Here is a 113794-nt window from a genome sequence, read left to right on the forward strand (position 1 = left end):
GAACCAGGTGCCGATGATCTCCTCGGTGCGGCCCTTGTTCTCGTCCCACCCGTAGACATTGGCTGTGTCGAAGTAGTTGATGCCCGCGTCGAGCGCGGCGTCCATGATCGTGTGACTGTCGGGCTCGTTCGTCAGCGGCCCGAAGTTCATGGTCCCGAGCGCGAGTCGGCTGACCTTGAGTCCTGTGCGTCCCAGCTGCGTGTACTTCATGAAGGTCTAGCCAACGGGGTGAAGTGGACTCTAGGCAAGGGAGTTGGGGCGGCCAAGGTCATTCTCGGGGGAAAGCGCCGGGGCAAGGTCACGAGCCGCCCAGCCAGCCCGCCGCGTCCAGGCGGAACGCGTCCGGCGGTACGACCGCGCGCAGGTCGTCCTCCATCGCGTGCAGGCGCCGCGCGCCCAGTTGCTTCGACCACTCCGTGTGCAGCTCCTCGAAGATCGCCGCCGAGCGGCGCAGCATGTCGATGCCGTGCGGGGTGAGGCGGATCAGCTTGCGGCGGGCGTCTGCCGGGTCGTCGGTGCGTTCCGCGTAGCCGAGGGTGATGAGGCGGTCGATCGTCTTGCCCGCGGCCTGCTTGGAGACGCCGAGGCGGCGGCCGACCTCGCTGGCGCTCGCGCCCCGTAGGCCGATCGCCTGCATCGCGAAGCCGTGGGCCGGGCGTGCGTCGGGGTGGCCCTGGCGGGCCAGCTCGGCGTGGAGCCGGTCGATGAGCGTGCGGAACCCGCCGAAGAGGAGCAGCGGCAGCTCGTAGCCGCGCCCGTCGCTCTCCGGGGGCGCACCCTGATCCGGCGCATCACCCTTGCGGGAATCGACAACCTGGTTTACCTTTTTTTCGTCAACCACGTTGTCCATCGTAGGGGGTACGTCTTGTTTGCCGAGCACACCGTGGAAACCGCGCCCGCGGAGTCCCGCGCCGCGATGGAGCGCACCGCCGCCGCCTTCGGGAAGACGCCGAGCGCGGTGGCGCGGCTCGCCGAGTCGCCCGAACTGCTCAACGGCTTCCTGGAGTTGAGTGCGTCCTTCGAGCGGACGACGCTGGAGCCGGTGGCCCGCGAGGTCGTCGTCATGACCGTGGCCGTACGCAACGACTGCCACATCTGCGTGACCATCCACACCGGCAAGCTGCGGAAGCTGGGCGCGGAGGCCGAGGTGATCGCCGCGTTGCGTGAGGGGCGGGCGCTGGGTGATGAACGGCTGGAGGCGGTACGGCAGTTTACGCTGGAGGTGCTCGCGACCGCGGGCGGCGTCGGCGACGAGGAGCTGAAGAGGTTCCTCGCGGCGGGTCATACGGAGCGCAATGCCCTGGAGGTCGTGATGGGGATCGGTACGTACACGATGTCGACGCTGGCGAACCGGCTGACGCGCGCCACGTGAGACGCCCCGGGGGCGAGGGTGACGCACAGGCGGTTCACAGCGCACCCCGAGGGAACGCACCGGAACCGGGCCTAGCGTCGTGGCCATGGCAGCAGAAAGCGATCTCAACAGGCGCAAGGTCCTGGTCCTCGGCGGTGCTCCCACCGGGGCTCCGCCCAGCGGCGCCCCGTCGAAGTCGTAGGGGAGCCGGGGGCCGTGGGTCTTTCCGGAGCGTACGACGACGAACGGCTCGCGAGGGCGGCCGTTCGGGCGCTTGTCGCCGAGGCCGAGCTGGTGCCGAGGGCCGGGGCCGTCCGGGAGGACGTCACCGCGGTGCGGTGGGCGGCGCAGGCGCTGCGGCCCGGCTTCGCCGCGATGGCGGCCGCCGCCCGCAGGAACGCGGAGCCCACGCAGGAGCTGCGCGAGGAACTCGGCTTCATCGGCCGCTCGACGGAGCGTTCCATGCTGCGGGCCACCGGCGGGGTGAACACGCACAAGGGCGCCATCTGGGCCATGGGCCTGCTGGTGGCCGCGACGGCGCTGCGGCAACCCTCTGCCCCCATAGGCGAGTTGACCGATACCGCCAAACACCTGGCCACCCATCGCGACCGCTCGGCGCCGCGCCTCCCCTCTCCGGGCTCGACGGTCTCCGCGCGGTACGGGGCGGCGGGGGCGCGGGGTGAGGCGCGGGCCGGATTCCCGCATGTGCGGCGGGCGTTGGCGGCTCTGCGCGGGGGTACGGGCCGACCGGATGTCCTCATCTCCCTCATGAGCACGCTTCAGGACACCGGGATCCTGTACGCGGCGGGACCGCACGGACTGCGCGCGGTCCAGGCCGGGGCGCGGGAGATCCTCGACGCGGGCGGCACGACGGCACCCGACGGCGCCGCTGCCCTCGCGTCACTCGACGCCGGACTTCGCCGGAGGAACCTCCGCCCGCGAGGCAGCGCCGCGCTGCTGGCGTGCGGCATCTTCCTCGACGACGTGGCGTCGACGTGGCCTGCCAAGGAGCGGGCCACGGTGGCGGGTTCGGGAGGGTCCGGCGGCCGGGCTCTCACCTCCGGTACATGACCCGCCGCAGCGCCACCTCCACCGGCCCCCGCCGCCCCGCCCGCTCCATCGCGTACGCCCCGGCCACCGTCACCAGCCACACCGCCACCGCGAACAGCGCCATGGTCGCGCTCGTCAGATGTGCGCCGAGGCCGAGGCCCCAGGCGGCGAGGACCGGGGCGAAGAGCAGGGAGTGGGCGAGGTAGCAGGAGAGGGAGCGCTTGCCGACGGCGGAGATGGCCGTGACCGCCCTGGATCCCCTGCGGGACTTCCGCCGCGTCCACCAGTGGACGAACAACGCAACAGCCGCCACATATCCGAGACCCGCCGCGTTCCCCGTGACGTCCCGCAGCAGGGTCAGCACCCCGCCCTCGCTCTGCGCATCGTCAGGGACGGTGATCGCCCCGACGTGGGCCAGCGCCGCGGGCAGCGCGCCCAGCCACCCCACCGTGATGCCGATCGCGGCGGTCCGGCGCAGCAGGGGCAAGTGGCGCCCCGGCTCCTCCAGTACGCCCTTGCGCGCCGCCCAGAAGCCGAGCAGGAAGATCACGTACACGCCGCCCACCAGCGACAGCGGAGCCGCCGCGAAGGTGACGAACAGGCCGCTCGTGAAGCGGGTCCCCGCCGCCGTCAGCCAGTTCCCCTCACCCGCCGCGTACGCGTCCGCCCCCGGCTCCGCGCCCGCGTCGCCCATCGTCCCCAACTCGCCCGACAGCAAGGCGGATACGACGGGCTCGGCGGCGAGCAGCAGAAGCTGGGCGGTGGCGATCCAGATCCACCACTTCAGCGCGCGGTCGCTGCGCCGCAGGAAGAGCCAGCCCAGGGCGAGGCTGATGATCCCGTAGAAGCCGACGATGTCCCCGGCCATCAGCAGTGTGGCGTGCAGCAGCCCGATGGCGATCAGGCAGAGACTGCGCCGGCGCAGCACCCGCACCGCCTCGCGTTCCGAGGTCCCGGCAGCCGTCTGCCGCAGGAAGAGCTGCATCATCCCGTACCCGAAGAGGAACGCGAAGAGCGGATAGATGCGCAGGTCAAGGACGGTGATCATGGTGAACTGCACGGCGTGATCGACCCACCCGCCGTCCACCGGCTGCCACCCGGAAGGACCGTGCCGGGCCGCGCTCAGGTGGAACGCGGTGTTGGACAGGACGATGAACAGCAGCATGAGCCCACGCGCGAGATCGGGTGCGAGAGCCCGCTCTCCAGGGAGTACGCCCGTACGGCGGGGCACGGTCCGCGCGGGACCGGGTGGGGCTTCGTCAGTGCTCTCGACCGTCATGCCTGAACGCTAGGAAGACGGCCCCGGGGCGGACATCCGTCTTCCGGCTGCCCGCGGCAGCCGAAGGGATACGGACCACGTCCCGCTCGTGCGACTTAGGACGGCGCGAGGACGGCGCGGGGGCGCCGCGAGGGCGCCGCGTCAGGGGTGTCAGTCCGCCGATCGCAGCAGGTACGCCACCGCGGCGCCGACGCCGAGGACGGCGCACGCGCCGACGGAGACGGACCGGGCGGTGTCGCCGAAGCCGAGCAGGACGGCGAAGCCGAAGCCGACGGCGATGCCGATGATGGTGAAGCCCGTGTAGGTCCAGACGACTCGCTGGAGCCTGCGCTCCTGGTGATTCATGCGGGCGATCATGCCGTATCGCCGTGCGGAGCACCCCCGTTGGGGAGATGTTGGCGCCCTCCGTGATGATGCCGTTCATGACCAAGAAGAAGATCGTCCGTTCCCTCGGTGTCGTTGCCGCCGCCGCGGGTCTCGTGGCGTTGAGCAATCCGGCGTATGCCGCGGGGGATGTCTACAAGGGCACCGGATGGCGGATCCTGTCCGGGCAGGGGATCCAGTCCCTCAGCCCTGATCCGTACGTCATCAAGATCGTGAAGCCCACCGCTTCCAGCAAGATGACCGCCGCCCAGGCCAGGACCGCCGAGTCCCAGCTGCGCGCGCAGCTGAAGAAGAGCGCCGCCCAGCTGACCTCGGTCACGGGGACCAAGTTCACGGTGGCCGCCGGATATCAGAAGAAGGTGACGGCCTGCTCCACCGCGCCGCGGCACGTCATCGCCGTCGGGATGGACCACCGGCCCTTCATGCCCGGCCACAAGCCCGGCACGTCGCAGGCCCACCCCTGCTCGGCCAGCGGCAACAAGAGCGCCTGGGGCGGGTGGATATGGATGGACAGCGAGTACTGGAACGGTGACTGGCACATCACTCCGTACCGCCTCCAGAACCTCATCAGCCATGAGCTCGGGCACTCCATCGGGCTCGACCACGCCAACGTGGACGGCCCGGACGCCAACACCACCGCCGACCGCTACGAATGCGTCACCAACAGCAGCAAGGACCTGCCGGTGCTGTGCTCCCCCAACGGCGGCCACGCCATGGGCAAGGGCGGCAGCGAGACCCGAGGCAAGAAGTACGCAGGGCAGTACACGAAGTGGGACATCGCCGGGCTCAAGGCCCTGAAGGCCAACTTCAGCCGGTAGGCGACAGCTCGACCGCAGGCAGGGGGAGGGGCCGGGGCGTCGGAGCGTACGGCGCCCCGAGCCCCCACGCCTGGTGCATCGCGTCCGCGAACGCCGCCGCCAGCTTGTGCTCGCCGCTCTCGCCCGGGTGCGTCCCGTCGTACGTGTCGACGTCGATGTCGTACGACGGCGGCGCCGACGCCAGGAGCAGCGGGGACGCGCCCGTGTCCAGGTCCGCCACCGCCTTCGCGAGGAGCACGTTGAACCGCGACACCTCGGCCGCGAACGGGGCGTCCGTCCGGGCCCGGATGTTCGGGATCACCGGGAGCAGGACGAGCCGGATGCGGGGGTTCGCCGCGCGGGCCTGGGCCACGAAGCGGCGCATGTTCTGCGCGGTCTGCTCCGCGTTCGTGTAGAAGCCCAGGTCGATCAGGCCGAGCGAGATCAGCAGGACGTCGGCGCCGTCCCGCCGCACCGCGTCCGCGATCTGCGGCGCCATGTGCAGCCAGCCCTCGCCCCAGCCCGCGAAGTGGTGGCGCGGGAAGGCCGGGTCCGTGCAGGCGTAGTCGTACGAGACCGGCTCGCCGGAGACCTTGTCGTGCAGCGCCCTGCGCGGGCCGACCACGGCGAAATCCGTGTCGCCGAGCGTGGCAAGCAAGTGCTGCCACATCCGGTGGCGCCAGGTGTGTTCCCCCGCGCTGCCGATCGTCATCGAGTCACCGACGAACATGAACCTGAGCATCCGCTCATCATCCAGGATCAAGGCCCCGGCCTGCGATGTGAGGCTGAACACCCGCCGAACGTCCGCCCCCCGCCGCCGGGGTGGCAGGCTTGGCCCATGCGTTCACTGCGTTCTTCGATGGGTGCCATGAGTGTCGTCGGTGCCGGAGCCCTGCTGGTCCTCGCCGGCGCCACCGGCCCTGCCGCCGCCGACGGCGACGACAGCCACGACGGGTTCGTCATCAAGGACCCCCGCATCATCGAGTCCAGCGGTCTGGCCGCGTCCCGCGCCCACCCGGGCATCTACTGGACGCACAACGACCAGGACAAGAACGGTGCGCTGCTCTACGCGGTGGACGGCAAGACGGGCAAGACCGTCGCCACCGTCACCATGACCGGCGTCGGCACGCCCCGCGACGTGGAGGCCGTCTCGGTCGGCAGCGACGGCAACATCTACGTCGGCGACATCGGCGACAACCTCGGCGGCACCTGGTCCCACGTGTGGATCTACAAGCTGCCCGAGCCGAAGAAGCTGGGCGACCAGACCGTCCGCGCCACCCAGTACACGGTGAAGTATGCGGACGGGGCGCGCGACGCCGAGGCGCTGATGGTGCACCCCAAGACCGGGCGGATCTACATCGCCGACAAGAAGGAGGAGGGCGGCGGGCTCTACGAAGGGCCCGCGCAGATGTCCGCCTCCGGCGTCAACGTCTTCAAGCGTCTCGGCGACACCGGGCTGTGGACCACGGACGGCGCCTTCTCGCCCGACGGCCAGCAGCTCGCGCTGCGCGGCTACCTCGGCGGAGTCTCGTACACGTGGAAGGGCGAGGGGAAGAAGCCCGAGCGCGAGGGACGGCTGAGCGTTCCGCTCCAGCGGCAGGGCGAGTCCGTGACGTACACCCTGGACGGGACGACCCTCATGTACGGCACCGAGGGCGGGCAGAGCGACGTCGAGCCCGTCGAGGTCGAGGGAGCGGGCGGCGGCTCCGACTCGGGCTCAAGCGGCGGCAGTTCCGGTGAGGCGGGAGCCGGAGGGGACTCCGGGGTAGGCGGTGGCGTCAAGCTGGGCGCGGTCGCCCTTGCCGTGCTCGTCGGCTTCTTCGGGCTGAAGCGGTTGTTCCGGCGGAAGTAGCGGAGGCAACGGGTCCTGGGGCCGCCCGAGTTACTCGCCCAGCACCCGCACCTCGTAATGCAGCGTCTTGTCCCGCTTCACCTTGTGCGTGAGCGGGACGAGGACCCCGTGCAGCACCGGGTGCTTGCGCCGCATCAGCTTCGACGCGTGCTTGTTCTCCTCGCCGCCTTGGTCGAGGAGCCGCACCCGCGCCTTGATCTCGGGCCCGGTCGGCGCGCCGCGCACCGTCGACGGGGCGATCTCGATCTCGGGGTTGCGGCGCATGCGCCTGGCCTTCCAGGCCGTGGCGTACGTGCGGACGTACGCGTGGTCGCCCTCGACGACGATGTTGACGGGGGTGCCCACGCCGGTGCCGTCCTTCTTGTGGCTCGTGAGCAGGACGGTGTACTGCTTCACGAACGGGGCGAGCGCGGCGCTCGCTCCGGAATGCGCGGGATCCGCGGGGCTCGCAGGGTTCGGCGTCATCCCTCCATCAAGGCACTGATCACCCGCTTTGTCATGCCTTCCGCGCGCCGGATCCCGCCGCCGCGCGCCCGGCCACGAAGACGTCCAGGCCGTCGAGCAGGCGCTGGAGCCCGAACTCGAAATGGTCGAACTGCGAGCCGAACGCGTCATCGGAGAGACCGGCGAGGTGGGGGTAGCTGCCGCTCCTCATGATCCGTTCGAGGGTCGGGTACTGCGCCTCCCAGAACGCCTCGTCCGTCAGGCCGCTCTTCTTCACCGCCTCCACCTCGTGCACCTGGGTGCGGGCGACCCCGGTGACGTACCCCTCGACCATCACGATCACGCCGATCAGTTCGGGGTCGGTCAGGCCCATGGACTTGATCCCGGACAGGGTCCGCTCAAGGCCGCCGACCGAGCCGGGGCCGAGCACCGGGCGGGCCTGGTTGACCTGGAGCAGCCAGGGGTGGTCGCGGTAGAGGACAAGCGTCTCGCGGGCGTACGCCTCCACGGCCTCGCGCCAGCCGCCGCTGGGGGGCTCGGCGTCGGGGGACGGGGTGTACACGCGGTCCAGCATCAGGTCGAGCAGCTCGCTCTTGCCGGGGACGTAGCGGTACAGGGACATCGTGCCGGTGCCGAGCTCCGTGGACAGGCGGCGCATCGAGACCGCGGTGAGCCCCTCGGCGTCCGCGAGGCGTACCCCTTCCGTGACGATCCGCTCCAGGGTGAGTCCGGGCTTGGGGCCCCGCGTGGGGCGTTCGCCCTCGCCCCAGAGCAGCTCCAGGCTGCGGGAGATGTCGCTGCCGGTGCGCTGGGTGTCGCCGCCGTTCGTGCTCGTCATGGCGCTCAGCCTAATCGCCGGACCGCTTATTGGGTACGCCGTACCCAAGAAACTGAGTACGGTGTACTCTTCATTGGGTACGGTGTACCCAGAGGGTGAGATCTGGAGGGGCAGTGAGCGAGAACGAATACGCGGTGCGGGCCGAGGGGCTCGACAAGCGCTACGGGGAGAAGCGGGCCCTGGACGCCTTCGACCTGCGCGTGGAGCGCGGCACGGTGCACGGGCTGCTCGGGCCGAACGGCGCGGGCAAGACCACCGCCGTCCGCATCCTCGCGACGCTGGTGCGCCTCGACGGCGGCCGGGCCGAGGTCGCGGGCGCGGACGTCGTGCGCAGCCCCGCCGTCGTGCGCGGCCGCATCGGCCTGACCGGCCAGTACGCGGCGGTCGACGAGGTCCTGACCGGGCGGCAGAACCTGGAGATGTTCGGCCGCCTCTTCCACCTGGGCAGCAAGCGGGCCGCGCTGCGCGCCCAGGAGCTCCTTGAGCAGTTCGACCTGGTGGACGCGGCAGGCAAGGGCGCGGGCCAGTACAGCGGCGGCATGCGGCGCAGGCTCGACCTCGCCGCCTCGATGATCCTCGCGCCCGCCGTCCTCTTCCTGGACGAGCCGACCACCGGGCTCGACCCGCGCGGCCGCCTCGAAGTCTGGGAGACCGTACGGAAGTTGGTCGCGGACGGCACGACCGTCCTGCTCACCACGCAGTATCTGGAGGAGGCCGACAAGCTGGCGTCCCGGATCACCGTCATCGACCGGGGCCGCGCCATCGCCGACGACACCCCGGACGGCCTGAAGAACAGGGTGGGCGGCAGCTACTTGGAAGTCGTGGTGCGCGAGGCCGCCGATCTGCCGGCGGCCATGAAGGCCGTCGCCCGGGTCGCGGAGGGCGTGCCCGAGGCCGTCGACCTGGAGCGGCGCGTCCAGGCCGCCGTGACCGACCGGGTCGGCGCCCTGACGGACGTGGCGCGGACCTTGCAGGACCAGGGGATCGCGGTGGAGGACATCGGTCTGCGCAGGCCGAGCCTCGACGACGTGTTCCTGCGCCTCACGGGACACCGCACGGAGGACGAGGAAGGCGCGACCGCTCCCGCGGAAGCCGCCGCCGGAATCGACGAGAAGACGGACGAGAAGAGGGGAGTCGCGGCATGAGCGCCGTACTGACCGCGGACGCCACGGACACGCAGCCCGCGCACGGACGCCTCTACTGGGCGCTCTCCGACACCTGGAACGTCACCCGCCGCTACCTCACCCAGTTCCAGCGCCAGCCCGTCAACATCGCCTGGCAGCTGGGCTTCCCGATCATCTCCGTGCTTCTGTACGGGTTCGTCTTCGGCGAGGCGATGAAGGTGCCCGGCGGGGGCGACGACGGCGACTACAAGCAGTTCCTGATGCCCGGCATGTTCGTGATGACCATGGCCTTCGGCTTCATGAACACCGCGATGGCGGTGGTCACGGACTCCACCAAGGGCGTCATCGACCGCTTCCGCTCGATGCCGATGGCCCCGTCGGCGGTGGCGGCGGGGCGCGGACTCGCCGACCTGATCGTGGCCTGCGCCGAGCTGACGATCCTCGCACTCACCGCGCTCGCGATCGGCTGGCGGTCGAGCGCGGGGCTGCCGGAGACCCTGGCCGCCTTCGGCCTGCTGCTGCTCCTGCGGTTCAGCCTGATCTGGGTGGGCGTGTTCCTGGGCCTGGTGGTGCCGACCCCGGAGGCCGCGGGCGGCCTCTACGCGGTCGCCTTCCCGCTCACCATGATCTCCAGCGTCTTCGTCGCACCGTCCCTGATGCCGGACTGGCTGGCGCCGATCGCCGCCTGGAACCCGGTCTCTTCCACCGGCACCGCTGCTCGGGAGCTGTTCGGCAACCCCGGCGCGGGCGGGGCGAGCTGGGTCGAGCAGAACGCGGTGCTGATGGCGGTGGTGTGGCCGCTCGCCATCTCCCTCTTGTTCCTCCCGCTGGCGGTACGGAAGTTCAAGCAGCTGAGCAGGTGAAGTGCTAGCTCTGTCTACGCAGATGGGGGCGCCGGCAGGTATCACCTGCCGACGCCCCCATCTGCGTAGGAACTGCTAGAGCTTCTCGATGACGTAGTCGATGCACTTCGTCAGCGCCTCGACGTCCGAGGGGTCGATCGCCGGGAACATCGCCACGCGCAGCTGATTGCGGCCCAGCTTGCGGTACGGCTCGGTGTCCACGATGCCGTTGGCGCGCAGAGCCTTGGCGACGGCGGACGCGTCGATCTCGTCCGCGAAGTCGATCGTGCCGATGACTTGCGAGCGCTTGGCCGGGTCCGTGACGAACGGCGTCGCGTACTTGGACTCCTCGGCCCACCCGTACAGAGTGCGCGAGGAGGCGGCCGTGCGGCCGGTCGTGAACTCCAGACCGCCCTGGCTGTTCATCCAGTCCAGCTGCTCACCGAGCAGGAAGAGCGTGGCGAGCGCCGGGGTGTTGTACGTCTGGTTCTTGCGGGAGTTGTCGATCGCCGTCGGGAGGCTGAAGAACTCCGGGACGTGACGGCCGGACGCGTGGATCCGCTCGGCACGCTCGATCGCGGCCGGGGAGAACGCGGCGATCCACAGACCGCCGTCCGACGCGAAGGACTTCTGCGGGGCGAAGTAGTAGACGTCCGTCTCGGCGATGTCGACCGGGAGGCCGCCCGCGCCGGAGGTGGCGTCCACCAGGACGAGGGAACCCGCGTCGGCGCCGGCCACCCGCTTGATGGGGGCCGCGACGCCGGTCGAGGTCTCGTTGTGCGTGAACGCGTAGACGTCCACGCCCGCCTCGGCCTGCGGCTCCGGGTGCGTGCCCGGCTCACTCGTGATCACGGTGGGCTCGGCGAGCCACGGGGCGAGCTTCGAGGCCTTGGCGAACTTGGAGGAGAACTCGCCGAAGCTGAGGTGCTGCGACTTGTTCTCGATGAGGCCGTGCGTCGCGACGTCCCAGAAGGCGGTGGAGCCGCCGTTGCCCAGGATCACCTCGTAACCCTCGGGGAGGGAGAAGAGGTCGCGCACACCCTCGCGCACCTTGCCGACCAGGTTCTTGACCGGGGCCTGGCGGTGGGAGGTGCCGAGCAGAGAGGTACCGGTGGCGGCGAGCGCGTCCAGCGCCTCCGTGCGCACCTTGGAGGGGCCCGCGCCGAAACGTCCGTCGGCGGGCTTGATGTCAGCGGGAATCTGGATCTCAGCCACGGGGTGAGCCTAACGGCTCAGGGCAGGCCGTCATCCGGGCGTCCGGCGGCTGAGATCGTGCAGCCCCACAGGGTGGACGCCGCGAGCGCTCAGGTGCCGAGCCGCACCGGCAGCTCGTACAGGTCGTTCTGCGTCACCACCGGCTTGTTGCGGAGCCCGGACGGCTCGACCGCAAGCGTCAGCCCGGGGAAGCGCTCGTACAGGGCCGGGAGCGCCACTCCCGCCTCCAGGCGGGACAGGGCCGCGCCGGGGCACACGTGCGGGCCGTGGCCGAAGGAGATGTGGCGGTTCGGGGAGGTGCGCGTGATGTCGAAGGCGTCCGCCGTGGGGCCGTGCGCCTGCTCGTCGCGGCCGATCGCCGCGTACGACACGATCAGCGCGTCACCCTCACGGATCACCTTGTCGCCGACGGGGACGTCCTGCGCAGCGAACCGGATCAGGACGTGCGACGTCGGCGTGGCGTACCGCAGGGTCTCCTCCACGACCATCTCCCAGCTCGCCTCGCCGGAGAGGACGAGCGCGAGCTGTTCGGGGTGGGCGGACAGGTTCACCACCGCGTTGACGATCAGCGAGATCGTCGTCTCGTGGCCCGCTGCGACCATCAGCTGGAGCGTGGAGACGATCTCCGCGTCGGTGAGGTGGTCCCCGTCCTCCGACGCGAGGATCAGGGCGCTCGTCAGGTCGTCGCCCGGCTCGGCGCGCCGCGCGGCGACGACCCCGCCCATCATGGCGGCGAGTTCGCCCAGCGTCGCCATGACTTCCGCGGGCGGCGTCTGGGTGGAGAAGAACTTGTCGAAGAGGACCTTCAGACGGGGGTGGTCGGCGGCGTCGATGCCCATCAGGTCGCTGATGACGTACATGGGCAGGGGATACGCGAACTCGGCCTTCAGGTCCACCACTTGGCCGCCATCCGTCGGGAGCCGGTCCAGCAGCCCGGCCGTCATCCCGGCGATCCGCTCCCGCATCCGCTCCACCCGCCGCGGCGTCAGCGCCTGTGCGACCAGGGCCCGCATCCTGCGGTGCTCCTCGCCGTCGACCGTCAGCATCGAACGGCCCGGGTTGGCGAGGCCGATCAGCGGCCAGTCCGCGGGTATCGCACCGCGCCGCCAGGCGCCCCATACGTTGATGTCCTTCACCAGGCGCTTGTCGGTGAGGAGTTGGCGTGCCTCGGCGTGGTGCGTGACCGCCCAGACCGGTACGCCGCCGGGCAGCTCCGCCTCGGCGAGCGGGCCGGCGGCGCGCAGAGCGGCGCTCTCGCCGTCCAGGTCGGTGACGAAGGGGTCCAGGACGATGCGGGCGGGAGTGGTGCCTGCGGCGGGCGTGCCGGTCGTCATCTGGGGGTCTCCTCTGGATCCGCGCTCAGCTCGGATGATCAAGTGATCAAGCCGCGGCAACTATAGGTGCGCGTCGGGCGTTTGGCTGCGGCCGGTGAGGGCCTTGGCGGATGCATCCTGAGGGCATGAGTATGGGCATGAGTGATCTCGGAGGCGTGGAAGCGGAACTGCGGGCTGCTGTGCGGGGGGAGGTGGACTTCTCCGTCACAGCGCGGGCCCTGAACACCATGGACGCGTCCAACTACCGTCGCGTGCCGCTCGGCGTCCTCGCCCCGCGCGACGCGGAGGACGTGGCGGCGGCGCTCGCCGTGTGCCGGGAGCGCGGGGTGCCCGTCGTGGCCCGCGGCGCCGGTACGTCCATCGCCGGGCAGGCGACCGGCACGGGGCTCGTCCTGGACTTCACCCGGCACATGAACCGGATCGTGTCCCTCGACGCGGAGTCGCGGACCGCGGTCGTACAGCCGGGCGTGATCTGCGACAGCCTGCGGGGCGCGGCGGCCGCGCACGGCCTGACCTTCGGCCCCGACCCCTCGACCCACAACCGCTGCACCCTGGGCGGAATGATCGGCAACAACTCCTGCGGATCGCACTCGGTCGCCTGGGGCACGACCGCCGACAACGTCGCCTCCCTCTCGGTCGTGAGCGGCGCGGGCGCACGGCTCGCTCCGGGCCAGGGCTGGTCCGGGGCGCCGGAGGGGCTGCGCCCGCTGGTGGAGGGCGAGTTGGAGCTCCTGCGCACCGGCTTCCCGGAGCTCCCGCGCCGTATCTCCGGCTATGCCCTCGACGCCCTGCTTCCCGAGCGGGACGTGGACCTGGCCCGCGCGTTCTGCGGGTCGGAGGGCACGCTGGGCGTGGTGACGGAGGCGGTCGTACGCCTTGTCGAGGCGCCACGCGCGCGTGCGCTCGCGGTCCTCGGGTACGCCGACGAGAGCGCGGCGGCGGAGGCCGCGGCCGGACTGCTTCCGCACGGCCCGCTGACGGTGGAGGGGATGGCGGCCGACCTCGTACGGGGGACGAGCGGGCTGCCCAAGGGCGGCGCCTGGCTGTTCGTGGAGACGGGCGGCGCGAGCGAGGGCGAGGCACGCGCGCGTGCGGAGTCGATCGCGCGGGCGGTCTCCGGGGACACGGTGGACTCCGTGGTCGTGACCGACCCGGCGGGGCAGCGCGCCCTGTGGCGGGTCCGCGAGGACGCCAGCGGTACGGCGACGCGGATGCCGGACGGCAGCGAGGCGTGGCCGGGCTGGGAGGACTGCGCGGTGCCGCCCGCCCGGCTCGGGGCGTACCTGCGGGACTTCAGGGGGCTGCTCGCCGACCACGGCCTGCGCGGGACTCCGTACGGGCACTTCGGGGACGGCTGCATCCACGTACGCATCGACTTCGACCTGATGAGCGAGGTGGGAGTGCGGCGCTTCCGGCGCTTCTCGGAGGATCTTGCGGAGGTCGTGGTCGCGCACGGCGGTTCGCTGTCGGGCGAGCACGGGGACGGCCAGGCGCGCGCTGAGCTGCTGCCGAAGATGTACGGGGCCGAACTCGTCCGGCTCTTCGAGCGGGTGAAGGGGGTGTGGGACCCGGCGGACCTGCTGAATCCGGGGATGCTGGTGCGGCCTGCGCCGCTGGACGCGAACCTGCGGTTCGACCCGCTGCCGCGCAAGCCCGTGGACGTGGCCTTCGGCTACCCGCAGGACGGCGGGGACTTCTCGGCGGCGGTGCGGCGGTGTGTGGGGGTCGCCAAGTGCCGTACGACGTCGGCGGGTTCGGGCGGCGGGGTGATGTGCCCGTCCTTCCGGGCGACGGGCGAGGAGCAGCACTCCACGCGGGGCCGGGCCCGGCTCCTGCACGAGATGCTCGCGGGGGAGGTGGTGACGGACGGGTGGCGCTCGGAGGAGGTGCGGGACGCGCTCGACCTGTGCCTGTCCTGCAAGGGCTGCCGGTCGGACTGTCCGGTGGGCGTGGACATGGCCACGTACAAGGCGGAGTTCCTGCACCACCACTACGAGGGCCGAAGGCGCCCCGCGGCGCACTACGCGATGGGCTGGCTGCCGATGTGGCTGCGGCTGGCGTCGCGTACGCGGACGTCGGGGGTGGCCAACGCGCTCGCCCGGGTGGGGGTGTTGGCGTCGCTGGCGAAGCGGGTGGGTGGCATCGCGCCGGAGAGGGAGATTCCGCGGCTGGCGGGGGAGACGTTCCGGGGGTGGTTCTGGGGGCGGGGTGCTTCGGAGGATGTAGGGGCGGGGGCTTCGGGTGGTCCGGCGGTGGTGTTGTGGCCGGACACGTTCACGGACTACTTGTCGCCGGGCGTGGGGCGGGCCGCGGTGCGGGTCTTGGAGGACGCGGGCCTGCGTCCCGTCGTACCGCCGGGGGATGTGTGCTGCGGGCTGACGTACGTGTCCACGGGGCAGCTCGACCGGGCGCGCGCGGTGATGCGGCGCACGCTGGAGCGGATGGGGCCGCTGCTGGATTCGGGGGCGCTGCTCGTGGTCCTCGAACCGAGCTGTGCGGCGGCGCTGAAGACGGATCTGGTGGAGCTGGTCGGGGAAGGCGCCGACGGCGACGCGAGGGCGGCTGAACTGGCGGGCCGCGTACGGACGTTCGCGGAGGCACTGGAGGAACTGGCCCCGGAGTGGTCGCCGCCGCGGATCGACCGGGAGGTGGTGGGCCAGACCCACTGCCATCAGCATGCGGTCCTGGGCGACGGGGCCGAGCGCCGGCTGCGCGAGAAGGCAGGCCTGGAGGGCGAGTTGAGCGGGGGCTGCTGCGGTCTTGCGGGGAACTTCGGTTTCGAGGCGGGGCATTACGAGGTCTCGGTGGCGTGCGCGGAGGAGCAGTTGCTGCCGGCGGTACGGGGCTCCGTGCCGGAGGCGGAGGGCGGCCCGGTGGTCCTGGCGGACGGCTTCTCCTGCCGGACGCAGCTGGAGCAGTTGGGGGAGGGGGCGCGGGGGAGGCATTTGGCGGAGGTGTTGGCTGAGGGGTTGGGGGAGCGGTGAGGGGCGCTGCGCGGGGCTTTGGGGGTGTCGGTGTCCCGGCAGGGGTGTGGTGCCGCCTCGTTCCCACCGGGCGGGAGTGCGGTGCCGCCTCGTCCCCGCAGCGTCGGTGTCCCGGCAGGGGTGTGGTGCCGCCTCGTCCCCACCCACCCGCCCCCACCTAGTGCTGTGACCGCATGGGTTCGCCGGGTTGGTCGTCGTGGCGGTTGGATGTGCGGTGACGTCCGATCCGACCGCTGGCCGCGCTCAAGCCGATCCGCGCGGCCCGACGGCGCCCCCATCATCTACGCGATCCTGGACAACCTGTCCGCCCACAAAGGCACCGGCATCCGCCGCTGGGCTACAAAGAGGAACGGGGCCGGTTCAGGAGAAGGACGGCGCCAGAGGAGAATGACTCAGGGGGCGGACGGCTCGATCTCCCCCGCGAAGACGATGACCTGGTCGATGAGGCTCCGCCGCAGATGGACGACGTCCGTTCCCGCCAGGCGGGGGCCTCCATCCGGCGTCGTGAAGACCCACTGGTACCGGCCCCACTCGCCCGGCATGTCCACCGCCGAACAGCGCACCATCGTGCCGGTCCCCGCGGGGTGGCGCCGGATGTCCAGCACGAACCGCTCGACCGCCTCGATCCCCTCGCTGCGGCCCAACGGCCCCCAGAAGACCACGTCCGAGGTGAGGGCCTGGGAGAGCAGCGCAGTCACATAGCTGTCGTCCGAGGCGTTGAACGCGGAGATGAACGTGTCGATCGCGGATCGCGCGGTCTCTTCCTGCATGCACCAGTAATACCAGTCGCCTCGCGGACCGCGCTCGTCCCGTGAGCCGTCTCCCGCCCACGGTGAACCATCCCGGTCACAGCACCAGCCGGGTGCCCGGAGCCCCTGGCCCCCTGATCCTCTGGCCCTCTGGCCCTCTGGACCCCTGACCCCTGGCCTCCGGGCTGCAGGCCCCGGGTGCTGGCCGCAGCGTCGGTGTCCCGGCAGGGGTGTGGTGCCGCCTCGTCCCCACCCGCCCGCCCCCACCTAGTTGGGCAGCCCGCCCGGGCTGTGGCTCGGTGAACCGGGGCTCGGTAGCTGTGTGTTGGAGCCCCTGAGGGCGCCCGGTGCCTCTGCTTCGGTCTGTCTGCGGTGCAGTCGGTGCCGGGGCCGCCCGGCTGGTGCGAGGTTGGCGGTTGCGGGACGGGAGTCAAGGGCGCTCCTGCGTCGCGTCGGCTTCGCCGATGGCCCTGCGGGCCACCCTTGACACCCGTCCCTCCACCACACGTGGACGGCGACCGGGCGGCCCAGGAAGCGGGGCTCTACGGACATCTCTGTTCGGGGCGTCCGGCTTCGCTGCCGGGTGCGGACCGGATCTTCTGGTGTGGCCGTCACGGGGCGTGGTGCGCGGGCGCTCCGGGGTGGGTGCCGGTTTCGTCAAGCGGCCGGCGACCGGTCCATCGGGCGTGGCCGTCAGGCGTGGTTCGTGCCGAGTTCGCCAGCTACTTGCGAAAGCGGGGCATCAATTTTTGAGGGCTAGGCTCGGCAGTATGGCTGACTTCATGCAGGTGTCGACAGCGACCGAGACCCGTGATCAAGCGGTGGAGCTGGCTCGGTCAGTGGTAGCGGATCGGCTCGCCGCTGGGGCACAGGTCGTGGGCCCGGTGGTTTCCGTCTTCTGGCATGCCGGTGAGTTCGGCACCGGGGAAGAGTGGCAGCTTTTGCTGAAGACGCACACCGACCGGTACGCCGCATTGGAAGCTCATCTGCTGGCGCACCATCCGTGGAAGAACCCGGAGGTCTCGGCCGTTCCGATCGTTGCCGGGTCGGACGCCTACCTGCGATGGGTGGCCACGACTACCGGTCCGCTCCCCTCCGAGTAAGCGTTGGACCTTGGCCTGAGCTTCGGTACACCGGTGCCGAACATGGCACCGGGACCACTGGGCTGTCGGGGGGGGCCGGTGTACGAGTTGTAGTGCGTCCGGCTTCGCTGCCGGGTGCGGGCCGGATCTTCTGGTGTGGCCGTCACGGGGAGTGGTGCGCGGGCGTTCCGGGGTGGGTGCCGGTTTCGTCAAGCGGCCGGCGACCGGGCCATTGGAGGGGGCGTCACGGGTGAGGTGGTCCAGTCTCGTTGCGCGTCCGTGGATCTGGCCGCCGTGCGTAGCCTCGGGAGGAGCGGGCGGGGTCTGCAGGGAGATCCCGCCACGCGTCACACCAGGGCGTTCGTGGCGCGCTCGGAGGCGCAGTGCCGGGTGTCGTCCTGTGGCTATGGTGCGGACGCGGTGCAGCGAGGCAAGAAGCCTTCCGGCGTACGGGAGTTCACCATGAGCAGCAATGGCGACTGGGTCAGCACATCGATGCCGTATCTGACGCCACGGGACGAGGGGCGCCCCGACGCCTGGGGTGCTGAGGCAGCCGCACGGGGGCGCAGGGGGACTCAGCGCATCGTCCAGGCCGGTGAGGTACCGGCGCCCCGGGAGCTTGCCGACCTGCTCGGAGTGGCTGAGGGTGAGGTCGTGGTCGTGCGGCGGCGGGTCATTGAACTCGACGGTGAGGCCAGCGAGTTGACGGACACCTACTATCCCGTCGAGATCGCCCGAGGGACCCCGCTCGCCGCCACGGCCAAGATCCGCGGCGGTGCGGTGACGCTGCTCGCCGAGCTCGGGCATACCGGCGTCACCGTGCGCGAGGACGTCACCGCCCGGATGCCGAGCGAGGAGGAGCGGGCGGTTCTGCGTACCGGCGTGGGCGAACCCGTGCTGCGGCTGGCCCGGGTCACTCTGGACGGCGAGGGCCGACCCATCCAGGCCGACCTGATGACCATGCCCGCCGCACGCCAGCGCCTGCGCTACGAGATCAGGATCGGATGACCGTGCCGCAGCTTGAGGCGTCGAGTGAGTGCCGCCCGCCCACGGCCTTGCCGACCCCGAGGTGACGCAGCGCACCCGTCATGTCTGTGGCGCATGACCAGCGCTCAATCCGCATTTCACGCGCCCCGCCCCGCCTCGTACCTTCGGAATGTGGACGCGGTTTGCGTACAGCAGTAAAAGGGCTCCACAATCCTGACGTGGTCTACTACCTTGGACGGAGTAGTTCAGGTAAGTGGACTGGCCGAGGCTGAAGAAGTGGAAGGGTTGGCTGTGGACGCGTCGAGGAGTGGGCAGGAGGCCGCACCCGGTGGGCGGTGGGGTGCCCTCGGGCCTGTCGGGCTTGTGCTCGCTGGCGGGGTCTCCGTCCAGTTCGGCGGGGCCATCGCCGTGAGCGTGATGCCCAAGGCCGGGGCCCTCGGCATCGTGACCCTGCGGCTCGCCTTCGCCGCTCTGGTGTTGATGATCTTCTGCCGGCCCAGGGTTCGGGGGCACTCCCGGGCCGACTGGGGGACCGTCGTGGCTTTTGGTGTCGCCATGGCCGGGATGAACGGGCTGTTCTATCAGTCCGTTGCCCGCATTCCCATGGGGCCCGCCGTGACGCTGGAAGTGCTCGGGCCGCTCGCCCTGTCCGTCTTCGCCTCGCGCCGTGCCGTGAATCTGGTGTGGGCCGGGCTCGCCCTCTGCGGTGTCTTTCTGCTGGGTGGCGGCGGCGGGTTCAGCGGGCTTGATCCCGTCGGTGTCGCGTACGCCCTTGGCGCCGGTGTCATGTGGGCCACGTACATCCTCTTCAGTGCCCGTACGGGGCGTCGCTTCCCGCAGGCCGACGGGCTCGCCCTCGCGATGGTCGTCGCGGCCGTTCTCTTCCTGCCGCTCGGCCTCATCGAGTCGGGGGACAAGCTCGTCCGGCCCGAGGTCCTCGCGCTCGGCGCGGCCGTCGCCGTCATGTCCTCGGTGCTGCCGTACACGCTGGAACTGCTCGCCTTGCGTCGGCTTCCCGCCTCCACTTTCGCGATCATGATGAGTCTGGAACCGGCCATCGCGGCCATCGCCGGGTTCCTCGTCCTGAACCAGGCCCTTTCCGTGAACGAGGCCCTGGCGATCTCGCTCGTCATCGCCGCCAGCATGGGTGCCGTCCGGACCCAGGTCGGGCGCGGGAAGGCCCGTAAGTCCGGGGATGTCGTCTCCGGGGCCACCCCGGATGCCGTGTTGCTCCCCACCGAGGGGGCCGCCGGGCACGCCGAGGACGCCAAGGACGCCGCGCACGCCGAGGAGCCCGTTCCGGAGACGTCCGGAAAGTAATGCAAGCACGCTTGCTTGTTTCTCTGGACGCTGCCATGCTCCGGGGCACACCGCCGTGCCCCGAGGGGAGCGCTCCGTGTCCGAAGCTGTGCCCGTACTCGACGATCTGCGCCGTGAGAGTGAGGAACTCGACCAGCTGGTCGGGGGGTTGAGCGAGAAGCGCTGGGCGCTTCCCACCCCCGCCGACGGCTGGACCGTCGCCCACCAGATCGCCCATCTCGCCTGGACCGACCGGGCCGCGCTGATCGCCGTCACCGATGGCGACGCCTTCGGGCGGCTCGTCGAGGAGGCCCTCGCGGCTCCCGAGCCGTTCGTCGACGACGGGGCCGAGCAGGGTGCCGCGCTGCCGCCCGGCGAGTTGCTCTCCCGGTGGCGCGCCGGGCGGGACGCGCTGCTGGAGGCCCTCAAGGGTGCCCCGCGCGGCACCCGGTTTCCCTGGTACGGGCCGCCCATGTCGGCCACCTCCATGGCGACCGCCCGGCTGATGGAGACCTGGGCCCATGGCCAGGACGTCGCCGACGCGCTGGGCGTGGTCAGGGTGCCGACGGACCGGCTGCGGCACGTCGCCCATATCGGCGTCCGGGCCCGGGACTTCGCCTTCGCCGTACGAGAGCTGCCCGCGCCGGAAGCCGCCTTCCGCGTCGAACTGCGTCTTCCCAGCGGTGAGTTGTGGGCCAGTGGGCCCGAGAATGCCGACCAGCGCGTGACCGGGCCCGCCCTCGACTTCTGTCTCCTCGTCACGCAGCGCGCGCACCGCGACGACCTTGCCGTGCGCGCGGAAGGTGCCGACGCCGAGCGGTGGCTCGGCATCGCGCAGGCCTTCGCGGGGCCCCCGGGTCCCGGACGGCCCGCCAAGGAGAGCGGGCAGCTGCCGTGACGGGCCAGGGAGAGCGGGCAGCTGCCGCGGCCGGCCAGGGAGAGCCGGTGGTGACCGGCCAAGGGGCGCGGGCAGTGACCGGCCAAGGGGTGCGGGCGGCAGCAGTGACCCGCCCCCTGCGGATCGGCAACGCCTCCGGCTTCTACGGCGACCGCTTCGACGCCATGCGCGACATGCTCACCGGCGGCCCGCTCGACGTCCTCACCGGCGACTACCTCGCCGAGCTGACCATGCTGATCCTCGGGCGCGACCGGCTCAAGGACCCCTCCCGCGGCTATGCGAAGACCTTCCTGCGGCAGCTGGAGGAGTGCCTGGGGCTCGCCCAGGAGCGGGGCGTGAAGATCGTCGCCAATGCCGGGGGGCTCAATCCGGCCGGACTCGCCGATGCCGTACGGGAGTTGGCCGGGCGGCTCGGGGTCGGCGTGCGGGTCGCGCATGTCGAAGGGGACGACCTGGGGGCGCGCTTTCCGGATGCCCTCACCGCCAACGCCTACCTCGGCGGCGCCGGAATCGCCGCCTGCCTGCGCGCCGGGGCCGACGTCGTCGTCACCGGGCGCGTGACCGACGCCGCCCTCGTCAGCGGGCCGGCCGCCGCGCACTTCGGCTGGGGGGACGGCGACCACGACCGGCTCGCCGGAGCCGTCGTCGCCGGGCACATCCTCGAATGCGGGACGCAGGCCACCGGGGGCAACTACGCCTTCTTCGGCGGGCGTTCGCCGCACGAACTGCTCCGGCCCGGCTTTCCGCTCGCCGAGATCCACGAGGACGGGTCCAGCGTCATCACCAAGCACGACGGCACGGGTGGGTTCGTCGACGTCGGCACGGTCACCGCGCAGCTGCTGTACGAGACCTCCGGCGCCCGGTACGCGGGGCCCGACGTCACCGCCCGGCTCGACACCGTCACCCTCACCCAGGAGGGACCCGACCGGGTGCGCGTCGCGGGAGTGCGCGGGGAAGCCCCGCCGCCGACCCTGAAGGTCGGCCTCAACCGCCTCGGCGGCTTCCGCAACGAAGTCGTCTTCGTCCTCACCGGGCTCGATGTGGAGGCGAAGGCCGATCTTGTGCGGGCTCAGGTCGAGGACGCGCTGGGGCGTGCCAAGTCGCGTCCGCAGGAGGTGCGTTGGGAACTCGTTCGCGCTGATCGGCCGGATGCCGCGAGCGAAGAGGCCGCATCCGCCCTGCTGCGTCTCGTCGTGCGCGATCCGCAGCAGGACCCCGTCGGCCGCGCCCTGAGCGGCGCCGCGATCGAGCTTGCCCTCGGCAGCTACCCCGGCTTCCACGTGACGGCACCCCCGGGCAAGGGCGCGCCCTACGGAGTCTTCGAAGCCGCGTACGCCGAGCGCGGCACCGTCGACCACGTGGCCGTACTGCCCGGCGGTGAGCGCACCCCCGTCGAGGCCCTCGGCGACACCCGCGCCCTCGAAGACCTTGCCCCGCCGCCCCTGCCCGCGCCCCTCCCGCACGGCCCCACCCGCCGCGCCCCCCTCGGCCTTGTCGCCGGGGCCCGCAGCGGTGACAAGGGCGGGGACGCGAACGTCGGGGTGTGGGTGCGCACGGACGACGCCTGGCGCTGGCTGGCCCATGAGCTGACCGTCGAGCGGTTCCGCGAACTCATGCCGGAGACGGCTGAGTTGACCGTCGTACGCCATGTCCTGCCGAACCTGCGGGCGCTGAACTTCGTCGTCGAGGGGATCCTCGGCGCCGGCGTCGCGTCCCAGGCCCGCTTCGATCCGCAGGCCAAGGGCCTCGGCGAGTGGCTGCGCGCCCGCCACCTCGACGTACCGGCCGCGCTCCTTGAACCGACCCAACCGCAGACCGAGTTGGCTGAACCGACGGAGGTACTCCCGTGACCGTCCTCGCGTCCGCGCTCGACCCCGCGAGCGCCGAGTACGCCGAGCACCGCGAGGCCATGCTCGCCAAGCTCACCGAGCTCGACGCCGAGCAGGCCAAGGCCCTTGAGGGCGGCGGCGAGAAGTACGTCGCCCGGCACCGGGGGCGCGGCAAGCTGCTCGCCCGTGAGCGCATCGAGCTGCTCCTCGACCCCGATACGCCGTTCCTGGAGCTGTCGCCGCTGGCCGCCTGGGGGAGCGACTACCCCGTCGGCGCCTCGATGGTCACCGGCATCGGTGTGATCGAAGGCGTGGAGTGCCTGATCACCGCCAACGACCCGACCGTGCGCGGCGGTGCCAGCAATCCGTGGACCCTGAAGAAGGCCTTCCGCGCGCACGAGATCGGGCACGCCAACCGGCTGCCGTCCATCCATCTCGTGGAGTCGGGGGGCGCTGACCTCCCGTCCCAGAAGGAGATCTTCATTCCGGGCGGTGCGCTCTTCAAGCACCTCACGCAGTCGTCGGCCGCCGGTATCCCGACGGTCGCCGTCGTGTTCGGCAACTCCACTGCCGGAGGCGCCTACGTCCCCGGCATGAGCGACCACGTGATCATGGTCAAGGAGCGCGCCAAGGTCTTCCTCGGCGGGCCGCCGCTGGTGAAGATGGCCACCGGCGAGGAGAGCGACGACGAGTCGCTCGGCGGCGCCGAGATGCACGCCCGCACCTCCGGCCTCGCGGACTATCTCGCCGAGGACGAGCGGGACGCCCTCCGTCAGGCCCGGCGCGTCGTCAAGCGGCTCAACTGGCTCAAGGCGTACGCCGATCCGGCCGGAGTCGTCGAGCCGCCCAAGTACGCGCAGGACGAGCTGCTCGGCATCGTGCCCGGCGATCTCAAGGTGCCCTTCGACCCGCGCGAGGTCATCGCCCGCATCGTCGACGGCTCCGACTTCGACGAGTTCAAGCCGCTCTACGGGTCGAGTCTCACCACAGGGTGGGCCTCGCTGCACGGCTATCCCATCGGCATCCTGGCCAACGCCCAGGGCGTGCTCTTCAGCGAGGAGTCCCAGAAGGCCGCCCAGTTCATCCAGTTGGCCAACCAGCGGGACATTCCGCTGCTCTTCCTGCACAACACCACCGGCTACATGGTCGGCAAGGAGTACGAGCAGGGCGGCATCATCAAGCACGGCGCGATGATGATCAACGCCGTGTCGAACTCGCGGGTGCCGCACTTGAGCGTGCTGATGGGTGCCTCGTACGGAGCCGGGCACTACGGCATGTGCGGGCGCGCCTTCGACCCGCGCTTCCTCTTCGCCTGGCCCAGCTCCAAGTCCGCCGTCATGGGGCCGCAGCAGCTGGCAGGTGTCCTGTCGATCGTGGCCCGTGCCTCCGCCGCCGCCAAGGGCCAGCCCTACGACGACGAGGCGGACGCAGGGCTGCGCGCCATGGTGGAGCAGCAGATCGAGTCGGAGTCGCTGCCGATGTTCCTTTCGGGCCGCCTCTACGACGACGGGGTGATCGATCCCCGCGACACCCGCACGGTCCTCGGCCTGTGCCTGTCCGCGATCCACACCGCCCCCTACGAGGGCGCGCGCGGTGGCTTCGGCGTCTTCCGGATGTGAGGAACTCACCATGATCAGCAGCATCCTTGTCGCCAACCGCGGCGAGATCGCCTGCCGCGTCTTCCGCACCTGCCGCGAGCTGGGCATCGCCACCGTGGCGGTGTACTCCGACGCCGACGCGGACGCCCTGCACGTCCGTGAGGCGGACTCGGCCGTACGCCTGCCTGGTGCGGCGCCCGCCGACACGTATCTGCGCGGCGACCTCGTCGTGAAGGCCGCGCAGGCGGCAGGCGCCGATGCCGTCCACCCCGGCTACGGCTTCCTCTCCGAGAACGCGGACTTCGCGCGCGCCGTCGTCGACGCCGGGCTCGTGTGGATCGGGCCGCCGCCCGAGGCGATCGAATCCATGGCCTCCAAGACCCGCGCCAAGGAGCTCATGGGCATCGCGCCGATGGGCGTGGACGACGTCACCGATGCCGATCTGCCGGTCCTGGTGAAGGCGGCGGCAGGCGGTGGCGGGCGCGGCATGCGGGTCGTGCGGGAACTCGACGCGTTGAAGGGCGAGTTGGCTGCCGCGAGCGCGGAGGCGGCCAGTGCCTTCGGGGACGGCGAGGTCTTCGTCGAGCCCTACCTGGAGGGCGGCCGGCACGTCGAGGTGCAGATCATGGCCGACGCGTACGACACTGTCTGGGCGCTCGGCACGAGGGACTGCACGCTCCAGCGCAGGCACCAGAAGGTCATCGAGGAGTCCCCGGCGCCGGGCCTTGCCCCTGAACTGGTCGAGGAGCTGCACGCGCAGGCCGTGCGTGCGGCGCGCGTGACCGCCTATCGCGGTGCGGGCACGGTGGAGTTCCTGGTCGCGGGCGACCGGGCGCAGTTCCTGGAGATGAACACCCGGCTCCAGGTCGAACACCCGGTCACGGAGGCCGTGTTCGGCATCGATCTCGTCGCGCTCCAGATCCAGGTCGCGGAGGGCGCACGGCTCCCGGAAGAGCAGCCCACCGCGCGCGGGCACGCCGTGGAGGCCCGCCTCTACGCCGAGGACCCGGCTGCGCAGTGGGCCCCGCAGACCGGCACCCTGCACCGGCTCTCGGTGCCGGGCGTGCGGCTCGACACGGGGTACGCGGACGGCGACGCGATCGGCGTGCACTACGACCCGATGCTGGCCAAGGCCATCGCGTACGCCCCCACGCGCGTGCAGGCCCTGCGTGGACTGGCGGGCGCGCTGGAGCGTGCGGTGGTCCACGGCCCGGTCACCAACAGGGAGTTGCTCGTACGGTCCCTGCGGCACCCGGAGTTCGTCGAGGCCCGCATGGACACGGGCTTCTACGACCGGTACGTCGCCGAACTCGCCGCCCCCGCCCCGGACCCGTATGCCCCGCTGGCCGCCGCGCTGGCCGACGCGCACGGGCGCTCGCGGTTCGGCGGCTGGCGCAACCTCGCGTCGCAGCCGCAGGTCAAGCTCTTCCGGAGCGAGCCGGACGGCGCCGAGCACGAGGTGCGCTACCGGCACACGCGGGAGGGGCTGAGCGCGGAGGGTGTGCGGGTGCTCTCCGTTTCCGGTTCGCTCGTCGTGCTCGAAGTCGACGGCGTGCGACGGCAGTTCGAGGTCCGCCGCCACGGCAGCGATCGCGTGTACGTCGGCAACACCGCCCTCACCCCGCTCCCGCTGCTCCCCGAACCCACCACCCGGCAGGAGCCCGGCTCCCTGCTCGCCCCGATGCCCGGCACCGTCGTGCGCCTGGCCGAGGGGCTCGCTGAGGGGGCGCGGGTCACCGCCGGGCAGCCCCTCATCTGGCTGGAGGCGATGAAGATGGAGCACCGCATCTCCGCTCCTGCCTCCGGCACGCTCACCGCCCTGCACGCAGCGCCCGGCTGCCAGGTCGAGGTCGGCGCGCTGCTCGCGGTCGTAGATGTCGTAGATCTCGCAGATGCAGCAGATGCAGCAGACGCCGCAGACGTCGTAGAAGCCCCTGAAGTCGCCTGAAGCCGCTTGAGCCGTCGTACAGGAGGAACAGTCCGTATGAGCACCGTCCTCGAAACCGAAGAGCACCAGGCCCTGCGCGCAGCCGTCGCCGCACTCGGCAAGCGTTACGGCCGCGACTACCTCACCCGCGTCGTCCGGGACGAGGGCCACCCCGACGAGCTGTGGGCCGACGCCGCCAAGCTCGGCTATCTGGGCGTGAACCTGCCCGAGGAGTACGGCGGAGGGGGCGGCGGCATAGCCGAACTCTCCATAGTCCTCGAGGAGTTGGGAGCGGCAGGTTGCCCCCTGCTCATGATGGTCGTCTCACCCGCGATCTGCGGGACCGTCATCGCCCGCTTCGGCACCGACGAGCAGAAGCAGGCCTGGCTGCCCGGTCTCGCCGACGGCACCCGCACCATGGCGTTCGGCATCACCGAGCCCGACGCGGGCTCCAACTCCCACCGGATCACGACGACCGCGCGCAAGGACGAGGCGAGCGGCGACTGGCTCCTGACCGGCCGCAAGGTGTTCATCTCCGGCGTCGACATCGCGGATGCGACGCTGATCGTGGGCCGTACGGAGGATGCCCGCACCGGCAGCCTCAAGCCCTGCCTCTTCATCGTCCCGCGTGAGACGGAGGGCTTCCAGCGGCGGCAGATCGAGATGGAACTCCAGGCCCCGGAGAAGCAGTTCGAGCTGACCCTCGACGACGTACGGCTGCCCGCCGACGCCCTGGTGGGCGACGAGGACGCCGGGCTGCTCCAGCTCTTCGCGGGCCTCAACCCCGAGCGGATCATGACGGCGGCGTTCTCGATCGGCATGGCACGCTACGCGCTCTCGCGGGCGGTCGGGTACGCCAAGGAACGCAGCGTGTGGAAGAGCCCGATCGGCGCCCACCAGGCGATCGCGCACCCCCTCGCGCAGTCCCACATCGACATCGAACTGGCCCGTCTGATGATGCAGAAGGCCGCCCGCCTCTACGACGACGGCGACGACATGGGCGCAGGAGAAGCCGCCAACATGGCCAAGCTCGCGGCGGCCGACGCGTGCGTGAAAACCGTCGACCAGTCGGTGCACACGCTGGGCGGCAACGGCCTGACGAAGGAGTTCGGTCTCGCCTCGCTGATCGTGGCGTCGCGGGTGGCTCGGATCGCCCCGGTGAGCAGGGAGATGATCCTCAACTACGTGTCGCACCAGACGCTGGGCCTGCCCAAGTCGTACTGAGCCCCTGCTCGCTCTTGAACTCCTGGAGGACCCATGGGACTTGTGTACACGCCCCCGGAGCGCGGCATCGTCACGCTCACCCTGGACACACCCGCCAACCGCAACGCGCTCTCGGCGGGTCTCCTGCACGGGCTCGCGGAGGCGCTGGACGACTGCGGCAAGGACCCGGACGTACGCGCGGTCGTTCTCACGCACACCGGCTCGACGTTCTGCTCGGGCGCCGACCTGCGGGAGCCGCCGGACCCGGCCGTCTTCGTGGCGCTGCTCCGGCAGATCGTGGAGCTGCCGAAGCCGGTGGTGGCGCGGGCGGACGGGCATGTGCGGGCGGGCGGGCTCGGCCTGCTCGGCGTGTGCGACATGGCGGTCGCGGGGCCGGGGGCTTCGTTCGCGCTGACGGAGGTACGGATCGGGGTGGCGCCCGCGGTCATCTCCATGCCGCTGCTCGCCCGGCTCGACCCGAGCGCGGCGTCCCGCTACTTCCTCACCGGAGAGCGGTTCGGCGGGGCGGAGGCGGCGCGGGTGGGTCTGGTGACGGTGGCGGGGGATGACGCGGACGGGGAGCTCTCGCCCCTGCTCGAAGGGGTGCGGAAGGCGGCTCCTCAGGCCCTGGCCGAGACGAAGAAGCTGCTCACGGCTAGGGTGCTCGACGCATTCGACCACCACACGGACTCCCTCATCGCCCTGTCCGCGCGGCTCTTCGCCTCGGCGGAGGCGCGCGATGGGATGGGGGCGTTCCTTGAACGACGGGAGTGCCCATGGGTGCTGTGACCGCGGCTGATCGCGCCGATCGCTCGCCCAAGCAGGACCGCAGCCGCGTGACGCGGCAGCGGCTCCTGGAGGCGGCGGTGGCGTGCCTCGCCGAGAGCGGCTGGTCGGGGTCCACGGTGTCCGTGGTCGCCGAGCGGGCCGGTGTCTCGCGGGGGGCGGCCCAGCATCACTTCCCGACGCGGGAGGACCTCTTCACGGCGGCGGTGGAGTACGTGGCCGAGCAGCGGTCCACGGCGTTGCGGGAGCTTCCGGCGCAGGACCGGGCGTCGGTGGTGGCGGCTCTGGTGGACCTCTACACGGGCCCGCTCTTCCGGGCGGCGCTGCATCTGTGGGTGGCGGCGTCGAACGAGCCTCAGCTCGGGTCGCGGGTGACGGAGCTGGAGGCGCGGGTGGGGCGGGAGACGCACCGGATAGCGGTGCAGCTGCTGGGGGCGGACGAGTCCCGCCCCGGGGTCCGGGAGACCATCCAGGGTCTCCTGGACATGGCCCGAGGCCTCGGTCTGGCGAATCTCCTGACGGACGACGGGGCCCGGCGGGAGAGGGTGGTGGCGCAGTGGACGGTGCTGGTGGAGGGGGCGCTGGAGAACTGATTCGGGGGCCTTGGCGGCCGTCATCACCGGCTTCGCCGAGTTCGTCCTCAAACGCCGGACGGGCTGTCTTCAGCCCGTCCGGCGAAGAAATCCCTACCTCGCGATGTCCCCGTACCCCTCCACCGCACGAGGATCCCGCGTCCCCGGCCCCACGTACCGGGCCGAAGGCCGGACCAAGCGTCCCGTTCGCTTCTGCTCAAGAATGTGCGCCGACCACCCGGCAGTCCTCGCGCACGTGAACATCGACGTGAACATGTGCGCGGGCACCTCGGCGAAGTCGAGGACGATCGCGGCCCAGAACTCGACGTTCGTCGCCAGGACGCGGTCCGGGCGCCGTGCGTGCAGCTCGTCCAGCGCCGCCTTCTCCAGCGCCTGGGCCACCTCGTAGCGAGGAGCGCCCAGCTCGCGCGCCGTACGGCGCAGGACCCGCGCACGCGGGTCCTCGGCCCGGTACACCCGGTGCCCGAAGCCCATCAGGCGCTCGCCCTTGTCCAGCGCCTGCTTCACGTACGCGACCGCGTCCCCCGTCCGCTCGATCTCCTCGATCATGCCGAGGACCCGGGAGGGGGCGCCGCCGTGCAGCGGCCCGGACATCGCGCCCACGGCCCCGCTCAGGGCCGCCGCCACGTCCGCGCCCGTCGACGCGATGACGCGGGCCGTGAACGTGGACGCGTTCATGCCGTGCTCGGCGGCCGACGTCCAGTACGCGTCGACGGCCTGGACGTGCTTGGGGTCGGGCTCGCCGCGCCAGCGCTTCATGAAGCGCTCGACGACCGTGTCGGCCTTGTCGATCTCGCGCTGCGGCACCATCGGCAGGCCCTGGCCGCGGGCGGACTGGGCGACGTACGAGAGGGCCATGACGGCGGCCCGTGCCAGGTCGTCGCGGGCTTCCTGCTCGCTGATGTCCAGGAGCGGCTTCAGGCCCCACACGGGGGCGAGCATCGCAAGGGCGGACTGGACGTCGACGCGGATGTCACCGGAGTGCACCGGGATCGGGAACGGCTCGGCGGGCGGCAGGCCGGGGTTGAACGCGCCGTCGACCAGCAGGCCCCAGACGTTGCCGAAGGAGACGTGGCCGACCAGATCCTCGATGTCGACGCCGCGATAGCGAAGCGCGCCGCCTTCCTTATCCGGTTCGGCGATCTCCGTCTCGAACGCGATGACTCCCTCAAGTCCGGGTACGAAGTCGGACATCAGGCGGCTCCTCGTGATGTGTACGACAGATGGTGGTGACAGACAGCTCGTGACCATGTGTCAGAAGTGGGCATTCGCGGTCCGGTTCCGCGGTCTGCCGGTACGTCGATGGCTTCCGGCTTTCGACTCGCGGTCCGGATCGGTCACCCCGGTGATGCCCCGCCCGGCTGGTGGTCACCCAACCGATTCGGCAGCGGAACGATATCCCTTGGTGCCACCCTTGGCGATGGCATACGGCACTCAGTGCCACACGTCACCTCCCCGTGGTGCACGACGGCCCCCGGCTGACTCTTCGTATACGGCAAGATGACCGCGTGACCGATCGAGCCGCCGCCTCCGCAGCAGACGCCGCAGGATCCTCGTCCGCCGCCTCCTCCGTGTCCGATCCCGCCGCCATACGGGCCCATTACGGCCTGGACGGACTCGTCGAGACAGGGCTGCCCGCCACGCCCGTCGAGCTCTTCGCCCTCTGGTTCACGCAGGCGCTCGCCGCGGCCGAAGCGGGCCTGCTCCACGAGCCGAACGCCATGGTCGTCTCGACGGTGGACACCGCAGGGCGCCCCAGCTCGCGCACGGTCCTGCTGAAGGGCTTCGACGAGCGCGGCTTCGTCTTCTTCACCAATTACGAGTCCCGCAAGGCCCGCGAACTGGCCGAGAACCCGAACATCGCGCTGCTCTTCCCCTGGCACCCGATGGCCCGCCAGGTCATCGTCACGGGCACGGCGCGGCGTGTCGCCCGCGAGGAGACGGTGGCGTACTTCCGCACCCGCCCGCACGGCTCCCAGCTCGGCGCCTGGGCCAGCGCCCAGTCCTCGGTCATCGCCACGCGCGATGAACTGGACCGCGGTTACGCCGACTTGGAGGCGCGCTACCCGGAGGGCGAGCAGGTGCCCGCGCCTCCGCACTGGGGCGGCTTCCGCGTGGAGCCGCAGAGCGTCGAGTTCTGGCAGGGCAGGGCCAATCGCCTGCACGACCGCCTGCGGTACGTACCCGCCGAGCAGGACGGCTGGACCGTGGAGCGCCTCAGTCCGTGAGCGCGGCCGCGGGGCGCCTCAGTCCGTGAGCGCGGCCCGGGGCGCTACCCCGTCAGGACCCCGTCCAGGAACGGCTGGATCGCCTCGCGCCAGGCCTCCGGCTGGTCGTAGTGCACCAGGTGGCCCGCGTCGGCCACCTCCGCATACGCCCCGCGGGGCAGCACGCGGACCATTTCCTGGGACTCGGCACGGCCCAGCTCGCCGTCAAGGCCGCGGACGACCAGGGCGGGGCACTGGACCTGGGTCAGGTCCTCCCAGTGCGCGTCGTACACCCACGTCTCGCGGGACTTCAGCATCTGGTCGCGGTCGAAGACGGGGCGCCAGCCGTCCGGGCCCTCGGTCATCACCTCGGCGAAGAACTCGCCGCGCGATGGATTGGGCCGCTCGACCCAGGGATCGTCCTCGCCGAACCACTTGCGTACGTCGGCGAGCGTGGCGAAGGGCACGGGCCAGGCCCTGAACCAGTCCTCCCACTCGCGCTGCGAAGCGGCGCCGAGTGCGGAGGCCCGCATGTCGGTGATGATCAGGGCGCGGACGAGATCGGGGCGCTTCGCGGCGAGCTGCCAGGCGGTGAGCGCGCCCATGGAGTGGCCGATGAGGACGGCGGGGGCGAGGCCCAGCTGGACGAGCGCGGCCTCGGCGTCGTCCACGTAGGCGTCGCGGGTGAAGGGGCCCTCGGGGGGCTTGTCGCTCTGCCCGTGCGCACGCTGGTCGAGTGCGACCGCGCGATGCCGTTCGGCGAGCCAGCGGGCGGTGCCCGCCCAGTGCGATGCACGGCCCATCAGGCCGTGCAGTAACAGGACGCCTCCGGGTGATCCGTCGGTCTCCCTGGACTTGGGAGGATCGGCGAACTCCCAGGCGGCAAGGCGTACGCCACCCGCGCCCGTCACGTCAATGCGCCGCACCATGGTTCCTGGCACCCCCCTTGAATCCTCTCGGGCTGAACGCCTGGTTCTGTCACGCACCCCCGCACGCTATCGAACTCTTTTTCGAAAGCGGCCAGATCGCCGGCAACACCCCTCATTCGAGTGACCACGCTCAAGGATTGGCCGCCGCTGCCGAGGGGAGATCTTCATCGGGAGGCGGGCCGCTCGGGGAAAACGGTCCGAGGGGGATGACCCTGGGAGCTCGGGGCTCCGGGTCAGAACAGGGGAGGACAGGCCCCGGCGCTCAAGGGCGCCGGGGCCCTCTGTACGCACAGGGCGTGCCGATGCGCACGCGCGCACAGGACGTGCCGAGGTGCATGGACGTGCAGGGCGCGCCACCGTGCACGCACGCGCGGGACGTGCCGATGTGCACCGCTCGCCCACGCGCTCCCGCTCACCAGATGGGCACATCCTCCTGCCCCCTCCCACGGCCGTGGCAGCCAGACCCGGCGCCGACACGGTCAAGAGCCTTCAGGTCATATGCCTCTCGCGACAGCCTCGCACGCAAAACGTCCGGGCGCTGCGATTCCGCACACTGAATCTTGGACCCCATTCGATCCAGGAGTCTTCACAACTGCCCAACAGTTACCGCTAGTTGACGCGAACTCCCGGTAACGGGAGCCGGATTCCGCCGTCGCCCGGGGGTGTGGACGTCATCGCCCGGTCCTGCGGACCCTCAGCGCTTGGCGACGAAGACGTGCGAAGCGACCTCCGCGTCCAGCTCCGCGGCCTCACCGCTGCTGCCCACGAGCACCCCGCCCGCGGACTCCGTCACGCTCACCACGGAGCCGGGCTGCACGCCCGCGCGCCGCAGCGTGTACATCAGCTGCGCGTCCGTCTGGATCGGCTCGCCGATGCGGCGCACCACGACGGTCTTGCCCTCCGCGCCCGGGTCGAGGTCGACCAGGGAGACCATGCCCTCGTCCAGGAACGGGTCGGCGCTGTCCTTCTCGCCCAGCTCCTCCAGGCCCGGGATCGGGTTGCCGTACGGAGACTCGGTGGGGTGGCGCAGGAGCTCAAGGACGCGGCGCTCCACGGCCTCGCTCATCACGTGTTCCCAGCGACACGCCTCCGCGTGGACCTGCTCCCACTCCAGGCCGATCACGTCGACGAGGAGGCACTCCGCCAGGCGGTGCTTGCGCATCACGCGGGTGGCGAGCCTGCGGCCCTCCTCGGTCAGCTCCAGGTGCCGGTCGCTGGCGACCGCCACCAGGCCGTCGCGCTCCATGCGCGCGACCGTCTGGCTCACCGTCGGCCCGCTCTGGTCGAGACGCTCGGCGATCCGGGCGCGCATGGGGACCACACCTTCCTCCTCCAGCTCGAGGATGGTGCGCAAATACATCTCAGTGGTGTCAATAAGCCCCGACATGGGTGCCCCTCAGATTTCTCTCGTGCGGCCGGCCCTGCCCTCAATTCTGACGCATACCACTGACAACCGGATCGCGCCGGGGGAAAACCCGGTCCAGACGGTCTTGACGGGGTGCTCGGGCCGTATTGACAGGGCACTGGTCCAGACCGCAACGTGATCCGCGGCACACGGGAAACACGTGCAGTGAATACGTACAGGACATACGTACCCGGAAAGGTTCCTCGGCGCATGGGCTCGAAAAGCGAGAGCAAGCTGGCCGGTCAGTACATCGACGCCGCGATCGGCCTGCTCGGCCGCGTGCGCGACGAGGAGGGCGGGAACGTAGAGGCGGCCGGCACGCTCCTCGCCGACGCGGTCGAGGCGGGCGGCAGGCTCTTCGCCTTCGGCGCCGGGCACTCCTCGCTGGCCGCGCAGGACGTCGTCTACCGCGCGGGCGGCCTCGCCCTGATGAACCTCCTCGCCGTCCCCGGGGTCGTCGGCATCGACGTCATGCCCGCCACGCTCGGCTCGGCCCTGGAGCGGGTGGACGGGCTCGCGGGCGCCGTCCTGGACTCCTCGCCGGCCCGCCCCGGCGACGCACTCGTGATCATCTCGCTCTCCGGGCGGAACTCGCTGCCCGTGGAGATGGCGATGAACGCCCGCGCACTCGGCCTGAAGGTCATCGGCGTGACGTCGGTGGCGTACGCGACGGAGACGAAGTCGCGGCACGTGTCCGGCACCTTCCTGAAGGACCACTGCGACGTCGTGATCGACTCCAAGATCGCCCTCGGCGACGCGGAGCTCAGCCTCGACTCGGTCGGGGCGCCCTTCGGTCCCGCCTCCAGCGTGGTCGCGAACACGATCATGCAGGCGATGACGGCGACCGCCGTCGAGCTGCTGGCCGCGCGGGGCGTCGAGCCGCCGGTGCTTCGGTCCGGGAACGTGGACGGCGGGCACGACTGGAACGGCAAGGTCTTCGAGGAGTACGGAGACCGGATCTTCTACCGCCGCTGAGGCTCCTGCGGGCCCGTGGGAAAGCGCACCCGCACGCTGAGCCCGCCTCCCCGCGCGTTCGCCTCCGCGGTCGCCTGTGCGCCGTGTGCGCGGGCGATCGCCTCGACGATGGACAGCCCGAGGCCCGCACCCTCCCCCCTCGCATGCGTACGTTCCCGCAGGCGCCGGAAGGGCTCGAAGAGGTGCGGGACGGTGTCCGGCGGGACGGCGGGGCCGGTGTTGGTGACCTCGATGCCGCCGGGGCCCGTGCGCACCTCGACCCGGCCGCCCTTGACGTTGTAGTGCACGGCGTTCGCCACCAGGTTGTGCACGAGGCGGTCCAGGAGCACCCCGTCGCCGTACACGGTGAGCGGCTCGGCGTGCAGGGAGAGCGTGACGTCCCGCTCGGCGGCCTGTCCCGCGAGCCCTTCCGTCACCGCGTCGGCGATGACGTCGAGCGCGACGGTCTCCCTGCGCTCAAGGCCCCGCTCCGACGTGGCCAGGAGCAGCAGCCCCTCGATCAGGTGCTCGCTGTCGTCGGCCACGGAGATGAGCTTCGTACGGATCCGGGCCACCTGCCGTGCGTCGGGCTCACCCGCGAGACCGATCTCGGCGGCGGCCCGCTGCACGGCCAGCGGGGTGCGCAGCTCGTGCGCGGCATTGGCGGCGAACCGCTGCTGCGCGCTGACCAGTTGCTCTATCCGCCCGAGCATCTCGTCGAACGTGTCGGCCAGCTGCTTCAGCTCGCCGGGCGGGGCGTCGAGCGCGATCCGCTCGTGCAGGTTCTCGCCGGACAGGCGCCGCGCGGTGCCGGTGATCACGGCCACGGGGTGCAGCACGCGGCCCGCCATCCACCAGGCGAGCAGGATGGACAGCGCCGCGTACACGAACAGCACGATGACGGAGACGGTCAGGAGCCGGCTCAGGGCCGCCTGCTCGGCCACATCGCTGATCTTCGTCACGGCGAGGCCCTGCGTGACGTCGTCGGCCGAGAAGCTCTCCAGAGGCGTCGCCCTGACCGGCGACGCGGACTCGGCCGGGGTGGGCATCACCCAGGGCGGACTCAGCTTCCGGCCGGGGACGGCGGTGGTGACGGCGGTACTGATCGAGGAGTACAGACCCTGTCGTACGAGGAAGTAGACGAGGCCGGTGAGCAGCGCCCCCGCCAGGACGAGCATGCCGCCGTAGAGGGCGGTGAGGCGGCCGCGCTCGCTGCTGAGGCCGCCGATGCGGAACCCGCGCCCGTCCCCCGGACCGAAGCGCCTCACGCCGACCAGCCCGTGATCCGGTAGCCCGCGCCAGGGACCGTCTCCACCACCGGGGGATCGCCCAGCTTGGTGCGGAGCTTGGAGAGGGTGACGCGGACCGCGTTCGTGCGGTAGCTGGTGTCCTCCTCCCAGACCTGTTCGATCAGGTCGTCGCCGCTGACCACCGCGCCCTCCGCCCGCAGCAGCGCCTCAAGGACCGCGAACTCCTTGCGGGAGAGCGACAGATGGCGGCCGTCGCGGCTCGCCTGGCGGCGGGCCGTGTCCAGGACCAGGCCCGCGCGTTCGATGACGGGCGGCAGCGCGGGGCGCGTGCGGCGGCCGAGGGCCAGGACGCGGGCGAGGAGCTCGTCGTACGCGAAGGGCTTGGTCAGGTAGTCGTCGGCGCCCAGGCCCAGGCCCGCGACCCGGTCCCTGATCGTGGCCGACGCCGTCAGCATCAGGACGCGCGTGAGCAGCCGCTGCCCCACCACCCTGCGGCACACCTCGTCGCCGTGCAGGCCCGGCAGGTCCCGGTCCAGGATGACGACGTCGTACTCGCCGAGCTGGAGTTTGCGCAGCGCCGTCAGGCCGTCGGCCGCGACGTCGACCGCGAGCGCGTCGCGCCGCAGCCCGTCGGCGATCATCTCGGCCAGGAATTCCTCGTCCTCCACCAGCAGTACGCGCATGCGGCCCTGTGTACCTGAAGTGCACCTTTCGTCGGTGTAAGCGTCTCCGTTGAGAGAAACGAAACCTCCCTTCCCGCCAGCCTGTGCGCGTCGACGTGACAACGCGACTACGCGACCAGTGAGGGGACGTCATGAGGACTCGTACGCGTTCAACGGCCATCGCATCGGGGTTCGCCGCACTCGCCCTGTTCGCCGGAGCCTGCTCGTCCGGCGGCGGCGACAGCAGCCAGGACAAGGCCGACGGCGGCAAGGGCAAGCAGGCCGACGCCGCCTTCAAGGAGCGCGAGTGCCTGCGCAAGCACGGCCTCAAGGTGCCCGAGCCCAAGGCCGGCGGGGACACCAACGGGGTCACCATCGGCGGCGACATGAGCAAGGAGAAGATGCAGGCCGCCCTGAAGGCCTGCACCAAGGGCGGCGGCGCGGGCGGCGGCAAGGTCTCGCAGGCCGACAAGGACAAGATGCTCAAGTACGCCCGGTGCATGCGCGAGAACGGCTTCAACATGCCCGACCCGAAGTTCGACGGCGGCGCGATGGAAGCCCAGAAGATGCCCGAGGGCGCCGAGGCCAAGAAGATGGAGAAGGCCGCCAAGGCGTGCAAGGACATCGTCGCGTGAGGCGCCGCACCGCCGTCGTCGCCACCGTCGTGGCCCTGCTCGCCATCACCGGCGGAGGCGTCGCCGTCACCGCGCTCGCCGACAACGGCAAGGACCGGTCCACGCAAGCGGACGCCGGACTCCCGCCCGCCACCGCAGCCGTCGAGCGCGGCGACCTCAGCAGCGGCACCCAGAGCGACGGCACCCTCGGCTACGCCAAGGAACGCAAGGTCAACGCGGGTACCACCGGCACCCTCACCTGGTCCACGGGCAACGGCTCGACCATCGAGCGCGACGGACGCCTGTACGAGGTCAACGGCGTCCCGGTGCGCCTCATGTACGGCACCGAACCCATGTACCGCACGCTGAAGACCGGCGACGAGGGCAACGACGTACGGCAGCTGGAGGAGAACCTCCAGGCGCTCGGGTACGGCGCCGGGCTCGCCGTCGACGACGAGTACACGGCGGGTACGGCCGCCGCGGTCAAGCAGTGGCAGAAGGCGCACGACCAGAAGCAGACCGGGCGCGTGGGCCCCGAGCAGATCGCCTTCTCGCCGGGCGGCGTCCGCGTGAAGTCCACCGACTCGGCCGTCGGCGACCAGGTCGCCCCGGGCAAGCCGGTGCTCAGCACGACGGGCTCCGAGCGCGTCGTACGTTTCCAGCTCGACGTCGCCGAGGGGAAGCTCGCCAAGGTGGGCACCAAGGTCACCGTGGACCTGCCGGACGGCTCGACCGCCAAGGGCGAGGTCGCGTCCGTCGGCAAGACCGCCAAGCCGGGCGACGACCCTGCCGACAAGACCCCCAAGATCCCGGTGACGGTCTCCTTCGACGACCCCGGCAAGGTCGACGGCTTCGACCAGTCCCCGGTGACGGTCAACCTCACCGGAGAGACCCGCAAGGACGTGCTCTCCGTCCCCGTCAACGCCCTCCTCGCCCTGCCCGGCGGCGGCTACGGCGTCCAGGTCGTCGAGCACGGCCGCGCCCGCCAGGTGAAGGTCGAGCTCGGCATGTTCGGGCAGGGCCGGGTCGAGGTGACCGGGGGAGGACTGCGGGACGGCATGAAGGTCGGGGTGCCCAAGATATGAGCGCCGTCGTGGAGTTGGCCGGGGTCACCAAGGAGTACCCGGGCGGAGTCACCGCCCTGCGCGGCGTGGACCTGAGGGTGGAGGAGGGCGAACTCCTCGCCATCGTCGGCCCCTCCGGGTCCGGCAAGTCGACGCTGCTGCACATCATCGGCACGCTGGACCGCCCCTCGGAGGGCTCGGTGGCCATCGCGGGCCACGACGTCGCGACGCTCGCCGACCGCAGCCTCTCCGCGCTGCGCGCACGGCACATCGGCTTCGTGTTCCAGGCGTTCCACCTGGTGCCGGGGATCAGCGCGCGCGACAACGTGGCGGAGGGGCTCCTGTACTCGGGCCTCTCGCGCGGGGAACGCCGCGCGCGGGCCGCCGAGGCCCTCGACCGGGTCGGCCTCGCGGACCGCATGAAGCACCGCCCGCACGAACTCTCCGGCGGCCAGAAGCAGCGCGTCGCCATCGCGCGCGCCGTGGTCGGGGCGCCGGACCTGCTCCTGGCCGACGAGCCGACCGGGGCGCTGGACTCGGCGTCCGGCGAGGCGGTGATGGAGCTGCTCCACGATCTCAACGCGGAGGGCGCGACCATCGCCGTCATCACGCACGACGCGGAGATCGCGGAGAGACTTCCGCGGCAGGTGCGGATCCGGGACGGGCAGGTGGTGGCGGATACCCGCGCCGCCGTTGGCCAGGGGGTGCTCGCCGGATGATCCGTACGAAGAAGGTCGGCAACCCGCGCCTGAAGGCGGCGCGGCTCGGGCCCCGGGACGTCCTGCACGTCGGCTCGGCGGGGCTGCGCAGCCGCCCCGTGCGGGTCGTGTTGTCGGCGCTCGGGATCGCCATCGGGATCGCCACGATGATCGCGGTGGTGGGCATCTCGTCGTCGAGCAAGGCCCAACTGATGCGTGAGTTGGACGACTTGGGCACGAACATGCTGGTGGCCGCGCCGGGGGAGCCCCTGTTCTCCGGGGAGAAGGTGGTGCTCCCGCGTGACGCGGCAGGGCGGGTCTCCCGGGTGAAGGGCGTACGGGACGTCGGCGCGACCGGCGACCTCGAACGCACCGTGCGGCGCAGCGAGAAGATCCCCGAGGACGAGACCGGCGGCATCGCCGTCAGGGCGACGACCGAGGGCCTGCTGAAGGTGCTGCGCGGCGAGATGGGGCACGGTACGTGGTTCAACGCGGCCAACAGCCGCTACCCCTCGATCGTCCTCGGCCACGTCGCGGCCGACCGCCTCGGCATCACGGAGGCGGGCCAGCAAGTATGGGTGGACGACCGCTACTTCACGGTCGTCGGCATCCTCGACCCGCTGCCGCTCTCGCCCGACGTGGAGCGCTCGGCCCTCGTGGGCTGGGACGCGGCCAAGAGCGAGCTCGGCTTCGACGGCCGCCCCACGTCGGTGTACGAACGCTCCACCGACGCCTCGGTGCACGAGGTCCGGAGCCTGCTCGCCGCCTCGATCGACCCGGAGAACCCCCGGAACGTCCAGGTGACGGACCCGTCGTCGGCGCTCAAGGCGAAGGCGGCGACAGAGGGAGCGTTCTCGACGCTGCTGCTGGGGCTGGGCGGAATCGCCCTGCTGGTGGGGGGCGTGGGGGTGGCCAACACCATGATCATCTCAGTCCTGGAGCGCCGGTACGAGATCGGTCTGCGCCGCTCGATGGGCGCGACGAAGGGGCAGATCCGGATCCAGTTCGTGACGGAGTCCCTGATGCTGTCCGGCCTCGGCGGCCTTGCGGGAATCGCCCTGGGCGCGGCGGCGACGGGCGCGTACGCGGTGTCGGGCGGGCTCCCCTGGGTGGTCCCCCTGTGGGCGGTGAGCGGGGGCTTCGGGGCGACGCTGGTGATCGGCACGGTGGCTGGGCTGTACCCGGCGGTACGGGCGGCGCGGCTCTCGCCGACGCTGGCATTGCATGCGGCGTAGGAGCGACTGAACCGCCGCTTCGCGGCGGATATCCCCCGCCCACCCACCCGAGCACCCGGCGGTGGACGGCCTGGACCGCCGCTTCGCGGCGGATTCTCCCCACCCACCCACCCGAGCACCCCGCGGTGCGTCGGGTGGGTGATCATCCGCCGCTGGGCAATCGGGTGGGTGGGCGGGAAAGATCCGCCGCGCAGCGGCGGCTTTGAACACCCGCCCACCGTTAGGCAACGCGCTTGCCCCTGGCGCGAAGCGGCGGCCTTGAACACCCGCCCGCACACCCCCCCTCCGCAGGGGAACTCAGCCCGCGTCCAGCACCCCCGCCAGGTCAAGCGAGGCCGCAACCCTCGCCGAGACGCTCTCCGCGTACGTCGCGTCCGCCCGTTCGAACTGGGTGCGGCTCGCGCCCCGCAGGAACGTCACCACGCCCAGCGTCCGCCCCCGGCTGCGCAGCACCGTGCACAGGGCGTGGACGGAGTCCTCAGGCCACTGCCTGGCCGCCGCCCACTCCCGGGCCCGCTCCGGCGGCGCGGTGCCCGCGCTGGCCCGTACGGAACCCACCCGGTCCACGCACTGCGGGGCCGGGTGGCCCTCCAGATAGCGGACGGGAAGGCCCGCCTTGGCCACCGGCAGACACGGACCCGGAGCGCCCGCAGGCGTCGCGGCGACGCGGATCAGGCGCACCGGCTCCCCGTCACCCGCCACCAGGTCGATCAACGCGTGGTCGGCGAACCCGGCAAGCGCGAAGTCCAGCTGGACCGTCGCCGCCTCCGTGGGGTCCTCGCACTCGCCCGCGGCCCGCGCGGCCCGGTGCAACTGCTGCGAACGGAAGCGCAGTTGCGCCGCGTCCTGCTCCGTCTGCTTGGCCTCCGTCACGTCAGTGAAGAGCCAGCCGACCCCCAGCGGCACCGGCTCCTCCGCGAGCGGCGACGCGAGCCGCAAGAAGCCGCTGCGCCAGCACCGCCGCTCCGGCTCACCGCTCTCCGTGGCCCGCACGGACACCCACATCTCGGCAGGCGCGGGCGGCGCCCCCTCCGCGAGCACATGGCTCAGCGCGCTCTCCAGCTCCTCCACGCCCTGCCCGAGCAACTCCCCAAGGGGGCGCCCCAGCAAGGCCGTACGCCCCATCCCCAGGGCCCGCGCCGCGTGTTCGTTCGCCACGGCGGGACGCAGATCGGCGTCGACGAGCACCACACCCCACGACGCGTTCTCGAACAGCGCCTCGCTCAGCGCGATGGACCGCTCCAGGTCGATCTGCGCATGGACCTCGCTGAACGCGCAGTACACACCGGCCGGCTTCCCGTCCCCGCCCCGCACGGCGGCGGACTGGGTCCGCACGAGCACCCGCCCGCCGTCCTTCGTCAGGAGCGCGAACTCGTGCACCTGACGGCCGTGCGCCTCCATGGCCGACAGAAGCCGCGCCTCGACCTCTTCCGCGTCGGCGGTCCGCACCGCCCAGCCCGCGAACCCCTGCCGCCCGACGGCCTCGGCCGCCGACCACCCGAGAATCCGCTCGGCCTCACGATTCCAGTGCGTCACCACCCCGTCGGCGTCGAACGCGCACAAGGCGGCGTCCATCCCGTCCAGCAATGCCGCGAGCAATTCGGCCCCACCGGGCTCGGGCTCTTCAGGCCCCAGCTCGTCGGTGGTTCCGCTACGCCGGGAAGCACTCACCTGGCACCCCCTGCAGGCCGTGTCCTCATGAGCTGCATGTTCTGCGAGTTCCGCATGTACCGCACGTCAGATCATTCAACTCGAACGTGACGCAGCCCACAGGCACTTCCCAGAAGTTCGACGAAATCGTTGCCCGCGAACCGTGGGGAGCGGACGCGATGTCAGAAATCAGACGCACGTCCAAAGATTCGCACAAATAGCTGACCTTGAGCGATCCGGCTCTTCACGAGATGGGTGATCACTAGCGTCGGCGATGTACACACGAAGGGTCACTCGCTCCTCGGCTCACGCCCGGAGCCCGTTCCGCCCCGCGGACAGGCCGAGTGACCAGCCCGAGTCATCAAGACCACCAGGTCGAAGGAAGGCGCTCTTCGATGACTACGTTTCCCGTAGGCGAGCAGACCCACCGGGCTGTGCTTCCTCAGCAGCCCGCACTGGAATCCGTGAGAGCAGACACCCGCAGGAGCACGGACGAAACGGCTCACGGACTCCCCGCCACCGCGGCGGGCACCGGCGGGGAACATGGGCGAGGGGAGACCGGCGGGCATCGCGTCAGACCCCGTCGGCGTCACGCCGAATCAGCCGCTGTGGCGGTGGAGACGGCAGAGTTCGGGAGCGGTGACGCCCCCACGGACCACACGTACACCGGAGGCGTCGGCGCGAGCAGAGTCTTCGTACTCGCCAGAGACGGACGGCCGTTGATGCCATGCCACCCCGCTCGCGCTCGCGAACTGCTCACCAACGGACGAGCTGTCGTGCATCGGCGAATTCCGTTCACCATCCGGCTCAAGGACCGTATGCGCGCCGACTCGGAGGTCGATGGTGTGCAGCTGCGCATCGATCCCGGGTCCAAGGCGACTGGCTTCGCGCTCACGGACGTGAAGACGGAAATCTGCGATCGTGGGGAAGCCGTCCTCGTGCGCCGGGGTCTGGTGACAGCCGAACTCCGGCACCGGGGCGATCAGATCCGGCTTTGCATGAAGCGGCGCGCCGTGTACCGGAGCAGACGGCGATCCGTGAACCTCCGCCACCGAGCTCCGAGAAGCAACAACCGCAGCCGCCCGGAGGGATGGCTCCCCCCGTCACTGCGCCACCGCGTCGACACCACCCTGTCCCTCGTGAATCGCTTCTGCCGGTACGCGCCGGTCACCGAGGTTCACGTGGAAGACGTCGCGTTCGACACCCACTCCATGAGTACGGGCAAACAGCTCAGGGGAGCCGAGCATCAGAACGGCAGACTCGCCGGGACTGACGCCCGCGCGTACTTGGTGGCCGCTTGGGGCAGAGCCTGCGCCTACTGCGGAGCCACTGGCGTTCCCCTGAACACCGACCACATCCACCCCAGCAGCCGAGGCGGCTCCAGCAGAATCACCAACCTGGTGCCGGCCTGCGTCCCCTGCAACCAGGCCAAGGGCAAGACGTCCGTCGCGGAATTCCTCGCCCACCGGCCGGATCGCCTGGCGGAGATCCTTGCTCAGACCCGGCCCCCGCTGCGTGACGCTGCCGTCATGAACGCGACCCGTCGGCAGCTCATCGAAGCGTTGGGCCTTCTCGGGCGACCAGTGCGTTCCTGGCCGGGCGGCCGTACGCAACGGAACCGCACGGCCATGGGGCTCGCCAAGACCCACACCATCGACGCCCTCGCCGTCGGCGACCTGGATCGTGAGAACGGCGGCAGGATCGTCCGAGTGCCCGCTCGTGTGCTGGTGGTGAAAGCCACTGGACGTGGCTCCTACGCCCGCACCACCCCTGACCGCTTCGGCTTTCCCCGACTTCGACGGGCGCGGACCAAGCAGCACTTCGGATACGTCACCGGGGATCTCGTACGGGCGACGGTGCCCACCGGCAAGTGGGCGGGCACCTGGAAGGGACGCATCACGGTACGGGCCAGAGGGCAGCACACCCTCACCTCACCGACAGGACGGTTCGGCGTCTCGTACCGGAATCTGCGGCTGCTTCAGCGCGGCGACGGATACGCCTACGACGTACGGCAGGAGCCCGTCCCGCAGCCTTCTCGAAAAACCGGTTGAGTCGAGCTGGCCCGGTTCCTAGGCTGTGACTCATCACGGAGAGGAGGTGGTTCGGCAGATGTATGGAAACCGGACGCGTGAGGTGACTGCGGGCTAGTGGCCCGTCGTCGCAACTCGATTTCGGCGCCGGACCAGCACGTGTGATGTGCGTGCAACCGGCCCAATCCCAAGCAGTCACCCGACCCGCGAGCCGCCGGTGAGTCCGGCCGGCTTCCCGCCGTCTCGTACGGCGGGAACCACGGCTCGCGGGTCGTCTGCGTTCCAGGGGCGGCCCGCACGGTCAGCGGCCCTCAGCCCCTGCTGACCGCCGTCAGGATCTCCGGAAGCCGCCGCGCCACCCTCGGCGCCGCCAGCCGCAGACCGAAGTACGTGATCACCGCTCCGTAGGCCCCGCCCAGCGGCAGCAGCACCCAGGACCAGTCGCTCGCGCCCGAGACGTGCAGCCAGATGGTGAAGGCGAGCACCGGGGCGCAGAGCAGGGCCGCCGCGACCATCCCGCCGAAGATCGAGATCCAGGCCAGGCCCGCCTGCCCGGGGGCCACGTTCTTGTAGCCCTCCTGCGGGATCGAGTAGGGGAAGCGGGCCGATGACCAGGCGCCCGTCGCCAGCATCGCGCCGAGCAGGGCGAAGGAGAGCCCGAGTCCCTCCGGCAGGCCCTTCCAGTCGCCGAGCACCGATGCCGTGATGACCGTCACCAGCGTCGCGTAGGGGAGGGTGATGGCGAGGAGTGCCAGGGCGCGGGCGCGGAGTTCGATGTACGCGTCGTACGTCGACGAGATCGTCATCGCGACCATCCAGAACGCCGAGGTGTCCTGGCCGAACTGGTTGTACATCAGGACGCCGAGCATCCCGGCCGCGAAGCACGCGAAGTAGATCGAGCCCGTGCCCTGGAGGGCGTTGAAGAGCGGCACGATCAGGCCGATGGCCAGGGACGTCACCCAGGCCGCCTTCGTCTTCGGGTCGCGCCACACGTAGCGCAGGCTGCGCTCCATGACCGTGCCGGTGCGTCCGCCGGGCAGCAGTGTGCCCAGGCCGCGCGCCGAGCGGGCCTTGGTGGGTTCCGCGGCCGCGAGCGTGGAGCCGTCGGGGGTCGTCATCAGGTGCGTGAGGCTGCGCTGCCAGAGGGCCAGGAGCGCGGCGAGGGCTGCGGCGCTCAGGGCGAGTTGGGCGACCCCGGTGGCGTACGCGCCCTCGCTCACCGAGTCGACGGCGCCGATGGCCGACGCGGGCGGGATCCAGCGGATGACGTCCGCCGCCGGGTCGAGCTGCGAGAGCCCCGACGAACCGAGCCGCTGTGCACCGAAGTTGACGACTTGCGCGCCGACCGCGATGACCAGGCCGCTCAGAACGGCCAGATCACGTCCCTTGCGGCTGGTCAGGAGGCGGATGTTGGCGGCGGCGACGGTCCGCGCGAGGGCCACGCAGACGAGCAGGGTCAGCGCGATGGCGAGGACCCCGGTGACGGCCGCCGCCGCACCGTGCGCGAGGGAGATCACGGCGCCGAGCGCGAGGCAGAGGGTGAAGAGCGGCCCGATGCCCACCAGGGACGCCACGAGGAGCGCGCGCACCAGTGGCCGGGGGCGCAGCGGCAGCATCACCAGGCGGGTGGGGTCGAGGGTCTCGTCGCCGCTGGGGAAGAACAGCGGCATCACCGCCCAGCCGAGCGCGAGCACGGCGGTGAGCAGGACGGAGACGGTGGCGGCGTGTTCGTTGCCGCGCAGGGCGATCAGGCCGAGGAGCTGGAGAGCGGCGACGAGGAGCGCGGCGGCGACGGACGCGATGTAGGCGGCGCGGCGTCCGGTCGACTGGTGCAGGCCGTTGCGCAGGAGCGAGAGCTTCAGCCGTACGAAGACGGGAGTGATCGAGGGGGACGGGGCCTGGGAAGGGGCCGTGCTCATCGGGTGCCGCCGCCCAGCCAGTCGAGGTGCGAGCCGGTGTCCCGGCCGCCCGCGCCGACCAGTTCGAGGAACGCTTCCTGAAGGGACGGTGCCGCGCCGCGCACCTCGGCGAGGGTGCCTTGCGCGCGGATGCGTCCTGCCGCCATGACGGCGACCCAGTCGCAGAGCGATTCGACGAGTTCCATGACGTGCGACGAGAAGACGACCGTCGCCCCGGACGCGGTGTAGCGCTCCAGGACGCCGCGGATGGTCTGGGCGGACACCGGGTCGACGCCCTCGAAGGGCTCGTCCAGGAAGAGGACTTCGGGGTTGTGGAGCAGGGCCGCGGCGAGCCCGATCTTCTTGCGCATGCCGGTCGAGTAGTCGACGACCAGTTTGTGCTGGGCGCCGGCGAGGTCGAGGACGTCCAGGACCTGGGTCGCTCTCTTGTCGACCTCGTCGCCGGGCAGCCCGCGCAGGCGTCCGGTGTACGCGAGGAGTTCGCGCCCCGAGAGGCGCTCGAAGAGGCGCAGGCCTTCGGGCAGGACGCCGATGCGGGCCTTGACCTGGACGGGGTCGGTCCATACGTCGTGGCCGACGACCTCCACGGTGCCCTGATCGGGTCGGAGGAGGCCGGTCACCATGGACAGGGTGGTGGTCTTGCCCGCGCCGTTCGGGCCGACGAGGCCGATGAACTTGCCCGCGGGGAGGGTGAGATCGATCCCGGCGACGGCGATCTGCTGGCCGAAGGCCTTCCACAGCCCCTGCACCCGTACTGCGGCGGGTGCTTCCGCCGGTGCTGCCTCGGTCACGGTGCCCGCCTTTCGTCGCCGTTGCCGCACGATACGTCGGCGAGGGTGACAAAAGCCGGACGGGCTGGATTTCCAGCCCGTCCGGCTTTTGCGCCCCCGTGAGGTCTACCTCCGTGCCTCGCGCCCGCAGGCGTAAGCCAGCGGGGAGATGATCTCCTCCGCGTCCGGGAGCCAGCGGTTCGCCGCGGTGGGGCGGCACGCCCACTGCACGGCGCCCGACGCGCCGAAGCGGGTCGGGGGCGCTGCCACGTACGCCCCCTCGCCGAGCGCCACGAGGTCGATCGCGGCCGGCGGCCAGCCCAGCTTGCGTACCAGGTCGGGCACCTTCGCGGTGGCGCCGGGCAGGACGAAGAACTGCATCCGGCGGTCGGGCGTGCACGTCACGGGCCCGAGCGTCAGCTCCATCCGCTCCATGCGGGCCAGCGCGAGGAACCCGGCCGTCTCCGGCACGTCGATGGCGTCGAACGTACGGCCCGTCGGCAGCAGGATCGACGACTTCGGCTGCTTGGACCAGAGCCGCCTCGCGACGGTCGCGCTGCCCGTCGCCTGCGTGGCCCAGTCCTCGCGCGCCGGGTGCGAACCGGGTGTCGTGCACGCGGTGTCACCGCACGAGCAGATTTCGGCCCCCTCGACGGACTCGAGCCACGTCCCCGGGAACACGTCCCAGTGGCGCTCTTCCGCGTATCGCACGGCCGTGTCCAGCAAGGATTCTCCGCGCTGCTTCGGGATGTGCGCGGCTGACGTGACTCCCATGGTCTCTTCCACGGACTTCTCAACTCCGCCCGCCACCTACGGTTACGGCCCGCGCGTGCGCGGGGGCGGAGCATCGATCCTGCATGTGGGGCGCATGGGTGCACGGGCGGGGGCGCGCATGGGGAATGGGTTCCATGTGCGGGTAGCCAAGGCTGTGGCACTCCGAAGATGCCCAGTTGCCGACTTATCGTCCGTTTGTGGTGCATCTTCCGTTTGTTCCAAGGGCATTGATCATCTGGGGTGGCTGATTCCGGCCCCTCCGACCAGATGAACCACGGTGCACATCAGGGGGTACGCCATGGCCGCAAGGCCGCTCGTCGCGCGGCAGCCCAATGAAAGGCTGCAGGCACTCATTCAGGAAGCGGGCTGCTCGAACGCGGGCCTTGCCCGCCGGGTCAACATGTGCGGCGCGGAGCACGGTCTCGATCTGCGCTACGACAAGACGTCCGTCGCCCGGTGGCTGCGCGGTCAGCAGCCGCGCGGCAGGGCGCCCGGCATCATCGCGGAGGCACTCGGCCGCAAGCTGGGCCGGACGGTCACCATCGACGAGATCGGGATGGCGAACGGCAAGAACCTCGCCTCCGGCGTCGGTCTGCAGTTCTCGCCGACCGTGCTCGGCGCCATCGAGCAGGTCTGCGAGCTGTGGCGCAGCGACGTGGGGCGGCGGGACTTCCTGTCCGGTTCGTCCGTCGCCTCGTCCGCGCTCGTCGAGCCGAGCCGCGACTGGCTGATCTCGTCCCCGGACTCGCAGGTCGGCCGGATGGCCGGGCCGCGGGTCGGGCTCTGTGACGTGGCCGCGGTGCGGGCCATGACGGAGGCGCTGACGCAGCTGGACCACCAGTACGGCAGCGGGCATGTGCGGCCGGTGGTCGTGCACTACCTGAACAGCGTGGTCTCGGGGCTGCTCGCCGGTTCGTACCGCGAGGCGGTGGGACGCGAACTGTTCGCCGCCGTCGCGCGGTTGACGGAGCTCGCCGGGTACATGGCGGTGGACACGGGCCAGCCGGGCCTCGCCCAGCGCTACTACATCCAGGCGCTGCGGCTCGCGCAGGCGGCCGGGGACCGGGGGTACGGCGGGTATGTGCTCGCCGCGTCCATGAGCCATCTCGCGGCCCAACTCGGAAATCCGAGGGAGATCGCGCAGCTGGCGCGGGCGGCCCAGGAGGGGACGCGCGGGCGGGTCACCCCGCGCGCGGAGGCCATGTTCTACGCCGCCGAGGCCAGGGGGCACGCGCTGCTCGGGGACGGGCGCTCCACGCAGGTCGTGGCGGGCCGGGCGGTCGAGGCGATGGACCGTGCGGCCGGGGAGACGGATTCGGGCGACGACCCGGTGTGGATCCGGCACTTCGACCATGCGTATCTGGCCGATGAACTGGCTCATTGTCACCGTGACTTGGGGCAGGCGGACGCGGCGGCGCGCAGCGCGGAGGAGTCCCTCGCGGGGCATCCCGAGACGCGGGCGCGGCGGCGGGCGATCGGCCTGGTCCTGCTCGCCACGGCGCAGGTGCAGCGCCGGGACGTCGAGCAGGCGTGCCACACGGGCATGAAGGCGGTCGAACTCCTCGGCACGCTGCGGTCGAACCGCGGCGCCGAGTACCTGGAGGACTTCCAGCAGCGGCTCCAGCCGTACCGCGAGGAGCCGGTGGTGCGGGAGTTCGGGGCGCGGATGGACGTCCAGGCGGCGTGAAGGGGTGCGGGACCGGGCGCGGGTGCGTGAAGGGTTTGTGATGTGTGTCGCGCACCGGTGAACGTGGCCCGTCCCCGCCCTTTCCGTACCGTGAACAGCCAACTCCCGTACGCGATCGGTCCTTCCCGGTGACGTAATCAGCGTTTCGCGGAGAGCTTTTGTTACTTCCGCGATTGAAGCGGCGACGGAGGTTTGAGCTGCGTGGCAGACGGCTGTGGCGACCCGGTAGCGTGAGCCGACGGTTCCGTAGGTCCCCCATTCGTAGGAGTCCCGGTGACGCAGCAGAGCGGGCAGGGCGCCGCTTCCTCCGATCCGCATCCCGCGGACCGGCACGCGCACGAAGGCATCGTGCTGCCTGCCGACGGAAGCGAGCCCTTGATGCCCGGCACCACCGGCGACCACGTGGCCCCCGCGGGCGGCAGCCCCTGGGGCCAGCCGTGGGGCCCGGCCCCCGCGGACCCGCAGCCCGGCTCCGGCCAGGCGTGGGACTCCGCCGCGGGCCAGCAGCAGTCGTACGGCGCGGGCACCCCGCTGCCCGCCGAGGGCACGCAGCAGCAGGGCTATGGCTATCCGCAGGACGCTTCTTACGGGGGCCAGCCCTCGGGCGCCGCGTACGGAGGTCAGGCGGACGCGTACGGGGCCTCGTACGGGACGCAGCAGGGCGCGGGCGACCCGTACGCGCAGCAGCAGCCCCAGGGCGGGCCGTACGCGGGCCAGCCTCAGGGCGGGCCGTACGCGGGTGGTCAGCACGCGGGGCACGCTCAGGGCGGTCAGCACGCGGGGCAGCCCGCCGCAGACGGGTCCTACGCGGGACCGGGCGCGGGCGGGGCCCACGCGGGGCAGCCCGCGGGTGGAGCGCACGCGAGACAGCAGGCGGGCGGAGCCCATGCCGGGCAGCCCGCCGACGCCGCGTACCCCGGGCAGCAGGGGCAGCAGGGGCAGCAAGGACACCCCGGACAGGCTGGGCAGCCGTTTCCGCAGGCCGGTCAGGCGGGGCAGCTTCCGCCCGCCGCGCAGGCAGGGCAGCTCCCTCCGGCCGCGCAGGCCGGTCAGCTTCCCCCCGGCGGTTCCGGTGGGGGCGCGCCGCTGCCGCCCGTCGCAGGGGGCCTCGCGCCGCTGCCGCCCGTCGCAGGGGGCCTCGCGCCGCTGCCGCCCGCCGCCCCGGGTGACGCGGACGCGACGCAGTACATACCCGCGATGCCCGGCGCAGGCGCGGGCGTCGACGAAGGCGCCACGCAGTACATACCTCCCGTGGCCCCCGGAGCCCTGCCGCCCGAGGCGCCCGCAGGGGATTCCACGCAGTTCCTGGGACGCTCGCCCATGCCGGGCGCGCCCATGCCCCCGGCGGCCGGTTCCGACAACGAGCCCACGCAGTTCATCGCCCCCGTGCCTGCCGAGCCCGGCACGGCACCCTTCGGGATACGGCCCGGCGCCCCGGGCGACCGGCAGCCGCCCGCCGAGTTCGACAGTCTCTTCCGTACCGAGCAGCCGGAGCCCGAAGGCCCCGCCTCGACCCAGCAGATGCCCCGCTTCGAGCCGCCGCAGACCGCCGCCCACGGCCACGGCCACGGCGACGGTGGGGGCAGGGCCGCGCGCCGTGCCGCTGCCGCCGCTCCCGCGCCGCGCGGCGGGGGACGCACCGGGTCGAAGGTGCCGATCTTCGTGGCGGCCGGTGTCGCCATCGCCGTGATCGGCGTCGGGGCCGGAGCCCTGCTCAGCGGCGGCGGCGGTGACGAGGAGAAGGACAGCCCCCAGACCGTCTCCGAGTCCGCACCCGCCGACGAGAAGCCCTCGCCCTCCGTCGACCCCGCCGAGGAGCAGGCCGTCGCCCTGGACAAGCTCCTCGCCGACAGCAACAACAGCCGTGACTCGGTGATCGGCGCCGTACGCAACGTCGGCAAGTGCGCCAACCTCAGCCAGTCGGCCACCGATCTGCGCAACGCGGCCAAGCAGCGCAACGGCCTGGTCACGCGCCTCTCGCAGCTCTCCGTGGACAAGCTGCCCGCCAACGCCCAGCTGACCGCTTCCCTCACCAAGGCCTGGAAGGCGTCCGCCGCGGCCGACAACCACTACGCCGCGTGGGCGGGGCAGGTCGCGGGCAAGAAGGGCTGCAAGAAGGGCCACGCGCGCACGACACCGCAGGCGGTCGCCGCGAACAAGTCGAGCGGTGAGGCGACCACGGCCAAGCAGGAAGCGGCCGGGCTGTGGAACGCCATCGCCAAGCAGTACGGCCTCACCACGCGCGACAAGTCGCAGCTGTAGGGCGGGCGCGGGCCGCGCGCGGGCCGCTCGGGGTCCGGGTGCGGGTTACCGCACCCGTTCCAGGGTCTTCGACACGTTCACGAACCCCTTGCGGGCCGGTGCCAGGCGGCCGTCGCGCACCGTCTGGAACGTGACGTTCGCGTTGACCAGGCGCGGGAAGTCGCTCGCCGCGAGCATGTCCTTGAAGCGCCAGCTCAGGGTGGGAGTGAGTCCGCCCGTCTGGACCTTGAGCCCCTGGTCCAGTGCCCGTCGCAGCGTCCGCGCCGAGACCTCGCCGCCGTCGAGCGACTCGACGGCCTGCCTCAGGACGGTGTAGGCGATCCACGTCGTCTGCACGCCCGCGTCCGTCGGGTCGATCCGGTTGTCGCCGAAGGCCTGCTGCCGGATGGCCTCGCGCATCTCGTCCCAGCGGGCGTCGCTCGCCGCCGGGTACCAGCCGGTGATGTAGGCGCCTTCGTACGGTCCGTTGCCGCCGCCCGTGCGGTCGATGAGGGACTGGTCGACGCTGCCGAGGACGGAGGAGATCTTCGCGGGCGGGTACGCGTCCTCGGTGCGCCGGTAGGAGTCGTAGAACGTGTCCGTGCGCTCGCCGAGCGCCGCGGTCACGCAGCCGCCGGTGCCCGCGCGCTCCAGTGCCTGCTCGGCCTGGGACGTGAAGTCGGTGCCGTCCTCGGACGCCCGTATGTCGGAGGAGGGCTTGCGGTGGCCCTCGGCGAGGCCCGCGTCCAGGAGCTTGGGGAGATCGTCGCCGGCGATGGTGTCGGGGCGTACGAGGGAGACGCGCTCGCAGCGGGCGGCGAGCTGGCGGCCGTTGCCCGCCATGAGCGCCGGTTCGCCGCCGTTGACGGGGTACGACAGGGGGCTGCTGAACTCCTCGTCGGTGACGCCGTATCCGCCGATGTAGGGGATTCCGGCGACCTGGAGGGGCGAGAGGAAGGACTGGCCGTGCTGGCTGTAGGAGCCGACGACGGCCGAGACCTCCAGGTCGACCGCCTTGCGGGCGCAGTCGGCGGCGCCCACCGGGTCGTTGTGGTCGTTGCAGGTGATGACCTTGAGCTTGTGGCCGTCGAGCCCGCCGTTCGCGTTGACCCAGCGCGCGTAGGCCTGCGCCATCGCGGGGATGCCGGGCTTGTTGGTCGCCTTGGTCTTCTCGGGGGCCCAGGTCATGACGGTCACGGGGTCCTCCCTGGATCCCCCCGTGGATCCAGGGATGACCCCGCACGCGGTGGTCAAGGACGCACACGCCGCCACCAGGGCGGTCGCGGTGAGGGATGCGGTCTTGGAGGGGCGGGGGAGCAAGGTGCGTCGCGAGACGGGCATGGTCATGCACGATTCCGCCGCAGTGCCAACCATGGAGTGACGTGCTCTCAACGCATGGTGACAAGAAGGTGAATGGCAGGGGCCGATTCGGCTCCGCGAAAGGGGAACGTACGATCGATGACCGTGCAAGGTTCGGAGAACTCTTCCCGTCGTGGCCGTCGCTCAAGCACCATGGGCGGCATGCCAACGAACGACATGCCATGGTGGCGCTGGCGCAGCAACGTGCGCTCGGCGCTGCACATGCTCTCCGACCCGGGGTTCCAGCGTGAGTGCTGGCTCGCCGGGCGCGACGAGTACGGGGACGTGACCGACGCCGTGTACCGCCTCGTCGAGGACACGTGGCTCGACAACTGGTCCGCCGAGAAGTACGTGGGGACGATCTTCCGCGACGAGGAGGAGGCGGCCCTGGTCGACGCGGCGGTGCTGCGGGTCTTGCGGATCATGCACGAGGTGGGGCCGGACGCGTTGGTGTCCGCCTATCTTGATCACCCGGGGTGGCCGGAGGCGGTCAGGGCGGCGCGGGACGCGCATGTCCGCCTGGCGGCGAGCGACGGGGAGGAGCCTGACGTGCCGCCGCGGACGCTGGAGGTCCTTCGGATCATGACGCGGGCCGGGAGCTGAGCACACCTGCGGGTCGGTGGGGGCTGGTCGCGCAGCTCCCCGCGCCCCTTATAGGGGCCGCTCCGCGGCGGGTGCCGGTTGTGGGAACCTTGGCTGCATGAATGAGCCGTCCGTCGCCGCGTCCGCCGACCCCGCTGAGCAGTACGTCCTCACCCTCTCCTGCCCGGACAAGCAGGGCATCGTGCACGCCGTGTCGAGTTATCTCTTCATGACCGGGTGCAACATCGAGGACAGCCAGCAGTTCGGCGACCACGACACCGGGCTCTTCTTCATGCGGGTCCACTTCTCGGCGGAGCCGCCGGTGACGGTGGAGAAGCTGCGCGCGAGCTTCGCGGCGATCGGCGACTCCTTCCACATGGACTGGCAGCTGAACCGCGCCGACGACAAGATGCGCGTCGTCCTGCTCGTGTCGAAGTTCGGGCACTGCCTGAACGACCTGCTGTTCCGCTCGCGGATCGGCGCGCTGCCGGTCGAGATCGCGGCGGTCGTCTCGAACCACACGGACTTCGCCGAGCTGGTCGCCTCGTACGACATCCCCTTCCACCACATCCCGGTGACCAAGGACAACAAGGCGGCGGCCGAGGCGCAGTTCCTGGAGCTCGTGCGCGCGGAGAACGTGGAGCTCGTCGTTCTCGCCCGCTATATGCAGGTGCTCTCGGACGACCTCTGCAAGCAGCTCAGCGGCCGGATCATCAACATCCACCACTCCTTCCTGCCGAGCTTCAAGGGCGCGAAGCCGTACCACCAGGCGCATGCGCGTGGTGTGAAGCTGATCGGCGCGACCGCGCACTATGTGACGGCGGATCTCGACGAGGGGCCGATCATCGAGCAGGAGGTCGAGCGGGTCGGCCACGACGTCACGCCGAACCAGCTGGTGGCGATCGGCCGTGACGTGGAGTGCCAGGCGCTGGCGCGGGCCGTGAAGTGGCATGCGGAGCGCAGGATTCTGCTCAACGGGCGACGTACGGTCGTCTTCGCCTGACCTCGGGGTGGGCCAGGTGGGCCTGACCTCGGGGTGCCCAGCCTCGGGGTGGGCCGCCTTGCGCGAAGGTCACATCCTGCTCAGTGACGCCGCCGCGAACAGTACGTCCCTGATCGCCTCGCGGTCGCCGACCTGGCCCGCTGCCGCCTCCTCCGGCGACACGTGGCCCGCGGCCAGGCGGCAGAACTCGACGCCGTCCAGTGCGACATGGGCCACCTCACGGTCCGCCGACGCGCTCGCGCCGGGGGAGTCGAGCGGGATGAACCACTCGCCGCCGCCCATGCCCTCGACCTCGAGGCGCAGGCTCCGGCCAGGAGCGCCCGCCGCCACCAGACCGCGCGACGGGGCGGCGCGCCCCGAACGGCGGCGCTCGGCGAGCGTGCCGGGGAGCAGCCGGGCGGCGAGGTCGATCATGCGGTGCAGATGGCGCGGGGACGGCGGCTCGTAGGGATAGTCCACCGCCTCCGCGATGTCGCCCGCGTGGATCCAGCACTCGAAGGCGCGGTCCACCATCGAGTCCCGCAGCGGCAGCTCGACGCGGCGGCCCTGGTCGTCCGGGGCGCTGTACGGGACGGTGAGGCCGCCCGAGCCGGAGCCGTACGCACCGCCCGCCGTGAAGGACACCGTGCGGATCAGCTCGTGGGTCTGCTCGCGCCAGGGGCCGCGCACCGCGCGGGTGGGCGGGAAGTACGAAGCGCGCCAGTACGCCTCGGTGCGGTGGCCCGGGTCGGTCTGCGGCGGTGCCTCCCTGCCCAGCGGGTCGTCGAGGCCGAGGGCAAGGGCGACCAGGCCGTCGACGGCGAGGAGATGGGCGATCACTCCGGCCACCGTCGTCTTGCGGCTGACCGGGTTGTCCTCGTCGAACCAGCGCAGGCGCACCGGGGCGTGCCACTCCGACTCGCCGATGTCCCGGAGCAGGGCGTCGAGCCGCGCGGTCTCCGCGTCGTACGAAACGGCCCACTCGGGCACCGGGATGCGCGGCGGGCGCCGGCCGAGGCAGCTCTCGATGACGCGGTTGCGCAGGCCCGGGTCGAGGTCGAGGCTCTCCTCCTGATGCAGCAGGCCCACCGCGTCGCGCAGCCGCAGGGCCTCTTCCGCGCAGGGGCCGCAGTGGCCCAGGTGCTCCTCGACGGCGATGGCTTCGTCGACCGAGCAGGCGGCGAGCGCCCAGGCCCCGAGGAGGGACTTCAGGACGCGGTGGTCGAGCGCGAAGGGAGGATCCGGCAAGGGGTTGCCGGTGTCCTCTATGGAGGTGCGTGGCATCGGTATGCGAGGCGGCCGACGGGCGTCCTTCTGCTCGCCCCGGTCCTGCGCGCCGTCGCCGTCGCCTTCGTTCTCGGGGCGGTCCGGTTCCTCGAACGGTTCTTGCCGGTCGGGCCCCTTCACAGCGCTCTCCCGTAACCGGGGTGCGGGCGGCCCGGCGAGGGGTGCGGTTCCGCCGGTCCCGCCGCGTCGTTCGCCGTGGAGAGCAGCTGCAGGCCCAGGCGCAGGCGGCGCCGCGCCTCGTCCTCCGTCACGCCGAGGTCGGCGGCCGTCTGGCGGTAGTCGCGCCGCTGGAAGTAGGCGAGCTCAAGGGCGGCGCGCAGCGGGGCGGGCATGGCCGTGACGATGTAGTCAGCGCGGGCGGCGGCGGAGGCGCGGCGCACCTTGCGCTCCAGGTCCTCCATGGTGCCCTCGCCGCCGCGGGCCAGGGCGGCGGACTCGGTCTGGCGCAGCCGCCGGACGGCCTGCTGGTGGGTGAGCGTGGCGACCCAGGAGCGCAGGGGGCCCTGCTTGGGGTCGTACGCGTCGGGGTTCTCCCAGATGTGGGCGAAGACCTCGCGGGTGATCCGGTCGGCGGCGTCCTCGTCGCCGAGCACGCGGTGGGCGAGGCCGTGCACGAGCGAGGCGAAGCGGTCGTACAGCTCCCCGAGCGCGGCCGCCTCCCCGTGTGCGAGGCGCTGCTGCATGCGGCGGTCCCAGCGACGCGGCGCGTCCTTCGCCATGCGGCCCCCTCTGCGCGTGCCGTTCCTTGCTCGTCCCGACCGACGCGTGCCCGAACTGCGCGTCCCGATCGAAACCCTCCATCGAATGTAGTCGCCACCACCGACAACGCACTCCCTTTACGGCAAAGTGCGCCAGCACCTGGCCTCGGATGATAGGGACAGGCGTTCCTGGTGTTTCATGGAGAACAGGTGGGGCAGCCGCGAACCTAGGAAGCGTAGGGAAGGCTTCCGCATCGGCGAGCTACGACGAGCGAGCGGTATCAGCGAGCGAGAGGCGTGCGAGTGACGCTGCAGGTGGCCGTGGACGAGCAGGACGGCTGGGCCGTCCTGCGGGTGTCCGGCGAGATGGACCTCGTGACCTCGCCCGTCGTGCGCCAGCGCGTGCACGACGCGGTGGCCGACGGCCGCCACAGCCTTGTCCTCGACCTCTCGGACGTGCTCTTCTGCGACTCCAGCGGCGTCGGCGTGCTCATCGCGACGCGGCGCCTCTTCCGCTCCTGCCAGGGACGCCTGCGCCTGATACTGCCCGCCAAGGGCGCCGAGGACGGCTCCCACGTGAACCGCGTCCTTGCGGCCCTCGGCGTACGCAGGCTCTTCGAGGTCTTCCCGGACGTGGCGGCGGCGGTGGACGACGAGGCGGTCCCGCTCTCCGCGTGACCCCGCCCCGCGCACGTACCCCGTGAAGCGCCACCCCGTGACGCACCCACGGCTCAGTCCCGCCGGATCAGCTCCGGGTCGATGCGCCGCCCCACCAGCGGCAGCGTCCCCAGGACCGCGAGGACGAGCACCCCGGCCATGGCCGCCACCAGCAGCGGCACCCCGGCCCCGTCCCAGAAGATCTCGCCGCCGCCGGTGACCAGATAGGCGGACTCCGCGAGCTTCCCCGCGACGAGCGCGAGCACCAGGCCCACGGCCAGCGGAAGCACCACCTGCGTGCACTGCACGAGGCGCAGGGTGCGGGCCCGCGCGCCGATCAAGGAGAGCGCGGTGACCTGGGGGCGGCGCTCCACGGCGCGGTCGGTGACGGAGACGAGGAACGCCGCGACGCCGATGACCAGGCCCATCACCATGCCGAGCGCGAGCAGCGTCTCGATGACGGTGATCTGCTGGAGCCCGTCGATGTTGATGCCCGCGGGGTCGACCTCCGCGGTGGGCGCGACGGCGCCGATGCGGTCGAGGACGTCGCGCACGGTGCCGGGATCCGAGCTGCTCACCAGGACGAGCGTGGCCGCGGCGGGCACGGCGTGCGCGGGGAGCTCGGAGGGCGGCACGAGGAGGCCGGGGCTCGGCAGGTTGGTGACGTCGTACCCGTCGAACAGGACGGCGGCCTCGGGCACATCGACCTTCAGGGAGGTGCGCTTGGCGCCCTGCTTCATCACGTACGTCGAGGTCTTGAGGGGCGACTCGGACACGTTCGGGTCCTGGAGCCGCAGGACCTTGCCCTCCTCGCAGCCCGCCGAGTGCTCGACAAGACGGGCGAGCTGGGCGCAGGTGGCGACCAGGGCGGGGGCCTGCCAGTCGCCGCCCTCCTTGGTCGGGTCGGTGTGCGGGTCCATCACGATCGCGTCCGCCCGCACCCCGGGAATGTCCCGAAGCTTCCCCTGCTGGTCCGCGCTCAGCTGCGAGAGCCGCAGGCCGTACTCCTGCACGGGCGAGTCGGACCGGGTGATCTGCTGCTCCTCCACCAGCACGCCCTGCGCGAGCGACGCCGAGAACACGAGGAGCACGAGTCCCGTGACGACACGCATCGCGCTGCCCGGCTCGACCTCGTTGCGCCGCATGGCCAGGCTCAGGGCCAGATGCCCGGAGTGGGCCAGGCGCCTGGCGATGCCGTACGAGAGCAGCGGCATGACCGTCACCAGGCCGAGCCCGGTGAGCAGCACCCCGCCGGGCACCAGGAGGGAGTTGATGCCGGTGCTCTGCGCGGGGTTGTCGGTGAGGCCGGTCGCGCAGTAGCCGATGACGATGCCGAGCCCGGTGACGAGCATCAGGCCGCCCCAGACGCGGGGTGCGCGCGGGGCCGCGGTGCGCCGGGTGCTCAGCGGGTTGGTGGCCGCGGCGCGGGCGCTCGCCCGGCCCACGAACCAGGAGAGCGCGGTGCAGCCGATCAGGCAGACGGCGATCGTGGACGCGGAGAGCGCTCCGTCCGCCGGGTACCACTTGAGGCCGGGAAGCCCGGTCCTCGCCATGATCTGGTTCAGGAGCCAGAACTCGGCGAGACCGAGCAGCGCCCCCAGGAACGCGGCGACGACGGTCTCGGCGGCGTTCACGCGCTGCGTGCCCTTGGCGCTCAGACCCAGCAGGCGCAGGGCCGCGAGGCGCCGGTTGCGGCTCGCGGCGGAGAGCTTGGCGCAGACCGAGAGGAAGACGCCGAGCGGCAGCAGCACGAGGGCGGCGAGGGTGAAGCGCAGGATGTCGAGGGTGGACTTCTCGACGGCGGTGGTGGGCGGGTGCTCGGAGCCGAAGCTCTTCAACGCACGTGCGTCGTCGCCGAGTTGGTCCCGGGTGGCGCCGACGTAGGCGTACAGCTCGTTCGGGTCGGTCAGGCCCGAGGGGCCGATCAGGCCCTTCTCCTCGCCGGGGAGCAGCCCCTTGAGGCCGGGCTCGCGGCGGAGCTGGTCGTGCAGCGCGGGGGAGACGAACACCTCCCCGGGAGCGGGCAGTTCGCCAAGGCCGGGCGGCGGCTGCACGCTGTCGGCGTCCTTGCCCCGGGCGACGAAGACGCGGCTGAACGGCTTCGAGCCGTGCGGGTCGGAGCGCTCGAGGACGAGGGTGGGCTGCCCGGACCTCTTGCCGGCGTGGACCTGCGGGTCGCGGTCGGCGGCCCGGCCGTCGTGCGCGCCCAGGATCGAGGGGATCGTCAGGACGAGCGCGAGGCAGCACACCCCGAGGGAGCCGCCGAGGGTCATCAGGAGGAAACGTACGCGGGTGCCGCGCCCGGAGCCGAAGAGGAGCCGCAGGCCGAGCAGGAACTCGCTCATGCGGACGCGCCCTTCGCGGTGAGGACGCCGTCGGCCATCGTGTAGTTGCGGTCGGCCTGGGCGGCGACGTTCGCGTCGTGCGTGACCAGGAGGACGGCGGTGCCCTGCGAGCGGGCGAGGCCGAGGAACTCCTTGAGGACGGTGGCGGCGTTGGCGCTGTCCAGGGACCCGGTCGGCTCGTCGGCGAAGACGACGGCAGGGCGGTGCACCAGGGCCCGCGCCACGGCGACGCGCTGGCTCTGCCCGCCGGACACCTGCGAGGGCCGCCGCTCGCGCAGGTCGGCGATCCCGAGCCGGTCAAGGACCTCGGCCGCGGCCTTGAGCGCGGGGCGCTTGCGCTGTCCCGCCAGGCGCAGCGGCAGCGCGGTGTTCTCCTCGATGGTCAGTTCGGGGAGCAGCTCGCCGTACTGGAAGACGAAGCCGAAGCGCTCGCGGCGCAGCGCGCTGATGCCCTCGTCGTCGAGCTCGCCGTACGCCTGCCCCTCGAACCGCACCTCGCCGCGCGCGGCCGGCAGCACACCGGCGAGGCAGTACAGGAGCGAGGACTTCCCGGAGCCGCTGGCCCCGGTGATCGCCGCGACCTCGCCGCGCGCCAGGGTCAGATGGGCGTCGCGGACGGCGGGAGTGGAGCCGTAGGAGAGGTCGACTCCCGTGGCGCTGAGGACTTCTGACGTACTGATCGCTTCCCCCAAGAAGGCGAAGGGCCCGGGGCGGGGGCCCGGGCCCGGCGTGCATGCGTGGCAGCTGGTCAGGGCTGCCGCTTCGTGCCGGTGGTGACTATCGCTTGTAGTGCTTGGTCACCGAGCAGTTGTCCGGGTGGAAGGAGCCCCGGTCACGGCAGGCGCGTATCCAGGCGTCGCTGGTGTAGCGGGCGGCGCCGTCGTACACGAGCTTGTCCTTGTGGACGGTCCGCTTCTGCTTGCCGTTGAACCGGTTCCAGTCGTACCCCTCGACCTTCACCTGCACGTAGACGTTGTGGCCGTCGCCGGCGGAGGTGTCCTGCAGGTCGCCCTTCCAGTGGAAGGCACCGTGGTTGGCGCCGGGTGCCTCGAACTTGTAGTAGCCGTTCTTGAACTTGACGCCGCTGCTCGACAGCGTCGGGATCTTGTGCCACGAGGCGGTCGCCTCGACATCCCCGTTGCCCCCGCTCGCGGTGGCGAAAGCGGTCCCCGCACCCGTCAGAAAGAGCCCTGCCGCGAGGGCGCCGACGGCCAGCTTCCGATTCATTTGTGTTCTCCCGTTTTTGTTGGTCGCCCCTTGTTTGATCAAGGGAGGCAGGAACGTAACACCCCCGTACGACAGGACCAGTTGAGATTTCGCGCGCACGGACTGTCGGGTGCGGCTCACTGTGTGTTCGCTTTGCGCGTACGTAAATGATCTTTGACCCGATCATGACACTCAGGAGGTTTGGATCACGGAGCGCAGTCGCGTGAAAGCGCAGACATCTACGGTGCGTGAGGAGAGGTCAAGGGAGACCCAAAAGATCACCAAGGATCGGCTCCTGGTACAACCTCTCTTGTTCCGGTCTTGGCACAAGCGTCGGCTTCCCGCCTCCGGGCGGTCGCCGAACACGTACGCTCGCTGCCAGAGACACCCAGGGAACCCCCTGTGCACACGCACCCAACCGCAGAAGTGAGGCGGCCCGAACACCATGGACAGTGCCGAGTACGAGCGTAAGATCGCGGCCCGTTTCGTCACCTTCGACCAGGATGGCAACGGCTACATCTCCCGTGAGGACTTCAGCACGGCGGCCGCCGCCCTGCTCACCGAGTTCGGCGCGACGGCACGCTCCGAGAAGGGGCAGGCCCTCTACATCGGGGCCGAGGCCTTCTGGCAGGGCATGGCCGGGATCGCCGACCGTGACGGCGACCAGCGGATCACCAAGCCGGAGTTCGTGGGCGGCGCGGTGAAGCGGCTGCGGGACAACCCGGCCCGGTTCGCCGAGATCGCGCGGCCGTTCCTGGACGCCGTGATCGCCGTCGCGGACGGCGACGGCGACGGATCGGTCAGCCCGCAGGAGGTCGAGCGCGCGCTCAAGGCCCTCGGCGTCCCCGCGGACATCGCGAGCGCCGCGGGCGGCTCGCTCGACACCGACGGGGACGGGCGGGTCACGGAGGAGGAGATCGTCGCGGCGTTCGCGGCGTACTTCACCGTTCCCGAGTGAGCACGTCCGTGCGCTAGCCCTGTGTGAATCGCTCCCGCAGCTTGTACTTGAGCACCTTGCGCAGCGTCTCGTTGCGGGGGAGGGCCTCCACCAGCTCCAGTTGCTCCGGCAGCTTGTGGGTGGAGAGTCCTTCCCCGCGCAGATACGCGGTCACGGCCTTGAGCGTCAGGGTGTCGTGGGCCCCCGGCCGCTGCTCGATCACCGCGCAGACCCGCTCTCCCCGTTCGGGGTCGGGCAGGCCGATCACCGCCGCGTCCCCCACGGCCGGATGCCGGTGGAGCAGGTCCTCGATCTCCTTCGCGGAGATGTTCTCGCCCTTGCGGATGATGATGTCCTTGGCCCGGCCGGTCAGGACCAGATGGCCCGTCGTCCGTACGTGCCCCAGGTCCCCCGTGATCAGGAAGCCGTCCGCGTCGAAGACCCCCGCACTCTGTCTGGGGTCCAAGTACCCCTGGCAGACCGCCTCCCCGCGCAGCCGCACCTCGCCGTCGACCCCGGCGGGCACCTCCTTGCCCTCGGCGTCCGTGACCCGGATCTCCATGCCCTCCGGCGGCAGCCCCTCCGTCGTCGCCAGGTTCTCGGCGGTGTCGTCCGGCGCGCCCATGGTGATCATCGGCACCTCGGTCATGCCGTAGCCGTGGGTGAGCTGGCAGCCCATTTCGCGTACGACCGCGTGATAGATCTCCGGCGGCTTCGGCGCCCCGCCGCCCGCGAGGAGGCGCAGGGTGGGGATGACTTTCTCGCCGGGCGCCAGCTTGCGCTGCTCGGCGAGGAACATCGAGTAGAACGCGGTCGACCCGCCCGCCACCGTCACGCCGTGCCGCCGGTAGCCCTCCAGCGCGTCCGGCAGCGCGAACTGCTCGAACATCACCGCGGGGAAGCCGTACAGGAGCAGCATCACCGTGTAGTCGGGGCCCGCGATGTGCGCGAAGGGGAACGCCATCGAGCCGACGTCGTCCGCCGAGAGGTGCAGCGCGTGCGCGAGGCAGGAGCCGCCCGCGATCAGTGAACGGTCCGTGTGCAGCACGCCCTTGGGGTCGGACGTCGTGCCCGACGTCCAGTAGATCCAGCGCACGGAAGTGCCCTCCGAGGGCGGCGCGGGCAGCACGGAAGGATCGCCGTCCGGCAGATCGTCGTAGGCGTACGCCTCGAAGACGCCCCGTGTGCCCAGCCGTTCGGCCATCTCCGCGTGGTCGAAGCCGCGCCACACCCCCGGCACGGCGAAGAACTCCGCCTTCGACTCCCGCAGCGCGAAGCCGACTTCGCGGTCGCGGTAGAAGGGGATGACCGGTGACTGGACCGCGCCGATGCGGGCGAGCGCGAAGGAGAGCAGGGCGGTCTCGATGCGGGTGGGCAGCTGCCAGGCCACGACGGTGCCGGGGCGCACGCCCATCCCGTGGAGCCCGGCGGCCACGCGCTCGCAGCGGTCGCGCAGTTCGCCGAAGGTCAGCGTCCTGTCGTCGGCGGCGTCGGGCGCGGCCTGGATGAGGACGGGCGCGTCGGGGGTGAGCGCGGCGCGGCGCTCGATGAGCTCCCAGAGGGTGCGGGACGCTCCCAGCTCGTACGCGGTCTCGTTCTCCGAGGTCCTCATGCGATCCCCTCTGGACGGCCCTGAACTGACGGATAGTCAGATCGTGCCGAGAGCGTAAGCCTCACCGCCTTGTCGGTCCAGAGGTGCGGGGATAGCCTGCTGCCACCTGACGGGCCATCAGGTAATCCCGGAAGGGCCGGAGAGACGACCGGAGGAGACGGACGTGGACCTCACGTACACGCAGGAGGAGGAAGCCTTCCGGGCCGGGCTTCGTGAGTGGCTGGCCCGGACGCTGCCCCAACTCCCGCCTCGCCCCGACCCGTTGGACTGGCCGGGGCGCCGCGCGTACGACATGGGGTGGCAGCGCAGGCTGTACGACGCCGGGTACGCGGGGCTGCACTGGCCCGTCGACGCGGGCGGGCGGGGAGCCACCCCCACCCAGCACCTCATCTTCCTGGAGGAGACGGAGAAGGCGGGCGCGCCCTACGTGGGGGCGAACTTCGTCGGCCTCCTGCACGCGGGGCCGACCATCGCGTCCGAGGGGACGGCCGAGCAGCGCGCACGGTGGCTGCCGCCGGTCCTGCGCGGCGACGAGGTGTGGTGCCAGGGGTTCAGCGAGCCGGACGCGGGCTCCGACCTCGCGTCGCTGCGCACGCGCGCGTGGCGCGACGGCGACGACTACGTGGTGAGCGGCTCCAAGATCTGGACCTCGCACGCCGAGGTGGCCGACTGGTGCGAGCTGCTCGTGCGGACGACCCCGGTGAGCGATGACGTGCCCAAGCACCGCGGCATCTCGTGGCTCGCGATGCCGATGGACGCCCCGGGGATCACGGTCCGTCCACTGCGCACGCTCGCGGGATCGACCGAGTTCGCCGAGGTGTTCCTCGACGAGGTGCGGGTGCCGGTCGCCAACCGCGTCGGCGCGGAGGACGACGGCTGGCGCGTGACGATGGTGACGCTGTCGTACGAGCGCGGGACGGCCTTCGTGGGGGAGGTCGTCGCCTGCCGGCGGGTCCTGGGTGATCTCGCGCGCGAGGCCCGCAAGAACGGGCGCTGGGGCGACGCGGTGCTGCGGCGCAGGCTCGGCAGGCTGAGCGCCGAGTTCGGGGCGCTGTGGCGGCTCACGCAGTGGAACGTCAGCGAGTCGCAGCGGGCGGGGAGCGGGGTGCCGGGGGTCGGCGGGTCCGTCTTCAAGCTGCGGTACTCGCACGCCCGCCAGGAGCTCTACGAGGCCGCGGGCGAGGTCCTCGGGCCCGCGGGCGCGCTCGACCTGGGCCACGAGTGGACCCTGGACCGGCTCTCCTCGCTCTCGTACACGATCGCCGCAGGGACCTCGCAGATCCAGCAGAACATCGTGGCCGAGCGGATGCTCGGCCTCCCGAAGGGGCGGTGAGGGGGCGCATGGACTTCCAACTGACCGAGGACCAGCGGGCGTTGCGGGACGGGGTGCGGGAGATCCTGGAAGGGCGGTTCGACGCGGCCGCCCTGCGGGGCGCGGCGGACTCCGGGGCTCCTTCGCTGGACCGGGCCCTGTGGCGTGAGCTCGGGGACGCCGGGTTCTTCTCGCTGCGGGTGCCGGAGGCGGAGGGCGGGGTCGGACTGGGGCTTCCGGAGGCCGTGTTGGCCTTCGAGGAGGCGGGGCGTGCGCTGCTTACCGGGCCGCTGGTGGCGACGTTCCTCGCGGCGGGGGATGTCGCGGGCGCGGCACAGGGGGCGACCGTGGTGACGGCCGCCTCGGGTGGGCTCGTGCCCTGGCTCGAGGAGGCGGACGTGGTGCGGGGGGATGTGTCCGGGGCTGTTCCGCTGCGGTCCGTCGATCCGCTGACGCCGCTCCATCGGGTGCCCGGCGACGGCGGTGAGGGCGGGGCGGCGGACGCGGAGGGTGACCTGCTGATCGCCGCCGAGCAGCTCGGCAGCGCCGGGAAGACCTGCGAGACGGCCGTCCGGTATGCCCGAGAACGTACGCAATTCGGGCAGGCCATCGGGGCCTTCCAGGCCGTCAAGCACCTCTGCGCGCAGATGCTCGTCCGGGCTGAGGTCGCCCGCGCCGCCGTGTACGCCGCGTCCGTCACCGGTGACGGAGGGGAGATCACGGGCGCCAAGCTGCTCGCCGACGAGGCGGCGGTGCGCAACGCGCGGGACTGTCTTCAGGTGCACGGCGGGATGGGGTTCACCTGGGAAGCCGATGTGCACCTGCATCTGAAGCGGGCCTGGGTGCGGGCGGGACTCGGGCGGTCGGCGGCTCGCGCGGAGGAGGAGCTGGCTGCGGCGCTGTGAGCTGGTGGGGCTCGGTGGAGCTTGGTGGGGTCTGTGGGGCCGCTGGGGCCCTTGGGGCGGGGGGATTGCCCTGGGGCGGATGTGCGGAGAGTGATCGACTTGCCGGGTCCCCGAAGTGGGGGGAGGCTACTGAGCGTCGATATCGGGTTGTGTCCTAGGCGTGACTCGTCACGGCATGGAGTCGGGCTTCCGCTCCGGTACCTTGTGTGAGATGCGAGTGGTTCTGAGGTCGAGCCATGCCGGTGTTGCCACTGAGGCGGCGCCGGGCCCGGCAATGCGTGCCGTTCGCAGTGCAGGAGGGGGCTGTATGCCCGCCTGTTCGACCCCCCGCAGCGCGCGTCGCACAGTATGCCGCACGCGTACTCCTTCGCGCTGGAATATGCCTGAAGCGCTTGTTGGGGTGACTGAACGTCAACCATGCTGTCTCTCAAGGGGATCACGTTCCGTGACCCTGTGGAGTCGCGAGGCGATGTGTCCGCCGGTTCGGATGGTGTGAGCGGTGCAGGTGCTTCAAGTTCAGCTGGAGGTCAGGCCTGACCCCGCAGAGGTGGGGCGGGCCCGAAGGTGGGCGCGTTCGCGGCTCGCCTGTTCCGGGATAGGGGTCGATGAGCCACTGGCCGAGACGCTGATCCTGTTGATCTCGGAGCTGGTCACCAACGCGGTGGTGCACACGGGCTGTCCGGCTGTCCTGCGCATGCGGCTCCCGGACGCCCCCGACGTCACAGGGAAGGCCGCGGGTGCGTCGAGCGCCTCAGGCGCTGCGGGAGCCGCGGGAGCGGGCCCCGGGACGGTCCGTGTCGAGGTCGCCGATGCCAGCGCATGTCCGCCGAAGCAACGGCACGCGGACGGTGACGCGACCAACGGCCGGGGCCTCGAACTCGTCGACGGCCTCGCCGATCGCTGGGGCTGGCAGACCGAGGGCGCGGGAAAGAGCATCTGGTGCGAGGTTGACCGGTGCGATCCGGGAGTCTCGGCGGTCGCGTTCGAGGGCACGACGTACGAAGACGTCGCGTACGAAGCGGTCTGACGCGGCGGTCTGAACGCGGCGGCCTGACGCAGCGGCCTGACGCAGCGGTCCGAGCGTCACTTGACCGCGGTGGGCGCCCGCATGCGCCGTCACATGCCACGATGCGCGGCCGTGCGCGGTCGGAACAAAAGCGGCATAATTCATTAATCACCGGACGGGTGTTGACGTACCGTGTCCGATTGATCACGCTTGTGTGCAGCGATTCGCCGCGAGGGGACGTCGAGGGACGGTGGTCTGTGGCCTGGGGCCGTGGCCCGGTCCTCGACGAGATGTGGGTCGCCAGTCGGCGCCGGTCCCTTCGTGGCCGTGGAAGGCAGGACTTGCGCGCCGGAGCCGGATGGCGGCGCGTGCGGCAACGCGCTCGGGGCGGGAGCCGGGGCGCCGCCATCCCAGGGCTCACAGGGCGTGTGGGAAGGGCCTCACAGAATCGCGACCGGGGCCACGGGTGTTCCCGTGCCGCCGATGAACGGCTCGGGCATCGCGGAGAGCAGGAAGCTGTAGCGGGAAACTTCTGCACAGGCTGTGGACAACTTTTCCAGATTCCAGTTCTGGCCTTGCAGCATCCCCATCTCGACCAGGTCGAGCGCGTGCACGGGCAGCCAGAGGTTCTCGATCTCGGGCGGGAAGATCTCGAAGGTCAGGGTGTCGTTGGCGACCGCCGCGACATCGCGTGCGTGGAACCACTCCGGGGTGCGGATCGAGAGGCCGGGGGACGGATAGCCGTACGCGTGCTTGTCGCCCGCCAGGTAGGTCTGGATCTGTCCGGTGCGTACGAGGACGATGTCGCCGACGCGGACGGTGAGCCCCGCGAACTCCTCGGCCTCCGCGAGGTCTTCGGGGGTGACCGCGTGGTCGCCGGGCAGCCGGTCGACGCCCTTGGCGCGGGCGACGTCGAGCAGGACGCCGCGCGAGACGAGGTGCGGCACCTTGTCGATGCCGCTGAACCGGGCGCCGGTGTGGGCGGTGATGGTGTCCGCCGGGCGGCCGTTGTAGATCTTCCCCGAGTGTGCGGCGTGGGTCAGCGCGTCCCAGTGGGTGGCCGTCTGCAGGCCCATCGTGACCGCGTCGTCGCTGGTGGCGACCGTGCCGGGGCCGAAGAGCTCCTGGTTGATCTGCACCATCGTGTGGAGGGGGTTGATCCTGCCGGGTATCAGGCCCGTCTGGACGCCGTCCTCCTTGAGGGGCAGGGCGAGCGGGATGCGGCGGCCGGTCCGGATGTCCGCGGCGGCCGCGCGTACGACCTCGTCGGTGATGAGGTTGAGCGTGCCGATCTCGTCGTCCGAGCCCCAACGGCCCCAGTTGTTCACGCGTTTGGCGATGTCGTGGAACTCGGGTGGCAGGGCGGAGGGGGTGGTGGTGTCTGCGGATGCCGTGCCTGTGGGCGCAGCTTCCGCGGATGTCGAGTCTGACATGGGTCCTCCCCGGGGCTTGTCTTTGGGTATCTGACGGGTCATAGAATCTAACGGTCCGTCAGAAACCGCGGGAAGGGGCCGGACGTGGGGAACTTCTTGGCAGGCAAGGTGGTTGCCGTGACCGGTGCCGGGCGTGGCATCGGCAGGGCGGTCGCGCTGGCCGCCGCAGCCGAGGGCGCGAAGGTGATCGTGAACGACTACGGCGTCTCCATGGAGGGTGCTGAACCGGCCAGTGAGATAGCCGACGGCGTGGTCAAGGAGATCCAGGCGGCGGGCGGCGAGGCCGTCGCCGTGGCCGACGACATCTCGACCATGGCGGGCGGGCAGCGGATCGTGGACGTCGCGCTCGCCGAGTACGGGCGCATCGACGGCGTCGTGTGCGTCGCCGGGATCCTGCGCGAGCGGATGCTCTTCAACATGTCCGAGCAGGAGTGGGACCCGGTGGTCGCCACGCACCTGAAGGGCACGTTCACCGTCTTCCGTGCCGCTTCGGCGGTCATGCGCAAGCAGGGCACGGGCACGCTGATCGGCTTCACCAGCGGCAACCACCAGGGGTCGGTCGCGCAGGCCAACTACAGCGCGGCCAAGGGCGGGATCATCTCGCTGGTGCGGAGCGCGGCGCTCGGCCTGAACAAGTACGGGGTGACGGCGAACGCGGTCGCGCCCGTCGCGCGGACGCGGATGTCCGCGAACGTGCCCATGGAGCTGAAGGAGATCGGGGAGCCGGAGGACGTGGCCGCGCTGGTCACGTATCTGCTGAGCGACCGGGCGCGGGAGGAGAAGATCACCGGGCAGGTCTACACGGTCGCGGGCCCGAAGATCGCCGTGTGGGCGCAGCCGCGTGAGCTGCGGGCCGGGTACGTCGAGGGCGGCTGGACCCCGGAGAAGATCGCCGACTTCCTGCCGGGGACGGTGGGGGTCGACCCGATGCCGATGCTGGCGCAGCTGGAGGCGATGGCGAAGGCCGCCGCCGCCAAAGACCGGCCGAACGCGTAGGCGGCGGGGCGGTGGAGTTCGGATTCGGCCCTGAGGACGAGGAGTTCCGCGCGGAGGCGCGCGCCTGGCTCGGTGAGCACCTGGCGGGGGTGTTCGCCGGTGCGGTGGGGCGGGGCGGGCCCGGGAGCGAGCACGAGGGGGCGGGGGAGCGGCGGGCCTGGGAACGGGAGTTGGGGCGGGGCGGGTGGATCGGGCTCGGTTGGGAGGGGGGTGCCGGTTCGGGTGTCGATTCGGGTGCGGGTGCGGGTGCGGGTGCGGGTGGGGGTGTGGGCTCGGGTGTGTACGGGAATCGGCGGGCGACTCTGACCCAGCAGGTCGTGTGGGCCGAGGAGTACGCGCGGGCGCGGGCGCCCGGACGCTATGGGCACATCGGCGAGAACCTGCTGGCCCCGACGCTGCTCGCCCACGGCACGCAGGAGCAGCGGGACGAGTTCCTGCCGCCCATCGCACGCGGGGAGACGCTGTGGTGCCAGGGGTACAGCGAGCCCGGGGCCGGGTCGGATCTGGCGGGGCTGCGGACGGTGGCGGTGCGGGACGGTGACGCGTACCGGATTACCGGTCAGAAGATCTGGACCTCGCTGGCCCATGAGGCGGACTGGTGCTTCGTGCTTGCGCGGACCGAGGCGGGGTCCGTCGGGCACCGGGGGATCTCGTTCCTGCTGGTGCCGATGGATCAGCCCGGACGTGTCGAGGTGCGGCCCATACGGCAGTTGACGGGGACGAGCGAGTTCAACGAGGTCTTCTTCGACGGGGCGGTCGCGCGTGCCTCGCACGTGGTGGGCGGCGTCGGCAACGGGTGGCGCGTGGCCATGGGGCTGCTCGGGTTCGAGCGGGGGGTCTCCACGCTCGTGCAGCAGATCGGCTTCGCGGAGGAGCTGGGGGGCGTTGTCCGGGAGGCGGTCGAGCGCGGGGCCGTCGAGGATCCCGTGCTGCGGGATCGGCTGGTCCGGCAGTGGGCCGAGTTGCGGGTCATGCGGTGGAACGCGCTGCGTACGTTGGGCAGTTCGGGCAGGTCGGATGGTTCGGGTGGTTCGGGTGGTTCAGGTGGTTCAGGTAGTTCGGGTGACGGCGTGGGGGCGCCGAGTGTGGCCAAGCTGCTGTGGGGCGGGTGGCATCAGCGGCTGGGGGAGCTGGCCATGGGGGTGCGGGGGGCAGTGGGTGCTGTCGGCCCCGGGGACTGGAGCGAGAGCGCTCCGTACGAACTGGACGCCCTGCAGCGGCTCTTCCTCTTCACGCGGGCCGACACCATCTACGGCGGCTCGGACGAGATTCAGCGGAACATCATCGCCGAGCGTGTGCTCGGCCTGCCGAGGGAGGCGCGATGAGGGGTGTCGTTTTCGACAGGAGCAGGGCCGAGGGGAGCAGGGTCGAGGTCGTCGACGACCTTGAGATACGGGATCCGGGACCGGGGGAGGTGCTGGTCGGGATCAAGGCCGCGGGGCTGTGCCACAGCGACCTCTCGGTGATCGACGGGACCATTCCCTTCCCTTCGCCGGTGGTGCTCGGGCATGAAGGGGCGGGGGTGGTGGAGGCCGTCGGTGCGGGGGTGACGCATGTGGGGGTCGGGGATCACGTGGCCCTTTCGACCATCGCCAGCTGCGGGACCTGCGGTGAGTGCAACCGGGGGCGGCCGACGATGTGCCGGCGCGCGATCGGGATGCCGGAGCAGCCGTTCTCGCGGGGCGGGAAGCCGATCCACCAGTTCGCGGCGAACTCCGCGTTCGCGGAACGCACGGTGGTGAAGGCCGTGCAGGCCGTGAAGATCCCGGAGGACATTCCGCTGACGTCGGCGGCGTTGATCGGATGCGGGGTGGTGACGGGGGTCGGTGCCGCCTTGAACCGCGCGAAGGTGGACCGCGGGGACAGCGTGGTGGTGATCGGGACCGGGGGGATCGGCCTCAACGTGCTGCAGGGGGCGAGGATCGGCGGGGCGACGCGGATCGTGGCCGTGGACGCGAACCCCGAGAAGGAGGGCGTGGCGCGGCAGTTCGGGGCCACGCACTTCTTCTTGTCGGCGCAGGCGGAGGGCGTGCGGGAGCTTCTGCCGACGGGGGCTGACCATGTGTTCGAGTGCGTGGGGCGGGTCGAGCTGATCCGCCAGGCGATCGACCTCCTTGACCGGCATGGCCAGGCGGTGCTGCTCGGCGTGCCGCCGGCCACGGCCGAGGCGTCGTTCCTGGTCTCGTCCCTGTTCCTGGACAAGTCGATCCTGGGCTGCCGCTACGGTTCGGCGCGGCCGCAGCGGGACTTCGCGCTGTACGCGGAGCTGTACCGGGAGGGGCGGCTGCTGCTGGACGAACTGGTGACGGAGACGTACCCGGTGGAGGACTTCGCGAAGGCGGTGGGGGATGCGGAGGCGGGGCGGGTGGCGCGGGGGGTGCTGACGTTCTGAGGCGGGTGCGGTGGGCCGGTGCGGTGCTGCGGGTGCGGTGCGGGTCTGTTGTGGGTGCGGGGCCGCGCCGGTATGTCCGTCCTCGCTATCGTCCGGTGGCCGTGCACTTCCTTCGGCGAGGGAGCGCCGCGAACCGTGCTCCGGGCGGACATACCGGCACGTCCCCTCACGCGCGCTCCCGACTGCAGCCAATCGTCGGTCGCTGCGGGGCAATCGGGCGGGTGGGCGGGAAAGGCCTGTTCGGCAGGGGGCGGATGCGGGGTTACGGGCGGGTGGGTGGGAGAGGCTTGTTCGGGGGCGAGTGGTTGCGGGGGGAGAGGGTCACCGCACAGGCCCGGCGGGCACGCCTTCGCGGAACGTTCGGCGGTAGGCCGTGGGGGTCACGCCCAGGGCCGCCTGCAAGTGCGCCCGCATGGACTGGGCCGTGCCGAAGCCCGCGTCACGGGCGACCTGGTCGACGGAGAGGTCGCTGGACTCCAGAAGGTGACGGGCCCGCTCGACCCGCTGCTGCGCCAGCCACTGCCCGGGGCTGACCCCCGCCTCCTCACGGAAACGGCGCGTGAAGGTGCGTACGGACATGGATTCCTGATCCGCCATGTCGCGGAGCTGGATCGGCTCGTGGAGGTGACCGAGCGCCCACGCACGCGCCGAGGTAGTCGTGGCCAACTGCAGCTCCGGGACAGGGCGTTGGATGTACTGCGCCTGGCCGCCGTCCCGGTGCGGCGGCACCACCGTACGGCGGGCGACCTCGTTGGCGACCGCCGCCCCGTGGTCGCCGCGTACGACATGGAGGCAGAGGTCGAGGCCCGCCGCCACGCCCGCCGACGTCAGGACGTCTCCGTCGTCGATGAACAGGACGTCCGGGTCCACGGTGATCCGCGGGAAAAGACGCTGGAAGTGCTCCGCCGACGACCAGTGCGTCGTCGCGGTGCGGCCGTCGAGATAGCCCGCGGCGGCGAGGACGTACCCGCCCGTGCAGATGGAGATCAGGCGTGTGCCCGGCTTGATGTGGGCCAGGGCCGCCGCGAGGTCGGCGGTCAGGCGGCCTTCCTCGTAGACCGGACCCAGTTCGTACGACGCCGGGACCACGACCGTGTCGGCGTCGGCCAGGCACTCCGGGCCGTTCTCCACGAGGATCGCGAAGTCGGCGTCGGTGCGCACCGGGCCCGGGGGCCGGACGGACGCCGTGACGACTTCGTAGAGGAGCTCGTGGTCGGCCGTACGCGCGCGGCCGAAGATCCGCTGCGGGATGCCGAGCTCGAAGGGGATGACGCCGTCCAGGGCCAGGACCACCACGCGGTGGCGAGTGGTCGGGGTGGTCCTGGCGGGCCTCGGGGTGCCGGTCGCGGGGGCTGTCATGGCCCGATTCTAGCTAATGCTGTCCTTTGGGCCACTCGATCGGGCGCGGCAAGGGCCGGATGCTGTTGTCGTGAACCAGACAGACGTGAATCAGCCGGTCGAGGCCCTCGTGGAGGTGCCGCGGCAGCGGCGCCGTATCCACCGGGCATGGTTCGTCGCCGCCGTCACCTTCGTGACGATCATCGGCGCCGCGGCGTTCCGGTCCCTGCCGGGCCTGCTCATCGATCCGCTGCACGAGGAGTTCGACTGGTCGCGCGGCACGATCGGCCTCGCGGTCTCCATCAACCTCGCGCTGTACGGGCTCACCGCGCCGTTCGCCGCCGCGCTGATGGACCGCTTCGGCATCCGGCGGGTGGTGGCGGTCGCTCTCGTCGTGATCGCGCTCGGGTCCGGGCTCACCGTGTGGATGGAGTCCGCCTGGCAGCTGCTGCTGTGCTGGGGGCTGCTCGTCGGTCTCGGGTCGGGGTCGATGGCGCTGGCCTTCGCCGCCACCGTCACCAACCGGTGGTTCACCACGCGGCGCGGACTCGTCACCGGCATCCTGACCGCGGCCTCCGCGTCCGGGCAGCTGATCTTCCTGCCGGTGCTCGCCTGGATGGTGGAGGCCTACAAGTGGCGGCCCGCCGCGGTGACCGTCGCCCTCGCGGCGCTCGTCGTCGTCCCGTTCGTGTGGCTGCTGCTGCGCGACCATCCCGCGGACGTGGGCCTGAAGCCGTACGGTGCCACGGAGTTCGTGGAGAAGCCGCCGCCCGCGACGGGGGCCGCGCGGCGCGCGGTCACCGTGCTGTTCAAGGCGGCCCGCACCGGACCGTTCTGGCTGCTCGCCGGGACCTTCGCCATCTGCGGCGCCTCGACGAACGGGCTCATCCAGACGCACTTCGTGCCCGCCGCGCACGACGAGGGCATGCCGGTCCCGGCGGCCGCGTCGCTGCTCGCCGTCATCGGCGTCTTCGACATCGTGGGCACGATCGCGTCCGGCTGGTTCACGGACCGCTTCGACGCGCGGCGGCTGCTCGCCGTGTACTACGCGCTGCGCGGCGTCTCGCTGCTCTTCCTGCCGCTGCTGCTCACTTCGACCGTGCACCCGTCGATGATCTTCTTCATCGTCTTCTACGGCCTCGACTGGGTGGCGACCGTGCCGCCGACCCTGGCCCTGTGCCGCGAGCAGTACGGCGACGACAGCGCCATCGTCTTCGGCTGGGTACTCGCATCGCACCAGGTGGGTGCCGCGCTCGTGGCCGTCATCGGCGGCGTCGCGCGGGACAAGTTCGGGACGTACGACGTGATGTGGATCGCCTCGGGGGCGCTGTGCGCGGCGGCCGCGCTGATGGCCCTGGTCATCCGGCGGGCCGGTGACGGGGAGCCGGAGCCGCGGACCGTACTCAGCTAGCGGATGTGTCACTCACGGGGCGAACCTGCCGAACTTGCCCCGGTGGAACAGGAGCGGTTCGCCGTCATCGGTGGCGCCGAGGGCGTCCACCCGGCCGACCACGATCAAGTGGTCGCCCCCGGTGTGCACCGCCTGGATCGTGCAGTCGATCCAGGCCGGTACGCCGGCCAGGCGGGGCGAGCCGGTGACGGGCGCGGCGTCGAAGTCCACCCCGGCGAACTTGTCGGCGCCGCTCACCGCGAAGCCGCGGCAGAGCGCGCCCTGTTCGGCGCCGAGGACGTTGACGCAGAAGACGCCCGCGCGCGCGATGCGCGGCCACGTCGTCGACGTACGCGCGACCATGAACGAGACGAGGGGCGGGTCGAGGGAGAGCGAGGAGAAGGACTGACAGGCGAACCCGGCAGGGCCGGGATCGCCTTCGCACGCCGGTGCCGTGATCACGGTCACGCCGGTCGCGAAGTTCCCAAGGACCCGCCGGAATTCGCCCGCGTCGAGCGGCGCACGCTCGTCCTCGCCGACGGCCCGCAGCTGCGGGCGCGGCAGGGCTTCGACCGGGCCTGTGGTGGTCGGTTCGCCGACCGACCTGAGGTATCGGAGGGCGGTGGCCGCCATCCCTGCATGTCCCATCACACCAGCCATTGAAGCTGACGGGTCGTCAGATTGGAAGGGCGGGGACGCGGCGCATCGGCCCTCTTCGGCCTCTGACGACCGGGCGGGGTCTCAGCGGCCCTCGTACGAAGGTGAACGGCGCTCCACGAAGCTGGCCACGCCCTCGTTCGCGTCGGCCGTCGTCATGTTGATCTCCTGCGCCGCGGCCTCGGCGGCGAAGGCCGTCGCGCGGTCCGATTCGAGAGCGGCGTTGACCAGTTGCTTGGTCATGGCGATGGCGCGGGTCGGCCCTGCCGCGAGGCGCTCCGCCCAGGCGCGGGCCGTCTTCTCCAGCTCGCCGGCGGCTACGACGCGGTTGACGAGCCCGAGCCGTTCGGCGTCCGCCGCCGGGACGGAATCCCCGAAGAACATCAGCTCCTTGGCCCGCTGCGGCCCGATGAGACGGGGCAGCAGATAGGCGCCGCCGCCGTCGGGCACCAGGCCGCGGCGCACGAACACCTCGATGAACTTGGCCTGTTCGGCGGCGATGACGAGATCGCAGGCGAACGCGAGATGGGCGCCGATCCCGGCCGCGGTCCCGTTCACCGCGGCGATCACCGGCTTCTCGCAGTCCAGGACGGCGGCGATGAGGCGCTGGGCACCGAGCCTGATCGTGCGGGCCACGTCACCGGGCACACGCTCGGCGGTGCTCGGCGCTCCGCGCAGGTCGGCGCCCGCGCAGAAGCCCTTGCCGGTGGCGGTGATGACGACGGCGCGGACGGCGGGGTCCGCGGAGGCCGCGGCGAGGAGCGAGATGACGCGTTCGCGCTGGTCCCAGGTGACGGCGTTCATGGCTTCGGGGCGGTTGAGGGTGATCCATGAGACGCCGTTGTCAGTGGCGTGGAGTACCAATGAGTCGAGGGGATCAGTCGCGGCTTCGGGGGAGGGTGTCATGCGGGTACGGACTCCATTTCGCTGCGGGGTATTCGGGTGGGTGGGCGGGAAGGATTCGCCGCGAAGCGGCGTCCTGAGAACCAACTCACCGGCAGACGGCCAAGGCGTCCAGCGCGACAGCCCCCTGCCCCCGCGGCAACACCATCAGGGGGTTGATATCCAGCTCCGCCAGCTCATCGCCAAGCTCAAGGGCCATCCTCTGTACCCGCAAGACGACTTCGACGAGCGCATCGATGTCGGCGGGGGGCGCCCCACGGACCCCGTCAAGCAACGGCCTTCCGCGCAGCTCAGAGAGCATCGTCAACGCCTGGTCCTCCCCGAAGGGCGGCACCCGCACGGCCACGTCCCGCAGGACCTCGACAAGGACACCCCCGAGCCCGACGGTCACCGTCGGTCCGAACAGCTCGTCCTGGGTGACGCCGACGACCATCTCGACGCCCCGCTCCACCATCTGGCAGACCAGTACGCCGTCCAGCGCGATCCCTTCGTAGCGTGCGATGTCGGTCAGCTCCCGATAGGCGTCGCGGACCTGGCTGGCCGAGGTCAGGCCGATCTTCACCAGGCCCAGTTCACTCTTGTGGGCAAGGTGCGCCCCGGACGCCTTCATCACCACCGGGTAGCCGACGAGCCCCGCCGCCCGCACGGCAGCCGCCGCACTGGTCACCAACTGCTCGCGCGGTACGCGAATCCCGTACGCGCGCAGCAGTTGCTTCGCCGCGTGCTCGCTCAGCTGCTGACCGGACCGCATCAGGGCCTGGGCCTTGCGGAAGGAGGGCGAGGCCGTGCGGGGCGCGTCGGCGAAGGGGGAGCGGTAGCGGGTCGTGAACCGGTGGTGGTCCAGATAGGCGCGCACCGCCGTGATGCAGTTGGCGAAGGTGCGGAAGGTGGCGACGCGCGAGGAGCCGAGCAGCGTCGTGCGGTAGGCCTCCTCGGTGCCCACGGGCGAGCCCCACACCACGCAGATCAGCTTGTCCGTCTGCTCCGCCGCGTCCACCAGGTCCTGCGCCAGCTTGTCGCTCATCGGCGGGAAGGGGCCGGTGATCGGACAGATCAGCACCCCCACCTCCGGGTCGTCCAGGATCGCGTCGATGATCTTGCGGCCGCGCCAGTCGCCCACCGGGTGACCGCCGTTGTCGACGGGGTTGGCGACGTTCAGGTAGTCCGGTATCCACTGGTGCAGCTGAGCCTGCTTGGCGTCCGAGAGGGCGGGCAGCGGCAGCCCCGCCTCGGTCGCCAGGTCCGAGAAGTGCGCGCCCGTGCCGCCCGAGATCGAATAGACGACGACGCCCTCGGCCCGCGGAGGCCTCGCGCGTGCCAACAGGGCGGACGTGTCCTGGAGTTCGTCGAGCCCGTCCACGCGGATCACGCCGTACTGCCGCATCGCCGCGTCGACGACCGTGTCGGCGCCGGTGAGCTTGCCGGTATGTGAGGCGGCCATGCGGGCGCCGGTCTCGGTGCGGCCGACCTTGACCGCGACGACGGGCACGCCGCGCTGGGCGGCGCGGTCGGCGGCGAGCAGGAAGGAGCGGCCGTCCTTGAGGCCCTCGACGTAGCAGGCGATGGCGCCGACCTCGGGGCGCTCGGCGAAGTAGGAGATGAAGTCGGAGGTCTCCAGGTCGGCTTCGTTGCCGGTGGGCGCCCAGTGCGAGAGGCGTACGCCGATCTCCTGCATCGTGAAGACGGGGCGGCCCTGGTGGCCGGACTGGGTGATCAGGGCGATCGCCGGTCCTTCGAGGTCGTCGCGGAACTTCTCGAAGGCGTTGAGGTTGGTGTTGGGCCCGAGCAACCGCAGCCCCGAGCGCTCCACGGCGGCGGCGAGGCGGGCCTGGGCGGCCGCGCCCTCCTCGCCGGTCTCGGCGAAGCCGGAGGCGAACGCGACGGCGAACTTCACCTTGGACTCGGCGAGTTCCTCGATCACGGGAAGGGGGTCACTGACGAGGAGTACGGCCAGATCGACCTGTTCCGGCAGGTCCGCGACGGAGGGGAAGCAGGGTGTGCCGAAGACGGACTGCCGGGTGGGGTGCACGGGATGCAGCCGGGCGCCGCCTCGCTCGGCCCAGTCCATGAGCTGCCGCGTGATGCCGGTGTTCGGCCGCCCTTCGGCGTCCGACGCGCCGATGACGGCGACGGACTCGGGGCGGAAGAACCGGTCCAGATCCGGTACTTCGGCGTGCAGGGGGCGACCGCTCACGTCCAGGTCGTCCGCGGTGGCGGCCCGTCCGTGGACGGCGGGTGCCGGGGCTTCGCCGCAGGCCACAACACGCGCGCGGCGGGGGTCGGTGGTGAAGGTGCCGTATGTCGATCCAAGCATCGGTCCGCCCGCTCCTGGGTGAAGGAATGCAACTGACGCATAGTCAGATTACTTAACTGACGCTGTGTCAGGAACAGTGCTGCACGCAAAGAGTGGGGCGACCCTTTAGCAGTACCCAGGTGCCGTGGGGCGCTATTCCCCCTTCCGGGGGGCGGGATTCCGGAAGGGGGCAGTACCGGCCAACGGGGCGTCCTGCGAAGGTCGTGGGGTGTCTGCGGCGCCATCGTGGCTGGTCGCGCAGTTTTCTGCGCCCCTTCGGGGCGCCCTCCTGGCCGCAGCGGACTTCGCTCGGCCTTGTCAGTGGCCCGTGCCCAGCGTCCTCGCCACCGCCTTCGCGATCTTCTCCGCGTCCCGCGCCATCTCGCGCAGCATTCCGCTGATGGGGTTCGTGAAGCCGGTGAAGTAGAGGCCGGGGGCCGACTTCGAGGTGCGGGCGCCGCGGACGACGGGGGCGCCCTTCGCGTCGAGTACGCCGAGGTCGCCGACGAGCGGCTCCAGGGCGCGGCGGTAGCCCGTGGCCGCGATGACGGCGTCGGGGGCGATCGGCGTGCCGTCGGCCAGGACGACCTTGCCGTCCTCGAAGGACTCGACGGCCGCGACCGGTTCGACCTTGCCCTTGCGTACCGCGTCGATCAGTCCCACGTCCTGCACCGGGATCGCCCCTTCCCTGACCCGGGAGTACAGGCCGGTGGCGGGGCGGGGCAGCCCTCGCGCGGACAGGTCGGGGACGCTGATCCTGGCGATCGGGCCCGCGAGCCGGTCCACCAGCGCGACGGGCAGCCTGCGGCAGAGGATGCCCGTGCGCTGCGCGGGCCACCCCGCCGTGGAGCGGCGGACGATGTGCGGCGCGGTGCGCACCGCGAGGCGGACACGCGCGGCGCCGCCCTCGACGAGGTCGACGGCGATCTCGGCGCCGGTGTTGCCGACGCCCACGACCAGGACGTCCTTGCCCTCGTAGGGGCGCGGGTCGCGATAGGAGCTCGCGTGCAGGAGCTCGCCCGTGTACGTGTCGCGGCCGGGCCAGTCCGGCAGGCGGGGCGTGTGATTGTGGCCGGTGGCGATCACGACCGCGCTGCCGGTCAACTCCCGGCCGCCGCTGGCGTGCAGCAGCCAGCCGGTGCCGTCGGCAGACCGCTCCAGGCGGGAGACCTCGACTCCGGTGACGATCTCCAGTTCGTGGAACTCGGCGTACTTCTCCAGGTAGCGCAGGACGTTGTCACGTGACACCCACCGTCCGAAGGCGCGCGGTATCGCGAGCCCCGGCAGTGCGGAGAGGCGGCGCGTCGTGTGCAGGCGCAGGCGGTCGTAGTGCGTGCGCCAGGAGGCGCCGACCCGGTCGGACTTCTCGAGGACGACCGCGCGGACGCCGCGCGCACGCAGAGCGGCCGCCACGGAGAGCCCGCCGGGTCCGCCGCCGACGACGTACACGGGGCGGTCCTGGTGTGGCGTTTGTGGGGGAGTGGTGTCGGCCATGAACCTGAGAGTAATCACGTGGTCACTTGATGGGGGACGGTCAAGCCCCAAACCGGTTGCGAATTGATCACGGGTGTACGCGGCGGGCCCTCCGTCCGTGGGCTTCGCGCCACGTCGCGGGGCCCACGCGGCGTACGGCCTCTTGCGTACGTCTCTTGCGCACGTGCCGGGCATGCGCTGAACTGACGTACCGTCAGAAGTTGTTGTCCGGAGACGCGATGGGACTGTTCCTGTGAGCACTACGAGCCCCGCGAGCCCGCGCTACGACCTCCCCGAGCCCGACGCCTTCACCCGCCCCTACTGGGACGCGGCGGCCGAGGGGCACCTCCTGATCCGCCGCTGCGGCGGCTGCGGCAAGGCGCACCACTACCCGCGCGAGTTCTGCCCGCACTGCTGGAGCGAGGAGGGCGGCTGGGAGCGGGCGAGCGGCCACGCCACGCTCTACACCTGGTCCGTGGTGCACCGGAACGACCTGCCGCCGTTCGGCTCCCGCGTCCCTTACGTCGCCGCTGTCGTCGACCTCGCCGAAGGCCCGCGCATGATGACGGAGATCGTCGACTGCGAGGAGGGCGAGCTGCGGATCGGGATGGCGCTGGAGGTCGCGTTCCGTGAGGTGGGGGAGCGGGAGGGCGCGGGTGTGACGGTGCCGGTGTTCCGGAGTGCGCCGTAATCCGCTTCTGCTGAGGTGCCGCACGCGGGATCATGGCCCATGGCCTCCTCTCCGCGTCCCGGCTGGCAGTTGACCTCCGACCTCGACGAGTTCCACTCCCGCGCGGCGACCTTCCTGCACTCGGTGCCCGCCCTGCACACCGCGCTGCTCAGCGTCACCGACATGCTGCGTACGCGCGGGCTCCATGTGTACGGGGCGGAAGATCCCCTCTTCGGGATCCGCACCGGTGGCAATGGCGTGGGTGGGGCGAGCGATGGCGAGGGCATAGGCGGGGCGAGCGGTGGCGGAGGCGTGAGCGGTGCCTTTCTGTGGACCCCGCCGCACCTCCTCGCGCTGAGCCCGCTCGCCGACGATGCCGCAGAGGAACTCGCCGGAGTGCTCGCCGACGCGGGCCTCGCACTGCCCGGGGTCGGCGCCGAGAGCGCCACCGCCGCCACGTTTTCGGCCGCCTGGCAGCGGCGGACGCACGTCAGGGCCGCCGTCAGCTTCCCCCAGCGGCTGTACCGGCTCGGCACCCTCACCCCGCCCGAGCCCTCACCGGCAGGCAGTGCGCGCGTGGCCACCGGCGCCGACCGGGCGCTGCTCGCGCGCTGGCACGGGGAGTTCCACGAGGCCATCGGGGAGAAAGGCGCGATGGACGCGGGCGAGTGGGCCGACGCCCGCATCGCCTACGGAGGTGTCACCCTCTGGGAGAGCCCCGACGGCACCCCCGTCGCCATGGCGGGCAACACCCGCAAGGTCGCGGGCCAGGTCCGGGTCGCCCCCGTCTTCACCCCCGCAGGCCTGCGCGGGCGCGGCTACGCGGGCGCGGTCACCGTCGCGGTGAGCCGCGCCGCGCTCGCGGCGGGTGCGGACGAGGTGCTGCTCTTCACCGATGTCGGCAATCCCACGAGCAACGAGCTCTATCAGCGGCTCGGCTTCCGCCCGGTGCGGGACTTCACGCAGTACAGCTTCACGCGCTGACCTTCTTCATCGTCACGCTCCGGCCCTCACGGCCACAGCAGCTCCTTGGCCCAGCTTCCGTCCGTCTCCCGCCGGTACCGCAGCCGCACGTGCCGGCGTCGCGCCTCGCCCTGGAAGAACTCGACCTCCGCCGGTTCGAGCACGTACAGGGTCCAGCTCGGCGCCGGGGCGTCCGGTTCCGCCTGCGCGTGCTCCCAGGCGGCCTGGCTCGCGGCCACCAGATCCCCGTACGACGGCAGCACTTCGCTCTGCCTGCCCACCAGTGCCGACGCCAGCGCTCCGGGCGAACGGCGTGCGAGGTCCTCGCGGCTCTCGATGGCGCTCGCCGTCGTGACCCGGCCCCGCACCCGGACCTGGCGGCCCTGTACGGGCCAGTAGAAGCCGAGCGCGGCCTCGGGGCGGGCCGCGAGCTGGCGGCCCTTCGCGCTGCCCGCGTGCGAGCCGAAGTGCCAGCCCGCTGCGTCCGCGTCGTGCAGCATCAGCGTCCGTACGTCGGGGCGGCCCGACTCGTCCGCCGTGGCCAGGGTCATCGTGTGCGGCTCCACCTGGCCCGCTGCGGCCACGTCCACGAACCACTGCCAGAACAGGGGGAGCGGGTCGGCGGGGGCGGTCGACGGGTCGAAGGCGGGCAGTTCGGTGTCCCAGACGCGGAGGGCGCGCAGGAGGGCGCGGCCGTGGGCGGTGTCGTCGGGCCTGGTGTCGGAGTCGTCCATCCGGCGAATCTACGGGAGCGGCCGCGAGCCCGGCGGGCAGCAGGGGCGGCCGCGCTACCCCCGGCCGAGCACCACCGTCCCCGACGAGCAGAACCAGCCGCCCGTACCCGACGCCACCGCCACCTCCGGGAGCCTCCCTCCCGCCTTGTGCACCTGGCGGCCTTCGCCTGCCTCGCCGCGCAGCTGTCGTACTGCCTCCACCAGCAGGAACAGGCCGCGCATTCCCGGGTGTTGGGCGGAGAGACCGCCGCCGTCCGTGTTCGTCGGCAGTTCGCCGTCCCGCAGCAGGCGGCCCTTCTCCACGAACGCGCCGCCCTCGCCCTTCGCGCAGAACCCCAGGTCCTCAAGGGTCACCAGGGTCATATAGGTGAAGGCGTCGTAGATCTCCGCCACGTCGACGTCCTCGGGGCGCACTCCCGCCCGCTCGAACGCCAGGCGTCCGCTCACCGCCGCCGGGGAGACCGTGAAGTCCTCCCACTCCGACATGGTCGTGTGCGAGACGTGCTCACCGGTGCCGAGCACCCAGACCGGCGTCGAGGCGCAGTCGGCGACGTACTCCTCCGCCGCGAGGAGCACCGCGCATCCGCCGTCGGAACGTATGCAGCAGTGCAGCTTGGTGAACGGGTCCGCGATCATCGGGCCTGCCAGGACCTCGTCGACCGTGATCGGGTCGCGGTACATCGCGTCCGGGTTGGTCGCGGCGTTCGCCCGTGCCTGGACCGCGACCGAGGCGAGCTGTTCGAGGGTCGTGCCGTACTCGTACATGTGGCGGCGCGCGGCCATCGCGTACTTGGAGATCAGGGAGTGGCCGTAGGGGACCTCGAACTGGAGGGGTCCGCGTGCGCCGAACGACAGGTTCGACGTGCGCCGCCTCGCCTTGATGTCCGCCCTGGCCGTCGATCCGTACACGAGCAGTACGGCGTTGGCGCGCCCCGCGGCGATCGCGTCCGCCGCGTGGGCAGCCATGACCTCCCAGGTGGAGCCGCCGACGGAGGTGGAGTCGACCCAGCGCGGCTTCAGGCCGAGGTACTCGGCGACCTCGACCGGGGCGAGGGTGCCCAGGCCCGCGGACGCGACGCCGTCGATGACCCCGCGGCCGAGGCCCGAGTCGGCCAGGGCGCGGCGGGCCGCCTGGGCGTGCAGGGCGTAGGGAGTGGCCTCGTCGACGCGGCCGCAGTCGGAGAGGGATATGCCGACGACGGCCACCTTGCGCGGGCGGGTCGCCGCCGAGCCCGCACCGGCCGACGTCTCACCAGGGGCCGACGTCTCACCAGGGCGTGGAGGGAGGGGAGTTGGCATGAATCTGACGGTACATCAGATTTGGTTGACCAAGGGAGGGGTCAAGGGAGGGGTTACGTGGCGTCGCGGCCCTGTGCATCTGGCGGGCGCCGTCTTAGCATGACGGCCCGTCAGATCCGGGACGGCTCGCCCTCGTGCACGGCGCCGAGGGGCACGGCCGCGACCCGGGGGAGGAGCCCGCCGATGGACGCCGCCTTCACCGCGGAGCAGGAAGAAATCCGCCGCACCCTTCGTGAGCTCGTCACCAAACGCTGCGGTCAAGGCGAGGTGAAGGCCGCGGTCCGCACCCCCGCCGGATATGACGCGGCCCTCTGGTCCGCCCTCGCCGAACAGCTCGGTCTGCCCGGCATCGCCATCCCCGAGACGTACGGGGGCGTGGGGTGCGGCCCGGCGGAGCTCGCCCTCAGCAGCGAGGAGCTCGGCCGGGCCCTCGCCCCCTCGCCTCTCTTCGCCACCGCGGCCCTTGTCGTCCCGCTCCTTGAGCGCCTCGGCACCGACGAGCAGCGGTCGGAGCTGCTGCCCCGCATCGCGGCGGGCGGCCTGACCGCCGCGCTCGCCGTGCCCGGCACCGGACTCGCCACCGCGCTCGGCCTCGTCGGGGACAACCTCGGCGACTGGTCGGGCGGCGGCCGTGCGGGCGGCGTGCAGGCCAAGCTCTCGGACGGCGTCTGGCGGCTTTATGGCCAGGCCGAGCAGGTCCTCGACGGGCACAGCGCGGGGCTGCTCGTCGTCGCCGCGCACACGGGGGGCTTCGCCCGTTCCCGTACGCTCCTCTATCTCGTGCGCGAGGGCGCCGCGGGGCTCGTGAGGACCCGGCAGACCTCCCTCGACGAGACCAGGCCGCAGGCCCGCGTCGAACTGCGCGACGTGGAAGCAGAGTTGCTCGGCGACGCCGATGACGCCGATGTGCCGGGCGCGCTGGCCGCGGCCGGTGACGGCGCCGCCACCGTGCTCGCCGCGGAAGCGGTGGGCGCGGCGGACCGGGCGCTGGAGCGGACCGTCGAATACGTCAAGCAGCGCGAGCAGTTCGGGCGGGCGATCGGGTCCTTCCAGGCCGTCAAACACCGGCTCGCGGATGTGTACGTGCAGGTGCAGGCCGCGCGGTCGGCGGCGTACTACGCGGCGTGGGCCGCGGGGACCGGCTCGGAGCAGGCGGGAGGCCTCGCGCTCGCGCAGTCGCTCGACGCGCTGCGGACCGCCGCGTCGGAGGCCGTGCAGCTGCACGGCGGCATCGGGTTCACCTGGGAGCACGAGGCGCATCTGTACTTCAAGCGGGCGTCCAGCGACGAGCTGCTCTTCGGGCCCGTGCACCGGCTGCGGGCGCGCGCGGCGGAACGGGCCGAGCTGTTCACCACGGTGACGGCACCGGAGCCCGCGGCGCGGCCGAAGGCGCCGACGTCCGAAGCGCAGGCGAAGACACCGGAGCCCGCAGCGCAGCCGAAGGCGGCCGTCTGATGCCGCCCGGTGTCCGTCTGATGCAGAAGATGTCGTCCACCCGGACCTTCGCGAAGATCGCCCCGCACTTCATCCCCGCGATGGACCGCACGGTGCACCGCCTCACGCGCGGCAAGGTGCTGCTCAGCGCGAAGATGCTGCCGGGGGTGATCCTGACGGTGCGCGGCGCCAAGAGCGGGCTTCCGCGGCGCACTCCCCTGGCCTGTATGCCGGAGGAAAAGGGGAGTTGGATCCTCATCGGCTCCAACTTCGGGCGCCCGGGACACCCCGTCTGGACCGGCAACCTCATCGCCCATCCGGATGCCGACGTCAACTGGCAGGGCGCGGACATTCCGGTCAGGGCACGGCTGTTGGCGGGGGAGGAGCGGGCCGCGGCATGGGATGCGGTGCTGAAGTTCTGGCCGCCGTACGCGACGTATCAGTCCCGCATAGAGCGGGAGATCCGCCTGTTCCGCCTGGAGCGGCGCACGGAGTAGCCGTACGGGGAGGCGGACTCCGAGGGAGGCGAACACAGCGGCGGATCACTGGAACATCGTGATCCGCCGCTGCGGTGACAGGACTTGGGAAGCGTCAGAAGAGAAGACGTATGGGATGCCCTACTTCGTCGGCTTCTTGCCTGTTACGCCCAGATGCACCAACAGTGCGAGGTTCGGCTTCAGTTCGGTCTGCTTGACGCCCCACGACTGGAAGCCACGCTGGTGCGAGGCGACCGCGGCGAGCATCGCCACGAGGGAGCCGGCCATCGCCGCGGGGTTGACGTCCTTGTCGACCTTGCCCTTGGCCTGGAGCTCCTTGACCGTGTCCGTAAGGGAGTTGTTGACCGAGTTCAGGATCTTCATGCGGAGTTTGTAGAAGCGCTTGTCACCTTCGGCGGCGCCCAGATCGACGACCCGGAGGATCGCGTCGTTCTTCCGCCAGAAGTCGAGGAAGCCGTCGACCAGCTCCTGTGCGGTCTGCCACCCCGCCTTGCCGACCCATGAGCGGCCGTCGAGGAGCTGGGTCAACTCAGCGCCCTCCGCCGCCATTTGCTCGGCGATCTCCAGGACGGCGCCCTCGACGTCCGGGAAGTACTGATAGAAGGTCGCGGGTGAAGTCCCCGCCTTCCGGGCGACGTCGATGACTTTGACGTCCCGGTAGGGCGAGGAGCTGAGCATCTCGCTGAGGCAGTCGAGCAGCTTCTGACGCGTCGCCTGACCGCGCCGACCGGCCACGCGGCCGTCGACGGTACGTACCTGTCCTGTCATGCCGTCAGCTTACCGAGGGGTGATCGGAGCGCGATTCGGCCGAGTGCAAATGGGGTTGAGGGCCGTATTGAGGGGCGTATGCCTCTCCATTCCGTGCGCCGGTGAAAGGCCGCATTCAAATGGTTCACGTGTTCGAATCAAATTTCGCTCACATATCTCCCTCTTCTTGCGTCTTCTTTGTCCCACAACACCCCGATCCCGCCCCGGGTTCGCAACCGCCGCCCCGGACAGGAAGAATCAGGGTGCGTGCCGCCGGAGCGGCTCGGTGGTGAGACGCTGCACGGGGCCGCTCATACGGCGCCCGCGTACGGGGAGGTGGCAGGGCAAGTGGTGGATCAGCTGACGCAGCACGATCCGAGGCGGATCGGCCCGTTCGAGGTGCTCGGCCGGCTCGGAGCCGGTGGCATGGGCCTTGTCTACCTCGCGCGCTCCGCGTCAGGTCGGCGCGTGGCGATCAAGACGGTGCGGACCGAGCTCGCCGAGGACCAGCTGTTCCGCGTCCGCTTCACGCGTGAGGTCGAGGCGGCACGGGCCGTGTCCGGTTTCTACACGGCCGCCGTCGTGGACGCCGACCCGCGCGCGGCCGTGCCGTGGCTGGCCACCGCGTACGTGCCCGCTCCCTCGCTCGAAGAAATAGTGAATGAACACGGGCCGCTGCCCACGCAGGCCGTGCGCTGGCTCGCCGCGGGCGTCGCCGAGGCCCTGGAGTCCATCCACGGCGCGGGCCTCGTCCACCGTGACCTCAAGCCGTCGAACGTCCTCGTGGTGGAGGACGGGCCGCGCGTGATCGACTTCGGCATCGCGTCCGGCGTCTCCAACACCCGGCTGACCATGACGAACGTCGCCGTGGGCACCCCCGCGTACATGTCGCCCGAGCAGGCGAAGGACTCACGCAGCGTGACCGGCGCGAGCGACGTCTTCTCGCTCGGCTCGATGCTCGTCTTCGCCGCCACCGGGCACGCGCCCTTCCACGGGGCCAACCCCGTGGAGACCGTCTTCATGCTGCTCCGGGAAGGCCCTGACCTGGAGGGACTCCCGGACGAGCTGCGCCCGCTCATCGAGACGTGCATGCAGATGGAGGCGGTCCTGCGGCCGAGCCCCGCCGACCTCCAGGCCCAGCTCGCCCCGCACCTCTTCGCCTCCGAGAGCGAGGACGGCGACAGCGGCACGGCGTCCGCGTGGCTGCCGGAGCGGGCCGTCGCGCTGATCGAGGCCCGCCGTGGCGGCCGTCCGCCCGCGCGGGTCGCGCTCGCCTCCTCCGGGCGCAGCGGCGGCCGTGGCGGCGCCCCCGCCGTCGCACCGCCGCCCCCGCAGCACGCACCGCCGGTGCCGCCGACGCAGCCGCCGCCCTTCGGGGGCGTGCCGGACGCCGGTCCCGTGCACCTCGCCGGGGCGAAGGTGCCGATCGGTCCGGGCCCGCGGGTGGCCGACGCGCGCGCCGCCGCCGTAAGCCTGCCGCCCGCCGACGGCGGCCTCGCCGCCTCGTGGTCGCGGTCCAAGGCCGCGGCGAACGGCGTCGACCCCGTGGTGCCCGCGCCCACCGTCGCGCCGGATGCCGGGGCCTCGTGGCGGCCGTGGCGGTTCCGGATGTCGAACGACGTATGGGGGACGCCCGCCGTCGCGGGGAACCTCGTGTACGTCACGTCCTTCGAGGTCCACGCCCTGGACGTCGGGACGGGCCGCCGCAGCTTCAAGACGCGGGACGTGGCCTGGTCCATGGCGGTCGCCGACGGACGTATCCACGCATCCGACGGCCCCACGCTGTACGCCCTGGACGGCGCCGACGGCAACGACCTGTGGCGCCTGTCGACCGACGCCTGGGTGTACTCGCTCCAGGCCGACCGCGGCACCGTCGTCACCGGGACGCGCGGCGGCGGCGTACAGGCCTGGGAGGCCGCGAACGGCGAGAAGCTCTGGGAGATCACCGGGGCCCAGACCGACTTCGAGACCCCCGAGGCGGGACCTGTCGTCCACGACGGCACGGTCTACGTCTGGAAGGACGCGCGCCTGCGTGCCCTGGAGGCCCGCACGGGCGACGAGCGGTGGTCGTACCCCATCGGCGACGCGGCCTCCTGCGGCGGCGTCCCGGTGCGGCTCGCGCCCGCGCAGGACGGGTACGTGTACGTGTCCGCGGGGTCACGCGTCCTCGCGATCGACGTCGCGGCCGGTCACGTCCGGTGGCACTTCGAGGCGCCCGCCGCGTTCCTGTGTCCGCCCACGTTCGCGCCGGGACCCGCGGTCACCGGCGGCGGGGTCTACCTCGCGGACTACCTGGGCACGGTGTACGCCCTCGACGCCACGGACGGCCGCGACCGCTGGCGCATCGCCACGGAGTCCCGGGCGTCGATCGAGCCCGTGCTCGTCGCCGACGGCCATGTGCACGTGGGCAGCGGCAAGGGGCTCTACACGCTTGACGCGGTCACGGGGACGCCGAAGTGGCGCTTCCAGGCCGGCGGCGAGGTCGTCGGCACGCCCGTCGTGGCCGACCGGCGGATCCACTTCGGGTCGACGGACCACCTGCTGTACACGCTGAAGGCGGACGACGGCCGCCTGCGCTGGAAGCTGGCCACGGGCGGCGAGATCACCGGGGCGCCTGTGGTGCGGGACGGCGTGGTGTACGCGTGCAGCAAGGACCGGTGTGTGTACGCGCTGGACGCGGAGCGGGGGACCGGGACCGCCCGGTCATAGGTGGGAGACGGGGGGCCTCCGGCCCGCGCCTCGTGACGGCCGTCGCACCAGCTTTGGAAGGGGCTCCGGACGGCGGCCGTCCACTCGTGACGTTACGCCGAGTGCATGAACCCTGCCAGGTGGACGGACAAGCCCCTACCTGGTCCGGAAGCCGGTTTCGCGCCCCCGCCCCGTGAACAGTCCCGCCTGGCGTTCCGGTGGCAGGTTGCCCAGGGCGATGAGGTGCGGGGCCTGGGACAGGGCCTGGGCGCGGGTTGCCTCCTTCGCCGACCACAGTGCGCGTACCGTGCCCTGGACCGGCTCGGTCGGAAAGGACGCGATGACCGCCGCCGATCTGGTCGCCGCCGCCAACAGCTCGTCCGAGGGCGCCAGTTCGGAGACCAGTCCCGTCTCGTACGCCCTCTGCGCGGAGACCCTCTCGGTCGTCCCCATCAGCGACATCCTGGCGACCTCGCCGAACGGCATCCGCTGCGCCATGAGGATCGCCTCGTACGCGCTGACCATGCCGTACGTGGTGTGCGGGTCGAAGAACGTGGCGTGCTCGGCGGCGATCACGAACTCCGCCTCGCCCAGGAGATAGAAGGCGCCCCCGCACGCCATGCCGTTGACGGCGGCGATGACCGGCTTCCACAGATCGTTGGCCTTGGGGCCGATGGACAGGAGCGGATCGTCCATCGAGTAGGGGGAGCCGGGCTGCGGCACGTCCGTGTCACGGTCGATGCCGGTGCAGAACGCCTTCTCCCCGGCGCCGGTGAGGACGATCGCCCGCACGGTGTCGTCGAAGCGGAACTCCCGCCATGTCGTGGTGAGTTGGGCGGCCGTGTCGGGGTCGATCGCGTTGTGGCGGGCCGGGCGGTCGAGGGTCACGACCGCCACGCCCGTCTCCTTGTCGAACGCCGTGCGCAGGCTCACGGCCGCTCCAGGAGCCAGCGGGGCATCGCGATCCCGTCCACCTCGGTGAACGCGACCTGCACCTTCGCGCCGATGCGGAGGCGGTCGGGGTCGACGGAGTTCAGGGGCGCGTCGGGGGCGGCGACGAGGTTGCCGACCAGGCGGATGCGGGGGGCGTCGGCCAGTTCGACGATGATCGCGTTGTACGGAGCGTTTGCGGCGTACGCGGGGAGCAGGGGTGGGTGCGGTCTTACGTAGGACCAGATGCGGCCCCTGCCACTCATGCGGCGCCACTCGCTGTCGAAGGACTGGCAGTGGGGGCAGCAGGGCCTGGGCGGCCACCGGAGCTCCCCACAGCTGGGGTTGGCGCAGGCCTGGATCCTTAGTTCGCCCTGGGCCGCGTACTCCCAGAAGGGGGCGCCGTCTGTGTCGATGGTGGGGGACAGCAGGGGCTCTGTCTTTGTTGTCGCGTCTGCCATGTGCTCGGCCTCTTTCGGGTGCGAGTGCGTGGTGGTTGCTCGCGCAGTTCCCCGCGCCCCTACGGGGCCCGCAGGAGTACCGCTGACGTCGGCACTCCCTCGCCCGCCGTCACCAAACATGTGGCCGCGTTGGGTACTTGGGCCGTGCTCGTGCCCCGCAGTTGCTTCACGCCCTCGTTGATGAGGTTGAAGCCGTGGACGTACGCCTCGCTGAGGCCGCCGCCCCCGGTGTTGATCGGCAGGCGGCCCCCGCTCTCCAGTGCGCCGCCCTCCGTGAACGCGCCGCCCTCGCCCCGGCCGCAGAAGCCGTATCCCTCCAGGGACAGCGGGATCAAGGGGGTGAACGCGTCGTAGATCTGAGCCACGTCCACGTCCTCCGGGGCGAAGTCCGCCTGCTTCCAGAGGTGGCGGGCCGCCGTCCAGGCCGGGCCCGTCAGCGGGTCGTCGTTCCAGTAGTTGACCATCCCGTGGTGCTGCGCGGGCAGACCCTGGGCGACGGAGTGGACGTACACCGGCTTCTGGCGGCAGTCCCGCGCCCGTTCGGCCGAGACGATGACGCACGCCAACGCGCCGTCGGTCTCAAGGCAGTTGTCGAAGAGGCAGAGCGGCTCGCTGATCCAGCGCGACGACATGTACATCTCGCGGGTCAGCGGCCGTTCGTACATCATCGCGGCCGGGTTCTGGTTCGCCCGGTTCCTGCACGCGAGGGCCACGTTGAACAGGTGGTCGCGGGTCGCCCCGTACTCGTGCATGTAGCGGCGCGCCAGCATGCCGATCTCGTCCGCAGGGCGGAGGAGGCCGAAGGGGCGCGTCCACTGGCCGGGGGTGGGGAGCTGGACCGCCGTGTTCTTCCACGGGCGCGGGCCGCTGCCGCGTTTGCGGGAGCGCCAGGCGATGCCGACGTTCGCCTGCCCGGTGGCCACGGCGGCCGCGAGGTGCGCGATGGTCGCGCAGGAACCGCCGCCCCCGTAGCCCACCTTGCTGAAGAAGGTCACGTCGCCCGCGCCGATCGACTTGGCGACCTCGACCTCGTCCGTCTCCTCCATCGTGTACGAGGCGAACGCGTCGACCTCGGACGGCGCGATCCCCGCGTCGTCGAGCGCGGCGACGATCGCCCGGCAGGCCAACGTCTTCTCGTCCTCGGGCAGTTGTTTGGCGAACGCGGTCTGCCCGATCCCGACTATCGCTGTAGCGTCTTTGAGTGAAGCCATGGGCAACGGCACCTCCGCGAGTGGCGAGGCCCCAGGGCTTCGCCATACGTCGTCCCGACTGCTGACAGCGCGTCAGGTTACAGCTAATCTGACGGATAGTCAGCTACTGCGGCGGAGGGGCTTGCGATGCGCGGCGACCTGGAGTGGGGCAGCATCCCGGGACTGGTCCGGGCGGCGGCCGAGCGGTACGGGGAGCGGGAGGCGGTCGTCGACGGCCGCACCCGGATCTCGTACGAGGAGCTCGGCCGGCGCGTCGAGCGGGCCGCCGCCGCGTGCATGGCCAATGGGGTCAACTCCGGTGACAGGGTGGCTGTCTGGGCCCCCAACACCCTCGACTGGATCGTCTCGGCGCTCGGCGCGGTGACCGCGGGCGCGGTCCTCGTCCCCCTCAACACCCGCTTCAAGGGAGCGGAGGCGTCCTACGTACTGCAACGCAGCCGCGCGAAGCTGCTCTTCGTGACGGGCACCTTCCTCGGCACGTCGTACGTCGCGTCGCTGCGCCGCGCGGCCGTGGAGGGCAAGGGGGAGGGGCCGCTGCCCGGCCTTCCGCACCTGGAGCAGGTGGTGGTCCTCTCCGACGACGCCCCGGAGGACTTCCGCACCTGGAAGGACTTCCTGGCCGGCGGCGACGGGGTGAGCGGGCAGGACGTACGGGCGCGCGCGGACGGTGTCGGGACGGAGGCGCCCTCGGACATCATCTACACCTCGGGCACGACGGGCCGCCCCAAGGGCGCGGTCATCACCCACGCCCAGACCTTGCGCTGCTACGACGTATGGAGTGAACTCGCGGGCCTGCGCGAAGGCGACCGCTATCTGATCGTCAATCCCTTCTTCCACACCTTCGGCTACAAGGCGGGGATCATCGCCTGCCTGATGCGCGGTGCGACGATGATCCCGCAGCCGGTCTTCAACGTGGACACGGTCCTGGCGAACGTGGCCGCGGAGCGGATCTCGGTCCTCCCAGGCCCGCCGACCCTGCACCAGTCCCTCCTCGACCACCCCGCCCGCGACCAGCACGACCTGTCGGCCCTGCGCCTGGTGGTGACGGGCGCGGCGGTGGTCCCCCTGCAACTGGTCGAGCGCCTGCGCACCGAGCTGCACATCGCCACGGTCCTGACGGCGTACGGCCTCTCGGAGGCGAGCGGCATCGTCACGATGTGCCGCCAGGGAGACGCGGCGCAGACCATCGCGTCGACCTCGGGCCGGGCGATCCCGGACACGGAGGTGCGGGTGGTGAGCCCCGGCGGCGAGGCGCTCTCGCCGGGCCATCCGGGAGAGATCCTGGTCCGCGGACACAACGTCATGCAGGGTTACTTCGAGGATCCGGCGGAGACGAAGAAGGCGGTCACGCCGGACGGCTGGCTGCGGACGGGTGATGTCGGGGTCCTGGACGGGGCCGGCAACCTCCGGATCACGGACCGGATCAAGGACATGTTCATCGTCGGCGGATTCAACGCCTACCCCGCGGAGATAGAGCAACTCATCGGCGTGCACCCGCAGGTGGCGGACGTCGCGGTGATCGGCGTCCCGGATCCGCGGCTCGGTGAGGTGGGGAAGGCGTACGTGGTGCGGCGGCCGGCCGCGGTGCTCACGGCGGACGACCTGATCGCGTGGTCACGCCGCGAAATGGCGAACTACAAGGTCCCCAGGGAGGTCGAGTTCGTGACGGAGCTGCCGAGGAACGCGAGCGGCAAGGTCCTCAAACACGAACTGCGCGGACGCCGCGCCTAGTTGGCCTCGGCCCGCTCGCCGCTGCTGCGCTCGATGCAGAACTCGTTGCCCTCCGGGTCGCTGAGCGTGACCCAGCCCCGCCCGTCGGGCACGCGGTGATCCTCCACGAGCTCGGCGCCCAGCTCAAGGAGCCGCTCGACTTCCTCGTCACGGGTGCGGTCCTGCGGCTGCAGGTCGACGTGCACGCGGTTCTTGACGGTCTTGGTCTCGGGGACGGTCACGAAGAGCAGGGTGATGCCTTCGGCCTCGACGAGGGCTTCCGGGTCACCGGGGAAGTCGTCGTCGGAGATCTTGCCGCCGAGTACTTCGGCCCAGAAGGTGCCCTGACGGTAGGCGTCGGAACAGTCGAACGTGAGGTGGCGCACGAGTGTGGTCATGCGCGGCACTATCCGCGAGGGGCCCGGGGCTGTCCAACGAGTTTCGGCGCCTGCCGACGGGTTCACGTCAGCCGGGAATCTCCCTTGAACGTCCGTTCTGAACCTTCGTTCTGAACGAACGTTCAAGACTGTTGTACGGTGGATCCATGGGACACCGAGAACAGCTGATGACCGGCGCCAAGCGATGCCTTCAGGAGCGGGGATACGCCCGTACGACCTCCCGGGACATCGCCGCCGCCGCGAACAACGCCCCCGTAGGGACGATCAACTACCACTACGGCTCCAAGGAGGCCCTGCTCAACGCCGCTCTCCTGGAGACCCTCATGGAGTGGGGCACGGCGATCGTCGACCGGCCGGCGGACGCGGAGGGCGGTGCGCCCGAGACCCTGGAGCGGATGTGGGCCCGCATCATCGGGTCCGAGGCCACGGACCGGCCCATGCTGGTCGCGAGTACCGAGGCCTTCGCGCAGGCCGAGCGTGCCCCCGAGATCCGCGAGCAGATCGCCGCCGCGTACGAGCGCGCGCGCCCCGAGATGGCCGCCCATCTGCACGGCATCGACGCCGCCGATGACCCGGACACGGCCCGCGCGGTCGGCTCGGTCCACATGGCGCTGGTCGCGGGCCTGACCCAGCAGTGGCTCATCGACCCGGACCACGCGCCATCCGCCCACGACGTGGCGGTCGGCCTGCGGGTCATCGCCCGGCGGCTCGAAGAGGACGCCGGGTCCGCACCCACAGCCGACTGACCCACCGGCCGACCGACCCCGGGAGTGGAAGTGCCGAAGCCCTTCACCCACCTGCACGTCCACACCCAGTACTCGCTCCTCGACGGCGCCGCCCGCCTCGGCGACATGTTCAAGGCCTGCAATGAGCTGGGCATGTCGCACATCGCGATGACCGACCACGGCAATCTGCACGGTGCGTACGACTTCTTCCACCAGGCCCAGGGCGCGGGCGTCACGCCGATCATCGGCATCGAGGCGTACGTGGCGCCGGGGTCCCGCCGCGACAAGCGGAAGGTCCGGTGGGGGCAGCCGCACCAGAAGCGCGACGACGTGTCCGGTTCCGGTGGTTACACCCACAAGACCCTCTGGGCGGCGGACAGAACGGGGCTGCACAATCTCTTCCGGCTGTCCTCGGACGCGTATGCCGAGGGCTGGCTGCAGAAGTGGCCGCGCATGGACAAGGAGACCCTGGCCGCGTGGTCGGAGGGGATGGTCGCCTCCACCGGATGCCCGTCGGGCGAGCTGCAGACGCGTCTTCGCCTCGGGCAGTTCGACGAGGCCCGCGAGGCGGCGGGCGAGTACCAGGACATCTTCGGCAAGGACCGTTATTTCCTGGAGCTGATGGATCACGGCATCGAGATCGAACGCCGGGTCAGGGACGGTCTTCTGGAGATCGGGAAGAGCCTGGGAATTCCTCCGCTCGTCACCAATGACTCGCACTACACCTACGCCCACGAATCCGCCGCCCACGACGCCCTGCTGTGCATCCAGACCGGCAAGAACCTCTCGGACCCGGACCGTTTCCGTTTCGACGGCACGGGCTACCACCTGAAGTCCGGGGACGAGATGTACGCCATCGACTCCTCGGACGCCTGGCAGGAGGGGTGCAGGAACACGCTGCTGGTCGCCGAGCAGATCGACACCACCGGGATGTTCGAGAAGCGCGACCTCATGCCCCGGTTCGAGGTGCCTGACGGTTATACGGAGGTCAGTTGGTTCCGCGCTGAGGTGGCCACGGGAATGCGGCGGCGGTTTCCGGAAGGAGTGGGGGACGCGTATGCGCGGCAGGCCGAGTACGAGATGGACATCATCATCCAGATGGGGTTCCCGGGCTATTTTCTCGTGGTCGCCGACTTCATCATGTGGGCCAAGAACAACGGCATCGCGGTGGGTCCGGGGCGCGGTTCGGCGGCCGGATCGCTCGTCTCGTACGCGATGGGGATCACGGACCTGGACCCCATCGAGCACGGCCTCATCTTCGAGCGGTTCCTGAATCCCGAGCGCGTCTCGATGCCGGACGTCGACATCGACTTCGACGAGCGCAGGCGCGTGGAAGTGATCCGGTATGTGACGCAGAAGTACGGCGCCGACAAGGTCGCCATGATCGGCACGTACGGAAAGATCAAGGCGAAGAACGCCATCAAGGACTCCGCACGCGTCCTCGGATATCCGTACGCGATGGGCGACCGCCTGACGAAGGCGATGCCACCGGACGCGGGCGGAAAGGGAATCGAGCTCGCCGGCATCACGGATCCCTCCCACCCCCGCCACGGCGAGGCGGGCGAGATCCGGGGGATGTACGAGAACGAACCCGACGTGAAGAAGGTCATCGACACCGCCAAGGGTGTGGAGGGCCTGGTCAGACAGATGGGCGTGCACGCGGCAGGCGTCATCATGTCCAGCGAGACCATCACCGACCACGTGCCGGTGTGGGTGCGGCACAGCGACGGCGTGACGATCACGCAGTGGGACTATCCGCAGTGCGAATCCCTCGGCCTGCTCAAGATGGACTTCCTGGGCCTCAGGAATCTGACCATCATGGACGACGCGGTCAAAATGGTGGCGGCGAACAAGGGCGTGGAACTCGACCTGCTCACCATCCCCCTCGACGATTCCCGCACCTTCGAACTCTTCGGCCGCGGCGACACGTTGGGCGTGTTCCAGTTCGACGGCGGCCCGATGCGTTCGCTGATGCGCCTGATGAAGCCGGACGAGTTCGAGGACATCACGGCGGTCACCGCGCTGTACCGGCCAGGACCGATGGGCATGAATACGCACACGAATTACGCGCTGCGGAAGAACGCCCAGCAGGAGATCATCCCCATTCACCCGGAGGTGGAGGAGCCCCTGCGGGACGTGCTCGGCCTGACGTACGGCCTGGTCGTCTACCAGGAGCAGGTGCAGAAGGCGGCGCAGGTGCTCGCGGGCTACACGCTGGGCCAGGCCGATCTGCTGCGCAGGGCCATGGGCAAGAAGAAGAAAGAAGTCCTGGACAAGGAATTCGTCCCGTTCCGTGACGGCTGCCGGGAGCGGGGTTACGGGGACGAGGCGATCCAGGCGGTCTGGGACGTCCTTGTCCCGTTCGCGGGCTACGCGTTCAACAAGGCGCATGCGGCGGCGTACGCGCTGGTCTCGTACTGGACGGCGTACCTGAAGGCGCATCACCCGGCCGAGTACATGGCCGCCGTGCTGACCTCCGTCCGCGACGACAAGGACAAGTCGGCGGTCTATCTCAACGAGTGCCGCCGGATGGGGATCAGGGTCCTGCCGCCGAATGTGAACGCGTCGGTGGCGAACTTCGCGGCACAGGGCGACGACGTCATTCTCTTCGGCCTGACGGCGGTGCGGAATGTGGGCGCGAGCGTGGTCGACGTGATCGTCAAGTGCCGCAAGGAGAAGGGGAAGTACGAGTCCTTCCCCGACTACCTGGAGAAGGTGGACGCGACCGCGTGCAACAAGCGGACGACCGAGTCCCTCATCAAGGCGGGCGCCTTCGACGAGATGGGCCATACGCGCAAAGGGCTCACGGCTTGCTACGAGCCTCTGATCGACAACGTCGTACAGGTGAAGCGGAAGGAGGCGGAGGGCCAGTTCGACCTCTTCGGGGGCGAGCGCTTCGGGGGCGAGCGGGAAGCGGCCGAACCGGGGCTCGGACTCGGGCTCGGGCTCGGGCTCGGGCTCGACGTCGAGTTCCCCTCCGAGGAGTGGGAGAAGACGTATCTCCTGGCCCAGGAGCGGGAGATGCTCGGCCTCTACGTCTCCGACCACCCCCTCTTCGGCATCGAGCACGTCCTGGCGGCGAAGGCCGACGCGGCGATCGCGAGCCTGACCGGGGGCGAGCACGCGGACGGCGCGGTGGTGACCATCGGCGGCATCATCTCCGGGCTCCAGCGGAAGGTGACGAAGCAGGGCAACGCGTGGGCGGTCGCCACGGTGGAGGATCTGGCGGGATCGCTGGAGTGCATGTTCTTCCCGGCCGCGTATCAGCTGGTGTCGACCCAACTGGTGGAGGACACGGTGGTGTTCGTGAAGGGCCGCATCGACAAGCGGGAGGACGTCCCGCGCCTGGTGGGGATGGAGCTCTCGGTCCCCGACCTCTCGCACGCGGCGGCGGACGCGCCCGTGCTCCTCGACATGCACGAGCCCCAGGTCACCCCGCGCTCGGTCGCCCAGCTCAAGGAGATCCTCCGCTCGCACCCGGGCCCCACGGAGGTGCGGCTGCGGGTGCGGGGGAGGGAGCGGACGACGGTGTACCGGCTCGGGTTCCGGGTCGCGGTCAGCCCGGAGTTCTGGGCGGACCTCAAGGCGGCGGTGGTGGTGGCGCGGGGGGCGCAGGGATCGGGCTGAGCCATTTGCCGGGTCGGCAAAGTTCCTCGCGGGCGGGGGATGCGGGGGCCCAGGATCATGACGTACGTACTTGTTCCGTACGTATCGACTGCGCACGCATCTGCTCTGCTGCTGCCGGCGCATCCGCTGATCCTGATCCGGGAGGAAACATGTCGCATCACGCCCCGCACCACCGCCTGGTGGACGTCCCCGGCGGCCGGATCCACCTCGTGGAGCAGGGCACGGGGCCCTTGGTCCTCCTGGTCCACGGCTTCCCCGAGTCCTGGTACTCCTGGCGTCACCAGCTCCCGGTGCTCGCCGAGGCGGGCTTCCGCGCGGTGGCGATCGACGTGCGCGGCTACGGCCGCTCGTCGAAGCCGCGCGAGGTGGACGCGTACCGGATGCTGGCGCACGTCGCCGACAACGTCGGAGTCGTACGCGCCCTGGGCGCGGAGACCGCGACGATCGTGGGCCACGACTGGGGCTCGGCCATCGCGGCGAACTCGGCACTCCTGAGGCCGGACGTGTTCACGGCGGTGGGCCTCCTGAGCGTCCCCTACGCGCCCCGGGGCGGGCCCCGGCCCACGGACGCGTTCGCCATGATCGGCGGAGGGGACGAGGAGTTCTATGTCAGCTACTTCCAGGAGGAGGGGACGGCGGAGGCGGAGATGGAGCCGGATGTGCGGGGCTGGCTCGCGGGGTTCTACGCGGGCCTGTCGGCGGACACGATGCCGTCGCCCGCCAGCCCGAGCCTTCACTTCGTACCCCGAGGCGGAAAGATGTCGGACCGCTTCGAGCCGGGGTCGAGGCTGCCCTCCTGGCTGACGGAGGCCGATCTCGACGTCTACGCGGCCGAGTTCGAGCGGACGGGTATGACGGGCGCGCTCAACCGCTATCGCAACGTCGACCGCGACTGGGAGGACCTGGCGCCGTGGGACGGCGCCCCCCTCACCCAGCCGTCACTGTTCATCGGCGGCGACCAGGACGCGTCGACGACGTGGCTGGCCGACGCGATCAAGGCGTACCCGCAGACGCTGCCCGGCCTGGTGTCCTCGCACATCCTGGAGGGGTGCGGGCACTGGGTGCAGCAGGAGCGGGCGTTCGAGGTGAACCGGCTCCTGGTGGAGTGGCTGAGGGCGTTCCACGTGGCCTGACGCCCTGACGCCCTCAGTGGCCGACGGGGGGCTCCATGCAGCCGGTCTCCATGAAGGGGCCGTTGGCCTTCGCCTCGTAGTTGGTCGGCTGGACGAAGGCGGTGACGCAGGCGTCGTCGCGTACGCGGAGGCCGATCATGGTGCCCTCGGGGGTGACGTACTCGTCGTTCTCGTAGCGGGAGCGCATTTCGCTGACGATGAGGTTGCCGCTGAGCACTTTGCCCTTGCTGCCGTACTTCTCGATCTTGTACCCGAGCTCTCCGGTCAGCGCGGCCCGCACGCTCTCGGGGTCCCACTTCTTCGCCTTGTGGAGCCGCTTGAGGACGGGCCCGATGCGGGCGGCCTCGGCCTGGGCGGCTTCCTCGCTCGCGGGGGACATGTCGCCGGGGCGGCGGTAGGCGTTGTTCTCGCCGTTGTGGGGCGCGCCGTCGACGACGCCGGGTTCCACGTACGGGGAGGCGCCGGGGCCGGGGGTCTGGCTCGCCTCCGGGGAGGTGGAGCCGGTGGCAGCGGTGGTGGTGCCGTGCCGCTGCTCGCCGCAGGCGGTGAGCGCTGCGAGGGCGGCGCCCATGAGGAGGGCGGACACCGCGATGCGAGGGCGGCGGCGTCGAGTTGAGGTGACCATGCGGGTCATGCGGACCATGCCGGTGACTCTGCCACGAGGGGCGACGCGCATGGTCCGCCTCCGGATACAGCTAGGACACGGTCTCGGCCACGGCCTGCGCCCGGAGCTTCTCCACGAGCGCGGCGGGGGCCTTCTCGGGCGAACCGGCGTCGTACGGCGGCTGGGGGTCGTACTCGATGAACAGCTGCACGGTCTGCGCGTGCTCGTCGCCCGCGATCTTCCCGGCGAGCGTGAGCCCCATGTCGATCCCGGCGGAGACGCCCGCCCCGGTGACGTACTTCCCGTCGAACACGACGCGCTGCCCCGTGGAGTCGACCCCGAACTGCTTGATCTGCTCAAGGGCGAGCCAATGGGACGTGGCCCGGCGCCCCTTGAGAAGCCCGGCGGCCGCGAGGATCAGCGACCCGGTGCAGACGGAGGTGGTCCAGGTGGTGGTGGCATCAACGGCGCGCAGCCAGCTGAGCAACGCCTCGTTGTCGAGAGCGGGCTCAGGGCTTCCCGGTACGACGACGATGTCCGGGCTGCTGACCTCGGCGAGGGACTTCGTGGCGACGAGGGAGAGTGTGCGGGTGTCGTCGAGTACGGGACCTGCCTGCTCGGCGACGAAGACGACTTCGGCGCCGGGGAGCCCTGCGAGGGTCTGGAAGGGGCCGACGGCGTCGAGAACGGTGAACTTGTCGTAGAGCAGGATCGCGATCTGCATGGGGTCCCTTTCCCGGGGGCGGTGTCGTGCCGTGCCCCAAGTCTTCAGACGCGCTCCGATGGCCGCAATGACGAGTTCCCCGCCTTTTCTGCCATGGGAGGCGCCCGGACGTGGGCCCGGACATGCGTCGACCGCGGTGGCTCCCCTCCGCGCCACCGCGGTCGACCCCCCGTTTTCCCCTGCTCCCCCGTGCCCCCGTGCCCCCGTGCCCCCGTGTCCCCCGTCGGGATGTGAGTCTTAGGCGTCCTTCGCCGGCGGGGTGGGCATGTGACCGTCGCCCAGCGTGGTCACTTCGCCGTCCTTCGGCGGGCTGGGCATGTGGCCGTCGCCGAGTGTCGTGATCTCGCCGTCCTTCGGCGGGACGGGCATGTGGCCGTCGCCCTTGATCGTTGTCTTCTTCTTCGCATCGCTCATGGTGACAACTCCTATGGAATTGCAGGGGCTCTGGGAACTAGATCGCCCGTTCGGAAACTCCCCCGAGGGTTGCCGAACGGGCGGTCTAGGGGCCGCTCACGATATATAGGTGGGGCCCAGGCGACCCGTCTGCCCCCCGACGCGACGGATCGATGTGTTGAGAGTGGCAGGCACCCATAAACGTTCGATGAACGCCGCGGGTGGATCGGTCAAGCCGCCGCGACGGGCTCGAGGAGGGCCCGTACTTCGTCGGCCTCCAGAGCCCCCGCTCCCTCGTGAATGGCCAGAGCTTCCGTCCAGCAGGCCCGTGCGCGGTCGAGTTGCCCGAGATTGTCGAGCGACCTTCCCAGAAGGATCAGTACGTTGGCACGCATCCAATCACCACCCATGCAGCCGGTGGCCAGGGCTTGCTCCGCATGCCTGGCTGCCTGGGCCGAGCGGCCGGCCTGGAGATGCACTTGAGCGATCCGGTAGTGAGTAGTGCCTTCCCAAAGGCGCTGACGGTTCTCCACGAAGACCTGGAGGGCGTCGGCGAGTTCATCAAGAGCCTCCGCATGGCGGCCCGCATGGCTGAGGCTGATCCCGAGGGCGTACTTCGCGTTGGCCAGCCGGAATGTGAGGCCCAGGTCGTCGTAGATGGTCACGCCTTGTCGGGCGAGATCAATTGCCTTGCTCGTGCACCCCATGGAGACGAGTACCCGGGAGAGGTTGCAGAGAGCGCTCGCCTCACCTGGACCGTTGCCATCAGCGCGGAAGGCTTCGATGGCCTTGCGGAAGAAGCTCTCGCTGGCGGCATGCTGATTCATGCAGGCTGCGGTGATCCCCTGCTCATTCGGGGCGTTTCCGCTGGTCCATGGGTCATCGGACTTGAGCGCGAGTTGCGCGGCCTGCTCCAGTTCGGCTGCGGCCTCTTCGAACTGTCCTCCGACCCGGCTGAGTACTTGAGCCAGGCTGACCCGCGCCCGCCCCTCGGCGTACGAGTCTCCTGCCGCCGAAGCGGCATCCCGTGCAGCCACAGTGGCCAACTCATAGCGCAGCGAACTCGCCCCCGACTCCGCCAAGTCCTTGGACGCCAGCAGCAGATCGACCGCCCGCCGCAACGTGCTCGGTCCCAGCGACTGCTGGACGCAGGCCAGGATGCAGGCCGCCTCCGAGTGCAGCCAGTCCAGCGCCTTCGCGTCGTCGCTGAAGTCCTGGCCCACATGCTCGGTCACTTCGAGGTGGTCCACCGTCCGGTCCCCGGGACGCTCTATCGCGTAGACCCTGGCCGCCGAGGCCAGATAGAAGTCCAACAGCCGCGACACCGCCGATTCCCGCTCGGCCGGCGGCAGCTCCCGCTCCGCGCACGCACGCGCGTAGAGCCGGACCAGGTCGTGGTACCGATAGCGACCCGGAGCCGCCGACTCCACCAGAGACGTGTCGACCAGTGATTCGAGGAGGTCCTCCGTCTCCTCCGCCGGGAGGTCGAGGACCGCGGCCGCCGCCGCCAGTGAGAGGTCCGGGCCGTCCGCCAGGCCAAGCAGGCGGAACGCCCGCGCCTGGGCCGGTTCCAGCTGGCCGTAGCCCAGCTCGAACGTCGCCTTGACCGCCAGGTCGCCCGCCTGGAGCTCGTCCAGGCGCCGCCGCTCGTCCGCCAGCTTGGCGGCCAGCGTCGAGACCGTCCAGGTGCGGCGGGCCGCAAGGCGGGACGCCGCGATACGGATCGCCAGGGGCAGGAAGCCGCACGCCGCCACCACGTCGAGCGCGGCCTTCCGCTCCGATGTGACTCTTTCCTCGCCGACGATCCGGGTGAAGAGGAGGAGCGCCTCCTCCGGGGACATGACGTCCAGGTCCACCAGGTGTGCCCCGGCGAGGTCCACCATCCGGATCCGGCTCGTCACCAGGGCCGCGCAGCCCTCCATGCCCGGCAGGAGCGGCCTCACCTGCGCCGCGTCGCGCGCGTTGTCCAGGACCACAAGGACCCTGCGCCCGTCCAGGACTGACCTGTACAGCGCCGCCCTCTCCTCCAGGGAGTCCGGTATCGCCGAGTCGGCGGTCCCCAGGGCCCGCAGGAAAGCGCCGAGCACCGTCTCCGGTTCCGCCGCCCTCGAACCCGCCCCTTGCAGGTCCACGTACAGCTGCCCGTCGGGGAAGTAGGTGCGGGCCACGTGTGCCACGTGGACGGCCAGCGTCGTCTTGCCCACGCCCCCGATGCCCGCGAGCGCCGAGACCGCCATCACCCGGCCCTCCGCCGCCGAGAGGATCTCGCTCAGCTCGGAGACGAAGGATGCCCGGCCCGTGAAGTCCGGCACCGTGGCGGGAAGCTGCGCCGGGCGCACCGCCGCTGCCGCCGGCTCAGGGGCCGCCGCCGAGGGTTCCGCGAGCGCCGGGTCCGCCTGGAGGATCCGCTGCTGAAGCTCCTTCAGACCGGGGCGCGGGTCCACCCCCAGTTCGTCGGCCAGCAGGCGGCGCGTGTCCGCGTAGACCGCGAGGGCCTCCGCCTGGCGTCCGCTGCGGTACAGGGCCAGCATCAGGAGTTCGCGCAGGCGCTCCCGCAGGGGATGCGCCGCCGTGAGTGCCGTCAGCTCCGACACCGCCTCCGCGTGGCAGCCGACCTCCAGGTCCATGTCCAGGCGGGATTCGAGGAGCTGGAGCCGCCACTCCTCCAGGCGCGTGCGCTCCGTCTCCGCGTACGGACCGGGGACGTTCGCCAGAGGTTCGCCGTCCCAGAGGCTCAGCGCCTTGTTGACCAGGGAGCGCGCCTGGCAGAGGTCGGACACCCCGCGTGCCTTCTCCGCCTCCGCCCACAGGTCCTCCGCCAGTGCCAGGTCCAGGGCGCCGTCGGCCACCGCGATCGAGTAGCCGCCCGACTCGCTGACCAGGACTCCGGCCGGGAGCACCTTGCGCAGGCGGGACGCGTACGTACGGACCGCGGCCAGCGCCTGCGAGGGCGGTTCCTCGCCCCAGAGGGCGTCGATCAGTTCGTGTGCCGTCGCCGTGCGGCCGTCGCGCAACAGGAGCGCCGCGAGCAGGGCGCGCTGCTGCGGAGAGCCCATGGACAGCTGCTCGGCGCCGTGCCACGCACGTACGGGGCCGAGCACGCTGAAGTGCGGTCTCAGCCCCTCGGGGGCGTTCCCCGGGGCCGGACGCCGCTGGTCCGGTACTCGCGGTACAACGTCCATCGCTCCCCCTGCTGCCCTTCCGTGCCCGGCCGTCACCGGGTCTGGTCGTGCGCGCGGGTCTGCCCTGCCCGCGATTGTCGCTCTTTGCCTGGTTCCGTTCTCCACCTGGCTTGCTCCCCGCCAGTTTGCCTTGTTCATGGCGGATACGTCAGCCGTGCGAGACGGCTCTCACAGGGTCCACGCACTCGGCGGCCGGTAATGGACGGGGGATGGACGGCCGGCCGATCGCCGATGGATAGCTGACGAGGAGCTGACGGGTCGTCAGATCGGCGCTACCGTGGAGCACATGGAGACCACTGAGACCTTGCCGACGTTCCCGAGGATCATCTCGGTGGACGACCACACCGTTGAGCCCGCCCATGTCTGGCAGGACCGGCTCCCGTCGAAGTACCGGGACAGCGGGCCCCGCGTCGTCCGGGCGCCCCTGAAGTCGATGAGCTTCCTGGGCGGAAAGTTCGCCCCCGTGATGGGGGCAAAGGGGGATGATGGCCCCATAGGGGACTGGTGGATCTACGAGGACCTGCACCGGCCCCTCACCCGCCTCGACACCTCCGTCGGCTACGACAGGGACGAGATCAAGCTCGAGGTCATCACGTACGAGCAGATGCGCCCGGGATCCTTCAGCGTGCCCGACCGCCTCGCCGACATGGACGTCAACCACGTCCAGTCCGCCCTCTGCTTCCCCACCTTCCCCCGTTTCTGCGGGCAGACGTTCACCGAGGCCAAGGACCGCGAACTCGGCCTGCTCGCTGTGCGGGCGTACAACGACTGGATGGTGGACGAGTGGTGCGGGCCCGACGCGCAGGGCCGTCTCATCCCCCTCACCCTCATTCCGCTCTGGGACGCCGAGCTCGCCGCCGCCGAGGTCCGCCGCAACGCCGCCCGCGGCGTGCGCGCCGTCGCCTTCTCCGAGATACCGCCGCACCTGGGCCTGCCCTCCATCCACACGGACGAGTGGGATCCCTTCCTGCGGGCCTGCGACGAGACCGGCACCGTCATCGCCATGCACATCGGGTCGAGCAGCAAGATGCCGTCGACCTCCGCCGACGCGCCGCCCGCGGTCGGCTCCACCATCACCTTCGCCAACTGCTGCTTCTCGATGGTCGACTGGCTGATGAGCGGCAAGTTCGAGCGCTTCCCGAACCTCAAGATCATGTACGCGGAGGGGCAGATCGGGTGGATCCCGTACATCCTTGAGCGCGCCGACGTGGTCTGGGAGGAGAACCGCGGGTGGGGCGGGGTCGCCGACAAGGTGCACCGGCCGCCGTCCGAGCTCTTCACCGAGCACGTCTACGGCTGCTTCTTCGACGACGCCTTCGGGCTGAAGAACCTCGACTCGATCGGCGTCGGGAACGTCCTGTACGAGACCGACTATCCGCACTCCGACTCGACCTGGCCCAAGTCCAGGGAGGTGGGGGAGTCGCAGATGGGGCACCTCGCGCCGGACGTCGTCGACCGGATCGTGCGGGGCAACGCCATCGACCTGCTGGGGCTCACGGACGACGGGCTGTGGCCGGGGCCGGGGGCGTAGACGCTCACGCGCTGCCGGGTGGCTGCCCTGGCCCTGGGGCCGAGCGGCCGCCCGGCGGGTCCTCGTCGCATCGCCCGCAGAGTTGCCCGCCCCTCAACCCTTGCCTGACGGACCGTCAGCTAAGACGATGTGTTCGTCGCCGTATATGACAGACCGTCAGATCAAGGTGAGGGGTCGGGTTCCCATGGCTGCCAACGCGCTGGCGCACATCTTCCCGCAAGGGCGACTGGTCTACGGGATGCAGCTCCCGATCCAGTCCCAGAGTGTCATGTACGCGGAGGCGTGGGAGGCGGACGCCACCACCGAGGATCTCACCGAGATCGCCCGCACCGCCGACCGCGGCGGCTTCGCGTACATCGCGAGCTGTGATCACGTGGCCATCCCGCGGCGGCTCGCCGACACCATGAGCACCGTCTGGTACGACCCGGTGGCCACCCTCTCCTTCCTCGCCGGGATCACCGAGAACGTACGGCTGATGAGCCATGTCGCCGTCGTCGGTCTGCGGCATCCACTGGTCAGCGCCAAGCAGTACGCCACCCTGGACCGGCTCAGCGGCGGGCGGCTAATCCTGGGGGTGGGGGCCGGGCACGTGCAGGAGGAGTTCGACGCCGTCGGGGCCGACTTCGCGCGGCGCGGGCCCGTGCTCGACGAGACCGTCGACGCGCTGAAGGCCTCGCTCGGCGCCGAGGAGTATCCCGAACACCACGGCGAGCACTATGACTTCAGCGGCCTCGGCCAGCAGCCGCGGCCCGCGCAGGAGCGCGTGCCCATCTGGGTGGGCGGCTCATCGCCCGCCGCTGTGCGCAGGGCCGCGGTGCGCGGCGACGGGTGGCTGCCGCAGGGCGACCCGCGCGACAAGCTGCCCGCGCAGATCGCCAGGCTCAAGCGGCTGCGCGAGGAGGCGGGGGTGGCGGAGCCGATCGTGGTGGGGGCGATCGCCGAGCCCCTGTACGTGGGGGAGCCCGGCTGGTCCGTGGGGCGGCGCACGCTCAGCGGGAAGCCGGATGCCCTCGCCGATTCGCTGCGCGCGTACGGGGCGATGGGGGTGCAGCAGATCCAGGTGCGGTTCCGCTCGCGGAGCCGTACCGAACTCACCGACCAGATGGCCGCGTTCGCCGCCGATGTCGCCCCGCACCTCAACTGAGCATCCGTATCTCGACGGAGACCCTGCACCTCAACGCAGATCCCGCACCGCAACTGAGACCCCGCACCGGCCTCACGACCTCTCGGACCTCATTCAAGGAGACAGGTATGGGCAAGCTGGACGGCCGCGTCGTCATCGTCACCGGCGGGGCGCGCGGGCAGGGCGAGCAGGAGGCGCGGCTCTTCGCGGCCGAGGGGGCGAGGGTCGTCATCGGCGACGTGCTCGACGACCAGGGCGAGGCGCTCGCCAAGGAGCTCGGCGGGGACGTGGCCAGGTTCGTGCACCTCGACGTCAGCCAGGAAGCCGACTGGAGCGCGGCGGTCGGCGCCGCCAAGGACGCCTTCGGGAAGATCGACGGCCTGGTCAACAACGCCGGGATCCTGCGCTTCAACGAGCTGGTCAGCACCCCGCTGGAAGAGTTTCAGCAGGTCATCCAGGTCAATCAGGTCGGCTGCTTCCTCGGCATCCGCACCGTCGCGCCCGAGATCGAGGCCGCCGGCGGCGGGACCATCGTGAACACCGCGTCGTACACGGCGATGACGGGCATGGCGTACGTCGGCGCGTACGCCGCGACCAAGCACGCCATCCTCGGGCTCACCCGTGTCGCCGCGATGGAGCTGGCCGCCAAGAACATCCGCGTCAACGCCGTCTGCCCGGGGGCCGTCGACACCCCGATGACCAACCCCGCGCAGCTCGACCCGACCGCCGACCCCACCGAGGCGCAGGAGGCTGTCGCCGAGCTCTACAAGAAGCTCGTGCCGCTGGGGCGGATCGGGAAGCCCGAGGAGGTCGCCGCCCTCGCGCTCTTCCTGACCGGGGACGACTCGGCGTACATCACGGGGCAGCCGTTCGTCATCGACGGGGGGTGGCTCGCGGGGGTCAGCATTGTCTGAGGCCGGTGGTGTCTGACGGAACGTCAGTAAGCGTGCCCGCGGGTATTGACGGTCCTCGCGGCCGGTGGAACAGTCGACGCATCGCAATCTGACGGTTCGTCAGAAACTCACGAGGATGGTGAACCTCCTTGGAATTCGGTCTCTTTGTACAGGGATACGTGCCCGCCAAGCGGGCCAAGGTCGACCCCGAAGCCGAGCACAAGGCGCTCATCGAGGAGACCGAGTACGTCATCCAGGCGGACAAGTCCGGCTTCAAGTACGCCTGGGCCTCCGAGCACCACTTCCTGGAGGAGTACTCGCACCTCTCCGCCAATGACGTCTTCCTCGGCTATCTCGCCCACGCCACCGACCGCATCCACCTGGGCTCCGGCATCTTCAACCCGCTCGCCCCGGTGAACCACCCGGTCAAGGTCGCCGAGAAGGTCGCCATGCTCGACCATCTCTCCGAAGGACGCTTCGAGTTCGGGTCCGGGCGAGGCGCCGGGTCGCACGAGATATTGGGCTTCATGCCGGGCATCACCGACATGAACCACACCAAGGAACTCTGGGAAGAGACCATCGCCGAGTTCCCCAAGATGTGGCTCCAGGACGAGTACGTCGGCTTCCAGGGCAAACACTGGTCGCTGCCGCCCCGCAAGATCCTGCCCAAGCCGTACGGCAAGGCGCACCCGGCCATGTGGTACGCCGCGGGATCCCCGCCCTCGTACGCGATGGCCGGAAAGAAGGGGCTCGGGGTGCTGGGCTTCAGCGTGCAGAAGGTCTCCGACATGGAGTGGGTCCTGGAGTCGTACAAGACGGCCGTGAAGGACGCCGAGCCGGTCGGCGCCTTCGTCAACGACAACGTCATGGTGACCTCGACCGCGATCTGTGCGGAGACGCACAAGAAGGCCGTCGAGATCGCGGTGAGCGGGGGTCTCAACTACCTGCAGTCGCTGCTCTTCCGCTACCACGACACCTTCCCGCGGCCCGAGGGCATCCCCGAGTGGCCCGAGCTGCTGCCCGAGTACAGCGAGGAGATCATCGAGCTGCTCATCGCCGAGGAGCTGATGATCTGCGGTGACCCGGACGAGGTGCTCACGCAGTGCAAGCGGTGGGAGCAGGCCGGGGCCGATCAGCTCAGCTTCGGGCTTCCGATCGGGATCTCGCCCGAGGACACGAAGAACACGATCAAGCTGATCGGTGAGCATGTGATTCCGAAGATCGATACGGATCCTGTGCACCGGACCACGCGTATGCGGGGTGCCTCCGGCGGTTGAGCCGCCCCCTCTGCTGCCCCGGCCTTCCCTTCCCGGACGGAGGTCGGGGCACCCTCTTCGCCCTTCGGGCGTGTCCTCAAGCGCCGGACGGGCTTTCTCCCGCCCACCCACCCGTTCTGGACGGGTCGAATCCGCACCCACAAAAACCTTCAAGGGGGACGACCTCGCCATGCTCGACCACCTGATCAAGGGCGCGACCGTAGTCGACGGAACCGGCGCCCCCGCATTCACCGCCGACGTCGGCATCAGGGACGGGCGCATAGCCGTCGTCGCCGAACCCGGCACCGTCAGCGAGTCCGCCACCACCAGCGAGGACGCCCAAGGGCGCATCCTCGCCCCCGGGTTCGTCGACCCGCACACGCACTACGACGCCCAGCTCTTCTGGGACCCCTACGCGACCCCCTCCCTGAACCACGGCGTCACCACCGTCGCGGGCGGTAACTGCGGCTTCACACTTGCTCCGTTGAACCCCGCGCGTCCGGAAGACGCCGACTACACGCGGCGGATGATGTCCAAGGTCGAGGGCATGTCGCTGGTGGCCCTCGAAGAGGGCGCGCCCTGGACGTGGAGTTCGTTCGGCGAATATCTGGACGCCCTGGACGGGCGCGTCGCCGTCAACGCGGGCTTCATGGTGGGGCATTGCGCGCTGCGGCGGTACGTCATGGGTGCGGATGCCGTGGGTGGGCAGCCCTCTCCCGAGCAGCTTGAGGAGATGCTGCAGCTCTTCCATGACGCCATGGACGCGGGGGCCTGGGGCCTGTCCACCACGCAGTCGTCCACGCACTCCGACGGCGACGGCGAGCCCGTGGCCTCACGGCACGCGAAGCCCGACGAACTGCTCGCGCTCAGCAGGGCCGTCGCCGAGCACGAGGGCACGCAGCTTGAGGCCATCGTCGCGGGCTGTCTCGATCAGTTCAGCGACGACGAGATCGATCTGTTCGTCGAGATGAGCGCCGCCGCCGGACGGCCGCTGAACTGGAACGTCCTCACCATCGACTCCGCAGTGCCCGAACGCGTACCGCGCCAGCTGAGCGCCAGCGAGCGCGCCCGCAAGGCCGGTGGCCGCATCGTGGCCCTGACCATGCCGATCCTCACCCCCATGAACATGTCGCTCGGCACCTTCTGCGCGCTGAACCTCATCCCGGGGTGGGGCGACGTGCTCGGCCTCCCGGTCCCCGAGCGCATCGCCAAGCTGCGCGACCCCGAGGTCAGGGGCGAGATGCTGCGGCGCGCCGACAGCAAGGAAGCCGGGGTCTTCCGGCGGCTCACGCACTTCGACCGGTACGTCATCGGGGACACGTACTCCAAGGAGAACGAAGGCCTCACCGGCCGCGTCGTCGGGGACATCGCCGCCGAGCGCGGCCAGGAGGCCTTCCAGTGCCTCGTCGAGATCTGTGCCAACGACGACCTGCGCACGGTGCTCTGGCCCATGCCATCGGACAACGACCCCGACTCGTGGGCCCTGCGCCAGGAGACCTGGCAGCACGAGGACGTCATGCTGGGCGGCTCCGACGCGGGCGCGCACCTGGACCGGATGTGCGGCGCCCCGTACACGACCCGGTTCATCGGGGACTGCCTGCGGGGCCGCAAGCTGGTCGGCCTCGAACAGGCGGTCAAGATGCTCACCGACGACCCCGCGCAGCTCTTCGGGCTGCGGGAGAGGGGCCGTATCGAGGAGGGCTTCCACGCCGACCTCGTCCTCTTCGACCCCGAGCGCATCGACGCGGGCAAGGCCACGCTGGTGCACGACCTGCCGGGCGACAGCCCGCGCCTCGACTCGAAGGCGATCGGCATCAACGCCGTCTGGGTGAACGGCGTCGAGGCGATCCGGGAGGACCAGGTGACGGGCGCGACGCCCGGCACGGTCCTGCGGTCGGGCCGGGACACCCGGACGGTGAGCACCAAGTGAGTGACCGACGCGCCCAACTCCCGCAGGAACAGCGGCTGTTCATCGGCGGCGAGTGGACAGAGCCCGGCGGTGGTCACTACGAGGTGATCAACCCGGCCACCGAAGACGTCGTGGGCCTGGCCCCCGAGGCGAGCCGCGAGCAGGTGCACGCGGCGGCCGGCGCGGCCCGCGAGGCCTTCGCCACCTGGTCGCGTACGACGCCCGAGGAACGGGCCACGGTCCTTGACCGCGCCGCGTCGATCATGGAGCGCGACTTCGCCGCGTACGCGGAACTCGCCCAGGCCGAGAGCGGTGCGACGACCGGCACGGCGCGCGGGATGCAGGTCGCGGTGTCGGTGGCGCGCTTCAAGCGGTACGCGAAGGGCGCCCTGGAGCCGGTCGAGGCGGCCCTTCCCCCGCAGATCAACGAGGCGGGCCCGATGGGCAGGGCGGGCGTCGTGGGGGCGCTCACCGTCCGCCAGCCGGTGGGTGTCGTCACCTGCATCACCTCGTACAACAACCCGTGGGCCAACCCGGCGGGCAAGGTGGCGCCCGCCCTGGCCATGGGCAACACGGTCGTCGTGAAGCCCGCCCCGCAGGACCCGCTGTCGGTGTACCGGATGGCGGCGGCCCTTGAGGAGGCCGGGGCGCCGCCGGGAGTGGTGAACGTGGTGAGCGGCGCGCGCCCGGAGGTGGGCGAGGCGGCCGTGGACTCTGCTGACGTCGACATGGTGAGCTTCACCGGCTCGACGTCGGTGGGGCAGCGGATCGCCGAGGTGTGCGGCCGTGACATGAAGCGGCAGCTGATGGAGCTGGGCGGCAAGGGCGCGGCGCTCGTCTTCGACGACGCGGACCTGGACTCGGCGGTGGCGGGGATCGGCACCACGTTCTCCTTCTACAGCGGACAGATCTGCACGGCCCCGACGAGGGTCATCGCGCACCGCGCGGTCTACGACGCCCTGATCGAGAAGCTGACGGGCTACATCGGCTACATGAAGGTCGGCGACCCCCGGGAGAAGGGGACGATCGTCGGCCCGGTGATCTCGGCGGCGCACCGGGACCGCATCGAGTCGTATGTGGAGCTCGGCCGCAAGGAAGGCGCACGGGTCGTCGCGGGCGGCGAGCGCCCGGCCTCGTTCGAGAAGGGCTTCTACGTCGCCCCGACGCTGCTCGCGGACTGCACGAACGACATGAGGGTGGTCCGCGAGGAGATCTTCGGCCCGGTCGTGGTGGTGGTCCCCTTCGACGACGAGGAGGAGGGCATCGCCCTGGCCAACGACAGCGACTACGGCCTCCTCGACTACGTCTGGTCGGGCGACGTGGCCCGCGCCTTCCGCGTGGCGCGGCGGCTGCGGGCGGGCGGGGTCGGCGTGAACACGATCGGCAGGAACATGGAGGCGCCGTTCGGAGGGTTCAAGAAGAGCGGGGTGGGCCGGGACGTGGGCTCGTACGCGCTGCACGCGTACAGCGAGCTCCAGTCGATCGTGTGGCCCGGGTGAGCGGGCGTACGACCTCGGTGATGTCCGTTATGTGGAACGCGGGAAGACGCTCGGGAAAATTTTGAACCAGGGCAAAACGGACAGTGCTGCGGTTCCCGCATACCGGACGGTCTGGCTTTTGCCTGGCAATGGCTAGCCGTTTCGCTTGACGAGTAAAGCAATCAATGGGACATGCCCCGATTCGCCCATGGATTGCAAGCCGGGAGATCCGGATGTTCGTCCTCCGCATGTGGAAACCGCAGCCCTTAACGTCCTGTTCATGACCCAGTTGGACGTACGGCCCCAGGCCGGAGACACGGTAAACGGCGCCCCCGACGGGGGCGTACGCGCCAAAGGCCTCGGCGGGAACTCCGTCGGGCTCATGGGCAGCGCCGTCATCGGCATCTCCACCGTCGCCCCCGTCTACTGCCTGACGTCGACCCTCGGCTCCACGGCCGGCGAGGTCGGCCTGGCCATGCCCGCGGTCTTCCTCGCGGGCTTCCTGCCGATGCTCCTGGTGGCCTTCGCCTACCGCGAGCTCAACAAGGCCATGCCGGACTGCGGCACGTCCTTCACCTGGACGGTCAAGGCCTTCGGCCCCCGGATCGGCTGGATGTGCGGCTGGGGCCTGGTCATCGCCACGATCATCGTCCTGTCGAACCTGGCGGGCGTGGCGACCTCGTACTTCTGGCTCCTGGCGGGCGAGATCACGGGCAACGACTCGGTGGCGGCCCTGGACGACAACAAGGCCGTGCACATCCTCACGTGCCTGGCCCTGATCGCCGCGGCGACGGCGATCAGCTATCGGGGGATGACGGCCACGAAGGGGGTGCAGTACCTCCTGGTCGGCCTTCAGCTGGTGGTCCTCGCGCTCTTCGTCGTGATGGCCCTGGGCAAGGCCCGCAGCGGGGACATCGCCGGATCCATGGACTTCTCCTGGTCCTGGCTGAACCCCTTCTCCGTCCAGTCCTTCGGCGCCTTCACGGCCGGTCTCTCCCTGTCGATCTTCATGTTCTGGGGATGGGACGCGTGCCTGACCGCCAATGAGGAGACCACCGGCAGCGAGAAGACCCCGGGCCGCGCGGCGCTCATCTCGATGGTCGTCCTGATCGGCTCCTACCTCGCCACCGGAATCGCCGCCCAGATGGCCGTCGGCTCCGGCGACAAGGGCCTCGGCCTCGCCAACCCGGACACCTCCGACAACGTCTTCGCCGCGCTCGCCGGGCCCATCATGGGCAGCGGCCTGGGCATCCTGCTCTTCGTCGCCGTCCTCGCCTCGGCCGCCGCGAGCCTCCAGACCACGTTCATCCCGGTGGCCCGCACGGTCCTCGCGATGTCGACGTACGAGGCACTGCCGCCGTCCTACGCGCGCGTGCACCCCCGGTTCAAGACCCCGGGCCGTGCGACCGTCGTCGCGGGCGTCGCGACCGGCGTCTTCTACACGGTCATGACGCTGGTCTCCGAGCACGTCCTGGTCGACACGATCTACGCGCTCGGCCTCATGATCTGCTTCTACTACGCGCTGACGGCCTTCGCCTGCGCCTGGTACTTCCGCCGCGAGCTGTTCTCGTCCGCGCGCGACTTCGCCTTCAAGGGCTTCTTCCCGGTGTTCGGCGGCATCCTGCTGACCGCGGTCTTCGTCAAGACGCTCGTGGACATGTGGAACCCCGCCTACGGCAGCGGCTCCTCCGTCTTCGGCGTCGGCTCGGTCTTCGTGATCGGCGTGGGCCTGCTGCTGCTCGGCGTGGTGATCATGCTGGTGATGGGCCGCAAGAGCCCGGCGTTCTTCCGGGGCGAGGTCCTGAAGCGGGACACTCCGGCACTGGTCGTCGCGGACTGACCCCCTACGGGCCGCCCGCCCCGGAGGGACCGCGCCCCGGAAGGGCCTAGCTCCGGCCCAGGAACACCGGGTTCGTGAACGCCGTCAGGGGGCCCGGGAGGCCCGGCACCGTCGGGGCGTGGCGGACCTCGGCTCGTACGTACGCCGAGTACGACGGCGTCGTCCGCCACTCCGCCGTGCCCGATCCGGAGTCGGGCAGCGCCGGTGACGTGAACAGGACGCCCTGGTCCGTCACGAAGCGGATCGTGCAGCCGGGGGCGCCCGTGACGTCCAGGCGGATCGTCACCGGGGCGTCCTGCTCGACGTAGAGGCGCTCGCCGATGCCTGCTTGTTTGCCCTTGCCGCCCGTTGCCGTGAACTTGAGCGCGACGTTCTTGTTCTCGGCGACGTAGCTGTGGCCCGCGCGGATGCCCGCCTGGATGGCGTCGCGGGTCAGGGCGTCCGCGAGGACCACCGTCTGCGGGGTGCCGATGGGGTCGGGGTCGCGGTGGGCGTCGCTGTTGCCCATGGCCGGGATCCACGGCTTGCGGCCCCGGACGGACGCGACCAGGGTGCTGTCCCAGTCGGCGAGGGAGATCTCGTCGTCCGGGGTGTACGCGCCGTTCCACACCTCCACCGCGTCCGCTTCCCCGAAGCCGAACTTCCAGTTGCAGCCGATGCAGGTGGCGTGCGGGTGGGCGGGGACCACGAGGCCGCCCGCGTCGCGGACCTCGCGGGCGTACTTCCCGAAGCGGTTGTCGCGGGCGCGGTAGCGCCAGTCGATGAACGTGCCGGGGTCCGTGCCGAGCGCGACCACGTGGCCGTTGCGCGTGGTGATCTCCTCGCCCAGCATGACGAGCAGGTCGTCGCCCGCCTCATCGGCCCAATGGGCGTGCGCGGAGTGCGTGTTGTGGTCGGAGGAGTTGATGAAGTCGAGGCCCGCCGCGCGCGCGAGGGCCGCGATCTCGGCCGGGGTGCGCCTGCCGTCGGAGTACCAGGAGTGCAGGTGGCAGTCGCCGCGGTACCAGGCGCGGCCCCGCCCCTTCGCCCGCTCCGGCGGGTAGACGGGCCTGACCGTCTTGCCGGGCGCCCCGTACTTGAGGGTGATCGTGACCTCGTAGGGCAGGCCCTGCGGGGCGACCGTGTACGGGCCGAGCGCGATGTTCCAGGTGCCCGCCTTGACCGGTCCCGGGATGTAGCCGGGGGTCGCGTCGTCGGCGCGGATGAAGAACTCCGTGCGCGCGCCGCCCGACCAGCCGCGGAATCCCTTGCCGCCGAGTGCGGTGCCGCGCTGGTCGAAGATGCCGATGTCGAGCGCGTTGCCCTGGGTGCCCGCCGGGACCGTGACCTTCTCGTAG

96 protein-coding genes and 2 pseudogenes (2 of these 98 only partly in view) are annotated in these 113794 nt (G+C 71.0%); 54 read left to right on the forward strand and 44 right to left on the reverse strand.

What is annotated here, in order from left to right; all coding sequences use genetic code 11:
* Both ABZ833_RS21670 and ABZ833_RS21675 read right to left on the reverse strand, forming a co-directional pair.
* Positions 1–210, reverse strand: the 5' end (the start) of a protein-coding gene (locus ABZ833_RS21670; RefSeq protein WP_361049017.1) for an aldo/keto reductase. It extends 783 nt beyond the left edge of the window; the window shows 210 of its 993 coding nt (coding positions 1–210); it begins with the start codon at positions 208–210; its stop codon lies beyond the left edge, outside the window.
* A gap of 88 nt (positions 211–298) precedes the next feature.
* Positions 299–850, reverse strand: a complete 552-nt coding sequence (locus tag ABZ833_RS21675) for a MarR family transcriptional regulator (RefSeq protein ID WP_361049019.1) — start codon at positions 848–850, stop codon at positions 299–301.
* Between the two features lie 15 nt (positions 851–865).
* Between ABZ833_RS21675 and ABZ833_RS21680 the strand changes: the two genes are divergently transcribed.
* Together ABZ833_RS21680 and ABZ833_RS21685 are read left to right on the forward strand one after the other, a co-directional pair.
* The gene (locus tag ABZ833_RS21680; protein WP_361049021.1) at positions 866–1372 is read left to right on the forward strand and encodes a carboxymuconolactone decarboxylase family protein; all 507 of its coding nucleotides are present in this window, start codon (positions 866–868) and stop codon (positions 1370–1372) included.
* 195 nt (positions 1373–1567) lie between these two features.
* The gene (locus ABZ833_RS21685) at positions 1568–2422 is read left to right on the forward strand and encodes a triphosphoribosyl-dephospho-CoA synthase (protein WP_361049023.1); all 855 of its coding nucleotides are present in this window, start codon (positions 1568–1570) and stop codon (positions 2420–2422) included.
* On the opposite strand, the gene ABZ833_RS21690 is transcribed toward ABZ833_RS21685, so the two are convergent.
* Together ABZ833_RS21690 and ABZ833_RS21695 are read right to left on the reverse strand one after the other, a co-directional pair.
* Positions 2406–3680 (reverse strand): DUF418 domain-containing protein, encoded by a 1275-nt coding sequence (locus tag ABZ833_RS21690; protein ID WP_361049025.1) that lies wholly within the window; start codon positions 3678–3680, stop codon positions 2406–2408. The two genes, ABZ833_RS21685 and ABZ833_RS21690, sit on opposite strands and share 17 nt — an antisense overlap.
* A gap of 150 nt (positions 3681–3830) precedes the next feature.
* Positions 3831–4025 (reverse strand): hypothetical protein, encoded by a 195-nt coding sequence (locus ABZ833_RS21695; protein ID WP_361049027.1) that lies wholly within the window; start codon positions 4023–4025, stop codon positions 3831–3833.
* Between the two features lie 77 nt (positions 4026–4102).
* Here ABZ833_RS21695 and ABZ833_RS21700 point away from each other — a divergent pair, with 77 nt between their 5' ends.
* Positions 4103–4882, forward strand: a complete 780-nt coding sequence (locus tag ABZ833_RS21700) for a hypothetical protein (protein ID WP_361049029.1) — start codon at positions 4103–4105, stop codon at positions 4880–4882.
* Here the strand turns inward: ABZ833_RS21700 and ABZ833_RS21705 are convergent.
* Positions 4872–5603: a GDSL-type esterase/lipase family protein gene (locus tag ABZ833_RS21705; protein ID WP_361049031.1), complete on the reverse strand. Its 732-nt coding sequence runs from the start codon at positions 5601–5603 to the stop codon at positions 4872–4874. The genes ABZ833_RS21700 and ABZ833_RS21705 overlap by 11 nt on opposite strands.
* Positions 5604–5729: 126 nt before the next feature.
* Here ABZ833_RS21705 and ABZ833_RS21710 point away from each other — a divergent pair, with 126 nt between their 5' ends.
* A complete protein-coding gene (locus tag ABZ833_RS21710) occupies positions 5730–6713 on the forward strand; it encodes a WD40 repeat domain-containing protein (RefSeq protein WP_361049033.1) in 984 nt (327 codons plus the stop codon).
* A gap of 30 nt (positions 6714–6743) precedes the next feature.
* Here ABZ833_RS21710 and ABZ833_RS21715 read toward each other — a convergent pair whose 3' ends face one another.
* Positions 6744–7178 carry a PPOX class F420-dependent oxidoreductase gene (locus ABZ833_RS21715; protein ID WP_361049035.1) on the reverse strand — a complete coding sequence of 145 codons (435 nt, stop codon included), beginning with the start codon at positions 7176–7178 and terminating at the stop codon, positions 6744–6746.
* A gap of 31 nt (positions 7179–7209) precedes the next feature.
* Positions 7210–7995, reverse strand: a complete 786-nt coding sequence (locus tag ABZ833_RS21720; protein WP_361049037.1) for a TetR/AcrR family transcriptional regulator — start codon at positions 7993–7995, stop codon at positions 7210–7212.
* A gap of 113 nt (positions 7996–8108) precedes the next feature.
* Here ABZ833_RS21720 and ABZ833_RS21725 point away from each other — a divergent pair, with 113 nt between their 5' ends.
* Complete coding sequence (locus tag ABZ833_RS21725; protein ID WP_361049039.1) at positions 8109–9140, forward strand: ATP-binding cassette domain-containing protein; 1032 nt, start codon at positions 8109–8111, stop codon at positions 9138–9140.
* Positions 9137–9982, forward strand: a complete 846-nt coding sequence (locus tag ABZ833_RS21730) for an ABC transporter permease (RefSeq protein ID WP_361049041.1) — start codon at positions 9137–9139, stop codon at positions 9980–9982. Before ABZ833_RS21725 ends, ABZ833_RS21730 begins: the two co-directional genes overlap by 4 nt.
* Positions 9983–10057: 75 nt before the next feature.
* On the opposite strand, the gene serC is transcribed toward ABZ833_RS21730, so the two are convergent.
* Together serC and ABZ833_RS21740 are read right to left on the reverse strand one after the other, a co-directional pair.
* Entirely contained in the window at positions 10058–11176 is a 1119-nt protein-coding gene (serC, locus tag ABZ833_RS21735; RefSeq protein WP_361049043.1) for a phosphoserine transaminase, read from the reverse strand.
* 89 nt (positions 11177–11265) lie between these two features.
* On the reverse strand, positions 11266–12510 hold the full coding sequence (locus ABZ833_RS21740) for a cytochrome P450 (RefSeq protein ID WP_361049045.1): 1245 nt from the start codon (positions 12508–12510) through the stop codon (positions 11266–11268).
* Positions 12511–12647: 137 nt separating this feature from the next.
* Between ABZ833_RS21740 and ABZ833_RS21745 the strand changes: the two genes are divergently transcribed.
* Positions 12648–15494 (forward strand): FAD-binding and (Fe-S)-binding domain-containing protein, encoded by a 2847-nt coding sequence (locus tag ABZ833_RS21745; RefSeq protein WP_361049047.1) that lies wholly within the window; start codon positions 12648–12650, stop codon positions 15492–15494.
* A gap of 240 nt (positions 15495–15734) precedes the next feature.
* A pseudogene (locus ABZ833_RS21750) lies at positions 15735–15833 on the forward strand (IS630 family transposase); the annotation flags it as partial.
* A 53-nt stretch (positions 15834–15886) separates the two neighbouring features.
* Here ABZ833_RS21750 and ABZ833_RS21755 read toward each other — a convergent pair.
* Entirely contained in the window at positions 15887–16264 is a 378-nt protein-coding gene (locus ABZ833_RS21755; protein ID WP_361049049.1) for a nuclear transport factor 2 family protein, read from the reverse strand.
* Positions 16265–17013: 749 nt separating this feature from the next.
* Between ABZ833_RS21755 and cutA the strand changes: the two genes are divergently transcribed.
* The 10 genes and pseudogenes from cutA to ABZ833_RS21805 all read left to right on the forward strand — a co-directional run bounded on the left by cutA (position 17014) and on the right by ABZ833_RS21805 (position 28445).
* Positions 17014–17346, forward strand: a complete 333-nt coding sequence (cutA, locus tag ABZ833_RS21760) for a divalent-cation tolerance protein CutA (protein ID WP_361049051.1) — start codon at positions 17014–17016, stop codon at positions 17344–17346.
* Between the two features lie 441 nt (positions 17347–17787).
* The gene (locus ABZ833_RS21765; RefSeq protein WP_361049053.1) at positions 17788–18333 is read left to right on the forward strand and encodes a UTRA domain-containing protein; all 546 of its coding nucleotides are present in this window, start codon (positions 17788–17790) and stop codon (positions 18331–18333) included.
* Positions 18334–18597: 264 nt separating this feature from the next.
* Positions 18598–19497, forward strand: a pseudogene (locus ABZ833_RS21770) (EamA family transporter); the annotation flags it as partial.
* A gap of 211 nt (positions 19498–19708) precedes the next feature.
* Positions 19709–20509 (forward strand): TIGR03084 family metal-binding protein, encoded by an 801-nt coding sequence (locus tag ABZ833_RS21775; RefSeq protein WP_361049055.1) that lies wholly within the window; start codon positions 19709–19711, stop codon positions 20507–20509.
* Positions 20510–20613: 104 nt separating this feature from the next.
* On the forward strand, positions 20614–22359 hold the full coding sequence (locus tag ABZ833_RS21780) for an acyclic terpene utilization AtuA family protein (RefSeq protein ID WP_361049651.1): 1746 nt from the start codon (positions 20614–20616) through the stop codon (positions 22357–22359).
* Positions 22356–23957, forward strand: coding sequence for a carboxyl transferase domain-containing protein (locus tag ABZ833_RS21785; protein WP_361049057.1), 1602 nt, complete (start codon positions 22356–22358; stop codon positions 23955–23957). Before ABZ833_RS21780 ends, ABZ833_RS21785 begins: the two co-directional genes overlap by 4 nt.
* Positions 23958–23967: 10 nt before the next feature.
* Positions 23968–25884 (forward strand): biotin carboxylase N-terminal domain-containing protein, encoded by a 1917-nt coding sequence (locus ABZ833_RS21790; protein WP_361049059.1) that lies wholly within the window; start codon positions 23968–23970, stop codon positions 25882–25884.
* 36 nt (positions 25885–25920) lie between these two features.
* Positions 25921–27087: an acyl-CoA dehydrogenase family protein gene (locus ABZ833_RS21795; protein ID WP_361049061.1), complete on the forward strand. Its 1167-nt coding sequence runs from the start codon at positions 25921–25923 to the stop codon at positions 27085–27087.
* A 33-nt stretch (positions 27088–27120) separates the two neighbouring features.
* Positions 27121–27855 carry an enoyl-CoA hydratase family protein gene (locus tag ABZ833_RS21800; RefSeq protein WP_361049063.1) on the forward strand — a complete coding sequence of 245 codons (735 nt, stop codon included), beginning with the start codon at positions 27121–27123 and terminating at the stop codon, positions 27853–27855.
* Positions 27843–28445 carry a TetR/AcrR family transcriptional regulator gene (locus tag ABZ833_RS21805; protein WP_361049065.1) on the forward strand — a complete coding sequence of 201 codons (603 nt, stop codon included), beginning with the start codon at positions 27843–27845 and terminating at the stop codon, positions 28443–28445. The genes ABZ833_RS21800 and ABZ833_RS21805 overlap by 13 nt, the downstream gene beginning before the upstream one ends.
* 93 nt (positions 28446–28538) lie before the next feature.
* Here the strand turns inward: ABZ833_RS21805 and ABZ833_RS21810 are convergent, their stop codons facing one another.
* The gene (locus tag ABZ833_RS21810) at positions 28539–29639 is read right to left on the reverse strand and encodes a citrate synthase 2 (RefSeq protein ID WP_361049067.1); all 1101 of its coding nucleotides are present in this window, start codon (positions 29637–29639) and stop codon (positions 28539–28541) included.
* Between the two features lie 377 nt (positions 29640–30016).
* Between ABZ833_RS21810 and pdxH the strand changes: the two genes are divergently transcribed.
* Entirely contained in the window at positions 30017–30673 is a 657-nt protein-coding gene (pdxH, locus tag ABZ833_RS21815) for a pyridoxamine 5'-phosphate oxidase (RefSeq protein ID WP_361049653.1), read from the forward strand.
* A gap of 44 nt (positions 30674–30717) precedes the next feature.
* Here pdxH and ABZ833_RS21820 read toward each other — a convergent pair whose 3' ends face one another.
* Entirely contained in the window at positions 30718–31581 is an 864-nt protein-coding gene (locus ABZ833_RS21820; protein WP_361049069.1) for an alpha/beta hydrolase, read from the reverse strand.
* Positions 31582–32275: 694 nt separating this feature from the next.
* The gene (locus ABZ833_RS21825) at positions 32276–32968 is read right to left on the reverse strand and encodes a metal-dependent transcriptional regulator (RefSeq protein WP_249589276.1); all 693 of its coding nucleotides are present in this window, start codon (positions 32966–32968) and stop codon (positions 32276–32278) included.
* Between the two features lie 228 nt (positions 32969–33196).
* Here ABZ833_RS21825 and ABZ833_RS21830 point away from each other — a divergent pair, with 228 nt between their 5' ends.
* Entirely contained in the window at positions 33197–33961 is a 765-nt protein-coding gene (locus ABZ833_RS21830; RefSeq protein ID WP_249589277.1) for an SIS domain-containing protein, read from the forward strand.
* Here ABZ833_RS21830 and ABZ833_RS21835 read toward each other — a convergent pair.
* Positions 33949–35118: an ATP-binding protein gene (locus ABZ833_RS21835; protein WP_361049655.1), complete on the reverse strand. Its 1170-nt coding sequence runs from the start codon at positions 35116–35118 to the stop codon at positions 33949–33951. The two genes, ABZ833_RS21830 and ABZ833_RS21835, sit on opposite strands and share 13 nt — an antisense overlap.
* An 86-nt stretch (positions 35119–35204) precedes the next feature.
* Complete coding sequence (locus tag ABZ833_RS21840) at positions 35205–35873, reverse strand: response regulator transcription factor (RefSeq protein WP_361049071.1); 669 nt, start codon at positions 35871–35873, stop codon at positions 35205–35207.
* Positions 35874–36004: 131 nt separating this feature from the next.
* Here ABZ833_RS21840 and ABZ833_RS21845 point away from each other — a divergent pair, with 131 nt between their 5' ends.
* From ABZ833_RS21845 to ABZ833_RS21860, 4 genes are read left to right on the forward strand one after another with little or no spacing between them, the layout of a single operon-like run.
* The gene (locus ABZ833_RS21845) at positions 36005–36487 is read left to right on the forward strand and encodes a hypothetical protein (RefSeq protein ID WP_249589279.1); all 483 of its coding nucleotides are present in this window, start codon (positions 36005–36007) and stop codon (positions 36485–36487) included.
* Entirely contained in the window at positions 36484–37551 is a 1068-nt protein-coding gene (locus ABZ833_RS21850; RefSeq protein ID WP_361049073.1) for a peptidoglycan-binding protein, read from the forward strand. The genes ABZ833_RS21845 and ABZ833_RS21850 overlap by 4 nt, the downstream gene beginning before the upstream one ends.
* Positions 37548–38249: an ABC transporter ATP-binding protein gene (locus tag ABZ833_RS21855; RefSeq protein WP_361049075.1), complete on the forward strand. Its 702-nt coding sequence runs from the start codon at positions 37548–37550 to the stop codon at positions 38247–38249. The genes ABZ833_RS21850 and ABZ833_RS21855 overlap by 4 nt, the downstream gene beginning before the upstream one ends.
* Entirely contained in the window at positions 38246–39463 is a 1218-nt protein-coding gene (locus tag ABZ833_RS21860; RefSeq protein WP_361049077.1) for an ABC transporter permease, read from the forward strand. The genes ABZ833_RS21855 and ABZ833_RS21860 overlap by 4 nt, the downstream gene beginning before the upstream one ends.
* A 297-nt stretch (positions 39464–39760) precedes the next feature.
* Here the strand turns inward: ABZ833_RS21860 and ABZ833_RS21865 are convergent, their stop codons facing one another.
* Positions 39761–41134, reverse strand: a complete 1374-nt coding sequence (locus tag ABZ833_RS21865; RefSeq protein ID WP_361049079.1) for a PAS domain-containing protein — start codon at positions 41132–41134, stop codon at positions 39761–39763.
* A 374-nt stretch (positions 41135–41508) separates the two neighbouring features.
* Here ABZ833_RS21865 and iscB point away from each other — a divergent pair, with 374 nt between their 5' ends.
* Positions 41509–43164: an RNA-guided endonuclease IscB gene (gene iscB / locus ABZ833_RS21870; RefSeq protein ID WP_361049081.1), complete on the forward strand. Its 1656-nt coding sequence runs from the start codon at positions 41509–41511 to the stop codon at positions 43162–43164.
* Between the two features lie 290 nt (positions 43165–43454).
* On the opposite strand, the gene ABZ833_RS21875 is transcribed toward iscB, so the two are convergent.
* From ABZ833_RS21875 to ABZ833_RS21885, 3 genes are all read right to left on the reverse strand, one after another.
* Positions 43455–45062, reverse strand: coding sequence for a transporter (locus ABZ833_RS21875; RefSeq protein ID WP_361049083.1), 1608 nt, complete (start codon positions 45060–45062; stop codon positions 43455–43457).
* Positions 45059–45853: an ABC transporter ATP-binding protein gene (locus tag ABZ833_RS21880; RefSeq protein WP_361049085.1), complete on the reverse strand. Its 795-nt coding sequence runs from the start codon at positions 45851–45853 to the stop codon at positions 45059–45061. The genes ABZ833_RS21875 and ABZ833_RS21880 overlap by 4 nt, the downstream gene beginning before the upstream one ends.
* A 105-nt stretch (positions 45854–45958) precedes the next feature.
* Positions 45959–46606, reverse strand: coding sequence for a bifunctional DNA primase/polymerase (locus ABZ833_RS21885; protein ID WP_249589286.1), 648 nt, complete (start codon positions 46604–46606; stop codon positions 45959–45961).
* Positions 46607–46904: 298 nt separating this feature from the next.
* Here ABZ833_RS21885 and ABZ833_RS21890 point away from each other — a divergent pair, with 298 nt between their 5' ends.
* Positions 46905–48293, forward strand: a complete 1389-nt coding sequence (locus ABZ833_RS21890; RefSeq protein WP_361049088.1) for a transcriptional regulator — start codon at positions 46905–46907, stop codon at positions 48291–48293.
* A gap of 273 nt (positions 48294–48566) precedes the next feature.
* Complete coding sequence (locus tag ABZ833_RS21895) at positions 48567–50555, forward strand: hypothetical protein (RefSeq protein ID WP_361049090.1); 1989 nt, start codon at positions 48567–48569, stop codon at positions 50553–50555.
* A 45-nt stretch (positions 50556–50600) separates the two neighbouring features.
* Here the strand turns inward: ABZ833_RS21895 and ABZ833_RS21900 are convergent, their stop codons facing one another.
* Entirely contained in the window at positions 50601–51875 is a 1275-nt protein-coding gene (locus tag ABZ833_RS21900) for an ABC transporter substrate-binding protein (RefSeq protein WP_361049657.1), read from the reverse strand.
* A 117-nt stretch (positions 51876–51992) separates the two neighbouring features.
* On the opposite strand from ABZ833_RS21900, the gene ABZ833_RS21905 reads away from it, so the two are divergent.
* On the forward strand, positions 51993–52496 hold the full coding sequence (locus tag ABZ833_RS21905) for a hypothetical protein (protein ID WP_249589288.1): 504 nt from the start codon (positions 51993–51995) through the stop codon (positions 52494–52496).
* Between the two features lie 97 nt (positions 52497–52593).
* Positions 52594–53478, forward strand: a complete 885-nt coding sequence (gene purU, locus ABZ833_RS21910; RefSeq protein ID WP_361049092.1) for a formyltetrahydrofolate deformylase — start codon at positions 52594–52596, stop codon at positions 53476–53478.
* A 69-nt stretch (positions 53479–53547) separates the two neighbouring features.
* Here the strand turns inward: purU and ABZ833_RS21915 are convergent, their stop codons facing one another.
* Positions 53548–54864: an MDMPI N domain containing protein gene (locus ABZ833_RS21915; RefSeq protein WP_361049094.1), complete on the reverse strand. Its 1317-nt coding sequence runs from the start codon at positions 54862–54864 to the stop codon at positions 53548–53550.
* On the reverse strand, positions 54861–55463 hold the full coding sequence (locus ABZ833_RS21920; RefSeq protein WP_361049096.1) for a sigma-70 family RNA polymerase sigma factor: 603 nt from the start codon (positions 55461–55463) through the stop codon (positions 54861–54863). The genes ABZ833_RS21915 and ABZ833_RS21920 overlap by 4 nt, the downstream gene beginning before the upstream one ends.
* A 282-nt stretch (positions 55464–55745) precedes the next feature.
* Between ABZ833_RS21920 and ABZ833_RS21925 the strand changes: the two genes are divergently transcribed.
* Positions 55746–56120: an STAS domain-containing protein gene (locus ABZ833_RS21925; RefSeq protein WP_249589292.1), complete on the forward strand. Its 375-nt coding sequence runs from the start codon at positions 55746–55748 to the stop codon at positions 56118–56120.
* Positions 56121–56173: 53 nt separating this feature from the next.
* Here the strand turns inward: ABZ833_RS21925 and ABZ833_RS21930 are convergent, their stop codons facing one another.
* The 3 genes from ABZ833_RS21930 to ABZ833_RS21940 form a co-directional block, all read right to left on the reverse strand.
* Positions 56174–58444, reverse strand: a complete 2271-nt coding sequence (locus ABZ833_RS21930; RefSeq protein ID WP_361049098.1) for an ABC transporter permease — start codon at positions 58442–58444, stop codon at positions 56174–56176.
* The gene (locus tag ABZ833_RS21935) at positions 58441–59136 is read right to left on the reverse strand and encodes an ABC transporter ATP-binding protein (protein WP_361049100.1); all 696 of its coding nucleotides are present in this window, start codon (positions 59134–59136) and stop codon (positions 58441–58443) included. Before ABZ833_RS21935 ends, ABZ833_RS21930 begins: the two co-directional genes overlap by 4 nt.
* A gap of 85 nt (positions 59137–59221) precedes the next feature.
* Complete coding sequence (locus ABZ833_RS21940) at positions 59222–59671, reverse strand: hypothetical protein (protein WP_249589295.1); 450 nt, start codon at positions 59669–59671, stop codon at positions 59222–59224.
* A 424-nt stretch (positions 59672–60095) separates the two neighbouring features.
* On the opposite strand from ABZ833_RS21940, the gene ABZ833_RS21945 reads away from it, so the two are divergent.
* Complete coding sequence (locus ABZ833_RS21945; protein ID WP_361049102.1) at positions 60096–60608, forward strand: EF-hand domain-containing protein; 513 nt, start codon at positions 60096–60098, stop codon at positions 60606–60608.
* A gap of 13 nt (positions 60609–60621) precedes the next feature.
* Here the strand turns inward: ABZ833_RS21945 and ABZ833_RS21950 are convergent, their stop codons facing one another.
* Positions 60622–62199, reverse strand: coding sequence for an AMP-binding protein (locus tag ABZ833_RS21950; protein ID WP_361049104.1), 1578 nt, complete (start codon positions 62197–62199; stop codon positions 60622–60624).
* A 163-nt stretch (positions 62200–62362) separates the two neighbouring features.
* Between ABZ833_RS21950 and ABZ833_RS21955 the strand changes: the two genes are divergently transcribed.
* The 3 genes from ABZ833_RS21955 (at position 62363) to ABZ833_RS21965 (ending at position 65443) form a co-directional block, all read left to right on the forward strand.
* Positions 62363–63532 carry an acyl-CoA dehydrogenase family protein gene (locus tag ABZ833_RS21955; RefSeq protein ID WP_361049106.1) on the forward strand — a complete coding sequence of 390 codons (1170 nt, stop codon included), beginning with the start codon at positions 62363–62365 and terminating at the stop codon, positions 63530–63532.
* Positions 63533–63540: 8 nt separating this feature from the next.
* Positions 63541–64416 carry an acyl-CoA dehydrogenase family protein gene (locus ABZ833_RS21960; protein WP_361049108.1) on the forward strand — a complete coding sequence of 292 codons (876 nt, stop codon included), beginning with the start codon at positions 63541–63543 and terminating at the stop codon, positions 64414–64416.
* Positions 64417–64915: 499 nt separating this feature from the next.
* Positions 64916–65443 (forward strand): ATP-binding protein, encoded by a 528-nt coding sequence (locus tag ABZ833_RS21965; protein WP_361049110.1) that lies wholly within the window; start codon positions 64916–64918, stop codon positions 65441–65443.
* Between the two features lie 419 nt (positions 65444–65862).
* Here the strand turns inward: ABZ833_RS21965 and ABZ833_RS21970 are convergent, their stop codons facing one another.
* Positions 65863–66855 (reverse strand): cyclase family protein, encoded by a 993-nt coding sequence (locus ABZ833_RS21970; protein ID WP_361049112.1) that lies wholly within the window; start codon positions 66853–66855, stop codon positions 65863–65865.
* 84 nt (positions 66856–66939) lie between these two features.
* Between ABZ833_RS21970 and ABZ833_RS21975 the strand changes: the two genes are divergently transcribed.
* Genes ABZ833_RS21975 through ABZ833_RS21985 form a run of 3 tightly spaced genes read left to right on the forward strand, consistent with a single transcriptional unit; the run spans position 66940 to position 70243 of the window.
* Positions 66940–67851, forward strand: coding sequence for an SDR family NAD(P)-dependent oxidoreductase (locus tag ABZ833_RS21975; RefSeq protein WP_361049114.1), 912 nt, complete (start codon positions 66940–66942; stop codon positions 67849–67851).
* Between the two features lie 11 nt (positions 67852–67862).
* Positions 67863–69176 (forward strand): acyl-CoA dehydrogenase family protein, encoded by a 1314-nt coding sequence (locus ABZ833_RS21980; RefSeq protein ID WP_361049116.1) that lies wholly within the window; start codon positions 67863–67865, stop codon positions 69174–69176.
* Positions 69173–70243 (forward strand): Zn-dependent alcohol dehydrogenase, encoded by a 1071-nt coding sequence (locus tag ABZ833_RS21985; protein ID WP_361049119.1) that lies wholly within the window; start codon positions 69173–69175, stop codon positions 70241–70243. Before ABZ833_RS21980 ends, ABZ833_RS21985 begins: the two co-directional genes overlap by 4 nt.
* A gap of 321 nt (positions 70244–70564) precedes the next feature.
* On the opposite strand, the gene ABZ833_RS21990 is transcribed toward ABZ833_RS21985, so the two are convergent.
* Positions 70565–71602 (reverse strand): helix-turn-helix domain-containing protein, encoded by a 1038-nt coding sequence (locus tag ABZ833_RS21990; RefSeq protein ID WP_361049121.1) that lies wholly within the window; start codon positions 71600–71602, stop codon positions 70565–70567.
* Between the two features lie 85 nt (positions 71603–71687).
* Between ABZ833_RS21990 and ABZ833_RS21995 the strand changes: the two genes are divergently transcribed.
* Positions 71688–72992, forward strand: coding sequence for an MFS transporter (locus ABZ833_RS21995; protein ID WP_361049659.1), 1305 nt, complete (start codon positions 71688–71690; stop codon positions 72990–72992).
* 12 nt (positions 72993–73004) lie between these two features.
* On the opposite strand, the gene ABZ833_RS22000 is transcribed toward ABZ833_RS21995, so the two are convergent.
* The 4 genes from ABZ833_RS22000 to ABZ833_RS22015 form a co-directional block, all read right to left on the reverse strand.
* Complete coding sequence (locus tag ABZ833_RS22000; protein WP_361049123.1) at positions 73005–73604, reverse strand: flavin reductase family protein; 600 nt, start codon at positions 73602–73604, stop codon at positions 73005–73007.
* A gap of 108 nt (positions 73605–73712) precedes the next feature.
* A complete protein-coding gene (locus tag ABZ833_RS22005) occupies positions 73713–74534 on the reverse strand; it encodes an enoyl-CoA hydratase-related protein (protein ID WP_361049125.1) in 822 nt (273 codons plus the stop codon).
* 85 nt (positions 74535–74619) lie between these two features.
* Positions 74620–76845: an acetate--CoA ligase family protein gene (locus tag ABZ833_RS22010; RefSeq protein WP_361049127.1), complete on the reverse strand. Its 2226-nt coding sequence runs from the start codon at positions 76843–76845 to the stop codon at positions 74620–74622.
* Between the two features lie 297 nt (positions 76846–77142).
* Positions 77143–78318 (reverse strand): NAD(P)/FAD-dependent oxidoreductase, encoded by a 1176-nt coding sequence (locus ABZ833_RS22015; protein ID WP_361049129.1) that lies wholly within the window; start codon positions 78316–78318, stop codon positions 77143–77145.
* A 232-nt stretch (positions 78319–78550) separates the two neighbouring features.
* On the opposite strand from ABZ833_RS22015, the gene ABZ833_RS22020 reads away from it, so the two are divergent.
* Positions 78551–78988, forward strand: a complete 438-nt coding sequence (locus ABZ833_RS22020; RefSeq protein ID WP_361049130.1) for a Zn-ribbon domain-containing OB-fold protein — start codon at positions 78551–78553, stop codon at positions 78986–78988.
* Positions 78989–79027: 39 nt separating this feature from the next.
* Positions 79028–79951 carry a GNAT family N-acetyltransferase gene (locus ABZ833_RS22025; RefSeq protein WP_361049132.1) on the forward strand — a complete coding sequence of 308 codons (924 nt, stop codon included), beginning with the start codon at positions 79028–79030 and terminating at the stop codon, positions 79949–79951.
* Positions 79952–79977: 26 nt separating this feature from the next.
* Here the strand turns inward: ABZ833_RS22025 and ABZ833_RS22030 are convergent, their stop codons facing one another.
* Both ABZ833_RS22030 and ABZ833_RS22035 read right to left on the reverse strand, forming a co-directional pair.
* A complete protein-coding gene (locus tag ABZ833_RS22030) occupies positions 79978–80664 on the reverse strand; it encodes a pyridoxal 5'-phosphate synthase (protein ID WP_361049134.1) in 687 nt (228 codons plus the stop codon).
* A 54-nt stretch (positions 80665–80718) separates the two neighbouring features.
* Positions 80719–81963, reverse strand: coding sequence for an acetyl-CoA acetyltransferase (locus ABZ833_RS22035; protein ID WP_361049136.1), 1245 nt, complete (start codon positions 81961–81963; stop codon positions 80719–80721).
* Between the two features lie 183 nt (positions 81964–82146).
* On the opposite strand from ABZ833_RS22035, the gene ABZ833_RS22040 reads away from it, so the two are divergent.
* Positions 82147–83418 carry an acyl-CoA dehydrogenase family protein gene (locus ABZ833_RS22040; RefSeq protein ID WP_361049138.1) on the forward strand — a complete coding sequence of 424 codons (1272 nt, stop codon included), beginning with the start codon at positions 82147–82149 and terminating at the stop codon, positions 83416–83418.
* On the forward strand, positions 83418–83894 hold the full coding sequence (locus ABZ833_RS22045; RefSeq protein ID WP_361049140.1) for a nitroreductase family deazaflavin-dependent oxidoreductase: 477 nt from the start codon (positions 83418–83420) through the stop codon (positions 83892–83894). The genes ABZ833_RS22040 and ABZ833_RS22045 overlap by 1 nt, the downstream gene beginning before the upstream one ends.
* A 120-nt stretch (positions 83895–84014) precedes the next feature.
* Here the strand turns inward: ABZ833_RS22045 and ABZ833_RS22050 are convergent, their stop codons facing one another.
* Positions 84015–84662: a TetR family transcriptional regulator gene (locus ABZ833_RS22050; protein WP_249589315.1), complete on the reverse strand. Its 648-nt coding sequence runs from the start codon at positions 84660–84662 to the stop codon at positions 84015–84017.
* Between the two features lie 327 nt (positions 84663–84989).
* On the opposite strand from ABZ833_RS22050, the gene ABZ833_RS22055 reads away from it, so the two are divergent.
* The gene (locus ABZ833_RS22055) at positions 84990–87350 is read left to right on the forward strand and encodes a serine/threonine-protein kinase (RefSeq protein WP_361049142.1); all 2361 of its coding nucleotides are present in this window, start codon (positions 84990–84992) and stop codon (positions 87348–87350) included.
* A 135-nt stretch (positions 87351–87485) separates the two neighbouring features.
* Here ABZ833_RS22055 and ABZ833_RS22060 read toward each other — a convergent pair whose 3' ends face one another.
* The 3 genes from ABZ833_RS22060 to ABZ833_RS22070 are packed head-to-tail and all read right to left on the reverse strand — an operon-like array spanning position 87486 to position 89931.
* Positions 87486–88262 carry an enoyl-CoA hydratase/isomerase family protein gene (locus tag ABZ833_RS22060; protein ID WP_361049144.1) on the reverse strand — a complete coding sequence of 259 codons (777 nt, stop codon included), beginning with the start codon at positions 88260–88262 and terminating at the stop codon, positions 87486–87488.
* Positions 88259–88720 (reverse strand): OB-fold domain-containing protein, encoded by a 462-nt coding sequence (locus ABZ833_RS22065; RefSeq protein WP_361049146.1) that lies wholly within the window; start codon positions 88718–88720, stop codon positions 88259–88261. Before ABZ833_RS22065 ends, ABZ833_RS22060 begins: the two co-directional genes overlap by 4 nt.
* Before the next feature lie 59 nt (positions 88721–88779).
* Entirely contained in the window at positions 88780–89931 is a 1152-nt protein-coding gene (locus ABZ833_RS22070) for a lipid-transfer protein (RefSeq protein ID WP_361049148.1), read from the reverse strand.
* A 126-nt stretch (positions 89932–90057) separates the two neighbouring features.
* Here ABZ833_RS22070 and ABZ833_RS22075 point away from each other — a divergent pair, with 126 nt between their 5' ends.
* Positions 90058–91662 carry a FadD3 family acyl-CoA ligase gene (locus ABZ833_RS22075; RefSeq protein ID WP_361049150.1) on the forward strand — a complete coding sequence of 535 codons (1605 nt, stop codon included), beginning with the start codon at positions 90058–90060 and terminating at the stop codon, positions 91660–91662.
* On the opposite strand, the gene ABZ833_RS22080 is transcribed toward ABZ833_RS22075, so the two are convergent.
* Entirely contained in the window at positions 91659–92039 is a 381-nt protein-coding gene (locus ABZ833_RS22080) for a VOC family protein (RefSeq protein ID WP_361049152.1), read from the reverse strand. The genes ABZ833_RS22075 and ABZ833_RS22080 overlap by 4 nt on opposite strands.
* 146 nt (positions 92040–92185) lie before the next feature.
* Between ABZ833_RS22080 and ABZ833_RS22085 the strand changes: the two genes are divergently transcribed.
* The 3 genes from ABZ833_RS22085 to ABZ833_RS22095 all read left to right on the forward strand — a co-directional run bounded on the left by ABZ833_RS22085 (position 92186) and on the right by ABZ833_RS22095 (position 97524).
* Complete coding sequence (locus ABZ833_RS22085) at positions 92186–92785, forward strand: TetR family transcriptional regulator (RefSeq protein ID WP_361049154.1); 600 nt, start codon at positions 92186–92188, stop codon at positions 92783–92785.
* A 30-nt stretch (positions 92786–92815) separates the two neighbouring features.
* Positions 92816–96391 carry a DNA polymerase III subunit alpha gene (dnaE, locus tag ABZ833_RS22090; RefSeq protein ID WP_361049156.1) on the forward strand — a complete coding sequence of 1192 codons (3576 nt, stop codon included), beginning with the start codon at positions 92816–92818 and terminating at the stop codon, positions 96389–96391.
* A 149-nt stretch (positions 96392–96540) separates the two neighbouring features.
* Positions 96541–97524, forward strand: coding sequence for an alpha/beta hydrolase (locus tag ABZ833_RS22095; protein ID WP_361049158.1), 984 nt, complete (start codon positions 96541–96543; stop codon positions 97522–97524).
* A 13-nt stretch (positions 97525–97537) separates the two neighbouring features.
* Here ABZ833_RS22095 and ABZ833_RS22100 read toward each other — a convergent pair whose 3' ends face one another.
* The 4 genes from ABZ833_RS22100 to ABZ833_RS22115 all read right to left on the reverse strand — a co-directional run bounded on the left by ABZ833_RS22100 (position 97538) and on the right by ABZ833_RS22115 (position 102427).
* Positions 97538–98167, reverse strand: a complete 630-nt coding sequence (locus ABZ833_RS22100) for a hypothetical protein (RefSeq protein WP_361049160.1) — start codon at positions 98165–98167, stop codon at positions 97538–97540.
* Positions 98168–98219: 52 nt separating this feature from the next.
* Complete coding sequence (locus ABZ833_RS22105; protein ID WP_361049162.1) at positions 98220–98852, reverse strand: DJ-1/PfpI family protein; 633 nt, start codon at positions 98850–98852, stop codon at positions 98220–98222.
* Between the two features lie 237 nt (positions 98853–99089).
* Positions 99090–99266, reverse strand: a complete 177-nt coding sequence (locus ABZ833_RS22110) for a hypothetical protein (protein ID WP_361049164.1) — start codon at positions 99264–99266, stop codon at positions 99090–99092.
* Positions 99267–99475: 209 nt separating this feature from the next.
* A complete protein-coding gene (locus ABZ833_RS22115) occupies positions 99476–102427 on the reverse strand; it encodes a BTAD domain-containing putative transcriptional regulator (RefSeq protein WP_361049166.1) in 2952 nt (983 codons plus the stop codon).
* Between the two features lie 304 nt (positions 102428–102731).
* On the opposite strand from ABZ833_RS22115, the gene ABZ833_RS22120 reads away from it, so the two are divergent.
* The 7 genes from ABZ833_RS22120 (at position 102732) to ABZ833_RS22150 (ending at position 112457) form a co-directional block, all read left to right on the forward strand.
* A complete protein-coding gene (locus ABZ833_RS22120; protein ID WP_361049661.1) occupies positions 102732–103958 on the forward strand; it encodes an amidohydrolase family protein in 1227 nt (408 codons plus the stop codon).
* A 184-nt stretch (positions 103959–104142) separates the two neighbouring features.
* On the forward strand, positions 104143–105102 hold the full coding sequence (locus ABZ833_RS22125) for an LLM class F420-dependent oxidoreductase (protein ID WP_361049168.1): 960 nt from the start codon (positions 104143–104145) through the stop codon (positions 105100–105102).
* Between the two features lie 107 nt (positions 105103–105209).
* Positions 105210–105995: a glucose 1-dehydrogenase gene (locus ABZ833_RS22130; protein WP_361049170.1), complete on the forward strand. Its 786-nt coding sequence runs from the start codon at positions 105210–105212 to the stop codon at positions 105993–105995.
* Between the two features lie 128 nt (positions 105996–106123).
* On the forward strand, positions 106124–107251 hold the full coding sequence (locus ABZ833_RS22135) for an LLM class flavin-dependent oxidoreductase (protein WP_249589331.1): 1128 nt from the start codon (positions 106124–106126) through the stop codon (positions 107249–107251).
* A 169-nt stretch (positions 107252–107420) separates the two neighbouring features.
* Positions 107421–109160 carry a D-aminoacylase gene (locus tag ABZ833_RS22140; RefSeq protein WP_361049172.1) on the forward strand — a complete coding sequence of 580 codons (1740 nt, stop codon included), beginning with the start codon at positions 107421–107423 and terminating at the stop codon, positions 109158–109160.
* On the forward strand, positions 109157–110638 hold the full coding sequence (locus tag ABZ833_RS22145) for an aldehyde dehydrogenase family protein (protein WP_361049174.1): 1482 nt from the start codon (positions 109157–109159) through the stop codon (positions 110636–110638). Before ABZ833_RS22140 ends, ABZ833_RS22145 begins: the two co-directional genes overlap by 4 nt.
* Positions 110639–110897: 259 nt before the next feature.
* A complete protein-coding gene (locus ABZ833_RS22150) occupies positions 110898–112457 on the forward strand; it encodes an APC family permease (protein WP_249589334.1) in 1560 nt (519 codons plus the stop codon).
* A gap of 46 nt (positions 112458–112503) precedes the next feature.
* Here the strand turns inward: ABZ833_RS22150 and ABZ833_RS22155 are convergent, their stop codons facing one another.
* Positions 112504–113794, reverse strand: partial view of a CehA/McbA family metallohydrolase gene (locus tag ABZ833_RS22155; RefSeq protein WP_361049176.1) — the 3' portion only. It continues 251 nt past the right edge of the window; only the last 1291 of its 1542 coding nucleotides appear in the window; its start codon lies beyond the right edge, outside the window; its stop codon occupies positions 112504–112506.

The organism is Streptomyces sp. NPDC047525, from assembly GCF_040643025.1.
Lineage (GTDB): Bacteria > Actinomycetota > Actinomycetes > Streptomycetales > Streptomycetaceae > Streptomyces > Streptomyces durmitorensis.

Bases quoted from the DNA above. Each gene is read 5' to 3' on its own strand.
- ABZ833_RS21715 (WP_361049035.1), bottom strand. From the start codon at position 7,178: ATGACGCCGAACCCTGCGAGCCCCGCGGATCCCGCGCATTCCGGAGCG.
- ABZ833_RS22065 (WP_361049146.1), bottom strand. From the start codon at position 88,720: ATGGCAGACGCGACAACAAAGACAGAGCCCCTGCTGTCCCCCACCATC.
- ABZ833_RS21940 (WP_249589295.1), bottom strand. From the start codon at position 59,671: ATGAATCGGAAGCTGGCCGTCGGCGCCCTCGCGGCAGGGCTCTTTCTG.
- ABZ833_RS21950 (WP_361049104.1), bottom strand. From the start codon at position 62,199: ATGAGGACCTCGGAGAACGAGACCGCGTACGAGCTGGGAGCGTCCCGC.
- ABZ833_RS21800 (WP_361049063.1), top strand. From the start codon at position 27,121: ATGGGACTTGTGTACACGCCCCCGGAGCGCGGCATCGTCACGCTCACC.
- ABZ833_RS22095 (WP_361049158.1), top strand. From the start codon at position 96,541: ATGTCGCATCACGCCCCGCACCACCGCCTGGTGGACGTCCCCGGCGGC.
- ABZ833_RS21790 (WP_361049059.1), top strand. From the start codon at position 23,968: ATGATCAGCAGCATCCTTGTCGCCAACCGCGGCGAGATCGCCTGCCGC.
- ABZ833_RS22080 (WP_361049152.1), bottom strand. From the start codon at position 92,039: ATGACCACACTCGTGCGCCACCTCACGTTCGACTGTTCCGACGCCTAC.
- ABZ833_RS21705 (WP_361049031.1), bottom strand. From the start codon at position 5,603: ATGCTCAGGTTCATGTTCGTCGGTGACTCGATGACGATCGGCAGCGCG.
- ABZ833_RS22075 (WP_361049150.1), top strand. From the start codon at position 90,058: ATGCGCGGCGACCTGGAGTGGGGCAGCATCCCGGGACTGGTCCGGGCG.
- ABZ833_RS22010 (WP_361049127.1), bottom strand. From the start codon at position 76,845: ATGCTTGGATCGACATACGGCACCTTCACCACCGACCCCCGCCGCGCG.
- ABZ833_RS21755 (WP_361049049.1), bottom strand. From the start codon at position 16,264: ATGCAGGAAGAGACCGCGCGATCCGCGATCGACACGTTCATCTCCGCG.
- ABZ833_RS22050 (WP_249589315.1), bottom strand. From the start codon at position 84,662: ATGACAGGACAGGTACGTACCGTCGACGGCCGCGTGGCCGGTCGGCGC.
- ABZ833_RS21795 (WP_361049061.1), top strand. From the start codon at position 25,921: ATGAGCACCGTCCTCGAAACCGAAGAGCACCAGGCCCTGCGCGCAGCC.
- ABZ833_RS21985 (WP_361049119.1), top strand. From the start codon at position 69,173: ATGAGGGGTGTCGTTTTCGACAGGAGCAGGGCCGAGGGGAGCAGGGTC.
- ABZ833_RS21920 (WP_361049096.1), bottom strand. From the start codon at position 55,463: ATGGCGAAGGACGCGCCGCGTCGCTGGGACCGCCGCATGCAGCAGCGC.
- ABZ833_RS21905 (WP_249589288.1), top strand. From the start codon at position 51,993: ATGACCGTGCAAGGTTCGGAGAACTCTTCCCGTCGTGGCCGTCGCTCA.
- ABZ833_RS21765 (WP_361049053.1), top strand. From the start codon at position 17,788: ATGAGCAGCAATGGCGACTGGGTCAGCACATCGATGCCGTATCTGACG.
- ABZ833_RS22115 (WP_361049166.1), bottom strand. From the start codon at position 102,427: ATGGACGTTGTACCGCGAGTACCGGACCAGCGGCGTCCGGCCCCGGGG.
- ABZ833_RS22070 (WP_361049148.1), bottom strand. From the start codon at position 89,931: ATGGCTTCACTCAAAGACGCTACAGCGATAGTCGGGATCGGGCAGACC.
- ABZ833_RS22085 (WP_361049154.1), top strand. From the start codon at position 92,186: ATGGGACACCGAGAACAGCTGATGACCGGCGCCAAGCGATGCCTTCAG.
- ABZ833_RS21720 (WP_361049037.1), bottom strand. From the start codon at position 7,995: ATGACGAGCACGAACGGCGGCGACACCCAGCGCACCGGCAGCGACATC.
- ABZ833_RS21945 (WP_361049102.1), top strand. From the start codon at position 60,096: ATGGACAGTGCCGAGTACGAGCGTAAGATCGCGGCCCGTTTCGTCACC.
- ABZ833_RS22100 (WP_361049160.1), bottom strand. From the start codon at position 98,167: ATGGTCCGCATGACCCGCATGGTCACCTCAACTCGACGCCGCCGCCCT.
- ABZ833_RS21825 (WP_249589276.1), bottom strand. From the start codon at position 32,968: ATGTCGGGGCTTATTGACACCACTGAGATGTATTTGCGCACCATCCTC.
- ABZ833_RS21820 (WP_361049069.1), bottom strand. From the start codon at position 31,581: ATGGTGCGGCGCATTGACGTGACGGGCGCGGGTGGCGTACGCCTTGCC.
- ABZ833_RS21890 (WP_361049088.1), top strand. From the start codon at position 46,905: ATGGCCGCAAGGCCGCTCGTCGCGCGGCAGCCCAATGAAAGGCTGCAG.
- ABZ833_RS21700 (WP_361049029.1), top strand. From the start codon at position 4,103: ATGACCAAGAAGAAGATCGTCCGTTCCCTCGGTGTCGTTGCCGCCGCC.
- ABZ833_RS22125 (WP_361049168.1), top strand. From the start codon at position 104,143: ATGGCTGCCAACGCGCTGGCGCACATCTTCCCGCAAGGGCGACTGGTC.
- ABZ833_RS21885 (WP_249589286.1), bottom strand. From the start codon at position 46,606: ATGGGAGTCACGTCAGCCGCGCACATCCCGAAGCAGCGCGGAGAATCC.
- ABZ833_RS22045 (WP_361049140.1), top strand. From the start codon at position 83,418: ATGCCGCCCGGTGTCCGTCTGATGCAGAAGATGTCGTCCACCCGGACC.
- ABZ833_RS21740 (WP_361049045.1), bottom strand. From the start codon at position 12,510: ATGACGACCGGCACGCCCGCCGCAGGCACCACTCCCGCCCGCATCGTC.
- ABZ833_RS21830 (WP_249589277.1), top strand. From the start codon at position 33,197: ATGGGCTCGAAAAGCGAGAGCAAGCTGGCCGGTCAGTACATCGACGCC.
- ABZ833_RS21845 (WP_249589279.1), top strand. From the start codon at position 36,005: ATGAGGACTCGTACGCGTTCAACGGCCATCGCATCGGGGTTCGCCGCA.
- ABZ833_RS21900 (WP_361049657.1), bottom strand. From the start codon at position 51,875: ATGCCCGTCTCGCGACGCACCTTGCTCCCCCGCCCCTCCAAGACCGCA.
- ABZ833_RS22035 (WP_361049136.1), bottom strand. From the start codon at position 81,963: ATGCCAACTCCCCTCCCTCCACGCCCTGGTGAGACGTCGGCCCCTGGT.
- purU (WP_361049092.1), top strand. From the start codon at position 52,594: ATGAATGAGCCGTCCGTCGCCGCGTCCGCCGACCCCGCTGAGCAGTAC.
- ABZ833_RS22105 (WP_361049162.1), bottom strand. From the start codon at position 98,852: ATGCAGATCGCGATCCTGCTCTACGACAAGTTCACCGTTCTCGACGCC.
- ABZ833_RS22040 (WP_361049138.1), top strand. From the start codon at position 82,147: ATGGACGCCGCCTTCACCGCGGAGCAGGAAGAAATCCGCCGCACCCTT.
- iscB (WP_361049081.1), top strand. From the start codon at position 41,509: ATGACTACGTTTCCCGTAGGCGAGCAGACCCACCGGGCTGTGCTTCCT.
- ABZ833_RS22000 (WP_361049123.1), bottom strand. From the start codon at position 73,604: ATGGCGGCCACCGCCCTCCGATACCTCAGGTCGGTCGGCGAACCGACC.
- ABZ833_RS22025 (WP_361049132.1), top strand. From the start codon at position 79,028: ATGGCCTCCTCTCCGCGTCCCGGCTGGCAGTTGACCTCCGACCTCGAC.
- cutA (WP_361049051.1), top strand. From the start codon at position 17,014: ATGGCTGACTTCATGCAGGTGTCGACAGCGACCGAGACCCGTGATCAA.
- ABZ833_RS21810 (WP_361049067.1), bottom strand. From the start codon at position 29,639: ATGTCCGACTTCGTACCCGGACTTGAGGGAGTCATCGCGTTCGAGACG.
- ABZ833_RS21675 (WP_361049019.1), bottom strand. From the start codon at position 850: ATGGACAACGTGGTTGACGAAAAAAAGGTAAACCAGGTTGTCGATTCC.
- ABZ833_RS21805 (WP_361049065.1), top strand. From the start codon at position 27,843: ATGGGTGCTGTGACCGCGGCTGATCGCGCCGATCGCTCGCCCAAGCAG.
- ABZ833_RS22130 (WP_361049170.1), top strand. From the start codon at position 105,210: ATGGGCAAGCTGGACGGCCGCGTCGTCATCGTCACCGGCGGGGCGCGC.
- ABZ833_RS21730 (WP_361049041.1), top strand. From the start codon at position 9,137: ATGAGCGCCGTACTGACCGCGGACGCCACGGACACGCAGCCCGCGCAC.
- ABZ833_RS21840 (WP_361049071.1), bottom strand. From the start codon at position 35,873: ATGCGCGTACTGCTGGTGGAGGACGAGGAATTCCTGGCCGAGATGATC.
- ABZ833_RS21690 (WP_361049025.1), bottom strand. From the start codon at position 3,680: ATGACGGTCGAGAGCACTGACGAAGCCCCACCCGGTCCCGCGCGGACC.
- ABZ833_RS22140 (WP_361049172.1), top strand. From the start codon at position 107,421: ATGCTCGACCACCTGATCAAGGGCGCGACCGTAGTCGACGGAACCGGC.
- ABZ833_RS21835 (WP_361049655.1), bottom strand. From the start codon at position 35,118: ATGCTCGTCCTGGCGGGGGCGCTGCTCACCGGCCTCGTCTACTTCCTC.
- ABZ833_RS21930 (WP_361049098.1), bottom strand. From the start codon at position 58,444: ATGAGCGAGTTCCTGCTCGGCCTGCGGCTCCTCTTCGGCTCCGGGCGC.
- ABZ833_RS22110 (WP_361049164.1), bottom strand. From the start codon at position 99,266: ATGAGCGATGCGAAGAAGAAGACAACGATCAAGGGCGACGGCCACATG.
- ABZ833_RS22015 (WP_361049129.1), bottom strand. From the start codon at position 78,318: ATGGCCGACACCACTCCCCCACAAACGCCACACCAGGACCGCCCCGTG.
- ABZ833_RS22005 (WP_361049125.1), bottom strand. From the start codon at position 74,534: ATGACACCCTCCCCCGAAGCCGCGACTGATCCCCTCGACTCATTGGTA.
- ABZ833_RS21855 (WP_361049075.1), top strand. From the start codon at position 37,548: ATGAGCGCCGTCGTGGAGTTGGCCGGGGTCACCAAGGAGTACCCGGGC.
- ABZ833_RS22030 (WP_361049134.1), bottom strand. From the start codon at position 80,664: ATGGACGACTCCGACACCAGGCCCGACGACACCGCCCACGGCCGCGCC.
- ABZ833_RS21990 (WP_361049121.1), bottom strand. From the start codon at position 71,602: ATGACAGCCCCCGCGACCGGCACCCCGAGGCCCGCCAGGACCACCCCG.
- ABZ833_RS21745 (WP_361049047.1), top strand. From the start codon at position 12,648: ATGAGTGATCTCGGAGGCGTGGAAGCGGAACTGCGGGCTGCTGTGCGG.
- ABZ833_RS21970 (WP_361049112.1), bottom strand. From the start codon at position 66,855: ATGTCAGACTCGACATCCGCGGAAGCTGCGCCCACAGGCACGGCATCC.
- ABZ833_RS21960 (WP_361049108.1), top strand. From the start codon at position 63,541: ATGGACTTCCAACTGACCGAGGACCAGCGGGCGTTGCGGGACGGGGTG.
- ABZ833_RS21695 (WP_361049027.1), bottom strand. From the start codon at position 4,025: ATGAATCACCAGGAGCGCAGGCTCCAGCGAGTCGTCTGGACCTACACG.
- ABZ833_RS21710 (WP_361049033.1), top strand. From the start codon at position 5,730: ATGAGTGTCGTCGGTGCCGGAGCCCTGCTGGTCCTCGCCGGCGCCACC.
- ABZ833_RS21860 (WP_361049077.1), top strand. From the start codon at position 38,246: ATGATCCGTACGAAGAAGGTCGGCAACCCGCGCCTGAAGGCGGCGCGG.
- ABZ833_RS21875 (WP_361049083.1), bottom strand. From the start codon at position 45,062: ATGAGCACGGCCCCTTCCCAGGCCCCGTCCCCCTCGATCACTCCCGTC.
- ABZ833_RS22150 (WP_249589334.1), top strand. From the start codon at position 110,898: ATGACCCAGTTGGACGTACGGCCCCAGGCCGGAGACACGGTAAACGGC.